Here is a 112,693-nt window from a genome sequence, read left to right on the forward strand (position 1 = left end):
CCCTGCGGTCTTGCCTTCGTGCTCAACCGGCTTGCCGCCAAAGTGAATGCCGATCAAACCGAACAGACGGCGCCAGAACATCACCACCACCGCCAGAATCGATCCCAACTGAATAATGACTTCAAAGGTTTTGGCCTTGTCGCCGGTAAAGCCCAGCCACTCGCCCACAATAATCATGTGCCCGGTAGAGGATACCGGCAAGAATTCAGTTAACCCTTCGACCACCCCAAGAACAAACGCGATAAACAGTGAATGCATGTCCGCCATGTGTTTCGCTCACCCTATAAATTTGCGACTACCAACATAAAAAAGCGGCAGTGCTCAATACATTGCCGCTAAAACAATTCTCAGGTTCAGACCAGGTTAACGGTCTTTAGTTGCACGCGTATGACAGGAAGTCACACCGGCCGGGTACCACGCTCAATAATGACCCCAACCCGGCTGGCGTGTGCAACTGCGCCCGGTTTGCTGACCTTAATACGGACCCACGGGGAATTGAAGCGCTGGAGTAAAATTTCAGATATTTCCTCTGCCACCCGCTCAACTAACGCAAAACGATTCGGCTCCACGTGCTGGATGATGGCTTCGCTGATATCGGCATAGCTCAGGCAGTCGTTCACATCATCGCTGGCAGCGGCCTGGCGGTTGTCCCAGCCCATTTCGATATCGAACACCAGCTTCTGGCGAATGTTTTGTTCCCAATCATAAACGCCAATCGTAGTAATAACGGTAAGCTCTTCAATAAATACGATATCCATCACGTCATTCTCTGTTTTTGGCCTTGCCGGATACCACTTCCAGCGGAATATGCGTATTATCCATAGATGTTGCTAGTAAAACGACCATTATTAAACGGAACCGCGTTATGAGTGCTACCGCGCTTGGCATGATTATCTTCGCGTATCTGTGTGGCTCAGTTTCCAGTGCGATCCTGGTTTGTCGGATCGCCAGGCTGCCCGATCCGCGTGAACATGGCTCAGGGAATCCAGGAGCCACCAACGTCCTGCGCATCGGCGGTCGCCTGGCGGCGGCGGCGGTGCTGGTGTTCGATATTCTCAAGGGAATGCTGCCGGTTTGGCTGGCGTACAAGCTTGAAATACCGCCGCTGTATCTGGGCCTGACGGCGATCGCCGCCTGCCTGGGGCATATCTATCCGGTATTCTTCCATTTCCGCGGAGGTAAAGGCGTGGCGACGGCCTTTGGCGCCATCGCGCCGATCGGGTGGGATCTTACCGGCCTGATGACCGGCACCTGGCTGCTGACCGTGCTGCTTAGCGGTTACTCCTCGCTGGGCGCAATTATCAGCGCCTTGATTGCCCCGTTTTACGTTTGGTGGTTCAAACCGCAGTTCACCTTCCCGGTAGCGATGCTGTCTTGCCTGATTTTAATGCGGCATCATGACAACATCCAACGCCTGTGGCGTGGGCAGGAAGGGAAAATCTGGGACAAGTTCCGCAAGAAAAAAGCGGATGCGGCGGATCAGGAAGAAAAGAAAGAATCGTGAAGTATAAGGCCGGAAATTTCCGGCCTTATGTCTATCATACCGCAGGCAATTCTGCCAACGGCCAGCGCGGACGCACCGAAACGCTCAGTTCCGGGTTGGCACCGCTCTTCAGCCGCACCAGACCCGCGTAGGCGATCATCGCGCCGTTATCGGTACAGAATTCCGGACGGGCGTAGAACACCTCACCACCGCGTTTATGCATCATTTCCGCCATTTTGGTGCGCAGAGTGCGGTTGGCGCTGACGCCGCCGGCCATCACCAGGCGTTTGAAGCCAGTCTGCTCCAGCGCACGTTTGCATTTTATCGCCAGCGTATCCACCACCGCATCTTCGAACGCCCGAGCTATGTCTGCACGCGTCTGGTCATCATTGCCGTTAGAGCGGATGGTGTTGGCGGCAAATGTCTTCAGCCCGGAGAAACTGAAATCCAGCCCCGGACGATCGGTCATCGGACGCGGGAAGGTGAAACGACCCGCCACACCTTGTTGCGCCATCTTCGACAGCATTGGCCCACCAGGGTAATCCAGCCCAAGCAGCTTGGCGGTTTTATCGAAGGCTTCACCGGCCGCATCGTCTATCGACTCGCCCAGCAGTTCATACTGCCCAATGCCGGTCACGCTGATCAACTGCGTGTGGCCGCCGGAAACCAGCAGCGCGACAAACGGGAATGCCGGCGGATTGTCCTCCAGCATCGGCGCCAACAGGTGGCCTTCCATGTGGTGCACCGGCACCGCAGGCACGTTCCAGGCAAACGCCAGCGCGCGACCAATGGTGGCGCCGACCAGCAACGCCCCCACCAGGCCAGGCCCGGCAGTGTAGGCGACGCCGTCGATATCGGCGGCAGTCAGGTTCGCTTCTTTCAAGGCCGCCTGAATCAGCGGCACGGTTTTACGCACGTGATCGCGGGAGGCCAGCTCCGGCACTACACCGCCGTAATCGGCATGCAGCTTCACCTGGCTGTATAACTGATTCGCTAATAAACCGGTCTGATCGTCATACACTGCAATTCCGGTTTCATCGCAGGAGGTTTCTATACCCAGTACTCGCATTACCCTTTCCCATCATTCACGTGCGGCCTGCAGTTTACCACAATCATGCCTATTTACCGCCAACGCGGTACATCTTGTCGCCGGCCGGAAGCTATGTCGATGATTCCAGCCATAAATGCCGGTTTGATTAAAAACGAGCATTTTTTTTTGATTAGACTATAATCAGCGCCCGATGCAAAATTGCGCACGTTTTACCAGGGTGGCGCAGGTTTCAATTTGCTGTGGTGCTTTACAAAGCAGCATCCGTTGAAGTAAAATTCCGCACCATTTTGAAAAGGCTGGCGCTTGGCCAGCAGCAAACCGAATTTTATTGAGGTGAGAGGCACATGCCGGTAATTAAAGTACGTGAAAACGAGCCATTTGACGTTGCTCTGCGTCGTTTCAAACGCTCTTGCGAGAAAGCAGGCGTTTTAGCTGAAGTTCGTCGTCGTGAGTTCTATGAAAAACCGACTACCGAACGTAAACGCGCTAAAGCTTCTGCTGTGAAACGTCACGCGAAGAAACTGGCTCGCGAAAACGCACGCCGCACTCGTCTGTATTAATTCTTCGGGGGTAACCCCGCCGCGTGAATTTCTGATTTTAAAAATCGCGCAGACCGTGTAGTTGCATACGAAGGCCGTGCTTTCCGAAAGGAATGCGCGGCTTGTTCTCGTTTATAGGCTAGTAAAGTAAGGGCTTATGGCTGGACGAATTCCGCGTGTATTTATCAATGACTTGCTGGCTCGCACCGACATCGTCGATCTGATCGACGCGCGTGTAAAGCTCAAGAAGCAAGGCAAGAACTATCACGCGTGCTGTCCGTTCCACCACGAAAAAACGCCTTCATTTACGGTTAATGGCGAAAAGCAGTTTTACCACTGTTTTGGTTGTGGTGCGCACGGTAACGCCGTCGACTTTCTGATGAATTACGACAGACTCGAGTTTGTCGAAACCATCGAAGAACTGGCGACCATGCACGGACTGGAAGTGCCTTACGAGGCAGGAACCGGGCCGACCCAGATTGAACGTCATCAGCGTCAAAGCCTGTATCAACTGATGGAACAGCTCAGTGCGTTCTATCAACAGTCACTGCATCAGCCTTCCGGCACGCCGGCGCGCAATTACCTGCAACAGCGCGGGCTCAGTGACGACGTTATCCGCCATTTTGCCATCGGCTTTGCACCTGCCGGTTGGGATAACGCATTGAAGCGTTTTGGTCGTGACGCCGACAGCCGTCTCGCATTGAACGATGCCGGCATGCTGGTGACTAACGATCAAGGCCGCTCGTACGATCGTTTCCGTGAGCGCGTGATGTTCCCTATTCGCGACAAACGCGGGCGAGTGATCGCCTTTGGCGGACGCGTATTGGGTGACGGCATGCCGAAATACCTGAACTCGCCGGAAACCGAAGTATTCCACAAGGGTCGTCAGTTGTACGGCCTGTATGAAGCGCAGCAGAACCACCCTACCCCGCAGCGTTTGCTGGTAGTGGAAGGCTATATGGACGTGGTGGCGCTGGCGCAATACGGCATCGATTATGCCGTCGCCTCGCTCGGAACCTCAACGACGGCTGAACATATTCAGCTGCTGTTCCGCGCTACCGATAACGTTGTCTGCTGCTATGACGGTGACAGAGCCGGTCGCGAAGCGGCCTGGCGCGCATTGGAAACCGCATTGCCCTATCTGAACGACGGGCGCCAACTGCGGTTTATGTTTTTGCCCGACGGCGAAGACCCGGACACATTGGTCCGAAAAGAAGGCAAAGACGCCTTCGAGCAGCGAATGGAGCTGGCGCAGCCGCTTTCCACTTTCCTGTTCGAAACGCTGATGCCACAGGTAGATTTGAGCAGCCCGGACGGCCGCGCCAAGCTGAGCACGCTGGCACTGCCACTGATTACTCAGGTGCCGGGCGAAACGTTGCGCTTGTACCTGCGCCAACAGCTCGGCAGCAAACTTGGCCTGCTCGATGACAGCCAGCTCGACAAGCTGATGCCCAAACAGGCTGAAAATGCGAATACTTATCAGGCGCCCCAGCTAAAACGCACAACCATGCGTATACTAATAGGGTTACTGGTACAAAATCCGCAACTGGCTACACTTATCCCTTCACTCGAGGGATTGGAGCAGACCAAACAGGCGGGTTTACCGCTATTTGTCGAGCTGGTGCAGACCTGTCTGGCCCAACCGGGGCTGACAACCGGCCAATTGCTGGAGCAGTATCGCGACAACAAATTGAGCCAGCAGCTTGAAACCTTGGCGACATGGAACCATATGATCGTTGAGGACAGGGTCGAGCAGACATTTTTGGATACCTTGGCCAGCCTGTACGACTCCGTACTGGAGCAGCGGCTGGAGACATTGATCGCGCAGGCCAGAACGCACGGCCTGAGCCCGGAAGAACGTGAAGAAGTCCGTTCTCTCAATCAGGTTTTAGCGAAGAAAAACTGAATACCAAACGGCTTAAGTGCCGATAAATGCGAGGGCAGAGCCCTGCAATATGCCGCCACAGTGGGCCGCGGCAACAACAAAAACGCCCCAAATGCTATTGTTGGCGGTTTCGCCGACCGACACCAACCTAAATACTCTGAAGTGTGGATACCGTCTTATGGAGCAAAACCCGCAGTCACAGCTTAAACTTCTTGTCCAACGTGGTAAGGAGCAAGGCTATCTGACCTATGCTGAGGTCAATGACCATCTGCCGGAAGATATCGTCGACTCCGATCAGATCGAAGACATCATCCAGATGATTAACGACATGGGCATCCAGGTGATGGAAGAAGCCCCGGACGCCGATGACCTGTTGCTGGCTGAAAACTCAAACAGCACAGACGAAGATGCGGAAGAAGCTGCCGCTCAAGTCCTGTCCAGCGTTGAATCTGAAATTGGCCGTACCACCGACCCGGTGCGCATGTACATGCGCGAAATGGGTACCGTTGAACTGCTGACGCGCGAAGGCGAAATCGACATCGCCAAGCGTATCGAAGACGGTATCAACCAGGTTCAGTGCTCGGTTGCCGAATACCCGGAAGCCATTACCTATCTGCTGGAGCAGTACGATCGCGTTGAAGCCGGCGAAGCTCGCCTGTCCGACCTGATCACCGGCTTCGTCGATCCTAATGCGGAAGAGGACATCGCCCCAACCGCAACGCACGTCGGTTCTGAGCTGTCGACCGAAGAGCAGAACGACGACGAAGAAGACGAAGATGAAGACGACGACGCTGAAGACGACAACAGCATCGATCCGGAACTGGCACGTCAGAAATTCACCGACCTGCGCGATCAGTATGAAGCGACCCGTCTGGTCATCAAAAAGAACGGCCGTAGCCACGCCAGCGCAGCAGAAGAAATTCTGAAGCTGTCTGAGGTGTTCAAGCAGTTCCGCCTGGTGCCAAAACAGTTCGACTTCCTGGTCAACAGCATGCGCATCATGATGGACCGCGTTCGTACCCAGGAACGTATCATCATGAAGCTGTGCGTTGAACAGTGCAAAATGCCGAAGAAAAACTTCGTCACTTTGTTCGCCGGCAACGAAACCAGCAGCACTTGGTTCGAAGCGGCGCTGGCGATGGCCAAGCCATGGTCAGAAAAGCTGAAAGACGTAACAGATGACGTACAGCGCAGCCTGCAGAAACTGCGTCAGATCGAAGAAGAGACCGGCCTGACCATCGAGCAGGTGAAGGACATCAACCGCCGCATGTCTATCGGTGAAGCGAAAGCCCGCCGTGCGAAGAAAGAGATGGTTGAAGCCAACTTGCGTCTGGTTATTTCTATCGCCAAGAAATACACCAACCGCGGTCTGCAGTTCCTGGATCTGATCCAGGAAGGCAACATCGGTTTGATGAAAGCGGTAGACAAGTTCGAATACCGCCGTGGTTATAAGTTCTCAACTTACGCCACCTGGTGGATCCGTCAGGCCATCACCCGCTCTATCGCCGACCAGGCGCGTACCATCCGTATTCCGGTGCATATGATTGAGACCATCAACAAACTCAACCGTATTTCGCGCCAGATGCTGCAAGAGATGGGCCGCGAACCAACGCCGGAAGAGCTGGCTGAACGTATGCTGATGCCGGAAGACAAAATCCGCAAAGTGCTGAAGATCGCCAAAGAGCCGATCTCCATGGAAACGCCGATCGGTGATGATGAAGATTCACATCTGGGCGATTTCATCGAGGATACCACCCTCGAGCTGCCGCTGGATTCTGCCACCTCGGAAAGCCTGCGCTCTGCAACGCACGACGTATTGGCCGGCCTGACCGCCCGTGAAGCGAAAGTGCTGCGCATGCGTTTCGGCATCGATATGAACACTGACCACACGCTGGAAGAAGTGGGCAAACAGTTCGACGTTACCCGTGAGCGTATTCGTCAGATCGAAGCCAAAGCACTGCGTAAACTGCGCCACCCAAGCCGTTCCGAAGTGCTGCGCAGCTTCCTGGACGACTAAGGCCAGCGGTTAGCGGCAAACAAAAAACCCCGGCAGGCCGGGGTTTTTTATTGCCTGAAATCCTGAGGAATCACTCCAGCGCCAGGAACAGCTCGCGGTAGCTCTCGGTAAGCTGCTCCAGCGTGGCGCGGTTCAGCCCGCTGGGATTAGGCAATACCCACACCTCTGTTTTACCGATCGTCATCTCCTGCCGCCCCCAGGGCGCATTTTTCACCCCGAAGGCGCTGCTGAACGCCTGCTTGCCCAGAACCGCCAATGCACGCGGCTGGAATTGCAGAATGTTGTCTTTTAACGCCTCGCCACCGCTGCGCAACTCTTCACGCGTCACTTCGCTGGCCGCAACCGTCGGGCGCGCCACCAAAGCGGTGATGCCGCAGCCGGTATCCTGCAACTGCTGCCACTGCTCCGGCGCCAGTTGGCGCTGGGTGAAACCGGCCTGATGCAGCACCTTCCAGAAACGGTTGCTGCCATTGGCAAAGGGATAGCCCTGATGGGCGGAGGAAAGGCCGGGATTGATGCCGCAAAACACCACCCGCAAGTTTGGCGCCAAAAGATTCATGGGTCTGAGAGGTCCGATAAAAGGGATTTACACCGGTTATCGCAAAATCCGCCAGCAATTACAACAGACTACAACTGCGCAGAAAAACAACATACAGGCGGCAAACAGTAGACCTGCACCGGAGGATTACCGTATAATCTCGCCGCTTGGCCCCTTAGCTCAGTTGGTTAGAGCACGCGACTCATAATCGCTTGGTCACTGGTTCAAGTCCAGTAGGGGCCACCAAATTCTCGCTGACATAACAGCGCATCAAACCACCTCTCTGCAGGTGGTTTTTTGTTTCCGCTCACTCAACGCTGCCAAAGCGAATCCCGCCCCTCCTGATGCACGTCGCAACGCCGTAGCCCGATGTCATGCAGTTGCTCCCGGCTCATCGAGCGCAAAGACTTTCTACGGGTATACGTAAAATACCCACGGCGGCAATACCGGCATAATTTGCGCCACAAGCCTTCGCGGTCAGCGGGTAAATCTAGTGTCTTTTCCATTAAGGTCATCCCAATTACACTCAAAGTAATAGGGTGACTCAGGTCACAAACACAAGACAGATTCAGCAACCAATAATCAACACCACACAGATAGGCGTTCTGTGATTCTGTATGGTTAAAACCGTGGGTTTGTGTACCGGTTGCCGTCTTGTCGCTCGCCGACATCATCAGGCTGCGCCGTTCTGCCTCCGATGAGCGACCTGCTCCGCACGTTGCAGGATCTCCTGCAAATCGTCCTCGTCGATGTCAAACAGCTCACCCTGCATCAGCACTTCATGCAGATCCGCCCGGGTAATCGATACCGCATCAATCGGCAGGCCGGCAGTCTTGGCCTCCGCCGGTGCCAGTTGGTGCGGATAACGGCGCCCGGCCAGGTTATTGAAGATAATCGCCAGTACCGCCAGCAACACCGAGTTAAGCAGCACCGGGTACAGTACAAAGCTGTAACCCAGTTGGTGAATGCCCGGCCCGCCGAGGATCGCGGTCAGCGCCACCGCGCCGCCGGGCGGATGCAGGCAACGCAGTTTGAACATCAATCCAATGGCCACTGCGGCCGCCACGCCACAAGCCAGCCCGGGATCAGCAATCAGCAGGCTGGTGCTGACCCCCACCAGCGCAGCCGACATATTGCCGCCCACGATCGACCAGGGTTGCGCCAACGGGCTGTTCGGTACGCCAAACAGCAAAACGGCGGAGGCTCCCATCGGCGCAATAAACCACAGGTTTACCTCCCCCAACACAAAATGGCTGATCCAACCGGTAATCATCAACCCCAGCCCGGCGCCGATGCTGGAAAGCAAAATCTCTTTTTTGCCCATGGCCAACGGGTGCGGCCACAGGCGCGCGCAGCCGATCTTGAATCTTGTTACTAACGGGTTCTTCATGTTACTTCGCACTGCCAAATTCAACGTAATAGCAACAAATATATCACATCATGTCCGGCGGAATAACCGCTGCCCGGCCTGCACCCGGCAACAACTTTCCGCTAACAGATTGATTTTTCGCCACCCCTCGGTAATGATCAATGTTCTCCCCTTAGCCTTGAGGAAAAGCCGATGTCTCAACCGATTACCGAGCTCTATACCGACAGCCAATTTTTCAGCCCTTATGCCATGTCCGCATTTATTGTGTTGACGGAGAAAAGCATCCCCTTCACCGTGAAACCGGTCGATTTGGCGCAGGAAGAAAATAAAGGCGCTGCCTATGCGGCACTGTCGCTAACCCGTCGGGTGCCTACGTTGGTGATCGGTGAGTTCCAGCTGTCCGAGTCCTCGGCAATTACCGAGTATCTGGAAGATATCCATCCGGCTCACGCGGTCTATCCGCGCGACGTCAAGCTGCGCGCCAAAGCGCGCGAAATTCAAGCCTGGCTGCGCAGCGATCTGTTGCCAATTCGCGTCGAACGGCCAACCGAGGCGGTATTCGCCGACCAAAAATTCCCGCCGCTGTCCGCCGCCGCCGAGGCCGCAGCCAACAAGCTGATCGCCGCAGTCGAAAAGTTGCTGGGCCACGGCCAGGATAATTTGTTCAGGGAGTGGTGCATTGCCGATACCGATCTGGCGTTGATGCTGAACCGGCTGGTGATGAACGGAGATGACGTGCCGGAGAACCTTCGCCACTACGCACAAAAACAGTGGCAACGCCCTTCGGTGCAGGCCTGGCTGGCGCTGCCGGAGAAAACGCACGGCTGAAAAAAATCGGCGGCCACGACGCCGCCGTTCTCAACTGAGAAACAACATCACTTCCTGAAGGAAGGCAGGTCACCATCCAGAGGGCAGATAGCCTAACAACGACGCAATAGCGTATACCGCACTGGCCAGATACAGCAGCACGATGCTGCTCTGCAACAGCGGGTGGGTGATCCAGTTGCACTGCCAGCGCGACGTTTGGTCACCGTGCTTGCGCGCCCCTCGCAGGATCAGCATCGGCATAATCGACAGGATCACCCCGCTGAACACCCCGGCGAAATACAGCGCGTTAACGAACGACACCAGGCCGCTGTATGCCAGCGCGAACGGGGGCACCACCACCAGCAACAGCACGCCGAATCGGCGCAGCGGTTGCTCGTCATTGCCCAGTCTGAACTTGTCGAAAATATTGGTCAGGAAGCTGCCGCCCAGCCCCCAGTAAGAGGTCAGCATCGCGCACAGCGCAAAGATATTGGCGGAGAAGAACGCCCACTGCCCGAGAGCCTGCCCCCAGGAGATGGTCGCCACGTCGGAGATATTATTCAGCCCGCTGAGGGCAATCACCGACATCGGCACCGCCGCCAGCAACACGAAGGTTACCGCCATGCCGACGATAATCGCCTTCGGCAGCTGTTCCGGCTTATCCGAGAAGCCACGCGCCATTTCCGGCACTATGTACTGCGCCGAGAAGCAGAACACCACCACGTTGAATACCGGCACCATAAAGCGCCAGTCGCCGTCCAGCAGGTTGCGCATCTGGGTGGTGTCTTTCAGCAGTGTGGCCGCCACCAGCGCGGTCAGCATCACCACCATACCGATACTGATAAATTTCTCGCCGCGGCCAATCGCCTTCAGACCCAGGTACAACACCCCAGCAGCGGGAACGAAAAACAGCAGGCTGCCGATGGCCGGCGAGATGCCGAACAGAGATTGCAGCAGCTTGCCGCTGCCGGTCATGTACGCGGTCAACGCCCCGACGCTGTTGACGCACACCGAAGCGAACATCAGCCAGGCGCCAATACCGCCGACATAGCGTTTCGCCAGCCCGCTTAATTGCAGGTGAGCACGGGTGCGCAGGGTGGATTCGGCGACGTACAGCATGGTGATGGTGGTCAAACTCCCCACCAGCACCAGCCAGAACAGCAGCGGTAAAAAACCGGCTTTGCTGGAGGCATAGGCGATGGACAGCACGCCGGCGCCAATATTGGTGCCGACAATCATCGCCACCCCTTCGAGGAAACTCAGTGATTTGGCGGGTGCAGACGTTCGCACCCCGGCGGCAAGCGCCGGAGAAATAGAGATGTTTTCAGAAGACATGCAGCATCCTTTGTTGCCCGGCGGCTCCGGCCACCGGGACAGGTTAATTTCCCGGTGGTTAACAGCTCACATCGATACACAGGTATTTCAGCTCCAGATATTCTTCAATGCCGTAACGCGATCCTTCACGTCCGAGTCCTGACTGCTTCACACCGCCAAACGGCGCGATTTCATTGGAGATCAGCCCGGTGTTGATGCCGACCATGCCGTATTCCAGCGCTTCCGGCACTCGCCACTGGCGCGAGGCACTCTGCGTAAACAGATAAGCGGCCAGACCAAACTCGGTGTCGTTGGCCATGGAGAGCGCTTCCGCCTCATCATGGAAACGGAACAGCGGCGCCACCGGGCCAAAGGTTTCTTCCCGGGCGAAGCGCATTTTTTGCGTCACGCCGGTCACCACCGTCGGTTGGAAGAAGGTACGGCCCAGCTCGTGCGGCTGCCCGCCGATAGCAATCTGCGCGCCTTTGATCAGCGCATCGTCAATGTGGCTCTGCACTTTATCCACCGCGTCCTGATCGATCAGCGGCCCCTGGGTGGTGCCTTCATGGCTGCCATCACCGACCTTGAGTTGCTCAACCGCCGCCACCAGCTTGTCCACCAAACGATCATAGATGCCGTCCTGCACGTAGATGCGGTTGGCGCAGACGCAGGTCTGGCCGCTATTACGGAACTTGGAGGCCATAATGCCCGCCACCGCCGCGTCCAGATTGGCGTCGTCGAAAACGATCACCGGCGCGTTGCCCCCCAGCTCCAGCGACAACTTTTTAATCGTCGGCGCGCACTGCGCCATCAGAATACGGCCGACCTCGGTCGAACCGGTAAAGCTCAGTTTGCGCACCTCCGGGCTGTCGCACAGCACCTTGCCCACCTGCGCCGCGTCGCCGGTCACCACCTGCAACACGCCCGGCGGAATGCCGGCATCCTGCGCCAGCTTCGCCAATGCCAACGCGGTCAGCGGCGTCTGCTCGGCCGGTTTGACGATTATCGCGCAGCCCGCTGCCAGCGCCGGCGCAACCTTGCGGGTGATCATCGCCGCCGGGAAGTTCCACGGCGTGATCGCCGCGCAAACGCCGATCGGCTGTTTCACTACCACCAGGCGCTGCGAGGCCAGCGGCGCCTGCAACACGGCACCGTCGACGCGCTTGGCCTCTTCGGCGAACCAGGTAATAAACGAAGCGGCATAGGCAACTTCACCACGCGCTTCCGCCAGCGATTTACCCTGCTCGGCCGTCATCAGCTGCGCCAAATCCTCCTGGGCTTCCAGCACCTTGTCGGCCCAGGCCAGCAACAGCACGGAGCGCTGTTTGGCGGTCAGTTGCTTCCAGCCCTGCTGCGCCAACTGCGCCGCGTTAATCGCCTGCTGCGTTTCTTCTTCGCTGACCAACGGGATGCTTGCCAGCTCAGCACCGGTCGCCGGGTTGATGACTGCCTCACGCTTGCCGCTCAAGGCGTCGCACCACTCACCGCTAATCAAACACTGGCTGCGCAGCAGCTCGGGATTATTCAGTTTCATTGCCGGTCACTCCTTATTGGGCCAACGCACGGGAAAGAATGCCCAGCGCCTGAGTGAACTGCTCCTCAGGGATGGTCAGCGGATACAGGAAGCGGATCACGTTGCCGTTCACACCGCAGCTCAACAGCAGAAGGCCCTCCTCCAGCGCCTTCTGCTGTACCTGACGGGTGATCTCCGCCGAAGGCTTGCCGGTCACCGGATCCTTGAACTCCACCGCCACCATCGATCCCTGCGCGCGAATATCCGCAATCGCCGGGCTGGTTTTGCGCGCCTGTTGCAGCACTTCTACCAAATGCTGGCCCAAACGTTGGGAACGCTGGCACAGCTGTTCTTCGTCAATCACGTCCAGCACCGCAAGTGCCGCAGCCACCGCCAGCGGGTTACCGGCATAAGTACCGCCCAGCCCGCCCGGCGCCGGGGCGTCCATCACGTCGGCACGGCCGGCCACCGCCGACAGCGGCATACCGCCCGCCAGGCTTTTCGCCATAGTGATCAGATCCGGTTTCACCGCGTAATGTTCCATGGCAAACAGCTTGCCGGTACGGGCAAAACCGGTCTGCACTTCGTCGGCAATCAGCAAAATGCCGTGCTGGTCGCACAGTTCGCGCAGCGCCTGCATAAAATCGGCCGGCGCAATGTTGAAACCGCCCTCGCCCTGCACCGGTTCCAGCACAATGGCGGCCACTTGTTTGGGATCGATATCCGCCTTAAAGATGCGCTCCAGGCTGTTCATCGCGTCTTCGGTGGTTACGCCATACAGCGCATTCGGATACTGGCCGTGGAACACCGAACCGGGGAAGGGCCCGAAGCCCAGCTTGTACGGAGCCACTTTGCCGGTCAGCGCCATGGTCATGTAAGTGCGGCCATGGAAACCGCCGCCAAAGGTGATCAGGCCCGGTCGGCCGGTATAGGCGCGGGCGATTTTGACCGCGTTTTCCACCGCTTCTGCGCCGGTGGTGAACAACGCGGTTTTACAGGGGCCTTCGATCGGTGCGCGCTGGTTGATGCGCTCTGCCAACGAGACATAGCTTTCGTAAGGAACGATTTGGTAAGCGGTGTGGGTGAAGGCCTTCAGTTGCTGTTCAATGGCGGCGATCACCTTCGGATGCCGGTGTCCGGTATTCAGAACAGCAATACCGGAAGCGAAATCGATCACCTCATTGCCTTCTACGTCCCACAGCGTGGCATTCTCCGCACGCTCGGCGTAAAAACCGCACATCACGCCAATCCCGCGTGGGGTGGCATCCTGACGACGTTGATTCAGTTCTGCGTTTTTCATGCTGTTCTCTCCGGTCGGTGTCCGTTGTACGTTTCGTTCACACTCGTGAAACAATGACGTTTATTTACACAGGATGTGGCCCTATAATCGAGTGCCAGTTACGATTAATTGAGGGATCCAATTGCGCTCACTGAGTGGTGACCTGTTATTGCAGCGCCTCGGCGAACAGCCTGATGATAAGCTGCACAAGCGGCTGTATAACGCGATCCGCACCAGTATTTTGGACGGCAGTTTGCCGCCCTCCAGCCGCCTGCCCGCCTCGCGCAATCTGGCGCAGGAACTCAGGCTGTCACGCAACACCGTATTAACCGTTTATGAACAACTCTTGGCGGAAGGTTATGTTTTGGCACGCGCAGGCAGCGGCACATTCGTCGCCGAAACCGTGCCGGACAGCTGTTTATCTACCGTCAGCGCCCCCGCAGGCAGTGACGGAGAACAACGGCGCATTGAGCTGTCGGCCCGAGGATCCACCCTGCTGCATCACGCCAGCGCCAGCCCCAAACAGTGGGGTGCGTTTATCCCCGGCGTGCCCGACGTCAACGCCTTTCCTCACCAGCTGTTCAGCAAGATCCAGGCGCGCATCAGCCGCCGCCCCGTCCCGCAGCGGCTGACCTACAGTAATCAGGGCGGCAGCCCGGAGTTGCAGCATGCATTGGTGGACTATCTGCGCGTGGCGCGTTCGGTGCGCTGCTCGCCGGAGCAAATTTTGATTACCGAAGGCATTCATCAGGCGATAGATCTGGTGACGCGCATGCTGTGCAATCCGGGCGACGACGCGTGGATTGAAGAACCGGGCTATTGGGGGATCCGCAATATTCTGCGGATGAACGACGTGAATATCTGCCCACTGGGGGTCGATGAGGCCGGCATGGTGCCGCCGGAACAGCCAACCGACGCGCCACGGCTGATTTTCGTCACCCCATCGCACCAGTATCCGCTGGGATCGGTGATGAGCCTGGCGCGGCGGCAGCGGTTGCTGGCGTTGGCGCGCAACGGCGGCAGTTGGATTGTCGAAGATGACTACGACAGCGAGTTCCGCTTTTCCGGCCAACCCATCCCGGCGCTGCAAGGGCTGGAAGCCGATGCGCCGGTGATTTATATCGGCACCTTCAGCAAGACGCTGTACCCGGCGCTGCGGCTGGGTTACGTGGTGCTGCCAAAACCCTTGATGACGGCGCTGAAAACCGCGCACGCCGAACTGTATCGCGGCGGTCACCTGCTGATCCAGACCGCACTGGCGCAGTTTATTCAGGAAGGCCACTACACCGCGCATATTCGCCGCATGCGGCTGCTGTATGCCCGGCGGCGGGCGTTTCTGACCGCATTGATTGAGCAGCATCTGGGCAAGCAGGCGTTGAGCGAATTCAACAACAACGCCGGGCTGCACCTGATCCTGAACCTGCCGGACGAAGCCGACGACGTGGCGATCGCTGCCGCCGCCAGCGCACGCGGCGTGCTGGTGCGGCCGCTGTCGCGTTACTACATGCTGCCCAACCACCGCCGCGGCTTGCTGATGGGCTTCGCCTGCGTGCCGGAGGAACAGATGGCCGCCGCCTTTACCCTGCTGCTGCAATGCATTACAGCGCCCTGAACTGCCAGCCCCCGTCCTGCCAATGCAGGCGATGAGTCAGTTTCAGCGCCCGCAGGAAGTCTTCATCGTGCGAGACCACCAGCATCGCACCGGGAAACTCCGCCAGCGCGGCCTCGATGGCCAGTGACGAAGCCAGATCCAAATGGTTGGTCGGCTCGTCCAGCAACAGCAATTGCGCCGGCTCCTTACGCCACAGCGCACAGGCCAGCGCCGCCTTCAGCCTTTCTCCGCCGCTCAACGCCGCCAACGGCAACGTGATCCGTTCCGCACCGAGCTGCAACTGCGCCAGCTGGGTGCGCAACGCCCCCTCGGCCAGCGGAGAATCCTGCAACCCCAGCAGCGCCATCACCGATAACCGCGAATCGAACTGCGACAGGGTTTGATCGAGGTAAGCCATTGGCAGCGGGCAGTGAACGTGACCGGACACCGCCACCAACTGGCCGAGGATCACCTTCAGCAACGTGGATTTTCCGCAGCCGTTCGGGCCGGTCAGCGCTACGCGCATGGGTCCGTCGATACGCATATCCAGCGGCGGCGCACTGACAAAAGGCAGTTGCAGCTGCTCGAGCACCAGCACCTGCTTGCCCGCCATCACCGCGCTGCCAGGCAGGGTCAACATCACCGGGCTGTCTTCTTCCACCCGCTGGTACGCCTCGCGCACGGCGGCATCGAGGCTGCTTTTTTGGTCCTGATGCTGTTTGCGCAGCGTGCCGAGGCTCTCTTTGGCCGCCGCTTTGTAGGCCACGCGTTCGAAAGAGGCGATATTCAGCGTATCGACGGTTTTCAGCGTTTGGGCTGAGCGCCGCTGGCTGATGTCGTGCTCTTTCTGCTGCCGGGCGCGAATGCGTTTGCGTTCCTGCCGCGCATGTTCCCAGCCTGATCGCGCCGCCTGCTGCTCCAAATCGCGCTGCCGACGATAGTCATCGTAGTTGCCGCCGTAGCTGTGCAGCCCATCGGGCGTCAGCTCGACGATGCGCGCCATACGCGCCAGCAGTTGCCGATCATGGCTGGCAACCAGCAACCCGCCGCGCCACTGTGCCAACTGCCGGTACAGCCAGTCGCGCCCATCGGTATCAAGGTGGTTGGTCGGTTCATCCAGCAGCAAGTAATCCGCACCGCCCAACATCGCGCCACACAGCGTCGCGCGCATTCGCTCCCCGCCGCTCAGGGAGCCGGCCGGCCGCAGCGGATCGAACGCCGGCAATCCGGCGGCAGCAAAGGCAGCGTGCAGACGATCGATCAGATCCCACTGCCCTTCCAGGCGATCGATATCGTCCGCCAACGAATGCCCCTGTTCAATACGGGCCAGCGCGGCAAACACCTCGCCATAGCCCAGTAACTGCGCCAGCGTAATCTGTGCTGCGATCTCCGGCTGTTGCGCCACATAGGTCAGCGAAGCATACGTTTCCACATGCCCGCCACCCGGTTGATCCAGGCCGGCGATCAGGCGCAGCAGACGGGTTTTGCCGACGCCGTTACGCCCAACCAGGCCACAGCGTTGTTGATCGAAAGTGAGATCCAGCGGGCCGAACAGCGTTTCGCCGTTAGCAAACTGGCAAGTTAGTTGGTGTAAAACAAAATGAGGGGATTGCGCAAAATGAGCCATAAGCACTCCTGAGTGAAATCAAAGCATCCCCATCCGGCACTGGCGTGCTCAGCATGGGACAAGATATCAACAGGCGTGTTTGTTCATTTTCGATAATGGCTCCGCAGAGAAGGCATGGACATGCCGCAGACAAAGGTTACCCGATAACTTGTCTGCCAGGCAAACAACCGCAAAGATTCATGACATCTATCACATTCAGCGCAATGCAAGTTCCCAACGGCACAGACAACGGCTAGATTTATCTCATCCGACCACTTGTGTTTACATAATAATAACGGTTTCTCATACCCAATAGCTTTCAGACTGCAGCTAGGCGGCAAGTTCGGGAATCCCCGGGAGCTTACTCCAGTAAGTGACTGGGGTGACCGAACACGGCCAACAACGCTGCGGTTTGAAAGATGAAGGGGATGAACGATGGAGACTGCAATGAGCAATTACCCACACCTGCTGGCGCCGCTGGATCTCGGCTTCACTACCCTGAAAAACCGGGTGCTGATGGGATCGATGCACACCGGCCTGGAAGAACTTCCCGATGGCCCGGAACGCATGGCCGCTTTCTATGCCGAACGCGCAGCGGCCGGCGTGGCGCTGATCGTGACCGGCGGCATCGCCCCCAATGAAAAGGGTGTGGTGTATCGCGGCGGCTCCACTCTCAACCGCCGGGATCAGGTCGATCATCACCGGATCGTCACCGACGCCGTCCACCAGGCCGGGGGCAAAATTGCGTTGCAGATCCTGCATGCCGGCCGCTACAGCTATCAACCGCAGCCGGTGGCGCCGTCCGCGCTGCAGGCGCCGATCAACCCTTTCGCCCCGACCGCGCTGAGTGAGACGGAGATCGAACAGACCATCGCCGACTTCGCCCACTGTGCACTGCTGGCTCAGCAGGCCGGCTACGACGGCGTAGAAGTGATGGGTTCCGAAGGCTATTTGATCAACCAATTCCTGGTGGCGCGCACCAACCAGCGCGAGGACACATGGGGAGGCAGCTTCGGCAATCGCATGCGTTTTGCCGTGGAGATCGTCCGGGCGGTGCGTCAGGCGGTTGGCCGCGAGTTCATTTTGATTTACCGCCTGTCGATGCTCGATCTGGTGGAAGACGGCTCCAGCTGGCAGGAGATCGAGCAGCTGGCGCTGGCGATCGAACAGGCGGACGCAACCCTGATCAATACCGGCATCGGCTGGCATGAGGCGCGGATCCCGACTATCGCCACCATGGTGCCGCGCGCCGGTTTCAGTTGGGTGACCCGCAAGCTGATGGGCAAAGTGCGCATTCCGCTGATCACCACCAACCGCATCAATGACCCGGCGGTTGCAGAACAGGTGTTGGCGGACGGCTGCGCCGACATGGTGTCGATGGCCCGCCCGTTCCTGGCCGACGCCGCTTTTGTGCAAAAAGCCGCAGAAGGGCGTGCCGACGAGATAAACACCTGCATTGGCTGCAATCAGGCCTGTCTCGATCAGATTTTTGAAGGCAAGCTCACCTCCTGCCTGGTGAACCCGCGCGCCTGCCGTGAAACCGAAATGCCGCTGACCATGGCCGAAAAGCCGAAAAAGCTGGCGGTGATCGGCGCCGGGCCGGCCGGATTGGCGTTTGCCACCACCGCCGCCAGCCGCGGCCACCGGGTGACGCTGTTCGATGCCGCCGATCAGATTGGCGGACAGTTCAATATCGCCAAGCAGATCCCCGGTAAAGAAGAATTCCACGAAACCCTGCGCTACTTCCGTCGCCAGCTGGCACTGCTTGAGGTGACGGTAAAACTGGGTACGCAGGTAGAAGCCGTCGATCTGGCGGAATTCGACGAAGTGATCCTCGCCTGCGGCATAGTGCCGCGCACGCCGGCGATCCCAGGAATTGATAACGCCAAGGTGCTGACCTATCTGGACGTATTGCGCGACAAAAAGCCGGTCGGCCAGCGGGTGGCGATTATCGGCGCCGGCGGCATCGGCTTCGACACCGCCGAGTACCTCAGCCAGCACGGCGTGTCGAGCAGCCTGGATCAGGCAGAATTTAACCGTGAATGGGGTATCGATGGCCAGCTCAGCCAACGCGGCGGGCTGGCGGCGCAAGGGCCGGTGGCGGAACGCGGGCCGCGGCAAATCTATCTGCTGCAGCGCAAAACCAGCAAAGTGGGTGAAGGCCTGGGGAAAACCACCGGTTGGATCCACCGCACCAGTCTGACAATGCGTGGCGTCAAGATGCTCAATAGTGTGAACTATCAACGTATTGATGAGGAAGGATTGCACATCGCGCGCGCCGAGCAGGAAAGCTGCCTGCCGGTAGATACGGTGATTATCTGCGCCGGGCAGGAACCACGCCGCGAACTGCAGCAGCCGCTACTGGCGATGGGAAAAACCGTGCATTTGATTGGCGGTGCGGACGTTGCCGCCGAGCTGGACGCCCGCCGCGCAATCGATCAGGGCACGCGGCTGGCGATGGCACTGTAATAAATAGCCATTCATTAAGGGGCGCATGCATTGCGCCCCCCGGTTACTCAATAACGTGCGCCGGATTTCACCGCTTTCAGGATCACAAACTTCTTGTTGGATGCCACAAGGGTGCAGTTACCAAACAGACGCTTCAGCTTCTGGTGATAATCCAGATGACGGTTGCCGACGATGCGCAGCTCGCCGCCCACCTGCAGACAACGCTTGGCGTCGCAGAACATCTGCCAGGCAGTATGATCGGTGATCGCATGCTGCTGGTGGAACGGTGGATTGCACAGCACCGCCTGCACGCTTTCACGTTCAATCCCCGCCAGCGAGTTATTCACTTCAAATTGACAGCGATCCAGCTCCTGCGGCAGGTTGTGCTCCACGTTCAACTCGCTGGACGCCACCGCCATATAGGACTCATCGACAAAGCTCATCTGCGCTTGCGGGTTCTGCACCAGCGCGGCCAGGCCAATAACGCCGTTACCGCAGCCGAGATCGACAATGTGACCGTCCAGATCGTGCGGCAGATTTTCCAGGAACAGACGAGCGCCAATATCCAGGCTGCCGCGTGAGAACACGTTGGCATGGTTGTGGATCAGCCAATCGGTGCCGTCCAGCGTCCAGTTGGTGGTTTCCGACGCCGCCGGTGGCACGATGTCCGCCACTTCGCAGTGGATCAGGCGCGCTTTCTTCCACGCCAGGCTGGTACGCGTCGGCCCCAGTACCTTTTCAAACAGCTGCATGGTTGAGGTGTGCACGTCGCGCGCCTTGGCTCCGGCGATGATCACCGTGTCCGGCGCCACCACGTTGCGTAGCGAGCGCAGTTGCTGTTCCAGCAGCGCCAGCGCCTTGGGGATGCGGATCAACACCACTGCCGGTGATGCAGGCAGTTCGGCGAGACTGTCCAGCAGCGTAACCTGCTCCGGATCCAGCTCATTGAGCTTCAGGTTATGGCGCGTAGCCAGCTGGCTCATATAGGAATCGCTGATGCTGTAAGGCTGATGGCCGTGCAACGCACAGGCCAGCGTGCCGAAGTTGTCGTTGAAAATCAGCACCGGGCGACCGCCAATGTCTACATTTTCAAGCTGTTGCAGCAGATATTCGTCTGCCGCTTCCCACGCCTGCAATTGGGTGGATTCTTCCTGTTGGGGATAACGCTCCAGCTCAAGTTGCTGTGTTCCCAGATCGAGTTGGCTCATTGCCCCTCCTGACTGATAAAATTTGGGCTGTTTATCCCCTAAAAACGTCCATCAGTAAAATGTTTTTTCGGATAAATTGCCCTTTGCGGGCTTTGCGCGAAAAAACGTCATAGAATAGCCCGCTGAATTGCCGCCAATACGGGAAGATGATGTCCGAACTGACTTACCTGCAGGGTTACCCTGAACATCTGCAAAGCCAGGTGCAGCAGTTGATCGACCAGCAGCGGCTGGGGGATGTGCTGCTGCAGCGCTATCCGCAGGTGCATGATTGCACCACCGACAAGTCGCTTTATCAGTATACCGTCGATCTGAAAAACCAGTATCTGCGCAACGCCCAGCCGCTGAGCAAAGTGGCCTACGACGGTAAAATCCAGGTGATGAAACACGCGCTTGGCATGCACACCGCCATTTCACGCGTGCAGGGTGGCAAGCTGAAGGCCAAGGCGGAAATCCGCGTGGCGACGGTGTTCAAGCTGGCACCGGAGCCGTTCCTGCGCATGATCGTGGTGCATGAACTGGCGCACCTGAAAGAGAAGGATCACAACAAAGCCTTCTACAGCCTGTGCTGCCATATGGAGCCGAATTACCATCAGTTGGAATTCGACACCCGGCTGTACCTGACCCACCTCTCCGTATTTGGCGATCTGTATGCATAGCGGGATTCGCCTTCGGTAATTGCCGTGATAATCTGATTCTTTCTACCCTATGCAGCACTTGAAATTCATAGGGTATAGGGCTTGGGAACCGGAGATATCTATGATTCGCTTTGCCGTCGTTGGCACCAACTGGATTACGGAACGCTTTATCGACGCCGCACATGAAAGTGGCAAACTGAAGCTGACCGCCATCTATTCGCGCAAGCTCGAGCAGGCGCAGGCGTTTGGCGCCAACTATCACGTCAGTCTGTTTTTCGATTCCCTGGAGGCGTTGGCCCAATCCGACGTCATCGACGCGGTGTACATCGCCAGCCCCAATTCCCTGCATTGTCAGCAATCACTGCTGTTCCTCAGCCATAAAAAGCACGTGATCTGCGAAAAGCCGCTGGCCTCCACCCTGCGCGAAGCAGAACAACTGGTCGCCTGCGCACGGGAAAACCAGGTGGTGCTGTTTGAAGCCTTCAAAAGCGCCCACCTGCCGAATTTCCTGGCCCTGAAGCAGGCGCTGCCGAAAATCGGTCGGCTGCGCAAAGCCTTTATCAACTACTGCCAATACTCTTCGCGCTATCCGCGTTATCTGGCCGGCGAGAACCCAAACACCTTTAACCCGCAGTTTTCCAATGGCTCGATCATGGACATTGGCTACTATTGCCTGGCCAGTGCCGTGGCGCTGTTTGGCGCACCAAAATCCGTGATCGCCAGCGCCGCGCTGCTGGACACCGGCGTTGATGCGCATGGAACCGCCTGCCTCAATTACGGGGATTTTGACGTAACCATTTCGCATTCCAAGGTCAGCAACTCGGATATTCCGAGCGAGATCCAGGGTGAAGAAGGAACGCTGGTCATTGATAAAATTTCGGAGTGTCAGGGTGTGGCGCTGACGCCGCGCGGTGGCAATCGTCAGGATCTGACCCAACCGCAGCATATCAATACCATGCTGTATGAGGCGCAAGCGTTCGCTGACCTGGTTGAAAAACGGCAGGTGGAACATCCAGGGTTGGAAAACTCGCTGATCGTCGCCCAGTTGCTGACCGAAATCCGCCGCCAGACCGGCGTAGTATTCCCTGCCGACGGAGAATGACGTGAAACCGCTATTGTTGATGCAAACCGGTGATGCGCCGGAGATTATCCGCAGGGAAAAGGCCAACTTCGACGAAATGTTCCTGCAACAGGGCAACATTGACGCCGATCGCGTGCAGATCGTGCATCTTCCTTCAGGCGAACAGCTGCAGGCGCCGCAACACTACGCCAGCGTGGTCATTACCGGATCGGCGGCGATGGTCACCGAACAATTGCCGTGGAGCGAGCAGGCCGCCGAGTGGCTGCGTCAGGCGATGCAGATCAAGCTGCCGATTTTCGGCGCCTGCTACGGTCACCAACTGCTGGCCTATGCGCTCGGCGGTGAAGTGGGCTACCACCCGCAGGGCATGGAGGTCGGTACGCTGGATATTGAACTGCTGCCCGCCGCCACCAACGATCGGCGTCTGGCGATGCTGCCGCCGCATTTCAAGGCCAATCTGATCCACTCGCAGAGCGTACTGACACCGCCTGCCGGCGCGAAGGTGCTGGCCCGTTCACAGCAGGACGCCTGTCAGATCCTCAGTTATGGCGATCACGTACTGACCACCCAGTTCCATCCGGAATTTAACGGTGCGGTGATGAACCAATACCTGAGCTGGCTCGGCGAACTGAACCCCGAACAGCAGACGCAGTATCAGCTTAAGCAACAGCAGGTTAGCGATACACCCTTCAGTCGGTTATTGCTGCAAGGTTTCGTCGTCAGCCTCGGCGCGCAGAAGGCCCTGGCCGGCTAGCGTGATAAACGTTGACCGCTGACACATTTTGCATTACTTTCTGCGGTGCAAAGGGGAGTAACTTCATTGCCGGTTAATCGTCATTACGATGCGCAAGCATCCGGTTACCGGGCAACATGATGTGACGGGCACTGCAGGTGCACCTTCATCAACGTTGTAAGTGAGACCTTGCCGGAAGGCGAGGTTTGCTTGCAGCGTTCACAGAGCGGCTGGCGTCTTCCGACGTTGGCCGTTTTTGTTTTTGAAGGATATCTCTGATGATGAATACCGTTGGCACACCTTGGTTATGGGGCAGTTTCGCCGCCATCATAGTTGTGATGCTCGCAATCGACTTACTGCTGCAAGGCCGCAAAGGCGCGCACACCATGACGCTGAAGCAGGCCGCCAGTTGGTCGCTGGTGTGGGTCAGCCTTTCCCTGCTGTTCAACCTGGGTTTCTGGTACTACCTGAACCAAACCGCCGGTCGCGCCGTCGCCGATACGCAGGCGCTCGCCTTCCTCACCGGTTACCTGATCGAAAAAGCGCTGGCGGTCGATAACGTCTTCGTTTGGCTGATGCTGTTCAGCTATTTCGCCGTTCCGGCTAACCTGCAACGACGCGTACTGATTTTCGGCGTATTGGGCGCGATCGTGCTGCGTACCATCATGATCTTCGCCGGTAGCTGGCTGGTGACCCAGTTCCAGTGGTTGCTGTATCTGTTCGGTGCCTTCCTGCTGTTCACCGGCATCAAGATGGCGCTGGCGAAGGAAGACGATTCGGCGATTGGCGACAAGCCGCTGGTAAGGTGGCTGCGCAGCCATCTGCGCATGACCGACAATCTCGAAGGCGAGCGTTTCTTCGTGCGCCGCAACGGGCTGCTGTTCGCTACGCCGCTGGTGCTGGTGTTGATCCTGGTGGAACTGAGCGACGTGATTTTTGCGGTCGACAGCATTCCGGCCATCTTTGCCGTGACTACCGATCCGTTTATCGTCCTGACCTCTAACCTGTTTGCCATCATGGGCCTGCGCGCCATGTATTTCCTGCTGGCCAACGTGGCGGAGCGCTTCTCGATGCTGAAATACGGTCTGTCGATCATCCTGATGTTTATCGGCGTCAAAATGCTGATTATCGACTTCTTCCATATCCCGATCGGCGTTTCACTCGGCGTGGTAGCCGGTATTCTGACATTAACGCTGCTGATCAATGCCTGGGTTAACCGCCGCAACGATCGCCTGGCGAATAAAGCACCATAATCTGTTATCCGGGGCGCTAGCCGCCCCGTGATTGTTTGGCAATTCGTCCAAAACGCCAAACGTTATTGCGATCACACAAATGTAACCAGTATGTTATCAAGAGTTGATCCGCCCTCAGAATTTCACTTCCACCCCTTTCCAACCCCATTTGTTTACTGAATACTGATTTGGCAAACATACTTAGTTACAGATAGAAATAAAAATTGCCCGGCAGCGTTCCTGTCGAGGCAGTCAGTCTGTGCGCAACCTCACCGGGAAGAAAAGCATTATGCAAAAACTGTTAAAACGGATCACACAGGGCAGCCTGGTTAAGCAAATTATGGTCGGCCTGGTGGCCGGTATTATCGTGGCGTTGGTTTCACCGGCGGCAGCCTCCGCCGTCGGGCTGCTTGGCGCGCTGTTCGTCGGCGCGTTAAAAGCCGTGGCACCGCTGTTGGTTCTGGTACTGGTCATGGCCTCGATCGCCAACCACAAGCACGGGCAGAAAACCAATATTCGCCCGATCCTGTTCCTCTATCTGCTGGGGACTTTCGCTGCGGCGCTGGTGGCGGTGGTGGTCAGCTTTATGTTCCCGTCCAATCTGGCGCTGGTTGCCGGCAATGCGGACATCAACCCGCCGGGCGGCATTGTTGAAGTGCTGAAAAGCCTGTTGATGAGCGTGGTCGCCAACCCATTCCACGCGCTGATTAACGCCAACTATATCGGCATCCTGGCCTGGGCGATTGGCCTGGGGCTGGCGCTGCGCCACGCTTCAGAAACCACCAAATCGCTGATTAACGACATGTCGCATGCGGTCACCTTGGTGGTGCGCGCGGTGATCCGCTGTGCGCCGCTCGGCATCTTCGGTCTGGTGGCTTCGACGTTGGCGGAAACCGGCTTCGGTGCACTGTGGGGCTATGCGCAACTGCTGATGGTGTTGATCGGCTGTATGCTGCTGGTCGCGCTGGTGCTGAACCCGCTGATCGTTTACTGGAAAATCCGCCGAAACCCTTATCCTCTGGTGTTCACCTGCCTGCGTGAAAGCGGCGTGACCGCGTTCTTCACCCGCAGCTCGGCCGCCAACATTCCGGTGAATATGGAGTTGTGCAAGAAGCTGAATCTGAACGAAGACACCTACTCGGTTTCTATCCCGTTGGGCGCAACCATCAATATGGCCGGCGCGGCGATCACCATTACCGTGCTGACGCTGGCGGCGGTGCACACTCTGGGCATTCCGGTTGACGTTCCGACCGCGCTGCTGCTGAGCGTGGTGGCGGCGATCTGCGCCTGCGGCGCTTCCGGCGTGGCCGGCGGCTCGCTGTTGCTGATCCCACTGGCGTGCAACATGTTCGGCATCCCGAACGATATCGCCATGCAGGTCGTGGCGGTGGGCTTTATCATCGGCGTGCTGCAGGACTCCGCAGAGACCGCACTGAACTCATCCACCGACGTGCTGTTCACCGCGGCGGCCTGCCAGGCGGAAGATCAACGTCTGGCGGATGAAGACCCGTTGAACGTGCGTTAAGCGGTTAACGATCGTCAGCAAGGCGCCCAATGGGCGCCTTTTTTTCTACCGCAAAAGGATCGATGCCGCGCAGTTGCAGGCGGCGGAAACGGATAATGTTGAAGCCGTTCATCAGCAGGAAGCTGCCTTCTATCAGCGAACCGCCTATCGACCCGAGCCAGATGTTATGCGTAACCCAGCAGGCGGTGGAACACCACATCACGCAACGGGTCGTCAGCCCGCGGGTGCGAAACAGTGCCCAGGTGCTGATTGAAGTACCGAAGATCGGCAACAGTTCGATGGGATGTTGGAAGTGCGTCAGGCCGATGGTCAGCGTCAAACCGATAAACAGCCACATCACCCACAGGCTGCGAGTGCGCATTGAAACCAGGTTGCGGCAGGCGCTGAGCAACGCGCTGCTGCCGGCGGCGCTCGCCCCCATAAGGAAGAAGTGGATGCCAATAATCAGGCTGTATCCTGACAGTTGCAGCTTGAAACGCTGGTCGTCGCGATTGAAAAAACTGGTGATGCCGACCAGAAAAGCCAGCACGCCCACGGCCTGGGCAAACCAATAAAACGTCATTAGGGGATCCTGAAGCGGGAGACAATGGCGTTAAAAGTGAAACGCTGTTTTATGCTACTCCCGCTGCCGGTGCTTTACAATGTCACCCCACTTTTAAAAATCGCCAACTCGCGGAAATCGTTCGCTTCGTTGCGCGCCGCTTTGCCATCGGCGATCGCCACGATCAGATCGACAAACTGTTCCAGCAGGCGATCCATCGGCGTACCGTGGATCAATTGCCCGGCGTCGAAGTCGATCCAGTGCGGTTTTTTCGCCGCCAGTTCGCTGTTGGTAGCCAGTTTTACCGTGGGAACAAAGCCACCGTAGGGCGTGCCACGCCCGGTACTGAACAACACCATATGGCAGCCGGCGCCGGCCAGCGCGCTGGTCGCCACTGCGTCATTGCCGGGTGCGCTGAGCAGGTTTAACCCTGGCTGCCGCAGCCGCTCGCCGTATTTGAGCACGTCCACTACCCGGCTCTGTCCGGCTTTCTGCGTGCAACCAAGGGATTTTTCTTCCAAAGTGGTAATGCCGCCCGCCTTGTTGCCCGGCGAAGGGTTTTCATAAATCGGCTGGTTATGGGCGATAAAATACTGTTTAAAATCGTTGACCATGCTGACGGTTTTCTCGAAGGTCGCCCGATCGCGGCAGCGGCTCATCAGGATCCGTTCTGCGCCAAACATCTCCGGCACCTCGGTCAGCACCGTGGTGCCGCCGTTGGCGATCACATAATCGGAAAACCGCCCCAGCAACGGGTTGGCGGTGATGCCGGACAGCCCGTCCGACCCGCCGCACTCCAGGCCGAACTTCAACTCGCTCAATTTGCCCGGCTGGCGACGATCGTCGCGCATGGCCCGATACAACTCATGCAGTTGCTCCAGCCCGGCTTCCACCTCATCGTCCTGCTGCTGGCACACCATAAAGCGCACCCGCTGCTCATCCGTCGGCCCGAGCGTGCTGCGGAAAACATCTACCTGATTGTTCTCGCACCCCAGGCCAATCACCAGCACCGCGCCGGCATTCGGATGGCGCACCATATTTTGCAGCATGGTACGGGTGTTTTCATGATCCTGCCCCAATTGCGAACAGCCGAACGGATGGCTGAACAGATGTACGCCATCGATCCCCTGTGCATCCTGAGTTTCCTTCAGAAAACGCTGCTGGATCTGCCGGGCAATGCCGTTGACACAACCGACGGTCGGCACGATCCACAGTTCGTTGCGGATCCCCACCTCGCCGCTGCTGCGGCGATAGAGCTGTACTTCACGATCAGCAGCCTGCGGCGGCAGCGCGGGAAATTCCGGCTGGTACTGATAGCTGTCCAGATCGCTCAGGTTGGTTTTGGCATTTTGCGAGTGAATGTGCACACCCGGCGCTATGGCGACCAGCGCATGGCCGATCGGCAGCCCGTACTTGATGATCGCCTCGCCGGCTGCGATCGGCTGCAGCGCAAACTTGTGCCCACGCGCCACGGGTTGCGAAAGCCGAAGGGTCAACGCTTCCAGCGCCAGCGTTTCGCCGTCGGCCAAATCGCGCAGCGCCACCGCCACATTATCCTGCGAATGAATTTTTACGATGCTTTGCATAAACCAACCTCGGGCAGCGGCTACGCCAGTTCAATGGCGAAATAATTTTTGGCATTGTCGAAGCAGATGTTTTTCACCATCTCGCCGAGCAGCGCGATATCCGCCGGCGCTTCACCCTCTTCCACCCAGCGCCCCATCATCTGGCAGAGAATACGGCGGAAATATTCGTGACGGGTATACGACAAGAAGCTGCGGCTGTCGGTCAGCATACCGACAAAACGGCTCAGCAGGCCAAGCTGTGCCAGCTGCGTCATCTGGCGTTGCATGCCGTCTTTCTGATCATTGAACCACCAGCCTGAACCAAACTGCATCTTGCCTGGCGTGCCCTCTCCCTGGAAATTACCCACCATGGTGCCGATCACTTCGTTATCGCGCGGATTAAGGCAATATAGGATGGTTTTCGGTAATCCTCCCTGCCGGGATTGAGCATCCAGCAGGCGGGAAAGCGGCTCTGCCAGCGGCCGGTCGTTAATGGAGTCGAAGCCGATATCCGGGCCAACGCTTGCCAGCATCCGGCTGTTGTTATTGCGCAATGCGCCGATGTGATACTGCTGCACCCATTCACGGCGTTGATATTCAGCGGCCAGGAACAGCAGCACTGCGCTTTTGAACTGGGCGCTTTGCTCCGGCCCAGGTAGCTTACCGCTCAGGCGTTGGGCCAGAATGGCGTCCAGCTCGGCTTCGTTCGCTTCGCCATACACCACCACGTCCAGCGCATGGTCGGCCACTTTGCAGCCGTGAGCGGCGAAGTGGTCCATGCGTTTTTTCAGCGCGTCGCACAGCGAAGTGAAGCGGCTGATACTGATATCCGCTGCCGCCTCCAGCTTTTTCAGGTAATCGTTAAAGCCCGGTGCATCGATATTGAACGCCTTATCCGGTCGCCAGCTTGGCAGCACCTTGATATCGAAACTGTCGTCGGCGGCAATCGCTTTATGGTGGCGCAAATCGTCGATCGGATCGTCGGTGGTGCCGACCATTTTCACCTTCATCTGCTGCATGATGCCACGCGCTCTGAAATCGTCCTGCGCCAACAGCGCGTTACCGCGATGCCAGATATCGTCCGCCGTCGCCGGGGAAAGCAGCGTGCCGGTGATGCCGAATGGACGGCGCAGTTCGAGATGAGTCCAGTGATACAGCGGGTTGCCGATGGTATGTGGCACTGTGGCGGCCCAGGCGTCAAATTTCTCGCGGTCGCCGGCATCGCCGGTGCACAGACGTTCGGCCACGCCGTTGGTGCGCATCGCCCGCCATTTGTAGTGATCGCCCTTTAACCAGATGTCATATAAGTTTTTGAAGCGGGTATTCTCGGCGATCTGTTCCGGCGGCAAATGACAGTGGTAGTCAAAGATCGGCTGATCCGCCGCATAGTCGTGATACAAACGCCGGGCAAATTCGCTGCCCAACAAGAAATCTTCGTTTAAAAACGTCGCCATATCAGGCTCCTCACCTTGCTGACCGTTCGGCACAGTGTTCAATACGACAAAGTTATCACACCAATTACACAGAGCGTCCAGCAAAATCTTACCCCAACCTACGGCCTACTTCCCTCGTGAAAGGCGATTAACGCGCAGTTTCGCAGCAAAACACGGCCTAAATCACGTGATTACCGGCCAAAGCGTATTGCCCCATTGAATCTTGGCTTTTGTGATATCACTCAACTTTTAAATCTGTATGACAAGTTATTGTCTCGCCACCCCGTCGCTGGCGCGTTGGGAATGCGTCGGTGATGGAAAGGCCGATGCAGATCAACGAAAAGGAATCACACCCCTACACGCCGCCACCTCGGCTGCGCATATTCAAGACTGGGAGATATTTCGGATGCGTAAAATTAAAGGGTTACGCTGGTACATGATTGGGCTGGTGACCATCGGCACCGTGCTGGGTTACCTGACCCGCAACGCCATTGCCGTGGCGGCGCCGACGCTGGAAGGCACCTTACATATCACCACGCAACAGTATTCTTACATCGTCGCCGCTTATTCCGCCTGCTACACCGTGATGCAACCGGTGGCGGGCTACGTGCTGGACGTCTTGGGCACCAAGGTGGGCTACGCCATGTTCGCCGTCCTGTGGGCGCTGTTTTGCATGGGTACAGCGCTGGCGAACAGTTGGGGCGGGTTGGCGCTGGCGCGCGGCGCCGTGGGCATGGCCGAGGCGGCAATGATCCCCGCCGGCCTGAAGGCCAGCAGCGAGTGGTTCCCGGCCAAAGAGCGTTCCATCGCCGTAGGGTACTTTAATGTAGGTTCGTCGATCGGCGGGATGATCGCGCCGCCGCTGGTCGTCTGGGCCATCGTCGCCCACAGCTGGGAAATGGCGTTTATCATTACCGGCGTGCTGAGTCTAATCTGGGCCATCTGCTGGCTGATCTTCTACAAGCACCCGAAAGATCAAAAGAAACTCAGCCAGGAAGAGCGGGATTACATCCTCGAGGGCCAGGAACCGCAACACCAGACCGGCAACGCCAAGAAAATGTCCGCCTGGCAGATCGTACGCAACCGCCAGTTCTGGGGCATCGCGCTGCCACGTTTTCTGGCAGAACCGGCCTGGGGCACCTTCAACGCCTGGATCCCGTTATTCATGTTCAAAGCCTATGGTTTTAACCTGAAAGAGATCGCCATGTTTGCCTGGATGCCAATGCTGTTCGCCGATCTCGGCTGCATCGTTGGCGGGTATCTGCCGCCGTTTTTCCAGAAACACTTCAAGGTGAACCTGATCGTTTCACGCAAGCTGGTGGTCACGATGGGCGCGGTGCTGATGATTGGCCCCGGTATGATCGGCCTGTTCACCAGCCCTTATGCCGCCATCGCGCTGCTGTGCGTCGGAGGCTTTGCTCACCAGGCGCTGTCCGGTGCGTTGATCACCCTGTCTTCAGACGTATTTGGCCGTAACGAGGTCGCGACCGCCAACGGCCTGACCGGCATGGCGGCCTGGACCGCCAGCACCCTGTTTGCTCTGGTGGTCGGCGCCTTAGCAGATACCCTGGGCTTCAGCCCGCTGTTCGCCGCGCTGTCGGTATTCGATATTCTCGGCGCCATCGTTATCTGGACCGTCCTGCAAAACCGGCCTGCCTTATCCCCCACGAAAGAGGCTCCACAGCCTGTCCCGGCGCGCAGTTAACCTCCCGCCCGGCCACGCGCCGGGCGTCTCCTGCGGCCACTGGCAGCCCTGCCGAATAAGTGGTATAACAAATCCGACAGCCACGCCCCTTCTTACCCTAAGAGCATTCATTATGGAATTCACTGAAACCAGACGCCTGTATCAGCAACTGGCCGCCGAGCTTAAGCAGCGTATTGAAAGCGGCCGCTACCCGGTGGGCGATAAGCTGCCGGCCGAGCGCTATATTGCTGAAGAGATGAACGTCAGCCGCACCGTGGTACGCGAAGCCATCATCATGCTGGAAGTGGAAGGCTACGTTGACGTACGCAAGGGGTCCGGGATCCACGTGATGTCCAACCAGCAAAAGCATCTGGTGGTGCCGGGCGACAGCATTGAGTTCGCCACCGCCGGGCCGTTCGAACTGTTGCAGGCGCGTCAGTTGATTGAAAGCAACATCGCCGAATTCGCCGCCACACAGGTCACCAAACAAGATATCGTCCAGTTGATGGAGATCCAGGAACACGCACGCAAGGAAGACCGGTTCCGTGATTCGCAGTGGGATCTGAAATTCCACGTGCAGGTGGCGCTGGCCACGCAAAATACCGCGATGGCGACCATCGTGGAAAAAATGTGGAGCCAGCGGGTGAATAACCCTTACTGGATCAAGCTGCACGAGCATATCGACGAGCGATCTATCGCCAGTTGGTGCGACGATCACGATCAAATCCTCAAGGCATTGATACGTAAAGACCCTTATGCCGCGAAACTGGCAATGTGGCAGCATCTGGAAAACACCAAGCAAATGCTGTTCAACGCCACCAGCGACGATTTCGAATATAACGCCGACCGCTATCTGTTCGCCGAAAACCCGGTGGTGCATCTGGACGGCATGACCGCCGAAAACAAATAGCGTACGCGGTCAAAAACCGTTGGGTTATGTCAGGTAATGTAAAATCCTCCGAATCGATGCCTGAACCGCCGTTTGCCGTGTAGTATTTCACCGGAGGCAACGTAGATTTCCCTGTTGCCAATCGTGCTATTTTGGTAAAGTTAGGCCACTTTTTTTACCCTTTGCTACGGGGCGGAACACGAATACATGCGCTGGTTGTTTGCCATGCTTATTGCTCTTTTTTGCTGGACCGGCTCGGTCTCCGGCCAAAAGCTATGCGCGGCACCCTCCAAAGCAACCCCCACGGCACTGAGTAGCCTGCCCTCGCTCGATAACCCGGCGCTGTCCCCTTATGACCAGGTTTATCGGTCTCCAGCAGAGTTGCAGCGCAAAGCGCCCGGCAAATTGCCGCTGCTGTTGCCGCGTGTGCATTCTTACCCCGGCTCACTGCCGGCCTCCGCCCAATTGCAGCCAGTCTATGCGCTGACCTCTGAACTGGGCCATAATGCCAGATTCCCGCGTCAGCACTTATCTGTACCCAATCAGCTTGTTCAGGCCAACTGGATGCTGCACACCCCACAGCAGCAAAACAGGCTCGGTGGCTGGAAAGAAAGTAATATGCTTTATCGTGGCACGCTGACTTACCACTCATGACCGGTGTCGCACCGACGAGAACTCACTAAAAGCAACACCGTTTCATCGTTATCAGCAGCCAGGATCGCCCGCGCGCTTTCAGCCCACTCCTGATCCGCCGCTGAGATAAAGACAAACAATGACGTTTTAGGAACATCGGATGGACATCATTAAAGAACTGTTACATGCCTTATGGCAGCAGGATTTTGAGACGCTGGCGAACCCGTCGCTGGTCTGGACGCTCTACGTCCTGCTGTTTCTGATTTTATTTCTGGAAAACGGCCTGCTGCCGGCGGCATTTTTACCCGGCGACAGCCTGCTGATCCTGGTAGGCGTTTTGATCGCCAAAGGCACCATGAATTTCCCGCTCACCATCCTGATCCTGACCGTTGCCGCCAGCCTGGGGTGCTGGGTCAGTTACATACAAGGCAAATGGCTGGGCAATACGCGAACGGTGCAGGGCTGGCTGTCGCATCTGCCGGCGCATTATCACCAGCGCGCGCACCAATTGTTCCACCGCCACGGGCTTTCCGCTCTGCTGGTCGGTCGTTTTCTGGCGTTTGTCCGCACCCTGTTGCCTACCATTGCCGGTCTCTCCGGCCTGAGTAATGCCCGTTTCCAATTCTTTAACTGGATGAGTGGCCTGCTGTGGGTGGTGATCCTGACGTCACTGGGCTTTGCTTTGGGCAAAACCCCGGTATTCCGCAAGTACGAAGACCAACTGATGTTCTGCCTGATGCTGCTGCCGCTGGTGCTGCTGGTGGTTGGGCTGGTGGGATCGCTGATCGTGCTGTGGCGCAAGAAACGCGCCGACAGCCAGAATCAGGGGAAAGGGGCGTGATGGCAAAGCGCCCGCGCTGGCAGTATGTTTTGCTGATTGCACTCGCCCTGTTGGCGCTGGCAACGCTGCTGGTGCCCTGTATGGTGCGCACCGAAAGCGAGCTGCGTATCCGCGCCGGCCAGCAAGGCCTTTCGCTGCCTGACGGCTTTTTTGTCTATCAGCGGCTGGATGAGCGTGGCATTCGCATCAAAAGCATTACTCCCGAAGGTGATGGTCTGGTGATTCGCCTGGATTCACCGGAACAGCAGTTGTTGGCGCGCGAAGCGCTGCAAACGATTTTACCGCCGGGTTATATCATCGCTCTGAGCGAATCCCCTGTTCCAACCCATTGGGTGCGTGAATTTGCACGCGCCCCACTCAATCTGGGATAATACCCCTTCGAATGAAGGGTTTTCCTTTCGTTTTTATGCCCCGTTCAATTAATCACCAATCACCATCGAACTGCGGCTGATTCTTTGGGGTCTGCGCGATTCAAGGCTATGCTGAAAGCTAGCTGCGTAAACTCCTGTCGTACTGCTTTTGCAAGCAGTCAGGAAAAGCGGATGCGTACCAGTGCATCCCAGTTAACAAGGAACCGATAGCATGAAATTACGCCACTCACTCTTACTGGCCCTCCCCTTATGTGTATTGCCGGCCCTGTCGTTTGCCGCCGAAGGCGGTTGTGCGACCAAGGCCCAAAACATCCAGCAGCAGATTGATTACGCCACCCAACATGGCAATCATAACCGTATAGCCGGGCTGAAAAAGGCGCTGAGCGAAGTACAGACTAACTGCACGGAAGCAGGCCTGCAGGCCGATCGCCAGAAAAAAATCGAAGAGAAACAAAGCAAGGTCGCTGAACGTCAACAAGAGCTGAAAGAAGCTCAGCAAACCGGCAACCTGGATAAAGTCGCCAAGAAGCAGAAAAAACTGACGGAAGCACAGGCCGAGCTTAAACAGGCCCAGGCGGAATAATTTTTTTACACCAGCGGATTTATCGCTGAGAGCCGCGTCATACGGGATTTTTACTGTATATAGAATGAATGCTTAGTGATATCAGCTACCCATTCACCCTTTGCTCCGACGAAAAAATCCGCTATGTTGAAAGTCTGTCGAAGTTAACGTTAAGGAATAATCACATGGCACATGATTCAAATGCAGAAAACTTACGCGCTGAACTTAAATCCTTAGCCGATACGCTGGAAGAAGTGCTGAACTCTTCCACCGATAAACCAAAAGCCGAGCTGGAAAAGCTGCGCTCCAAAGCTGAAGACGCATTGAAAGATACCCGCGCTCGCCTGAGCGACGCCGGGGACAAAATAGCTTCCCAGACCAAGCAAATCGCCGGCCAGGCGGATGATTACGTGCGTGATAATCCGTGGACAGGTATCGGTATCGGCGCTGCGGTTGGCGTAGTGCTGGGCGTTCTGCTAGCGCGCCGCTAATATGGCAGAACAACCACAAGTTCGTGCACAGGGCCCCGCCAAAGGGGTCCTCGATATCGCCCAACGCATCATCACCATTCTGGTGAGTATGGTCGAAACGCGGGTGCGCCTGGCGGTTGTCGAGCTGGAAGAGGAGAAAGCGAACCTCATTCAGTTGCTGATCATGGCCGGTATGACCCTTTTATTCACCGCATTTGGCCTGATGAGCCTGCTGATCCTGATTTTCTGGGCCATTGACCCTATCTACCGCCTGATGGCGTTAGGTGCCACCACGGGCATATTGCTGTTCCTGGCTATTTTCGGCGCCATCTGGACGCTGGTCAAAGCACGCCGATCCACCCTGTTGGGCGCTACGCGCAGACAGTTGGAGATCGACCGTTCCGAGCTGGAGGGCGAAAAATGAATCGCCGTCGCTACCTGGAATGGAGAAAAGAGAAACTGATTCGGCAGATCCAGCAACAACGGCTGGATCTGGCCGACAACAAAAGCCTGTGGCTGGAAAAAACCGAACGCATCGATCGCAGTTGGCAAACCCTCTTCGGTCTGCGCAAATACCTGGTCGTCGGCTCCAGCGTGATGGCGCTTTACGGTATCCGCCACCCAAGCAAACTGATTCGCTGGTCACGTCGCGCTTTTGGTGCCTTTGGCACTATCCGATTGATCCAGAAAACTTTTTCGACCAAGTAATCCTACTTATTTCTTCAATTCTTCCGTCGTTATGCCCCCTTTTTCACAGAAATTTATTCTTTCTGTCGATAAAGGCTGGGTAACTTTCTGATTCGCCATCATTTGTTAGCAGGCTACAGATTCAGTTTTTTTGAAAAAATACGACAGTTTTACTTGCTAACAACGGAATCACTTCCCGATTAACATTCACTCCATCAAACACGTAACGGGCAGGACAGGGTCAGAGACCCGGCATACCGCCCGCTAACAGCGGTAAACGCCAAGACTGGCGAACTAAAAATCACTTTGGAGTTGATGATGAAAAAATTAGAAGATACAGGTTTGCTGGTTGCTCGTATTCTGATGCCAATTCTGTTTATCGTGGCAGGTTACGGCAAAATGGGCGACGCCTATGCCGGCACCCAGCAGTATATGCAATCGATGGGCGTACCTGGCTTCTTGTTGCCGCTGACCATCTTGCTGGAGTTTGGTGGTGGCCTGGCAATTCTGTTCGGTTTCCTGACCCGCACCGTGGCGCTGTTCACTGCCGGTTTCACTCTTCTGACCGCGGTACTGTTCCATACTAACTTTGCGGAAGGCGTAAACCAGCTGATGTTCATGAAGAACCTGACCATCGCCGGTGGCTATATCGTACTGGCCGTTGCCGGCCCAGGCGGTTTCAGCATCGACCGTATTTTGAACAAAAAGTGGTAAGCTTCTAATTACCGAATCAGGGGTCCGGCATGCCGGACCCTTCTGCGTTTTCACTCGGACACGAAGGAGATCATCATGGGACAACTCGTCGATGGCGTTTGGCAAGACATCTGGTATGACACATCGTCCACCGGAGGCCGTTTCAAACGCTCAACCTCTCAGTTCCGCAACTGGGTGACTGCAGACGGCCAACCGGGCGAACACGGCACCAGAGGGTTTAAAGCGGAGAAAGACCGTTATCACCTGTATGTTTCACTCGCCTGCCCTTGGGCGCACCGCACGTTGCTGATGCGCAAGCTGAAGGGGCTGGAGCAGATTATCCCGGTTTCCGTGGTGCATCCGCTGATGTTGGAAAACGGCTGGACCTTCGGCCAGGACTTCCCTGAAACGACCGGCGACAGCCTTTATCACTCAGACTTTCTCTATCAGCTTTACCTGCGCGCCGATGAACATTACACCGGCCGCGTAACGGTGCCGGTATTGTGGGACAAGCAGCACCAGACCATCATCAGCAATGAATCTGCCGATATCATCCGCATGTTCAACAGTGCATTTGATGGCGTCGGCGCTCGCGCGGGGGATTATTATCCCAACGACCTGCACGGTAAAATCGATGAGCTGAACGGTTGGATTTATGACCAGGTGAATAACGGTGTCTACAAGGCCGGTTTCGCCACCAGTCAGGAAGCCTATGACGAAGCGGTGAACGCGCTGTTTGACGCACTGGCGCGGCTGGAGCAGATCCTGGGCCAACACCGTTATCTGGCCGGCGATCGCCTGACCGAGGCCGACCTGCGTCTGTGGACCACGCTGGTGCGCTTCGATCCGGTGTATGTCACCCATTTTAAATGCGATAAACGCCGCATCAGCGATTATCTCAACCTGTACGGCTTCCTGCGCGACATCTACCAGATGCCAGGCATCGCCGAAACGGTTAGCCTACCGCACATCCGCAACCACTATTACCGTAGCCACACCACTCTCAATCCGCACGGCATTATTTCCATCGGGCCGGCGCAGGATCTGGACGAGCCGCACGGCCGCGACAAACGTTTCGGTTAGCCCATTTTCCCCCTTTCTTTAGCGGTAAGGGGGAACAATAAAACGGCCCGCCGTGCTTGCACCTGCGGGCCGTTGGCGATCAATTGCAGCACACAGTCCGGTTACTGCCGTTCCTGCTGGGCGAAGAGCCGCGGGATTTCGCGCAGGAACCAGGCTTTCGCCTCCCCCATGCTGTCGCGCCGCCAGGCCATGATGATATCGGCCTCACGGCTGTATTCCGGCCCCACCACCCTCAGCCGCCCTTCTTCAATGTCTTTTTCCACCATCGGGTAAGGCATGGTCGCCACGCCCAGGCCGGCCAGCAGCGCCAGGCGCTTGTCGCCAATGGTGCTGACCGTCAGGCGTTGCTGTTTATCCAACAACTGCACGGTCAATACCGGCCGTTCACGGGCAGTATCCGCCACCGCAATGCCGCGGTATTTCACGCGAGTCAGTTCGGACAAGGGTTCCGGCTCCAGATGAATGGGGTGATCCGGCGCGGCGACGTAGACGCTCATCACCTTGTACAACTTGCGGGTGTTGATCTCCGAGGAAGCACGGAAATGCATGTCCGGGGCGATGACGATATCGGCTCGCCCTTGCTCCAGCCGCTCCCAGGCACCGGCCAGCACTTCGGTAAAAATCGATACCTGGGTATTGGCCTTCAGCGCCAGCTTGTCGACCAGCGGAAACAGTTTGCTCGCCGGTGACAGCGCTTCGCTGACGATGGTCAGGTGAGTTTCCCAACCGCGCGCCAGCGCTTCGGCATCCGTGGTCAGCTTGTCCGCCGCCTCCAGCAGTACCCGCCCGCGCTCCAGTAACATGCGCCCAACGTTGGTGAACTTGGTGCGGTGGCCGGAGCGATCGAACAGCACCACGTCCAATTCTTCTTCCAATTTTTGCATGGTGTAGCTGAGCGCCGAGGGCACACGCCCCAGTTCATCGGCTGCCGCAGCAAAGCTGCCACGTCGGTCGATCGCATCCATAACCCTTAACGCTTCAAGCGTTAACGCCCGATCTCTGGCCATCGAATCTCTCTGTCAGGAAATTTGAATATGCCGACCAGATTAACTGGCTAACAATCCGGCGTCCAGATGCTTACCATTTGGATAATGAATTTAGAGAGCCGATTGCCATGATTACATGCAGAACAGCACAACAATGCGGGCAAGCTGACTTTGGTTGGCTGCAGGCTCGCTACACCTTTTCTTTTGGACATTACTTCGATCCCAAGCTGATGGGCTACGCCTCGTTGCGGGTGCTGAACCAGGAGGTGCTGGCGCCAGGTGCGTCATTCCAGCCACGCACCTATCCCAGCGTGGATATCCTGAATCTGATCTTGCAGGGGGAAGCCGAATACCGCGACAACGACGGCAATACCGTGCGCGCCAAGGCCGGTGAAGCCTTGTTGTTGGCCACGCAGCCAGGGCTGAGTTACAGCGAACAGAACGTCAGCAGCGATACGCCGCTGACCCGTCTGCAACTGTGGCTGGATGCCTGCCCGGAGCGCAACAACGATCGAGTACAGCGCCTGATGCTGCCGGATAACGGCTCGACGCTGCTGGCATCACCGGACGGCGCCCAGGGAAGCCTGCAACTGCGCCAGCAGGTATGGATCCATCATTTGGATTTACAGCCGGGCGAACAGCAGACATTTGCGCTGAACGGGCAACGGGCTTACCTGCAGTCGATCCACGGCACCATCGAAGCCAATGGCGACCGTAACGAAGGCCAACGCCTGACCTGCGGCGACGGGGCTTTTATCCATGAAGAGAACCGCCTGACGATCCGCGCCGAAACGCCGCTGCGCGCGCTGCTGATCGATTTGCCGGTGTAATGGGCATCCAGAAAGGAAAAAACCCCGCGTAACTTGCGTCACGCGGGGTTTTCTTTATAGAGGGAGTTGACCGGTAAGCCGGGTTCTGTCGTGGACAGTCATTCCTCTAGGCCAGCAATCGCTCACTGGCTCAAGCAGCCTACCCGGGTTCAGTACGGGCCGTACCATGTGAACCCCTATTTGGCCTTGCTCCGGGTGGAGTTTACCGTGCCACGAACTGTTGCCAGCCGCGCGGTGCGCTCTTACCGCACCCTTTCACCCTTACCTGATCCCGCTTGCGCGGGCCATCGGCGGTTTGCTCTCTGTTGCACTAGTCGTAGGCTTGCGCCTCCCAGGCGTTACCTGGCACCCTGCCCTATGGAGCCCGGACTTTCCTCCCCTCCATCTGTCTCCCCCGAAAGGGACGGCAATGAAGCGGCGACTGTCTGGTCAACTCCGGCGCGGATAGTAGCGTCGCGCTCACGGCAGGTCAACCGCTTTACTGTTCTTGTTGCTCTAACGCGTGTTTATACAACGCATTTTTCTTCACGCCGTGGATTTCCGCCGCCAACGCCGCCGCCTTTTTCAACGGCAATTCTTTTTGCAGCAACGCCAGCGTGCGCAGCGCCTCCAGCGGCAATGCGTCATCCTGCGGCTTATGGCCTTCGACAATCAGCACCATTTCGCCACGGCGACGCACTTCGTCTTCCTGCACCCAGGCCAGCAGCTCACCCACAGGCGCACCCGTGATGGACTCCCAGGTTTTGGTCAGCTCACGCGCCAGCACTACATAGCGCTGCGGCCCCCACACAGTGACCATGTCCTGCAAACTTTCCAGCAAACGGTGGGTGGATTCGTAGAAAATCAACGTGCGCGGTTCCTCTGCCAGCGCCATCAGCGTATCCTTACGCCCCTTGGTTTTCGCCGGCAGGAACCCTTCGTAACAGAAGCGGTCTGAAGCAACGCCGGCGGCACACAGTGCGGTGGTTGCCGCACAGGCCCCCGGCAGCGGTACCACGCGGATGCCGGCTTCGCGGCAGCGACGCACCAGGTGATAACCGGGATCGTTGATCAACGGGGTGCCGGCGTCGGAAACCAGCGCAATGCTCTGGCCTTCCTGCAGTTTCGCCAGCAGTTGGTCCGCCTTTTGCTGTTCGTTATGGTCATGCAGCGCAAACAACCGCGCGCTAATCGCAAAGTGTTGCAACAGCAACCCGGTGTGGCGCGTGTCCTCGGCCGCAATCAGATCAACGCTTTTCAGTACCTCTAACGCGCGGTGGGTAATATCCCCCAAATTGCCGATGGGAGTGGGCACCACATACAGCGTTGATGCAGAAATGACTGATTGTTGGTGTTGATTCATTGTTTCATCCGGGTTGCCGATTTAATATTGAGCATCTTGAAAAAAACATCACTGGATACAGTATGCTTTCCTCAACATTCGTTCGTACCAAAGCAGGGCGTTCAAAGCCTGTCCGACTTACCGCAGTTATCGCGGCAGCCCTGCTCCTTGCAGGCTGTCCTGGTCAGGCCCCGCAGACGCCGCCCGCCAATATACAGGACGAAGCGAGCGCCAGCTCCGATTACTATCTGAAGCAGCTGCAACAAAGCAGCGATGATAACAAGGCTGACTGGCAATTACTTGCTATTCGCGCGCTGTTACGTGAAGGAAAACTGCCGCAGGCCGGTGAACAACTGAACCAACTGTCGAAAAACCTCAACAGCGTTCAGCAGGTTGAACGCCAGTTGCTGACCGCAGAACTGCAGGTGGCGAACAAAAGCTATGTGAGCGCCCGCAGCACGCTGGGCCATCTGGATAGCGGTTCATTGTCAGCTAACCAATTGGTGCGCTTCTACCAGGCGCAGATCGCCGCCAATCAGGGCAAACCGTCTCTGCCGTTGATCCGCGCCTACGTTGCGCAGGAACCGTTGCTGACCGGCAAGGCTCATCAAACCAATCTGGATCAAACCTGGCAGGCGCTGCTGCAGTTGACGCCGCAGGACATGAGCAGTCTGGTGATCAACGCCAATGAAAACGTGCTGCAAGGCTGGCTGGATCTGCTGCGTGTCTATCAGGACAACAAGCAAGATCCCGACCTGCTGAAGGCCGGCATCAAGGACTGGCAAAACCGTTACCCGCAGAACCCGGCGGCGAAAACGTTGCCGACGCAGTTGAACCAGGTGCTGAACTTTACCCAGGCTTCCACCTCTAAAATCGCCCTGCTGCTGCCGATGAACGGCCAGGCAAAAGTGTTCGCCGACGCAATCCAACAAGGTTTTGAAGCGGCGAAAAACGGCGTGACCGCACCGGCGCAGGTACAGCAACAACAGCAACCTGCCAACAATCCCGTTCAGGCAGCAGCCCCTGCGGATGCCAATGCCAACGGCGCGGTAAGCACCTCGGCGCCGTCTGCGGATGCCGCGCCCGTGACTGCGGCTCAACCTTCTACGCCCTCCAATGCGCAGATTACGCCGCCGCAGGCCACCAATACGCAAATTAAAGTGTATGATACCACCAGCCAACCGCTGGCCGCGTTACTGACACAGGCACAGCAAGACGGCGCAACCCTGGTGGTGGGCCCGCTGCTGAAAGAGAACGTCGATCAACTGTCCGGCAGCAATACCACGCTGAACGTGCTGGCGCTCAATCAGCCGGAAACGCCGAAAGACAATCCGAACATCTGTTACTTCGCCCTGTCGCCGGAAGACGAAGCGCGCGACGCTGCCCGCCACATTTGGGAACAGCAAAAGCGCCAGCCGCTGCTGCTGATCCCGCGCGGTTCGTTCGGCGATCGCGTTGCCAAAGCCTTTAACCAGGAATGGCAAAAACTGGGCGGCCAGACCGTACTGCAACAAGGTATCGGCTCTGCCGGCGAACTGCGTCAGGCGGTGAACAGCGGCGGCATCCGCATGACCGGTACGCCGATTTCCGCGGCACCGGCTCCGCAGGCCGTGACCATTGCCGGGCTGACCATCCCGGCGCCGCCAAGCGATGTGCCTGCCGAATCCGGCGGCAACGTGGATGCAGTCTACATCGTGGCGACCCAGTCCCAGCTGACGCTGATCAAACCGATGATCGACATGGCCACCACCTCGCGCAGCAAGCCGGCAATGTACGCCAGCTCGCGTAGCTACCAGGCCGGTGCAGGCCCTGACTTCCGTCTGGAAATGGAAGGCCTGCAGTTCAGCGATATCCCGTTGCTGGCCGGCGCCAACCCGCAGCTGTTGCAGCAGGCGAGCAGCCGGTTCCGCAACGACTATTCGCTGGTGCGTCTGTACGCCATGGGGATGGATGCCTGGACATTGGCCAATCACTTTGCTGAAATGCGCCAGTTGCCTGGCTTCCAGGTATCCGGCACCACCGGCATGCTGACCGCCTCACCAAGCTGTGTGATCAACAGGAAACTGCCTTGGCTGCAATACCGTCAGGGAATGGTGGTTCCCGTCTCTTGAGTCAACGCGCCAAGGGGGCGGGCTATGAGTTACAGGCCCGCCGCTATCTGGAACGCGCCGGGCTCACCTTCTTCGCCGCCAACGTTACGCTGCGCGGCGGTGAGCTCGATCTCATCATGCGCGATGGTCAAACCTGGGTGTTTGTTGAAGTCCGCTACCGCCGCAGCGACGCCTTTGGCGGTGCGGCCGCCAGCGTGACTTACCGTAAACAGCAGCGGTTGCTGCATGCCGCCGCCGTTTGGTTGGCGGGGCGCGGAGCCAGTTTTGACACATCGTCTTGCCGTTTTGATGTTTTGGCCATCACCGGTAGCCAGTTAGAATGGATACCCAACGCCTTCAATGCGGATTAATCATGGTTTACCGGTGCAGACCGGCCCTTTGACTTAGTGGATTAATACAACGTGCTGGATAGAATTAAAGCCTGTTTTACCGAAAGCATCCAAACCCAGATTGCGGCGGCGGAAGCCTTGCCCGACGCCATCTCGCGTGCGGCGATGACGCTGGTTCAATCCTTACTTAACGGTAATAAAATTCTGTGCTGCGGCAACGGTACCTCGGCGGCCAACGCGCAGCATTTCGCCGCCAGCATGATCAACCGCTTTGAAACCGAGCGCCCAAGCCTGCCGGCCATTGCGCTGAATGCCGATAACGTGGTGCTGACGGCGATCACCAACGATCGTCTGCACGATGAAGTTTATGCCAAGCAGGTGCGCGCACTCGGCCATGCCGGCGACGTCTTGCTGGCAATTTCCACCCGCGGCAACAGCCGTGATATTGTGAAAGCGGTCGAAGCCGCAGTGACGCGTGACATGACGATTGTCGCACTCACCGGTTACGACGGCGGGGAGCTGGCCGGTTTGCTCGGTCAACAGGATGTCGAGATCCGTATCCCATCGCATCGCAGTGCTCGTATTCAGGAAATGCATATGCTCACAGTAAATTGCCTATGCGACCTGATAGATAGTACGTTGTTTCCCCACCAGGACGAATAAGGAACTGAGATGAAGCTGAAAGCCACATTTGCAGTGCTATCCAGCGCCCTGCTGTTACAAGGCTGTATCGCCGGCGTTGTCGTCGGCAGCGCAGCTGTCGCCACCAAGAGCGCCACTGACCCACGCAGCGTGGGCACTCAGGTAGACGACGGCACGCTGGAAGCCCGGGTTGAAAACGCCCTGAGTAAAGATCAACAGCTGAAGAAAGACGCCCGGGTGGTTGCTACTGCCTATCAGGGTAAAGTATTGCTGACCGGCCAGTCGCCGAGCACCGACCTCGCCGCCCGCGCCAAGCAAATAGCGATGGGCGTCGAAGGCACGTCCGAGGTGTATAACGAGATCCGCCAAGGGACGCCAATCAGCCTCGGCACTGCGTCCTCCGATACCTGGATCACCACCAAGGTGCGCTCGCAGCTGCTCACCAGCGACACGGTGAAATCATCCAATGTGAAGGTCACTACCGAAAACGGCGAGGTGTTCCTGCTGGGCCTGGTCACACAACAGGAAGCGCAATCGGCTGCGCAGATCGCCAGCCAGGTGAGCGGCGTGAAACACGTCACCACCGCTTTTACCTTCGTGAAATAACCCGCTGCGCCGGGGTAGGCCTGATGCCTTTATCCCGGCGCGCTAATCCAGATTATTGTCTTTAAGAAAACCTTCCCCACCCAACTGCCGCATCTGGCGCATAATCCACTGTTGCCGTTGAATCACATAGCCGGAAGGCGCACTGGCTTTAAAACGATGCGGGTTTGGCAACACCGCCGCCAGCAGAGCCGCTTCAGAAGCGGTCAGGCGTTTGGCCGGCTTATTGAAAAAGCGTTGCGACGCCTCTTCCACGCCGAATACCCCATCGCCAAATTCAACGATATTCAGGTAAACCGTCAGGATCCGACGCTTGGTCCACACCAGTTCGATCCCCGAGGTCAGCCCGGCCTCCAGCCCCTTGCGCAGCCAGCTGCGGCCATCCCACAGAAACAGGTTCTTCGCCGTTTGCTGCGACAGCGTGGAGGCGCCGCGGATGCGTGTGGGGCGACGTTCGTTGTGGCTGAGCGCCTTTTCGATCGCCGCCACGTCGAACCCCCAGTGTTCAGGGAACTTCTGGTCCTCCGCCGCCATGACCGCCAGCGCCATCTGCGGGGAAATATCGTCCATCGATACCCAGTCGGAATGCGCCACATAGCCAAAATCACCGCTCAGCCAGGCGCCGAACTGCCGCTCCGCCATCACCGCAGAAAAAGGCACCGGCAAGAAAGCAAAAACGGCTATCCCAAGCCCCCACAGGCCGACAAGGACAATAATTCCGCGTTTCAGCCAAAACCACGGTCGGGAAAAAATCGATTTGCCCGCGGACTTTCTCATTCAACCAAATCCAGCACCCGTGAAACCAGCTTATCAATCCCGTCGGCCGCCTCGCCGATAGATTTCGCCAACATATAGGCCGGCGTGGTCACCACTTTGTTCTCAATATCCACCACGATGTCATCAACCGGGCAAATAACCGGCTCGCCCCCCATGGCATCAATCACTTCACCCAGGTCCGGATCGTTGCCAATGGTCAGCCGCACTTGTTGATCCAGCAGCTTCGGCAGCAGCGCGGGGGAAATGCACATAAAACCAATTGGTTTATTTGCCTTATACATTTGTTGCGTTAACTTAGCTAAATCTTTATCAATCCAGCATTCCGCCCCTTCACTGGCGAAGCTGCTGAGGTTCTTCGCCGCACCAAACCCACCGGGTACAATCAGCGCATCCAACTGGCTGGCATCGGCCTGTGAAAGCGGCTGAATGTTCCCTCTGGCAATACGCGCAGACTCGACCAAAACATTGCGTTCTTCCGGCATTTCATCGCCAGTTAAGTGATTAATAACATGAAGTTGAGATTTATCCGGTGCAAAGCACACCGCCTGTGCCCCCACCCGGTCCAATGCAAGCAGCGTCAGGACGGCTTCATGGATCTCCGCGCCGTCATAAACTCCGCAGCCGCTCAGCACAACGCCAACGTTTTTCATCACCCTTACTCCTTATGAGACTGTCAACTGGTTAATGCTCGGAGTTAACAAACACTAATCTACATCACACATTTTAATGAATCTTCTAACAAGAGCGCTTACATTTGCTATGTTGTTGGCTGTATGATGTTTAGGAATTCTCTACAACCTGCTCGACCAGAACACTGAATACCAATACGCAGGTTCACAATTTCCCTGGTGTTGGCGCAATATTCGCGCACCCCGGCCTAGGTCGGGGTCATTTTTTTTCAGCGTTCGCAACCCACTCACGCAGTACCTGTACATCGTTGCGCCATTCCTGCTTGAGCTCATCAACCCAGTCCTGCACGTTATCCCACCACGCCGGCAGCGTCGGGGTTTGAATTTGCTGTGCAAGCTGCTGCAAATGACGCAGGCCAACCGACCCGCAAGCGCCCTTGATTTTATGCCCTTCTTCGGTGATGCCTTTCTGGTCACGCGCCGTCATATTGGACTCCAGCACCGCCAGATAGCCCGGCATCATCTGCTCAAACATCTCCAGGCTCTGATGAATCAGTTGCGGCCCCACCAGGTCCATGTACTGTTCCAGCATTGTGGTATCCAGTAACGACTCATTAATCTGCATCGCCTTTTGCTCCGTTTTCTTTGTAGTGTGAGAGGGTTGATGATCCCAGTAATGTTTAATGACTTTGGTCAACGCCGGTACAGAAAGCGGCTTGCTCAGCACATCGTCCATACCCGCGTCGAGATACTCTTTTTTGTCTTTCAGCACGTTGGCGGTCAAAGCAACCAGCGGTGGCAGCGCTTGTCCGGCATAACGCTCGCGCAACACCCGGGCGATATCCAGCCCGGTCATGTCCGGCAGTTGGATATCCAGCAGCACCAGATCAAACTCGTCCGGATCGAACATCGCCAGCGCGTCGGTGCCATTCATCGCCACGTCCACGCTGTTGCCGAGCTTCTCCAGCACCGAGCGCGCCACAATCACGTTCAGTTCGATATCCTCCACCAGCAGGATATGCAGCGCCGGCAACGGCAGATCCTCCTCGGCCCGCGCCTCACTTTCCGCTTCCTGCACCGCCGGCGCATTGATGGTCAAGGTGAAGCAAGAACCGTGCCCCTGTACGCTGCTGACGGTGATATCGCCGCCCATGCTCTGTGCCAGGCGCTTGGAAACAGCCAACCCGATGCCGGTGCCGGTCGCCGGGCGGCCGCCGTGCTGATCTTTCACCTGATAATACATGGCGAAGATCTTGTCCTGTTCGTCCTGAGGGATGCCCATGCCGGAGTCTTCCACCTCAAACACCAGTCGATCCTGCTCTTCACGCCGCACACGCACCACAATCTGCCCATGCGGGGTAAACTTCACCGCATTGCCGATCAGGTTCCACAGGATCTGCCGCAGGCGGGTACCGTCGGTGATGATTTGCTGCGGCAGCGGCGATTGCGGCTCCATCACGAACTGCAGGCCTTTCGGCTGCGCCAGCAGACCGGAGAGGTTTTCCAGATCCGCCAGGAAGCCGGTAAAATCCACCGGCTGGTTGTCGAGCTGCACTTTCCGCCGCTCGAGCTTATCCATCTCAATGATGTCATTAAAGATATTGCCCAGCGTGATGGCGCTGACATGGATGGTCTTCAGGTATTTCAGTTGCTCATCGTTCAAGTCGGTATCGAGCAGAATGCGGCTCAGCCCGACAATGCCGTTAAGCGGCGTACGAAGCTCGTGGCTGATCGTTGAGATGAAGGTGGTCTTGTCCCTGCTGGCATTCTCCAGCGCGTCCTGGTAGCGCTTACGCTCGGTTATATCGCGGCCAAAGCCCATCAGTCCGTGACGTTTGCCCACGCGATCGTAAAACGGCACCTTTCGCAGCTCAAAACAGGCCTTGCGCCCGTCCGGGTAAACCAGCCACTGTTCGTAGGTCAGGGAGACGTTATGGCGAAAGACCTTCTCGTCGGTTTCTATCACCTTTTCGGCGATCTCCTGGCTGTAGACGTCAAACGGCGTCAGGCCGATCAGCTGCTTTTCGCTTTTGCCGGTCAGCAGCTCCATCGCCCGGTTACACCCGGAGAATTCTTTGTCTTCGTTGCGGTAATACACCAGGTCAGGGGAGGCATCGAGGAACGAGCGCAACAGCGCCGATTGCTGACCCAACTCAATCTGCGCCAGCTCGCGCTGTTCCATCTCTTCCGTCAGCTTGTCCATCACCTGCTGGCGATCTTGCTCCGCCTTGATGCGGTCGGCGATTTCCTGATTCAACTGGCTGATATTGTCCTTGAGCTGCTGGTTCAGCTCCAGATCGCGGTGGCGCATTTCTTCCAGTTTATCGACCAGACGCGCCAGGCGCTGGCGGGATTCTTCCAGTTGCTCGACCACCACCGACAGAAAGTACACCGCCCAGGGCGTAATCAGCAGGCCGAAGAAGATCGAACGTACCACGTCGATGCTTTCCACCTCGCCGCGCAGCAGCATGGTCACCGCCATCTGTACCACCATCGCCAGTACCACCAGCGCCGAAGCCAGCAGCAGCGAAAAGCGCACCAGCCCCAGTTTCACCATTAAATCAACGTAGTACTGGGCTAATACCCGGATTTGCTTCATAGCGGCTCCCATCAGACAGAATCGGTTAAATCATACCGTAAAACCTCGGTGAGATAAGGAAGCAAACACCGAAGTGTGGGAAAGTTTGCAAATCAAAACAGCGATCAAGGGCGATATTGCCGCTTTTCATCCAATCCGCTGCCCTGTCCGCCATAACGCTGCAGGTAACCGCCGACCGCCTGCATGCCGTTCCAGCGGTTTTCGCACCATAATGGTGCCAACAGCGTCGGCCGACGGGCGCTGGCGGAGATGCGGTGATAGACAATCTCTTTCGGCGTATGGCGGATCATTTCCCCGGCACTGGCGGCGTATTCCTCCAGCGCCAATTCAGGCATGCGCCCGGCCTGCCAGGCCCGCGCCAGGGTGCTGCCGGTAACAATATGCAGCGGGTGCAGCTTGATGCCGTCCACGCCGCTGTCCACCACCTGCCGCAGCGTAGCCAGATGATCGGCCGAGTTTTCCCCCGGCAGCCCGACGATCAGGTGGCTGCATACCTTCAGCCCACGTTCGCGTGCCAATCGGGCGGTATGCTGATAACAGGAGAAGTTGTGGCCGCGATTAATGCGCTTCAGCGTTTTATCGTGTGCCGTCTGCAGGCCCAGTTCGAGCCAAACCTCATAACCTTGTTCAAGGTAACCCGCCAGCAAATCAAGCGCAGCGGGCGGCACGCAGTCCGGCCGCGTGCCAACGCAGATCCCGACCATATCTGCCTGCGTCAGCGCCTGCCGATACATGTCCGCCAGCAGGCTCACTTCTGCATAAGTACTGGTATAGGCCTGAAAGTAGGCCAGGTAGCGTTTTGCACGGTTGACCCTGCCGGCCTGCACCCTCAGCTGTTCGGCAATGCTCTGGCGCTGCATCTGTTCGTCCGCAAAAGAGGCTACGTTGCAGAAGGTACAACCGCCGCGGCCCAGGGTACCGTCACGATTTGGGCAGCTAAAACCGCCGTGCAGCGTGAGTTTATGGATCTTTTCGCCGTGCCGACGCTGAAGATCGGCGCCAAACATATTGACTAATTGCGGCAACTGCATAATCTTGGCTTTCTCTGTACTCAAAGCCCGTGATGCTAATAAGAAACGGCTTTTCCCGCGATGACAGAGATCAACGCTTTCTCTTCAAGGCTTCGCCAGGCATAACTATTCATTATAAATGCAAATAAAATCACCCGAGCCAAGATGAATTTTTCTTATTCTCCCCTAACCGTTAACGTCTGTATGACAAAGCGATGAAAAATAGTTACAAATAACAAGAAAGAATAACTTAATAGAATAAAATTCTGATATTCACGCCCGCACTAGCATGGTGCAGAGATTCAGAGGTTGCACTATAGTGAGACAGCTCACATTTCCTCAAGCCCAGACGTTCCTCGCCACCACCGTAAATTCATGTAAAAATAGTTATTTTTCAAAAAGATAACCCACAATAATTCAATAAAAAACGATCTTAAGCCTATATTTGACCTGCGTATTCTTTCTCGCTAAGTTGGAAGTCCGCTGGAAGCTTTCTGGACGGGCAAACGTCTCGTCATATTTATGCAGTTATTTAAGACTCCCTCTTAAAACAAGTCATTCACCACTTGTGAGAACCGTCACGAGAGGCCATTGATGGAGGGCGGAAAAGCAGATCGGCGATATTAACCTTGCTGATTGGACTTCCGCCTGACGTTGGGAAGCCCCCTCGCAGTTGGTTGTAAGAGTCACGCAGAGCCTGGGGAGGTTCACTGATATGTTGTACGATAAATCCCTTGAGAGGGACAACTGTGGTTTCGGCCTAATCGCCCACATAGAAGGCGAACCTAGCCACAAGGTGGTGCGAACTGCTATTCACGCGCTGGCCCGAATGCAGCACCGTGGCGCAATCCTTGCTGACGGCAAGACTGGCGACGGTTGCGGCCTGTTATTGCAAAAGCCCGATCGCTTTTTCCGCATGGTTGGAGAAGAGCGCGGCTGGCGTTTAGCCAAGAACTACGCCGTTGGCATGATGTTTCTCAGCCAGAACGAAGAGGAAGCCCGTGCCAGCCGCCGCATTGTGGAAGAAGAGCTGCAAAATGAAACGCTGTCGGTCGTCGGCTGGCGTGAAGTGCCGACCAATCCGGACGTTTTGGGTGAGATCGCCCTCTCTTCCCTGCCGCGCATTGAACAGATCTTCGTTAACGCCCCTGCGGGTTGGCGCCCGCGCGATATGGAACGCCGCCTGTTTGTGGCGCGTCGCCGTATCGAAAAGCGCGTTCAGGACGACAGCTTCTATGTCTGCAGCTTCTCGAATCTGGTCACGATCTATAAAGGCTTGTGCATGCCTGCGGATCTGCCGCGTTTCTATCTCGATCTGGCGGACCTGCGTCTGGAATCGGCCATCTGCCTGTTCCACCAGCGTTTCTCCACCAACACCGTGCCACGCTGGCCGCTGGCGCAGCCGTTCCGTTATCTGGCGCACAACGGTGAGATCAACACCATCACCGGCAACCGCCAATGGGCGCGCGCCCGTACTTATAAATTCCAGACGCCGCTGATCCCGGATTTGCAAACCGCCGCCCCCTTCGTTAACGAAACCGGCTCCGACTCCAGCTCGCTGGACAACATGTTGGAGCTGCTGCTGGCAGGTGGCATGGACCTGATCCGCGCCATGCGTTTGCTGGTGCCGCCGGCCTGGCAGAACAACCCGGACATGGACACCGATCTGCGTGCCTTCTTCGACTTCAACTCGATGCACATGGAGCCGTGGGACGGCCCTGCTGGCATCGTGATGTCCGATGGCCGCTACGCCGCCTGTAACCTGGACCGTAACGGTCTGCGCCCGGCGCGTTATGTAATTACCAAAGACAAACTGATCACCTGCGCCTCCGAAGTCGGCATCTGGGATTACCAGCCGGATGAAGTGGTGGAAAAAGGCCGAGTTGGCCCTGGCGAGCTGATGGTGATCGACACCCGCAGCGGCAAGATCCTGCACTCCGCCGAAACCGACGACGACCTGAAAAGCCGCCACCCGTATAAAGAGTGGATGGAAAAGAACGTCAAGCGTCTGGTGCCGTTCGAAGATCTGCCTGAAGATCAGGTTGGCAGCCGTGAACTCGATGACTCGCAGCTCGAGACTTACCAGAAACAGTTCGGCTACAGCAGCGAAGAGCTGGATCAGGTGATCCGCGTGCTGGGCGAGATCGGCCAGGAAGCTACCGGATCGATGGGTGACGATACCCCGTTCGCCGTGCTCTCCAGCCGTCCGCGCATCGTGTATGACTATTTCCGCCAGCAGTTCGCGCAGGTGACCAACCCGCCTATCGACCCGCTGCGCGAAGCGCATGTGATGTCGCTGGCGACCAGTATCGGCCGCGAAATGAACGTGTTCTGCGAGGCCGAAGGCCAGGCGCACCGCCTGAGCTTCAAATCGCCGATCCTGCTGTACTCCGACTTTAAACAGCTCACCACGCTGGAAGGCGAATATTATCGCGCTGACACGCTCGATCTGACCTTCGATCCTGCAGTGCAGGATCTGGAGCAAACCATCCGCGCCCTGTGCGACGAAGCGGAACGTAAAGTTCGCGACGGCGCCGTGCTGCTGGTGCTGTCAGATCGCGCCATCGCCGCCAACCGTCTGCCGGTGCCTGCGCCGATGGCAGTAGGCGCGATCCAGACCCGTTTGGTAGAGAAAAACCTGCGTTGCGATGCCAACATTATCGTTGAAACCGCCAGCGCCCGCGATCCGCACCACTTCGCCGTGCTGTTGGGCTTCGGCGCGACCGCGGTCTACCCGTACCTGGCCTACGAAACGCTGGCCAAACTGGTGGATACTCAGGCGATCGACAAGAAATACCGCGACGTGATGCTGAACTACCGCAACGGCATCAATAAAGGCCTGTACAAGATCATGTCCAAAATGGGCATCTCGACTATCGCCTCTTACCGTTGCGCCAAACTGTTTGAAGCGGTCGGTCTGCATCGTGACCTGTCCGATCTCTGCTTCCAGGGCGTAGTCAGCCGCATCGGCGGCGCCAGCTTCAGCGACTTCCAGCAGGATTTGCAGAACCTGTCCAAGCGCGCATGGCTGAAACGCAAACCGCTGGAACAGGGCGGCCTGCTGAAGTTCGTTCACGGCGGCGAGTACCATGCGTACAACCCTGACGTGGTGAGCACCTTGCAAACTGCGGTACACAGCGGCAAATACAGCGACTATCAGGCTTACGCCAAACTGGTGAATGAACGCCCGGTCGCCATGCTGCGTGATCTGCTGGCCATTACGCCGCAGGGTACGCCGATCCCGGTCGACCAGGTTGAACCGGCAGAATCGCTGTTCAAACGCTTCGACACTGCGGCAATGTCTATCGGTGCATTGAGCCCGGAGGCCCACGAATCGTTGGCAATCGCCATGAACAGCCTAGGCGGTTTCTCCAACTCCGGGGAAGGCGGCGAAGACCCTGCACGTTACGGCACCAACAAGGTTTCACGCATCAAGCAGGTGGCATCCGGTCGTTTCGGCGTGACGCCGGCCTACCTGGTGAATGCCGACGTGATCCAAATTAAAGTGGCGCAAGGGGCAAAACCGGGCGAAGGCGGCCAGTTGCCTGGCGATAAAGTGACGCCTTATATCGCCAAACTGCGTTATTCGGTGCCGGGCGTAACCCTGATTTCTCCACCGCCGCACCATGACATCTACTCGATCGAAGATCTGGCGCAACTGATCTTCGACCTGAAACAGGTCAACCCGAAGGCGATGATCTCGGTGAAACTGGTTTCCGAACCGGGCGTCGGCACCATCGCTACCGGCGTGGCGAAAGCCTATGCCGATCTGATCACCATCGCAGGCTACGATGGCGGTACCGGTGCCAGCCCACTGTCGTCGGTGAAATACGCCGGCTGCCCGTGGGAACTGGGCCTGGTGGAAACTCAGCAGGCGCTGGTGGCTAACGGCCTGCGCCACAAAATCCGCCTGCAGGTGGATGGCGGCCTGAAAACCGGCGTGGATATCGTCAAAGCGGCGATCCTCGGCGCAGAAAGCTTCGGCTTCGGCACCGGACCGATGGTGGCGCTGGGTTGTAAATACCTGCGTATCTGTCACCTGAACAACTGCGCAACCGGCGTGGCGACTCAGGATGAAAAACTGCGCCGCGATCACTATCACGGCCTGCCGGAACGCGTAACCAACTACTTCCAGTTTATCGCGCGTGAAACCCGCGAGATCATGGCGCAGCTGGGTGTCAGCCAATTGGTTGATCTGATTGGCCGCACTGAGTTCCTGACCGAGCTGGACGGCATCTCCGCCAAACAGAACAAACTGGATCTGTCGCCGCTGCTGAAAACCGCAACGCCGCATCCAGGCAAGGCGCTGTACTGCACCGAAAGCAGCAACCCGCCGTTCGATAAAGGGTTGATGAACAAAGATCTGCTGGCGCAGGCAGAGCCGCATATCGAAGCGAAGCACAGCAAGACCTTCTACTTCGATATCCGTAACACCGACCGTTCAGTAGGTGCCACCCTGTCCGGCGCTATTGCCACCGTACATGGCGATCAGGGCATGGCAGCAGATCCGATCAAGGCCTATTTCTCAGGCACCGCTGGCCAGAGCTTCGGCGTATGGAATGCAGGCGGCGTTGAGCTGACCCTGACCGGCGACGCCAACGACTATGTCGGCAAAGGCATGGCCGGCGGCCGTATCGCCGTACGCCCACCGATTGGTTCTGCGTTCCGCAGCCATGAAGCGAGCATTATCGGCAACACCTGTCTGTACGGTGCCACCGGCGGTAAACTGTTCGCTGCAGGCCGTGCGGGCGAGCGCTTCGCGGTGCGTAACTCCGGCGCTATCACCGTAGTTGAAGGCATTGGTGATAACGGTTGTGAATACATGACCGGCGGCATCGTCTGCGTGCTGGGTAAAACCGGCATCAACTTTGGCGCGGGTATGACCGGCGGCTTCGCTTACGTGCTGGATGAAGATGGCGAGTTCCGCAAACGCGTTAACCCGGAGCTGGTGGAAGTCTTGGATGTCGAGCAGCTGGCCATTCATGAGGAGCACCTGCGCGGTTTGATTACCGAACACGTGCAAGCGACCGGTTCTGCGCGCGGGGAAGAGATTCTGGCTAACTGGCCGGAATGGGCACCGAAGTTCGCTCTGGTTAAGCCGAAGTCCAGTGATGTCAAAGCATTGTTGGGTCACCGTAGTCGTTCCGCAGCCGAGCTGCGGGTTCAGGCGCAGTAAGAGGTCATTAATGAGTCAGAATGTTTATCAATTTATCGACCTGCAGCGCGTTGATCCGCCAAAAAAACCGCTGAAGATCCGTAAAATTGAGTTTGTAGAGATTTACGAGCCGTTTTCGGAAACTCAGGCGAAAGCGCAGGCGGACCGTTGTCTTTCCTGCGGCAACCCTTATTGCGAATGGAAATGCCCGGTTCACAACTACATCCCGAACTGGCTGAAGCTGGCGAACGAAGGTCGCATCATGGAGGCTGCGGATCTGGCGCACCAGACCAATAGCCTGCCGGAAGTGTGTGGTCGCGTCTGCCCGCAGGATCGCCTGTGCGAAGGTTCCTGTACCCTGAACGATGAGTTTGGTGCTGTGACCATCGGTAACATCGAACGCTATATCAGCGATAAAGCGATCGAAATGGGCTGGAAGCCGGACATGTCCCACGTGCAACCTACCGGCAAGCGTGTGGCGGTGATTGGCGCCGGTCCAGCCGGCCTGGCCTGTGCCGATGTGCTGACCCGTAACGGCGTGAAAGCGGTGGTTTACGATCGTCATCCGGAGATCGGCGGGCTGCTGACCTTCGGTATTCCGGCCTTCAAGCTGGAAAAAGAAGTGATGGTGAAACGCCGCGGCATCTTCAGCGAAATGGGCATTGAGTTCCAGCTGAATACCGAAGTGGGCAAAGACATCACCATGGATGCACTGCTGAACGAGTTCGACGCAGTGTTCCTTGGCGTCGGCACCTATCAGTCGATGCGCGGCGGGCTGGAGAACGAGGAAGCGCCGGGCGTCTACGACGCACTGCCGTTCCTGATCGCCAACACCAAGCAGCTGATGGGCTATGAAGCCGAGCCACACGAGCCGTATGTCAGCATGGAAGGCAAGCGCGTGGTGGTTCTGGGCGGTGGCGACACCGCGATGGACTGCGTGCGTACTTCCATCCGTCAGGGCGCAACTCAGGTTATCTGCGCCTACCGTCGTGATGAGGCCAACATGCCGGGTTCCAAACGCGAAGTGAAAAATGCGCGTGAGGAAGGGGTTGAATTCAAATTCAATCTGCAGCCGCTGAGCATCGAACTGAACAGCGCCGGCCGCGTCGCCGGTGTGAAAATGGTTCGCACTCAGTTGGGTGAGCCGGATGCCAATGGCCGTCAGGTTGCTGAGCAAGTGCCGGGGTCCGAGCACGTGATCGATGCCGACGCCGTAGTGATGGCGTTTGGTTTCCGTCCGCACAAGATGGATTGGCTGGCGGCACATGACGTTGAACTCGACAAGCAGGGCCGCATTGTGGCCCCGGAAGGCACCGATAATGCCTTCCAGACCAGCAACCCGAAAATCTTCGCCGGTGGCGATGCGGTGCGCGGTTCAGACTTGGTAGTCACGGCGATTGCCGAAGGGCGTAAAGCTGCCGATGGCATCATGAGCTACCTGGAAGTGTAATATCCCTTCTGCTTCACGCTTCAGGGGCCCGGTTCACAATACCGGGCCCTTTGTTTTTGCGCACACGCAACAACCGCCACCTTCGTACCCCGATACAACGATTGCATGACTTGATTATTCGGCAGGATCAAGGCAATAAAAAAGGTCGCCTGAGCGACCTTTTGCTGTTCGTAACTGCAGGATTATTTCACCACGCGCAGCGCCGGGCGGCCACCGCGCGGCGGCTGTGGCGGTTCATCGTCCAGCTCGTGGTCATCACTCATGTCCGGGCGATCGCCATCAATCACCGACATCAGGCTTTCCGATGGAATCGTCTCATTGTCCATGCCTTCAAAAGTGCCTTCCGCCTCATAGGCGGCTTCCGGTTCAAACATGGTGCCAGCGCCATTTTCACGCGCATAAATCGCCAGTACCGCTGCCATTGGCACCGAGACCTGACGTGGCACACCACCGAAACGCGCATTGAAATGCACTTCGTCGTTGCCTAATTCCAGGCTGCCTACCGCACGTGGCGCAATGTTCAGTACGATCTGGCCATCGCGGGCAAACTCCATCGGCACCTGCACGTCAGGGCGCGTCACGTCCACCACCAGATGCGGCGTCAGCTGATTATCAAGCAACCAGTCATAGAACGCCCGCAACAGATACGGACGGCGCGGGGTCATCTGAGACATATCCATGACGCTTAGCCCCGAGTCTGCAGGCGCATTTCGCGCTCGGCTTCGGTCAGGGAGGCCAGGAAGGCATCACGCTCGAACACGCGGGTCATGTAGCCTTTCAGCTCTTTGGAACCTGTACCGCTCAATTCAATGCCCAACTGCGGCAAACGCCACAACAGCGGTGCCAGGTAGCAATCCACCAAGCTGAACTCTTCGCTCATGAAGTAAGGCGTCTGACCAAAGATCGGAGCAATCGCCAGAAGTTCTTCGCGCAGCTGACGACGGGCTGATTCTGCTTCCTGGCCGTTGCTCTTCTCGATTTTGTACATCAGCGAGTACCAGTTTTTCTCGATACGCAGCATCATCAGGCGGCTTTCACCACGAGCTACCGGGTAAACCGGCATCAGTGGCGGGTGCGGGAAGCGCTCATCCAGGTATTCCATGATGATACGGGATTCATACAGGGTCAGCTCGCGATCAACCAGCGTAGGCACCGTTTGGTACGGGTTGAGGTCAATCAAATCCTGCGGCAGGTTATCCAACTCAACCTGCTCAATCTCGACGCTGACACCTTTCTCCGCCAGTACGATACGTACTTGATGGCTAAAAATGTCGGTCGGGCCAGAAAACAGCGTCATTACCGAACGTTTGTTGGCAGCGACAGCCATGAAAACCTCCAAGTTTATCTAGAAAATACTGCGAATAGCCAACTAACAGGCTGCTATCCTGAATGATCTTGACCGCTAGCCAGCAGCACACAGATAAACCCTGGGTCTAAAACAGGACGCGGAGGTAGACTGACGACAGCTGCATGGCGAACAGGCGCAAAAGTGGATGATAGTTTACCAGATTTTGCTTGTTTTGTGGGGACTGTGCGGTGATTTCGTGTTGAATTGTCTGATATACCACAGATTTTAGTCGTGATAAGGTGATTTTCAGGCATAAAAAAACCCGGTGAAGCACCGGGTTTTTGGCGTAAACTCCACTGCCGGAGCAGTAAAAATTAACGCTTGGAGAACTGCGGACGACGACGTGCTTTACGCAGGCCGACTTTCTTACGTTCAACTTTACGAGCATCACGAGTGACGAAGCCAGCTTTACGCAGCTCACCACGCAGAGTCTCGTCATATTCCATCAGTGCACGGGTGATACCGTGACGGATAGCACCAGCTTGACCAGAAATACCACCACCTTTAACAGTGATGTACAGGTCAAATTTGCCAACCATGTCGACCAGTTCCAGCGGCTGACGAACTACCATGCGGGCAGTTTCGCGACCGAAGTACTGTTCCAGGCTGCGCTGGTTAATTACGATGTTACCGTTGCCCGGCTTGATGAAGACGCGAGCGGCGGAGCTTTTGCGGCGACCAGTGCCGTAGTATTGATTTTCAGCCATTGCCTATAATCCCGATTAGATGTCAAGAACTTGCGGTTGCTGTGCCGCGTGAGTGTGCTCGTTGCCCGCGTAAACTTTCAGTTTACGGAACATTGCACGACCCAACGGACCCTTTGGCAGCATGCCTTTAACCGCGATTTCAATCACGCGCTCAGGATTGCGGGCAATCATCTCTTCAAAGGTCGCTTGCTTGATACCACCGATGTGGCCGGTGTGGCGGTAATACACCTTGTCTGTACGCTTTTTGCCGGTTACAGCAACTTTTTCTGCGTTCAGAACGATGATGTAGTCACCGGTATCAACGTGCGGGGTGTATTCCGCTTTATGCTTGCCGCGCAAACGACGAGCGAGTTCAGTAGCGAGACGGCCTAAAGTTTTACCATCCGCATCAACAACGAACCAGTCGCGTTTTACGGTTTCTGGTTTAGCTGTAAAAGTTTTCATTAGAAAGCTTACCCAATAATTAGTTACACGTTGGTGAACACCCAAACGCTCGAAAACAGTTGAGGCTCACACGACCATACAAGTCCAGCAAACCTACCCCTTCGAATAGCCATTGCCGGCACTATAAAGTTTTTGGGAAAAAAACTTTGTTGTAACGTGGGGTCGCAAGATTATAGAGAAGTCGCTCACAAAGATCGAACGCTTTTTGAATGGAAAAGCAATTTATCGCCGGCGAGAGGAAAACGGGGATCCTGACGGCCAGGCCCCCTGGACGATCAAGGCAGATGAGGCAGCTTCAGATACTCTTCGCTTTGCATCTCCTGCAGGCGCGACAGGCAGCGTTGATACTCAAACTTCAACCGCTCCCCTTGGTAGATGTCGAACATCGACGCTTCGGCGGCAATCACCAACTTGACGTGGCGTTCGTAGAATTCGTCCACCAGCGCCAGGAAGCGACGGGCGGTGTTCTCCTTCAACGGCCCCATCACCTGGACATTGTACAGTATTACGCTGTGATACAACCGCGACAGCGCAATATAGTCCAGTTGGCTGCGCGGCTCTTCGCACAGGGTATGGAAATCCACCGCCAATACCCCATCCACCGCGCGGATCGCTTGCAGTGGCCGGTGATTGACCTGCAGCACCGGCGCGTCCTCTCCAGCCTTCCCCGCCAGCTTGATGAACATCCGGTCCATGGTCTCTCGGGTTTGACCGTCGAGCGGCGTCAGGTACAAATGCGCCTGAGTCAGAGTGCGCAAACGGTAATCAATGCCGGCATCGACATTCATCACATCGCAGTAGTCGTTAATCAGGGCAATCGCCGGCAGGAAGCGCGCACGTTGCAAGCCGTTGCGGTACAGATCGTCCGGCGGAATATTGGACGTCGCCACCAGCGTGATGCCGCGAGCAAACAGCGCCTGCAGCAGCGTGGCCAGCAGCATCGCGTCGGTGATGTCGGAGACGAAGAACTCGTCAAAACACACTACGTCGGTCTGCGCCTTGAAACCGTCGGCAATCATCTCCAACGGGTTCTCCTGCCCTTGCAGCTCGGTCAGTTCTTCGTGCACGCGCAACATAAAACGGTGGAAATGCAGCCGCAGCTTGCGCTCCCCCGGCAGGCTGTGGAAGAACATGTCCATCAGCCAGGTTTTACCGCGTCCAACGCCGCCCCACATGTACAGCCCCTGTACCGGACGGAGGCTGGCCGTTTCACCGCCCTTGCCCAGCCAACGGCTTAACCTGCCGCGCAGGCCATTGGCCGCCACGCTTGCTGCAGGCGTCTGCTGCAATGCCTGATAAATGCCCTCCAGCCGGGTAACCGCCTGGCGTTGAACCTCGTCGGCCTGATATTCCCCCGCATCCAGCGCCTGCTGGTAGCGTGATAACGGTGATAATGCCTGCATCTGTTCGATGTTCCCTTAGAACCCGTAGAAATTATTTAGCAAATTTTCGCGGCATGTTGATGCTGCTTCGCACCGTTATCGCCACAAATGTCCGCGTCGCAGCGTACTGAAAAACCCTGCAAACGCCAGGTTATGGCTTATCAGGATTCCACTCGGACAAGGTTAACGGTTATAGTGGATATTATTAAGTGAAAAATCCCTGCGGAACAACGAAGTCAAAATAGGAGTCATCATGACCTGGGAGTATGCGCTGATTGGTTTAGTCGTCGGCATCGCCATTGGTGCGGTAGCGATGCGTTTTGGTAACCGTAAATTACGTCAACAACAAGTTTTGCAGAACGAGTTGGACAAGAGCAAAACCGAGCTGGAAGAGTATCGTCAGGAACTGGTCGGCCACTTTGCCCGCAGCGCCGAGCTGTTGGATAACATGGCGCGAGACTATCGCCAGCTGTATCAACACATGGCGAAAAGCTCCAACAATCTGCTGCCGGATCTGCCGATGCAGGAAAATCCGTTCCGCTATCGCCTGACCGAAGCCGAAGCCGATAACGATCAGGCACCGGTAGAAATGCCGCGCGACTATTCTGAAGGCGCCTCTGGCCTGCTGCGTGGCGAACGTCCGCGCCGCGACTGATCCTCGCCCCTGCCCGTGGGCTCGCCCCACGGGTTTTCATCTTGCCCTGCTTTATCTCCTCGCGCCTGAACTATCCTTAACGCTAATGCTTGAGTGAACTTTTCACGCAAATTCACGGTCTTACCCTTCACTATGGTATTGCTGCTGCTTTATCATCACTATTTCATCGGCAGGTATTGAGAGAGTTATTATCAATGAAGAAAAAGTCGTTAATTCTTAGTGCATTGGCAATGAGTATTGGCCTCACGATCACCTCCGTACCGGCAGCCAGCGCCGCATTGCCCGTCGCTGTTCAGGGGCAATCGCTGCCGAGCCTGGCACCGATGCTGGAAAAAGTCTTGCCCGCCGTGGTGAGCGTGCATGTTGAAGGGACCCAGGTGCAGCGCCAGCAAGTTCCGGAGGAATTCAAACGCTTCTTCGGCCCCGGCGGCCCTGGACAGCAACAAAGCTCACGCCCGTTTGAAGGGCTGGGGTCCGGCGTAATCATCGACGCTGCCAAAGGCTATGTGCTGACCAACAACCACGTCATCAACAACGCCGATAAAATCAGCGTACAGCTGAATGACGGCCGCGAAGTGGATGCCAAGCTGGTTGGCCGCGACGAGCAATCCGATATTGCCCTGCTGCAGCTCAGTGACGTGAAAAACCTGACCGCGATAAAAATGGCGGATTCCGATGCCTTACGGGTCGGCGATTTCGCCGTTGCCGTCGGTAACCCGTTTGGCCTCGGCCAGACCGCCACCTCCGGCATTATCTCAGCCCTGGGCCGTAGCGGCCTGAACCTGGAGGGGCTGGAAAACTTTATCCAGACGGACGCCTCCATCAACCGCGGCAACTCCGGCGGCGCGCTGGTTAATCTCAACGGCGAGCTAATAGGCATCAACACGGCCATTCTGGCGCCGGGCGGCGGCAACGTCGGCATCGGCTTTGCCATTCCGAGCAATATGGCGCAGAACCTCAGCCAGCAGTTGATCGAATTCGGCGAAGTGAAACGCGGCTTGCTAGGCATCAAAGGCAGCGAAATGACCGCCGATATGGCCAAAGCGTTTAATACTGACGCCCAGCGCGGCGCTTTCGTCAGTGAAGTACTGCCGAAATCCGCCGCTGCCAAAGCGGGCATCAAGGCTGGCGACATCTTGGTCTCCGTCGACGGCAAACCGGTCAACAGCTTCGCAGAACTGCGTGCCAAAGTGGGCACTACCGCACCGGGCAAAACCATTAAGGTCGGGCTGCTGCGCGATGGCAAACCGCAGGAAGTTGCCGTTACGCTGGATAACAGTGAGGGCACCTCCACCAATGCCGAAACGCTTTCACCGGCCCTGCTGGGTGTTTCCCTCAGCAACGGCACCCTTGCCAGCGGTGACAAAGGCGTGAAGATCGATAAGGTGGATAAAGGCTCTACGGCAGCGCAGATTGGGCTGCAGAAAGACGATGTGATCATTGGCGTCAACCGCCAGCGCGTTGAGGACATCACGACATTGCGCAAAGTATTGGCAGCCAAACCTCCAGTCATGGCGCTGAACATCGTGCGTGGCACTGAAACCCTTTATCTGCTGCTGCGTTAATTTGTTTAAAAACCGGGCTCAGTGACATACTGCGCCCGGTATTCTCATGTTATCCTCCCTGCATCCTTCATCTCACGTACTAAAACTCCATGTTTGCTAAGCTCTTGCGTTCTGTCGTTATTGGTTTAATCGTTGCTGGCCTGCTGCTGGCTGCGCTGCCTGTGCTGCGCTCTTCCAATACTCTGTTCGCAGAAAAACATGACAATACTCGTGACGAGACGCCGGTCAGTTACAACAAGGCCGTGCGGCGCGCGGCGCCCGCCGTGGTGAATATCTACAACCGTAACATGAGCGGTGCCGCCAACGTGCTGTCGCTGGGTTCCGGCGTGATCATGAACGAGCGCGGTTATATTCTGACCAATCGCCACGTTATCAAGGATGCCCAGCAAATTACCGTCGTGCTGCAGGACGGCCGCCGCTACGAAGCGCTGCTGGTCGGCTCCGACAGCCTGACCGATCTGGCGGTGCTGAAGATAGATCCGGGCAATCTGCCGGTAATCCCTATCAATAACGCCCGTGCCGCGCACGTGGGCGATGTGGTACTGGCGATCGGCAATCCCTATAATCTCGGCCAGACCGTCACTCAGGGGATCCTAAGCGCTACGGGTCGCATCAGCATGAGCACCACCGGTCGCCAGACCTTCCTGCAAACCGATGCCTCGATTAACCGCGGCAACTCCGGCGGCGCTCTGGTTAACTCACTGGGTGAGTTAATCGGCATCAACACCCTGACCTACGATAAAATCACCGACGGCGAGACGCCGGAAGGCTTGGGCTTCGCCATTCCCATCGAGTTGGCCACCAAGATCATGGACAAATTGATCCGTGATGGCCGCGTTATCCGCGGTTACTTCGGCATTCAGGGCAAAGAGATTATTCCTTTGCGTTCGTCCAATTCCGGTATCGACCGCCTGCAAGGCATTATCGTAACCGAAATTACGCCGAACGGACCGGCGGGTAACGCCGGCTTCCATATTAACGACGTAATCACCAACGTAGACAGCAAACCGGCAATATCGGTACTGGAAACCATGGACCAGGTCGCTGAGATCCGCCCGGGCACGGAAATTCCGGTCATCGTGCTGCGCGACGGCAAACGCATTACGCTGAAGATGACGGTGGGAGAGTTCCCGGAAGACAGCAATTAAAAAGGGCCCGGCCAAAGTGAGCCGGACCCTCAACGCAGTGTTTCCGCCGGGGCGTCGCCCCGGCATCTGACAAATTACTCGCCTTTCACACGCTCAATATTCGCACCCAGCGCACGCAGCTTATCTTCAATACGCTCATAGCCACGGTCGATGTGGTAAATACGATCGACAACGGTCACACCATCGGCGATACAGCCGGCCAGTACCAGGCTGGCGGAAGCGCGCAGATCGGTTGCCATCACCTGGGCGCCGGACAGTTGCTCAACACCGTGACAAATCAGGGTATTGCTCTCAATCTCGGCGTGTGCACCCATACGGATCAGTTCAGGCACATGCATGAAGCGGTTTTCAAAAATGGTTTCGGTGATCACGCCGGTGCCTTCCGCTACCAGGTTCAGCAAGCTGAATTGGGCCTGCATATCGGTCGGGAAACCAGGGTGTGGCGCGGTGCGTACGGTAACCGCTTTAGGGCGCTTGCCGTGCATATCCAGGCTGATCCAGTCTTCACCCACTTCGATATCCGCGCCGGCTTCACGCAGCTTGGCCAACACGGCGTCCAGCGTATTCGGACGGGTGTCGCGGCACATCACTTTACCACCGGAAACCGCTGCGGCAATCAGGAAGGTGCCGGTCTCGATACGGTCAGGCAGAACGCGATACACACCGCCACCCAGGCGCTCAACGCCTTCGATGGTGATGCGATCACTGCCGGCGCCGCTGATTTTCGCACCCAACGTGTTGAGGAAGTTGGCGGTATCGACAATTTCCGGCTCGCGTGCGGCGTTTTCAATCACGGTGGTACCGGTCGCCAGGGTCGCTGCGCTCATGATGGTTACGGTGGCGCCAACGCTCACCTTGTCCATCACGATGTGCGCGCCTTTCAGGCGGCCTTCAACGGAAGCCTTAACGTAACCTTCTTCCAGCTTGATCTCCGCACCAAGCTGCTCCAGGCCGCTGATATGCAGATCGACCGGACGTGCGCCGATCGCACAACCGCCCGGCAGAGAAACCTGACCGCGGCCGAAGCGCGCGACCAACGGCCCCAATGCCCAGATAGAAGCGCGCATGGTTTTCACCAGGTCATAAGGTGCACAAAACTCGTTCACACCGCTGGCGTCTACATATACCGAACCGTTGCGTTCGATCTTGGTGCCTAACTGGCTGAGTAGCTTAATGGTGGTATCGATGTCCTTCAGCTTAGGGACATTCTGCAGCTCGACCGGCTCTTCCGCTAATAATGCGGCGAACAGGATCGGCAGGGCGGCGTTTTTCGCCCCGGAAATAGAAACTTCACCGCTGAGGCGGGTCCGGCCCTGCACACGAAATTTATCCATCTGACTACTCTCTGTTATCTAATCTGAAGCTGCCCGCCCGAAGGGCAAACAGCCTTAAAATCCGTTGAGTTTGCGGTCTCGCTGCCACTCTTCAGGGGTGTACGCCTTGATCGATAAGGCATGAATTCGGTTGTCCGCAATGTATTCCATCAGCGGTGCGTAGACAGTCTGTTGTTTCTTGACGCGGCTCATGGCGGCAAACAGCTCGCCGACCACGATCACCTGAAAGTGGCTGCCATCGCCCGTGACATGTGCTTCATCCAGTGCCAATGCTTGCATCAGCACGTCTTTAATCTCGTTATTTTCCATAGTATCCAGTTCTGCAGCAAAAGGATCATAATCAGCCTGACATCTTAGTGGAATACGACGTTTTCTTAAACTAAAGAAAAAGCCCCTGTGTAACAGGGGCTTTCTGGGGGATGACCGTCTTCAGCCAGCTGAAAATATCGCTAACCAGCGGTATCGACAGGCATTATTGCTTGCAGGTTATACAACGCGATCAGCGTTTTCAAGCGATCGGTGGCGCCGGAAATTTTTAATTCAACGCCACGCTGGCGCTGCTGCTCACGCAAATGCACCAACAGCGCCAACCCGGAAGAGTCCACGCGCTGCAGTTGCGAGACGTCGAGAGCGGTTTTATCCGCCAGCAACGTTTCCCGCTGTTCCCACAGCGGCAGCAGCGTTTCCCGGTCCAGCTCGCCGCGCAGGATCAGGGTCTGCTGCTGCGATTCAAAGCTGAGTGCGGCCGACATCAGTTTTTCTGATCCAGCGTGATAGGCCGCTGCGCAGCCGCTTGCAGCTGTTTGGTCAGACCGTCAATGCCCTGAGTACGCAGGGTAGACGCCCATTCGTTCTGCTTGGTGGTGATCATGCTGACGCCTTCGGCGATCATGTCATACGCCTGCCAGTAGCCGGTTTTACTGTTTTTACGCCATTGGAAATCCAGACGTACCGGTGGACGGCCGTCTTTATCGATGATGGTCACGCGGATGGCGACGATGTCGGCATTACCCAGCGGCTGCTCAGGGGCGATCTGGTAGGTCTGACCATGATACATCGCCAGCGCCTGCCCATAAGCCTGCTCCAGATAGGCCTGGAATGCGGTGAAATAGGCCTCACGCTGCGCCGGCGTCGCTTCTTTGTAATAACGGCCCAGCACCAGCGCACCGGCATACTTGACCTGTACAAACGGCATCAGCTCCTGATGCACCACCGAACGCAGGTAGTTAGGGTCCTGCTTGATTTTTGGCTGCTCGGTTTTCAGCCGGGTGAAGGTCTTCTCAGCCGCATCTTGCATCAGGCTGTACGGGTTGGTTTGATCGACCGCATTCGCCAGCGGCGCAACCACCAGCAGGGCAACCATAAGTAAACGTTTAAACATGCAGGTTTCCTCTCTTAATGACTTGGGGCGACAGATTGCGGCGCAGTACCGGCAGCCGGCTCAGCGGCCGCGTCTCCCGGTTTGGCTGCATTATCCTGGCCGCCGCTTTTATACAGGAACTGGCCGATCAGATCTTCCAGAACCATGGCTGATTTGGTGTCCTGAATGGTACCGCCGTCCTTCAGAATGGTGGTGCCCATATCAGGATCTTCAAAACCGACGTTCAGCGCCAGATACTGCTCCCCCAGCAAGCCGGAGGTGCGGATCGCCAGCGAGCTGGTGTCCGGAATCTGGTTAAATTTGTCCTGAATATCCAGGGCTACTCGCGGCGTATAGGTCTTAGGATCGAGCGAGATATCGGCCACACGGCCAATCACCACGCCACCGATTTTCACCGGCGAACGCGCTTTCAGGCCGCCGATATTATCGAAGGTCGCATAGATGCGGTACGTCGGTTCATTACCGATCGACTTAATGTTTGCTACCTGCAGGCAGAGAAAGACGATGGCGCACAGCGCAATCAGCATAAACGCCCCAACCCAAATTTCACTCTTCTTCGTTTGCATCGAATCAATTCCCAAACATCAGTGCTGTCAGCACGAAATCCAACCCCAACACCGCCAGTGACGAATGTACCACGGTACGCGTCGTTGCCCGGCTAATCCCTTCAGAGGTCGGTACCGCATCATACCCGTTGAAAATGGCAATCCAGGTCACGGTGATGGCGAATACCACGCTCTTGAGCAGGCAGTTGAGCAAGTCTTTTCTCCACTCCACTGCGCCCTGCATCGCCGACCAGAAGAAGCCGCTGTCGATGCCCTTCCAATCCACGCCGACTATCGAGCCGCCCCAGATGCCCACCGCGACGAAGATAATCGTCAGCAGAGGCATGCTGATCAAACCGGCCCAAAAGCGCGGCGCAACAATCCGCCGCAGCGGATCGACGGCCATCATTTCCAGGCTGGAAATCTGTTCGGTCGCCTTCATCAGGCCGATTTCCGCCGTCAACGCGGAACCGGCGCGGCCGGCAAACAGCAGAGCGGTAACCACCGGCCCCAGTTCACGCAGCAGCGACAACGCCACCATCATGCCCAGGCTGGCCTCGGCGCTGTAAGTCGTCAGTACCAGATAACCTTGCAGCCCCAGCACCATGCCGATAAACAGCCCGGAAACCATGATGATCAGCAACGATTGCACACCCACGCTGTGCATTTGCTTTAGCAACAACGGCCACTGTTTACGCGGCTCCGGCCGCCCGACCAGCGCGTTGAACAGCATCAACCCCGCGCGCCCAAAGCTGGCGCTGGTATTGATGCCACGGCGCCCTAACGACGCTAACGCCTGTAATAACATGAGCTTATTTACTCCCTAAGCCTAACAGCTCGGCCTGGTAATCCCCGGCCGGATAACGGAAGGGTACCGGCCCATCGGCAATACCATCCAGGAACTGGCGCACGCGCGCATCAGGATTGTTCTGTAATTGTGGCGTCGTCCCTTCGGCAATCACCCGGTGATCGGCGACGATATACGCGTAGTCGGCGATGCTCAGCACTTCCGGCACATCGTGCGAAACCACGATGCAGGTGATGCCCAGCGCATGATTCAGCTCATCGATCAGCTTCACCAACACGCCCATGGTGATCGGATCCTGACCGACGAAAGGTTCGTCGAACATGATCAGTTCCGGGTCGAGCGCGATCGCACGCGCCAACGCGGCACGCCGCGCCATGCCGCCGGACAGTTCATTGGGCATCAGCTCAGCCGCGCCGCGCAATCCGACCGCTTCCAGCTTCATCATCACCGTGCTGCACAAAATCGGTTCCGGCAAACGGCTGTGCTCACGCAGCGGATAGGCCACGTTTTCAAACACCGTAAGATCGGTGAACAGCGCGCCGGACTGGAACAGCATGCTCATTTTCTTGCGTGCTTCATACAACTGATGGCGGGATAACGCGGGAATGTTATCGCCATCGAACCAGATCTCGCCGCGGTCCGGTGCCAGTTGGCCGCCAATCAGGCGCAGCAGCGTGGTTTTACCAATACCGGACGGCCCCATGATCGCCGTGACCTTGCCACGGGGAACCGTCAGGTTGATGTCTTCGAATATCAGTCGATCGCCGCGCGAGAAACTCATGTCGCGCACTTCGACCAGATTCTCTGCATTTTGGTGCATGTTAATGGATCCTTTACGGCTCATTTTTGCCAAATCTACCCACGATGTTAAAGCAACGGACGCAATGCGTCTCATCTTTACAAAAACTTACCGGTATTTCGCTACCAATGGTGCGCTAAGGCTGTACCTGATTTTACTTTTACGCGCCACCCGGTCAAAATTGCTCATATAACGAAAAAAACGAATCTGTTCATATATTAGCCGGGAAAACCCGTTGCTGCGGCTTTAGCCTGCGCAACGGAGGGCAAAGCAAGATAGCCGAATTTCGGCTTTTAACCAACGAACCGGGTTGATACCCAACAAAGGACCCTGCATGTTTCTCGCGATAGCTTTACTCATCGTTGGTTTATTTTTACTGGTGTATGGCGCAGACCGCTTAGTTTACGGTGCTGCGGTGATTTCCCGTTCGCTTGGCGTGCCGCCGTTAATCATCGGCATGACCATCGTCGGCATCGGCACATCGCTGCCGGAGCTGTTCGTCTCGACCACCGCTGCGCTGAATGGGCAGATAGATATGGCCGTGGGGAACGTATTAGGTTCCAACATTGCCAATATATTATTGATCCTTGGCGTGGCTGCGCTGATTCACCCGCTGGCGGCGCGCTCCGAGGTACTGCGCCGCGAACTGCCGCTGATGTTAGCGGTCACAGTATTGTGCGGTTTTGTGCTGATGGACGGCACCCTGAGCCGGCTGGATGGCGTGGTGCTGTTGGCTGCCGCCGCCGCCTTTATTTTATTGATGCTGAAAATTGCCCGGCTGGCGCAGCGCGAAGGCAGCGACAGCCTGACCGTGGAACAACTCGCCGAGCTGCCGCAAGACAGCAGCAACACCGTGGCGGTGCTGTGGCTGGTGTTGGCGTTCATTATTCTGCCGCTGTCGTCCAAAATGGTGGTCGATAACGCCACGGTAATTGCGCATTATTTTGGCATGAGCGAACTGGTGGTCGGGTTGACCCTCATCGCCATCGGCACCAGCCTGCCGGAGTTGGCCACATCCATCGCCGGGGCACTAAAGGGTGAGGATGATATGGCGATTGGTAATATCATCGGCTCCAACATTTTCAACACGGTGATCGTGCTGGGCGTTCCCGCCCTGCTGTCCCCGGGCAGTGTCGATCCTGCCGCCTTCCACCGCGATTATTGGGTCATGCTGGCGGTCAGCATTGTGCTCAGCGCCCTGTGCATCGGGCGAAAACATCGCATCGGTCATCTGGCAGGCGCTCTGTTATTATGTGGCTTTATTGCGTATCTTGCGGTGCTGTTTTTTAATCCTTTCAGTACTTTCGGCTAAACCGATAGGAATGAGCATGTCGAACATTCAGTTGCAACCAGGCTTTGATTTTCAACAGGCAGGCAAAGAAGTGCTGCAGATTGAGCGTGACGGGCTGGCCCAGCTCGATCGGTACATCAATGCAGACTTTACCCGCGCCTGCGAATTGATCGCCGGCTGTTGCGGTAAAGTGGTCGTGATGGGCATGGGTAAATCCGGGCATATTGGTTGCAAGATTGCCGCGACCTTCGCCAGCACCGGCACGCCTTCATTCTTTGTTCATCCGGCGGAGGCCAGCCACGGCGACCTCGGCATGGTGACGGCACAAGATATCGTGCTCGCCATTTCCAACTCCGGTGAGTCCAACGAGATCCAGGCCCTCATCCCGGTCTTGAAGCGCCAGCAAATCCCGCTGATCTGCATGACCAACAACCCGGAAAGTTCGATGGGTAAAGCGGCGGATATTCACCTGTGCATCAAGGTGCCGCAGGAGGCCTGCCCGCTTGGCCTGGCACCAACCACCAGCACCACCGCGACCCTGGTGATGGGTGATGCGCTGGCGGTGGCATTGCTGAAAGCCCGCGGTTTCACGCCGGAAGATTTTGCGCTGTCGCACCCCGGTGGCGCCCTGGGCCGCAGGTTGCTGCTGCGCGTTTGCGACATCATGCACAGCGGCGACGAAATCCCGCACGTCAGCGCCGATGCATCGCTGCGCGACGCGTTGCTGGAAATCACGCGCAAAAACCTGGGCATGACGGTTATCTGCGACGATCTGATGAAAATCGCCGGTATCTTTACCGATGGTGACCTGCGGCGGATATTTGATATGGGCATCAACCTCAATGAAGCCCGGATCGTCGATGTCATGACGCTCGGCGGCGTGCGGGTGCGCCCGAACCTGCTGGCGGTCGATGCGTTGAACCTGATGCAACAGCGCCATATCACCGCGCTGCTGGTTGCCGATGGCGACCAATTGCTGGGTGTGGTACATATGCATGACATGCTGCGCGCCGGCGTCGTTTAATTAAAGGAATAGAACTCAATGAGTCTGGTTGAAACCTGCTACGGGCCTGTAGAACAAGACGTCATGGCGCGTGCCGGCAAAATCCGCCTGCTGATTTGCGATGTCGACGGCGTGCTGTCAGACGGCCTGATTTTTATGGGCAACAACGGCGAAGAATTAAAAGCGTTCAACGTGCGCGACGGTTATGGCATTCGCTGCCTGAAGACGTCGGATATCGACGTGGCAATTATCACCGGCCGTTCAGCCAAGCTGCTGGAAGATCGGGCGAAAACCCTCGGCATCACCCATCTGTATCAGGGGCAGTCCGATAAGCTTTTGGCCTTCCGCGAACTGTTGGATACACTGTCGTTAAACGCGGATCAGGTGGCCTATATCGGCGATGACCTGATCGACTGGCCGGTGATGGCTCAGGTTGGCCTGGCGGTCGCCGTTGCGGATGCACATCCGTTGCTGACGCCAAGAGCCCACTATGTTACCCGTATTGCCGGCGGCCGTGGCGCGGTGCGCGAACTGTGCGACATTATACTGTTGGCGCAGAATAAGCTGGAGGACGCCAAAGGGCTGTCGATATGAGCAAAACCAAACTTTGGATCACCCTTCTTTTGGCGGTGATCGCCTTGGCGTTGATTGGCTGGAACATGACTGATTTCAGTGATGATGCGGTTCCAGGCCCCGTTAACGATCAGGACCCGACTTATCAGAGCCAGCACACGGTCACCATAGTGTACAATCCGGCCGGTAAGCTGAGTTACAAGCTGGTGGCGGAAGACGTGAAGTATTATACCGCCGATGAATTAAGCTGGTTTACCCAGCCGGTGATGACGCTGTTTGATGAAAACGCAGTGGCCACTTGGTCAGTTCGCGCCGATCGCGCCAAACTGACTAAAGACAGAATGCTGTATCTTTACGGCCACGTTGAGGTGAACAGCCTGACCACCACCTCACAGCTGGAAAAAATTAAAACGGACAATGCTCAGGTGAATCTGGTGACCCAGGATGTCGCTTCGGATGATGAAGTGACCCTCTACGGGACAAACTTTACCTCGAACGGCATGAAAATGCGTGGGAACCTGCGGGCCAAAACCGCTGAGCTGATTGATAAGGTTAAGACCAACTATGAAATTCAAAACCAAAAAACAACGCCGTAATCTGTTGATCGGAAGCCTCATTTTGGCCGCCAGCGCACCCGCATGGGCGCTGAAATCTGACTCCAATCAACCGGTGAGCATCGACTCGCTGAAACAGTCTCTGGATATGCAGAGCAACGTCAGCACCTTTACCGATAACGTGGTGATCAAGCAAGGCACCATCGATATCAAAGCGGATAAAGTGGTCGTTACCCGCCCAGGCGGCGATCAGAACAAAACCTATATCGAAGCCTTTGGCAATCCGGTCACCTTCTACCAGATGCAAGACAGCGGCAAGCCGGTAAAAGGCCATGCGCAGAAGGTCCGTTACGACGTGGCGTCGCAGTTGGTGACCCTGACCGGGAACGCCTATCTGGAACAGCTCGACAGCAACGTGAAGGGCGATCGCATCACCTATCTGGTGCAACAGCAGCAAATGCAGGCGTTCAGCGATAAAGGCAAACGCGTGACTACAGTTCTGGTACCGTCGCAGTTGCAAGACAAAAACGGGCAAAAGAAGAGTAACTAATCACTTATGGCTACACTCATCGCAGAAAACCTGGCGAAAGCCTACAAAGGCCGTAAAGTTGTTGAAGACGTCAGCCTGAAAGTGAAATCCGGCGAGATCGTCGGCCTGCTGGGGCCAAACGGCGCCGGCAAGACCACCACCTTCTACATGGTGGTCGGCATCGTTCAACGTGACGCCGGCCGTATCGTGATTGACGAAGAAGATATCAGCCTGTTGCCGCTGCACGCCCGTGCGCGTCGCGGCATTGGCTATTTGCCGCAGGAAGCGTCGATCTTCCGTCGCCTGAGCGTGTATGACAACCTGATGGCTGTCCTGGAGATCCGCGAGGATCTCAGCAGCGAGCAGCGTGCGGACCGTGCGGTTGAGCTGATGGAAGAGTTTCATATCTCCCATCTGCGCGATAACCTGGGTCAGGCGTTGTCCGGTGGCGAACGCCGCCGTGTGGAGATCGCCCGTGCGTTGGCGGCTAACCCGAAATTCATCCTGCTGGATGAGCCGTTCGCCGGGGTTGATCCCATTTCCGTTATCGACATTAAAAAAATTATCGAGCACTTGCGTGACAGCGGCCTGGGCGTGCTGATCACCGACCACAACGTGCGCGAAACGCTGGACGTGTGTGAACGTGCCTATATCGTCAGCCAAGGCAAACTGATTGCTCACGGCACGCCGGATGCCATTTTGGCTGACGAGCAGGTGAAACGCGTTTATCTGGGCGAAGAATTCCGCCTCTGAGTGCCGGCGCGTCCTGATGGACGACTGTTAACGGAAGTAGACTGAAGATTATGAAGCAAGGTTTGCAACTCAGGCTCAGCCAACAACTGGCCATGACCCCCCAGCTCCAGCAGGCTATCCGCCTGCTGCAGTTGTCCACGCTTGAGCTCCAGCAGGAGATACAGCTGGCGTTAGAGAGCAATCCCCTGCTTGAGCAGACCGATCTGCACGAAGAAATCGACGCCAAAGAGAGTACAGAGACCGAAGGGCTGGATACTCGCGAAGCGTTGGAACAAAAGGACATGCCCGAAGAGCTGCCGCTGGACGCCACCTGGGACGAAATCTACACCGCAGGTACACCGTCCGGCACCGGCACCGATTACAGCGATGATGAGTTGCCGGTCTATCAGGGCGAAACCACCCAGACGCTGCAGGATTACCTGATGTGGCAGGTGGATCTCACGCCCTTCTCCGATACCGATATCGCCATTGCCACCTCGATAGTCGACGCCGTCGACGACACCGGCTATCTCACCGTACCGCTGGAAGATATTCTGGAGAGCATGGGTGACGAGAGTGTGACAATGGACGAAGTCGAAGCGGTTTTGAAGCGCGTGCAGCGTTTTGATCCGGTTGGCGTCGCCGCGCGCGATCTGCGCGACTGTCTGCTGATCCAGCTTTCCCAATACGCAAAAGATACGCCCTATCTGGCGGAAGCGCGCCTGATCATCAGCGAACATCTGGCTCTGTTGGCCAATCACGACTTTCGCAGCCTGATGCGAACAACCCGGCTAAAAGAAGATACACTGAAAGAAGCGATGCTGCTGATTCAGTCTCTTGATCCGCGCCCGGGCCAGTCGATCAATACTGGCGAGTCAGAATACGTGATCCCGGACGTGCTGGTACGCAAGGTACAGGACAGTTGGACGGTAGAGCTCAACGCCGACAGCATTCCGCGGCTGAAGATCAACCAGCAGTACGCCGCCATGGGCAGCAGCGCGCGTAACGACAGTGACGGCCAGTATATCCGCAGCAATCTGCAGGAAGCGAAATGGCTGATCAAGAGCCTGGAAAGCCGTAACGACACCTTGCTGAAAGTCACGCGCTGCATCGTCGAGCAGCAACAGGCGTTCTTTGAACAGGGTGCTGAATTTATGAAGCCCATGGTGCTGGCGGATATCGCTCAGGCCGTGGAGATGCATGAATCGACAATCTCACGTGTCACCACGCAGAAGTTTCTGCACAGTCCGCGCGGCATTTTCGAGTTGAAATATTTCTTCTCCAGCCATGTGAATACCGACAGCGGAGGCGAAGCTTCCTCTACGGCGATCCGGGCGTTAGTGAAGAAATTGATTGCGGCGGAAAACCCCGCTAAACCGCTCAGCGACAGCAAGCTGGCCACCCTGCTCTCCGATCAGGGGATCATCGTGGCGCGGCGTACCGTCGCCAAGTACCGAGAGTCTTTGTCCATCCCGCCGTCCAACCAGCGTAAACAGTTGGTTTGACCTCAATAGAGAAGGAAGACACTATGCAGCTCAACATTACCGGACACCACATCGAAATCACCGAACCTTTACGCGAGTTCGTGAATACCAAGTTCGCCAAGCTCGAACAGTATTTTGACCGCATAAATCAGGTGTATGTCGTGCTTAGCGTGGAAAAAGTGCAGCAGATTGCGGAAGCGACGGTGCACGTGAATGGAGGCGAGTTGCATGCCACCTCGGAAGACGAGAACATGTATGCCGCAATTGACGCCCTGATCGACAAACTGGCGCGTCAATTGAACAAACATAAAGACAAACTGAAACAACACTGACATTCTGGGCCGTTTCCGTCAGCGGGCACGGCTCAAACATAGCCCGGGTCGTCGGCGCGTTACCTGTATTACTCTGAATAATTGACGTTGCATCGAGGTGGCATGAGCGCTTATCCCGCGAACTTACACAGGTAAGTGATTCGGGTAAGTAAGCGCAGCCAACACAGAGGCAGCTTCAAGTATGACGGGTATGGTACCGCGCCGATAAGCCATCAGGGTTAAACAAGGCGAAAAATCACCTCACAAGGCAACTTGATGGTGTGGTTTTAAGTGAAGATGAGATGAACAACGAAACAATGCAATTAAGCTCGGTGTTAAACATCGAGTGCACCAAAAGCTCGGTACACTGCACCAGCAAGAAACGGGCTTTGGAGATTATCAGCGAACTGGCTGCAAAACAGCTCAACCTGCCGTCGCAGGTGGTGTTTGACGCGGTTCTCACCCGGGAGCGCATGGGCAGTACCGGTATCGGCAACGGTATCGCCATTCCCCATGGCAAACTGGAAGAGGACACACTGCGGGCCGTTGGCGTGTTTATCCGTCTCGACCAACCTATTGCCTTTGACGCCATTGATAACCAGCCGGTCGATCTGCTGTTCGCCTTGCTGGTGCCGGCAGACCAATGTAAAACCCATTTGCATACCCTGTCGCTGGTCGCCAAGCGCCTGGCCGACAAAACCGTATGCCGTCGCCTGCGCTCGGCGCAAAGCGACGAAGAGCTTTACCAGATCATTACCGAGTAACGCCCGGCTGGCGTGACTTCCAGCCAGGATAACGATACTGTTTAGCTATGATGGGTTTCGGCTCAGGCCGGAATAATAAAGTTTCTAACGGTGGTGATAAACGCCACTGAGATGCCAGGGGGAGTTGCCACATGGTGCTGATGATTGTCAGCGGCCGTTCCGGTTCAGGGAAATCCGTCGCCTTGCGGGCGCTGGAAGACATGGGTTTTTACTGCGTTGATAACCTGCCCGTGGTACTGCTGCCGCAGCTTGCCAATACGCTGGCGGAACGCAACATATCCGCAGCGGTAAGCATCGACGTGCGTAACATGCCGGAATCGCCGGAAGTGTTTGAATATGCGATGACCCAATTGCCGGACTGCTTTTCTCCACAATTGCTGTTCCTCGACGCCGACCGTAATACCCTGATTCGCCGCTACAGTGATACCCGCCGCCTGCATCCGCTCTCCACCAAGAACCTGTCGCTGGAAAGCGCGATCGATGAAGAAAGCGATCTGCTTGAGCCGTTGCGCTCAAGGGCCGATCTGCTCATCGACACGTCGGAAATGTCGGTGCATGAGCTGGCTGAAATGCTGCGTACCCGTCTGCTGGGTAAACGCGAGCGCGAACTGACCATGGTGTTCGAATCCTTCGGCTTTAAGCACGGCATCCCGATCGACGCCGATTACGTATTCGACGTACGCTTCCTGCCGAACCCGCACTGGGATCCGAAACTGCGCCCGATGACCGGCCTGGATAAACCGGTCGCCTCGTTCCTCGATCGTCACACTGAAGTGCACAACTTTATCTACCAGACGCGCAGCTATCTGGAACAGTGGCTGCCGATGCTGGAAACCAACAATCGCAGCTACCTGACGGTGGCGATTGGCTGTACCGGCGGTAAACACCGTTCCGTCTACGTAGCCGAACAGCTGGCCGACTACTTCCGCTCACGCGGCAAGAATGTGCAATCGCGCCACCGGACGCTGGAAAAACGTAAACAATGACGGTCAAGCAAACGGTTGAAATCAAAAACAAACTCGGTATGCACGCTCGTCCGGCGATGAAGTTGTTCGAGCTGGTGCAGAGCTTTGACGCCGAAGTGATGCTGCGTAACGACAGCGGCACCGAGGCCGAAGCCAGCAGCGTGATTGCGCTGCTGATGCTGGACTCCGCACAGGGGCGGCACATCGAAGTGGAAGCCACCGGCCCGGACGAAGTGAAAGCGCTGAATGCGGTGATTGAACTGATTAATTCCGGGTTTGATGAAGACTAGCCTGTAGTAAGAAGCCTATAAACGCGCCTTTCTTGGCGCGTTAATAACCGCCACTCCCCCAATGCCCTGTCCCCTTCAGCACTATTAAGGCCACACGCCGCTTTGCGAGCCGAATTCCAAATTCTGCAGCAAATCCCTGTAAATCCATCCAGCTTGTTTCTTGTGCAAATGGACGACTATATTCGCCCCCTGAGGTGCTCGCACGGCTTAAATCCGGCTCAAACAGTCCAGCGCCACCGCCTTGAAGCTGTCGAAATTATCACTGCCCAACAGACGACTCATCGAACGCTCGCGTACAAAGGTGACGAACAGATCGTAAATCGCCATCGCCTCTTCGTAGTCGCTTTTGCTGATCGCCAGCAGGAAAATCACGTGGGCGATCTCACCGTCGCCCCACACCACGCCCTGCGGCGCCAGCAGCGTCATCACCACGGTTTTTTTCGCCAGCAATCCCAACGAGTGCGGCAGTGCAATACCTTCACCCAGCATGGTCGACACTATAGCTTCGCGCTCCACTACCGACGGGTAAAAATCGTCACCGACATACCCTTCCCGCTCCAACTGAACACACACTTTCCGGAACAGCTCCGCCTGCGTCAGTGGCTCGTTCACCACCCAGAAATGCGCGGCGTCGAAGAACTTCTCCAGCATGTAGGGTTTGGTGCGATCCACCAGCACCAGTTTACCCAGCTGTTCCAACTGGTAGTCGGTAGGAAACGGCGACATTACCACCACCGGTTTGTTCTTTTCGCTGACCCGCGCGTTGGAAATGACAAAATCTTCGTCGATATGAGTAAGTACCTCGTAATCGCGCAGCGAAACGATGCGCGTCATCACCAGCTGCGGGTACTTGCGCGCAATCTGCGCCTGGATCATGCGCACCGTTGAGTTACCGGTATCGCACACCAGCATCACCTGCGGATGGCGCTCGTAGCCGATGTTGTAGTGCCGCTCCAACCCAACGCCGATATGCAGCACCAGATAGCCGATTTCGTTTTCGCTCAGGGTGTAAGGGGTATATTTTCCCCAGCTCGATACTGCCGCCAGCGTCACGTCATAGGCCATCGGGTAGTGTTGCTTGATATTGGCCAATAGCGGGTTGGGAATATTAATCTGGTATTTCACCCGGGTAATCATGGTCTTGATATGGGTGAGCAAGTCAGCCCGCAGTTGGCGGTCACCCTGCAGGTTGTAGTTATAGTGCGCGTTGATGTACGACAAAATGTAGTCCACCAGCGCTTCTTCGTCGTCGGCGTTGATCTCGGTCGGCTGCACGTCCTGCACCCGGCGCGCGGCAATATTCACCCTGAGGTAGGCCTCTTCCGCCATCGACACTTCTTTGCCGCTGGCCTTGCGCAGTTCCGCCGCCAGCCAGGTGGAAACCTTGCGCACCGCATCATCGCCGTCTTCAACGTCAAAGTCCGACAGCGGGTAGCCATCGCCGATGCGCCGCAGCGCCACCGCACAGTAGAAAATCAAATACTGCTCGCCTTCATCCGTCAGGCGGATGGCGTATTGCGACAGCAGCGGATGCAGCAGCCCGGCGAAGGTCACCACCTGCGGTTGCAGCAGGATTTCATTGTTGAGCAACGGGTTTTCGGCATCGGCCAGATGCAGTTGGAATAACAGATCGGTCAGGCAAGCGCGGATCGCCATCTCCGAGCCGAACAGCTTCATGCCATAGCGTGGTTTGGTTTCAATGGTTAATTGGTAGTTCGCCAGACGCTCTCTCACCTCAGCCATGTCGTTTTGCAGCGTTCCACGGCTGACAAACCATTCATCGGCCAAATCTTCCAGCTTCAGGGAAAAGGCTGAGGTCAAAAAACGAATCAGCAGATAGTGCACCCGCTCTTGCGCACTGCGTGGCGTGGCGTGCTTTTTGCGCTCTTTATGCTGCAGGGCGCTGAACAGCGCGGCATCATCCACCTGCAGACGATAACCCGCCCCACGGCTATGCACAAAGCGAGCGCCGTATTTTTCCAGGATATCGTTCAACGCGGTGATATCGGCACGCACGGTACGGGTGGATACCGCAAAGCGCTTCGCCAACTCATCCTGCGGCAAGGTCTCAGACTGCAAAGCGTCGAACAAATAGGCCAAACGCGGGTAGGGAAATCGTACCATGCTCTTTCCGTCAATTAAGGTGCCCACCTGGGGAAATCAGGCGGGCAACGAGTTACTTCGCCACCGGCAGGAACACCATTTGCGAGGGACTGCCTACCGGCGTATAGCCCTCAACAAAGCTGAGTTTGCCGCTGACCTTGTCCAGGCTGAAACGGGTGACGTTATCGCTGCGCTGATTCATCGCATAGAGATAATGCCCGTCCGGGCTCAGCGTCAACGATCGCGGATAGTCACCGCGCGTCCAGATTTCCGCCACCGGTTTCAGTTCGCCATCGGCGCCAACGCTGAACTGCGCGATACTGTTATGCAGCCGGTTGGCGACATACAGATTCTTGCCGTCCTCACTCAGGACCAACCCCGAGGCAAAGTTGGTGCCCTTATAATCGGCAGGCAGTGAAGAGACAGTATGTAATTGTTTCAGAGTACCTTTTTGGCTGTCAAAACGGTAGCTGGTCAGCGTCGAAGCCTCTTCGTTCACCAACAGCACCGTCTTGCCGTCCGGATGGAACACAAAGTGACGCGGGCCGGCACCGGCGGAAGAGGCGGCGATCCACGGCGGATCGTTCGGCGTCAGTTGGCCGCTTGCACCGTCAAAGCGCCACTGGTAGAGGCGATCCAGCCCCAGATCGGTGGAAAACACAAACTTGCCGCTCGGATCGCAGGCGATCATATGCGCGTGCGGGCCATTGTGGTCGCTGACGGCAAAACTGCCCTCCACCGCCGCCGCAGGCTTGCTCGCGCCTGCCGGCCCCTGATCCTGTTGCACTGAACTGGCATTACCCAATTTGCCGTCACTCTCAATCGGGAACGCCGCCACGGTGCCGCTGACGTAGTTCGCCACCAGCAGATGGCGGCCGTCCGGCGCCAGGGAAAGGTAAACCGGCCCCGCGCCCTGCGAATCAACCTGATTCAGCTGCGTCAGCCCGCCATCAACCGGGTTGATGCGATAAGCGATGATGCCGCCGTGCTTGCTGCCGTTAAAATCGGCCACTTCGCTGGCGACATACAGCGTCCGGCCTTGAGCATCCAGGGTAAGCTGCGCCGGATTAGGCTGGTTGCTGACCAGCGTTTTAGCGCTCAGCGCGCCGCTGGCCGGATCGACCTGTACCCGGTAAACACCTTCGCCGTTAGGGTTGTAAGTACCGATATAAGCAAAATGAGATGACGTGGGGTTCATTGCATCCTCAGCATGCAGCGCCGGGCTGGCGATAGCCAGCAGCGCCAGGGTTAACGCAGTACGTAAGGGGGAAGCCTGCCAGTTTCGCATGATTGTCCTTATTGTAGCTAACGGCGCGGCATACCGCGCCTGTAGAGAGAAGGGTAGCCTCCCTGCCTTACGTCATCCGATATACCTTTCTTGCTTGAAGCTGCAGCGTTGTTGGCTGCGCTTAACCCACCAGCTTTTTGCTCATCGCCAACAGGGTTTTCACATCCTGCGGGCGGGTATCACCGGTGGCAGAATCAATAATGGAGCTGTAAATATGCGGAATAATCCGCTTCACGCCGGCGGCCAATGCGATCTCAACGATCGGCTCGAAGTTTTCCAGATCGATGCCGCCCGTCGGCTCCAGCATAAAATCATGCTCGGCGCAGGCTTTAGCCACGTACCGGTATTCTTCTTTGCACGCCAACCCGCCCATCGGGAAATACTTGATGGAGCTGCCGCCCATATCTTTCAACATGGCGATGGCCGTCTCGACCGGCACGATACCGTCTGGCGCGGCAGCGCTCAGCGGGCCGGTTGAGATCTTCACAAAGCCGACGCGACCGGTCGGAGAAACCAGCCCGTTCACCACGCTGTCGCTCTGGCCCAGCAGTGCACGGCTGGCGCCCACGCCGGTAAACACCTGATTGACGTGTTGCGGCTGAACGCGCTGGGCAATCAGGCTGACCATCGCGGATTGTTTGGGATCGCCCGCCCCCAGGCCCACCGACAGCGCATTCTCGATCAGTTGCGCATAGTGCTGCATATCCGCCACCGCGCTGTCGACGTCCGGATAGTTCTTGGAGAGAACCCCAACCAGCATATGCCCTTCCGCCGCCGCATAAATAGCTTGCGCATTGTCTTTTGAGCCGGCCAGTACGTTGAGGCACAGACGGTCACGATAATAATTTGGCTGCAGCTTCATGCTTGTTTCTCCGTGAACAGATTTTTAATACAGGTAAAGACGGTCATCAGTTGCTGCTCGTCGACGCTACGCACATCCACTTCGATCTTGCCTTCATTGGCCTTATAACCCCGGAAGTAAATGGCAATTTCGCCGGTTTTCAGCGCCTGGACGATGTCGGTGGTAGAGCGCCCCAGTACCGCTTCGTCAAAGGTGATTTCAGCACGGGCGATATCGCGGCCGGCGCTGTCCCAGACGGTTTTGGCGCTGATGCCGGTCAGCGAGTTCAGGCTGGTGATAAACGGCGTCATTCGCGCCACCATTTGCTCACCGGTGGTTTTTTCCAGCTTCAGGTAGCTTTCAATCGCCTGCGTCAGGCCGAGAATGCCCTCTTTACCGACCTTCATCGCCCGGCCAATGCCACCGGATTGCAGCTTCACCCACTCAACGTATTGTCGCTTACCCACCACCAGGCCGCTGGTTGGGCCTTCGATGGCCTTGGCGCCGCTGTAGATCACCAGATCGGCCCCCATCTGGTAGTAGCACATCAGATCTTCTTCTGCGGCAGCATCGACGATCAGCGGCAGGTTGTGCTTACGCGCCACCACCACTGCCTGCTCGACGGAAAGAATGCTTTTCTGCACGCAGTGGTGCGACTTGATGTACAGGATCGCCGCCGTTTGCGGCGTGATGCAGGCCTCTAGTTGCTCTGCAGAGCATTCGTTGGCATAACCCGCCTCAACCACCTTGCCGCCGCCGAGGGCAACCATGGTGTCGACCGGGGCACCAAAGTTCACGTTGTGACCGCGCGGCAACACAATCTCGCGCGGCACGGTGATCGGTACCGAGTGCAGGTTCACCAGCAGGTTGGCGTTGTCTTTGACGATCACCGCCGCCACCGACTGGGCGATACCCGCCGAGGCGCAGGACACGATCACGGCATCTTCCACATTCAGCAGATCGGCGATGTAAGCGCCGGTCTTGTTAACCAGATCCTTGATTTCAAAATAGTGATTCAGGCCGTAGTCGACGGCGTCAATCACCTCCTGACGCGGGGTAGATACGCCAAGAATGGTCATACGGCCGGAAGTGTTAATCACTTGTTTTAAATTATATTTTTCATAAATCGAAGACATGATGAGCTTTCCCTTCGTCGGTTAATAGAATTTCACCGGCCACCACTGCAGCCAACGGAACCAACACCTGTTCGCCGCCGATCGATTGTCCTTCCGAGTCGGCAAATACCTGCGGCCCCTGGCGAAGATCGAACAGGGTGAAATCGGCGTCATAACCCGGCTCCAGCCGGCCTTTATGGGGCAGGTGCAGCGCCGAAGCGGCATTCTCCGTCACGCAGGCAATCACCTGTGGCAGCGACAGGCCGATGCTGAAGAACTTGGATATCACCGTCGCCAGACTGTGTACCGGCCCGGCCATGCGGTTGCGGCAGTAGATATCGGAACTGATGGTGTGCGGGAGAATACCCAGTCCGATCGCCTGGCGCGCCACGTCAAAGCTGAAACTGGCGGTACCGTGGCCCACGTCGAGCAGCACGCCGCGTTTCAGCGCCCGCTGGATAGACTCACGCAGCGTACCCGCCGGGGTCAGAATGCGGTTCGGCTTGCCGTTATAGCAGTGGGTAATGATGTCGCCGCGGGTCAGCAGATCGGCGATGTCATCCAGATTCGGCGGGTTATTGCCGATATGCACCATCAGCGGCAAACGGTTGTTTTCCCGCTGGATTTGCTTGGCGCGCACCAGCGGCACAATGCCGTTTTGACCCACCACGCTGCTGCTCATGCGCGCCTTGATGCCGATGATGAAACCGGGGTACGCATCGATGGATTTTTTCACCGTCGGCGGGTCGATATCCGCCAGATCGGCCAACTCATTTTGGCGTAACAGACCGATGCGCGAGATATTCAGGAAGGCGAACACGTTGGTTTTGGCGCGGCGCGTCAGGGCATAGAACTCGTCAACATCGTCGGTGCCGGTGCTACCGGCGTCAACCACCGAGGTCACGCCGCTGGCTACGCCCACTAGATCCGGTTCGTCATGGTAAATCGGTGAAGAGGGATAGCAGTGCACGTGGGAGTCGATCCAGCCGGCGCTCAGGCGGCAATTGCCCGCCAGATCCAGCTGCCTGTGGGCGCTGATGTCATCGGTCAATTGCCCAACGTCGACAATCTTACCGTCCTGAACCGCCAGGTCGACCAGCCGGTCGTCCGCCAGTCTGGCGCGTCTAATTACTAAGTCATACATACTGCGCTACTCCTTTTCCAGCAGGGGGCGGCGCACCGCCCCCACTATCACACACACGGCTCTGGAACGGTGATTAAGCAATGGCGACAGGGAAAATGGCCCCTAACAGCATTGCACCAAGGATCGCCCCGCCAGTGATTGGCTTGCCCCAGATATAGAACAGCAGCGCGCCAAGCAGCGAACCTACGCCAATCGGAATGGATGCGGTCATCGCCGACAGGATGATCAATGGCCCCAGGAAGCGGCCGGAGGAGTTACCTGCCCCCATCATCACGTCTGCGCCGTAGGTGGAATTGCTCTGGTTGATGGTAAATTTACGCGCCAGAATGATCAGGTAGCCAATCGCCAGGCCAATCACCAGACCGGTCACCAGCGAGGCGGCAAAGTTGGCGACCGGGAAGATAATCCCCGCGCCCAGCAGCAGCGCCGGAACGCCCAGCCCCACACCAGTCTGGATCGCGCCGCCGATGTCCAGAATGCCCACCAGCGAACCTTCAATGATGCGCGCAAACAGGAAGCTGGCGCCGAATGCCGCCACCGCGCCATAAACGCCGGTGTCCATCCCGGCGCGCAGCATGGAAACGAAGGCCACCTCGTTAAACGCGCCGATGCCATACAGGTAGTACATGTGCGTCCCGGCGAACACGCCGGACGAGAGCAGGCCAACAAAAATCGGGAATGACCAGTCGGCGTACCAGAAGCCTTTTTGGGTTTGTTCTTCCATCATCCCGCTCCTTATTTACCGCTCAGGGTGTTGTGAATAGTGTCCAGCCAACCCGGCACGCCGAGGCTGAAGGACTCGAGAACTTTCATGTCGAAGCCGCGGAAGAAACCGCTCAGCACGAACAGCAGCACGATCACCGCCATCATGATCTTGGTGATTTTGTTCCAGCCGCTCTCTTCCACCCCTTTACCGATCAGGATGCCCAGCACCAGACCCGGCACGGCGTTGCCCATGATCAGCTGCGCCAGGCCGCCGAAAATGGTGCCCCAGAAACCGGAGCGACGCCCGGCGTCGATCGCCGCCAGCCAGAAGATCACCGGCATCACGGTATTCACCAGCAGGTTGGCCGCCGGCACCAGCACTTTGATTGCCGTAACCTGCAATGCAGCGGGCACTGCGGAAGCGGTGGTATTGAGGAACGCCACCACCAGCATGCCGATAACGCCGCAGGCGATAGCCATTTTTTTCGGGTCATGCAGCGTTTGCGCCAGGTTGCGGTTCTTGACCATCAACGCTGCCGCGCCCCAATGAGGGATGATGCGGTGGTCAACGTCCTGCGTGAAGGCCCCCGCCGCCACGGAAGACGCCCAGGCGTTGAAGAAGAAACCCAGGCCGAATGAGAAGTGGGAAGCCGGATCGCCTTCGCAGGAATTCAGCTCGCCCAAGGTGCGGAAGGCGCCCATGCCCTGCGTCGTCGGAGCATGGAACATGCGTGCGGCGCCGGCCCCTACGCCAACCCCCACCAGTCCGCCAATAATAAGCGACTTAAATAAGATGATTAAAAACATCAGTATACCCTTTGATTTATGCTAACGTTTTTATTTCGTGACGAAGACAACCTTTTCTGTATTAATCATTGTCACGTTCACGGTTATTTCCAGAGTCACGGTGTAGGTTTTTCTTTCTCGCGGTAAAAAGAAAAAGAGAAATTTCTCTTTTGTTATTTTCTCTTCCGCTTTTAATACGCTGACATCCTGCGGTTCAATGCGCAGCAGAATATTGCTGGTGGATTTTAATACCGTGCCCTGCACATTAGCCAAGGCGGAAGCAAAAGCTTTCGCTTTGCTGTCACCCTTGCCCTCCACCTTTACCGATGTGGTATAGTGTTCTTTCATTACGGGTTGCCATGTTTTTTGATGTAGGCTTCCACCAGTTTTTGGCCCAATTCTTCTTTATCCATAAAGCCAAAACCTAACACGGTGTAACCTTCGTTGATTGCCGTCACGCCTTCATCAATGGAGCGCATGCCGTATTTTGCTTTGTAGCCGTATTTGGTCTGCGCGGTAATGGCCCCGGCGCCGCCGCTGCCGCAGAAAGAAATTCCCAACTGCGCACCTTCCGCTTTCATTACGTCGCCCAGCTTCATATCCGCCGCTACGCCAGGGATAACGATGGCTTTTCCGCCTGCTGTTTCAATGCCTTGGCCGACTTTCTGGCCTTTGCCCAAACGATCGCCAATCACTACGGTAATTTGACCCATGGTATTTTCTCCTGATGATATGAATGCGTTAATCGCTATTGGTTATTGTCTTTTGCCACTTCAAAATGCACAGAAAGTAAATAAGCTTCTTCGATCGGCAGAGCCGGAAAATTATCGACAACTCGCTCAGCCATTTGCATCGATTCCTCTGAAATCTCATCAAAAAGCGATTTATCGACTTCCGGCAAAGGTTCACCGGTCATTGAGCGCAGCACCATGGCACGAATATGCGACTCCAGCATCTGTTGCTGTACTGCATTGGTATAAATGCTTTCTGCATTCAGCATGGCGGTAATATCGGCCAACACCTTATCGGTGATCGCCCCGGCCTCGCTGAGGTCAGACCGTTCATTTTTTTCTCTCGCAACAGATCCTTCATTCACTTTTCAATACCCCTGGTTCCAACATTATTCGTAAGTCGCAGAATGCATCACTTGAATATACCCTATGAATTTCAAGTTGCAGCCAGGCGGTCAGCTCGTGAGTCTTGTCAAACAGCCAACAACGTTGCAGCTTGAAAGGCGACGGGTATTTCCCGCTTTCTTTGATGCCTTACCCTAACCCCGGGGAGAATTTCTGTGTAGCCGCTTTTTTTCCAGTTTAAAGTGGAAATTCAATGATTGTCAGGGATCCATTTCGCAAAATAAGCGCTTTTAAGATAATTTAATGACATTACAAAAAGTTAATGCCACAAAGGGTTTCCAGTTCCCCCCGCCGCAGTGAAAAGCTTCGTGATCGGGATCTCTTTCTTTTCACCGCTTAACCGCCTACTATCGGTAAGACAATTCGACATCAGCAACGCCCCCGCTCCTCTGGCGCGGGGGCGTTGCTTTTGTGCTGTTTTTCCGAATTTATGGGCGCGAAAACGGGCGCCCTTTGATTTGACTGGAGAGTGGAATGACCAAACCAATCATTACTATTAATGAGCTGGATGCGGAACGCCTGGATGCGCTATTGGAACAACCGGCCTTTGCCAACACCGACGTCGCCATCGCGCTGAACGACGAACTGGATCGCGCCGAAATCCTGCCGCCGGCCCAGATCCCGGCCAACGTGGTGACCATGAACAGCCGCGTGCGTTTCCGCGATCTGCATACCGCAGAAGAGCACGTGCGCACGCTGGTGTACCCGGCCTCGCTGAAGGACAGCCACGAGCAGCTGTCAGTGATGGCCCCACTGGGCGCAGCGCTGCTGGGCATGCATGTAGGCAACCAGATTACCTGGCAGTTGCCGAACGGCGAAGAAGCGCGGATCGAAGTGCTGGAACTGCTGTACCAGCCGGAAGCGGCAGGTGAATACCACCGCTAAGCGGTAATTCAGGGCGGTGAACATGCCGCCCTTTCTGAGCCTTACAGGCTGATGGCGATCAGTACCACCACCAGCAGCAACACGTAAACTCTGGCGTGCAGCTTGTCATTAACCTTCGGCAACGCCCTTTTGGCAAAGACGATCCCCGCAATGCCGGCCGCCACCAGCAGCCCAAGAATGGTCAGGTTTACGTAGCCGAGATAGTGCGGCCCGCTCATTTCCTGCCAGCCCAAACCGATATACATCAGTGCGCCGATGACAGCGACCGGAATCGACAAGGGATTGGCCGCGCTGACGCAGTGCTTCATTTCATAGCCATGCCGACGCAATAAAGGCACCGTCATTACGCTGCCCCCCACGCCGAGCATAGTGGCGATCACCCCAATCAGCGGGCCACCGACCCACAACGTCATCTTTGACAGCGCCGCGCGCGCCGGTTTGACCAAAAAACCCTGCCTGAACAGACAATCCGCAATCGTCACCAGCATATAAATTACGAACAGCAGCCTGACCACATTGTCCGCCAGCAGCGTGGAGGCAAAAGCGCCCAGTGCGGCGCCAATACTGATGAAAAAGATCAGCGGGATGATGGTTTCACGCAGCAGGTTGCCGCTACGCCAGTTGGTTAGGGTGGCGTAACCCGAATTGAGGATCATCACCGCCGTCGAGGTCGCTACGGCGATATGCATCGCCTGGCCCGGCTGTTCGCCTGAGGAAGACACCAGGTGATAGACAAAGGGCACCACCACAAAGCCGCCGCCAAAGCCGAACAAGATGGTGGTGATGCCGGTAATAAAACCGGCACCGAGAATAATCAACGTTTCAAACATGGCCATGCGCCCGGATGAAATCGTCGAAACCGGCAGAGAACTGGCCGGCAAGTGGATGGAACTCGTCGCCGACAAACAGCGCCAGATAATGCCGGCGAATGGCATCATGATCGATAAGCTCAATCCCGGCTTCCGCCGCCTGCGCCAGAGTCAGCGCATCAGGAAATCCCCAATAGCGGTAATTACCCTGCCGCTCGACAATAAGCGACTTGCGTTCGCCCGCGCGCATTAGCTGCCCCGCTAAAAAGGCACCGGACCGCATGCCCGCCAGCATCATGTTTTCCAAAAACGACAGCTCATAGCGCAATTCGACCGGCAAGCGGGCAAGCACCGGCCCGGCATCCCAGTGTTCATCCATCTCGTGCAACGTTAACGCGCCGTTTTTCTCGCCGTTCATCATGGCGCGAAACAGCGTCATCACGCCACGGTAATGCGGCAAGTCGCCCGGATGCAGATTCCACAGCAGCTTGCCTCGCTGGCTGAAGGCCCGGACGTAATCCGCGGAAAATTTCTGGTAGCAGCGCAAAGAAACCACCGCGTCCATATTACCCAGACTGCTGATAAAAGTGACGTCATTGATGTCTGCAATACGGTGCGCCGTGACGCCTGCGCCGGCCAGGAAAACCTGCGGCGGCTGGTAAGCGCCCTCGCAGGCATCGGCATTTCCGCTGACAAAGGGGAAAACGAAGTCATTCAGCACTTCACGTTCATACAAGGCAAGCTGGCGAACTTCAGGCTCCTGCATCCGGCCGGTGGCTTTCGCCAGTGGAAAATAAACCCTAAAGGTGCATTCCTTGTTTAAGGCGCTAATAACATCCTGACAGGCCAGCCAGGAAAAAATATCGTTGCCAACAAATAGCGCTACGTTTTTCATGCTTCCGCCTTATTTCCATTAAATATGCTGTTATTGAAAACTATTTTGCTGATATCCCGGGTAATGGATTCCATCGCGGAAGTATAAAAAAGGTCGCCTTTGGCAGGAGCGCCAAGGGAATAAAGATCCTGCTCGTTACCTTTTTCATCCGATACTTTCAACGTAAATGGATTGCATTTTACGCCACCGAAGATATTTTCCTGCACCAGGCCGCCCTGAAGCAGGTTTTTATTTAATCGACTTAACTTCAGCTGGTATGAGGGCGTGGTGCAATTAAGTAAATATTGGCTGTGCACCTCCGCATTATGGCAGAGAGTTTTAAATCCCCGGCCCTCTTTTTCTATATTTACCACCCCACCAAAGGCGCGCAGACGTTGACTCTCTAGCGCCGTAATCATTTTATAGGCATTTTTTAATGGCATGGCGTGCCGATTGCGCATCCAGGAAGAGTTATAGAAGCGCATGAAGATCTGTCGGTTATGTTCATCCATTTTTACCCAAGCTTCACATACGGTCGGGTGAATCGCCGCCAGATAGCTACAGATATGCTCACGGGCAAAGCGCGCCCGATCCAGGCTTTCGGCCAGGTCGCGATAGCAATCCCTGGCAGCGCCCATTGCAGACAGCACCGTTAGCCGTTCCTGACCTGGGTAATATTCTTCGAGCGCCGCGTTAATCACCTGAACCCACTGGTGCGCATCAATATAGCTGTTGTCGGCGACAAAACGGCTCAGCCGCTGCCTGAATTCTGGCGGTGGCGCGCGCATCAACGCAGGCTGCACGCTGGGGAAAAGCCCGGAACGCGACAGGGCGGAAATATTGCTCGCTCCCACCCGCTCAATCAGCTCGATAATGGCGTCGATCGCCGTCAGGCTACAGCCAATCACGCCGACTGCCGATGCAGGATTGATGGCAGGCAAATCCCGATTGGCCTGATAGGCAATCACCCCGTCAACCGGGTAGAGGCTCGCCGGCTCGTTATGCCCCGAGCACAGCACTACCGCATTCATCTGTTCCGCGGCCCCGCAGGCCGTTGTCAGCAGATATCCTCCAGGGTGCGAACCTATCTCCTCAACTTCCGCGGTCACGAAATTCAGCGTGACGTTGCTGGCAGCCGCCATAAACACCGCCCTGTCGCGAATAAAATCGAGATACTCTTTATAAAGCCAGCGGGGTGGATAACGGTCTTTACTGTATCGCCGAAAATGCGTCGTGATCCAATCGGAAAAATGTGCGCTGTCAAAAATATCCGCCGACATATTCTCTGGCGCCATATTTAAAATATGGCTGTCAAAATCGCTGCTGTAGGCCATACCGCCATTGAACCCCTGCTTGTCAAACACCTTCAGGGAAAGAGGCTTAGTGCAATTATTAACAGACTTATTCTTGATAAAATTATAAGCGAAAGAAATACCTGCTGCTCCACCGCCAATCACACCGATCTTATACATGAAATATCACCTTATAGTTACAGCATTAAAAGAAGAACTATTGCTTCAGGTGTTGGAATAAAATAATTCCTTATTAACTTCTTGTATGATGCAGACGAGATAACCCGCCCGGCCCCGGCGTTTAAATTAAAAAGGGGGTAATCAACAATAAAAATACTTCGCCACCAAGGCAGCGTTATTTTTCTGCCCTGATAGTAGAGCTATGACCAGTGGCTTGCTTTACATGAAAGGCCAACTATCATTGCATTTCGGCCAAACTGCTCCGATAAGGATTATGCGCAACGTACGCATTGATGACATCGATCACGTGCCAAGGTCGGTGATTGCCATCGGCACCGACTACCCGTCGGGTCATTTACTGCCCATGCACAGCCACCGCCGTGCTCAGTTGCTCTATGGCGCCACCGGCGTAATGCACGTATTTACCCACAAGGGGAACTGGATTGTGCCGCCGCAGCGGGCGGTGTGGCTGCCGCCGCAGATGCCGCATGAAGTGAGAATGGTCGGCGTCACCACCCGCAGCCTGTACATTGAACCGGCCGCACTGCTGGCCTCTCAGTCGCAGGTTTGTCAGGTGGTCAGCGTTACGCCGCTGATGCGCCAACTCTTGATGGCGGCGGTGGATATGCCGCTGGAGTACGATCCGGACGGCCGCGACGGCGCGCTGGTTTTCCTGCTGCTTCACGAGCTTGCCCAACTGCAATCCCTGCCGCTGCACATCCCCCTTCCCGCCGATCGGCGGCTGGGTGAGCTGTGCCAGCTGTTCCTGCTTCAGCCCAACGCGCACGATTCGCCGCAGGAATGGGCCACGCGCCTGTACATGAGCATCCGCACCTTCAGCCGATTCTTTCGCGCACAAACGGGGATGTCATTTTCACAATGGCGACAACGGGCCTGCGTAGTACTGGCGCTGGCTCAGTTGGCGGAAGGCAGCAGCGTAACGCAGGTCGCTCTGGAGTTGGGGTATGAGAGCAGCGCGGCTTTTGCCACCATGTTTCGCCGCGTGTTGGGACAGGCGCCGTCCTGCTATCTGGGATCGGAACGGCGCGAAAAGGCTTAGCGGAACTTCTTGTGGTTAACGTCGCGGGTCTGCTTGAATCCCTGGGCGATCTGCTTGGCCTCAGCCAGCTTGCCTTGATTGGCCAGCGCCAGCGATTGGTCTATCTGGCCGATAAGCTGGTCCAGCCCATGCTGAAAATCTTTTATCTCCGGGCTGTCGGCCGCTTTATCCTCCAGCTTCGGCGGCGTGGATTGCTTCGCATCCAGCGCGGCGGCGCGCATGTTCTGCAGGCTCTGCTTCAGAGTGTCCGTTGAGTCCGTGCTCAGCACCGTTTTGTAATTGCCGGCGATGGTGTCCATATCATCAGCCAGATCGGCTGCGACCGCCAATGAACTGGCTCCCAGCAGCGCCAGCGCCATCAATGCTTTCAGTTTGTTCGACATGCTTACTCACCTTCCAGTTATTATTTTATCTACCCGTCGCCTTTCAAGCGGCAGCGTTGTTGGCCGCCACTCGACATTCATAGGGTATAAGCTTTTGTTCAACCTAAACATAGGCAAAGGCGCTGAAAACCGGAACAAGAGATTTGTAAGCAAGGTTATAACGGGGGAAAGGGGAGAGGCTGGCAACCGGAGCGGCCAGCCTTGACCGGTATTACTGGCCGGCGATTTTCATGTCCGGCAGCAGTACGGAACCGCACTGGATATTGCTGCGGGTTTCGATATCGCTGCCCACGCTGACGATGTTGCGCAGCATGTCTTTCAGGTTACCGGCGATGGTGATCTCGCTGACCGGGTACTGGATCTCGCCATTTTCTACCCAGAAACCGGCGGCGCCGCGCGAGTAGTCGCCGGTGATGCCGCTAACGCCCTGGCCCATCAACTCGGTGACCACCAGACCGGTGCCCAGTTGCTTCAACATACCGGCAAAGTCGTGGCCCTGTCCGGCAATGCGCCAGTTGTGGATACCGCCGGCATGGCCGGTGCTGTGCATGCCCAACTTGCGCGCCGCGTAGCTGGTCAGCAGCCAGGTTTGCAGCACGCCGTCTTTGACAATGTCACGCCGCTGGGTACGCACGCCTTCGCTGTCGAACGGCGTGGAAGCCAGCCCTTTCAGCAGGTGCGGGTGCTCTTCGATGGTCAGCCAGTCCGGCAGGATCTGCTTGCCCAGCGAGTCCAGCAGGAAGGTGGATTTACGGTAAACGCTGCTGCCGCTGATGGCACCAACCAGGTGCCCGAACAGACCGGTCGCCACTTCAGAAGCGAACAGCACCGGGGCGGTCATGGTTGACAGCTTGCGCGGCGCCAGGCGCGACAAGGTGCGACGGGCGCACTCTTCACCCACCCATTCAGGGCTTGCCAAATCGCCCATGGCGCGGCCAATGGTATAGGCGTAGTCACGCTCCATGTCGCCATTGTGTTCGGCGATCACGCAGCTCGACAGCGAATGGCGGCTTGAACAGTAGCTTTGCAACATGCCGTGGCTGTTGCCGAATACCTTGATGCCGTAGTGGCTGTTAAAGCTGCCGCCTTCGGTATTGGTGATGCGTTTGTCCGCCGCCAGCGATGCCTGCTCGGCGCGGGCAGCCAGCTCGATGCCTCGCTCCGCGTCCAGCTCCGCAGGGTGGAACAGATCCAAATCCGGCGCCTCAAACGCCAGCAGGTCTTTTTCCGCCGGGCCGGCGTTTGGATCCGCAGAAGTATACCGGGCGATATCCAGCGCAGCCTGCACGGTGCGGGCAATGGCGTCCGGGCTGAGATCGGTTGAAGAAGCGCTGCCTTTACGCTGCTGGTGATACACGGTAATACCCAACGCGCCATCGCTGTTGAACTCGACGTTTTCCACCTCGCCAAAGCGGGTGCTGACGCTGATACCGGTAGATTTGGTTACGGCAACTTCTGCCGCATCGGAACCGGCGCGCGCCAGTTCCAGAGCCTGTGAAACGGCCTGTTCCAGCGTCTTGCGCTGTTCTGCAACTTGAGTGACTACTTTCATCAATCTGCCATAATTAATCAGAAAATCGTTGAGAAAAGTGCCGTGGCGGCGTGGTTGCGCGCGGAGTCACGCGCAAAAATCATGTGATTTATGTTTTTGAGTCTAACAGGAACCGCGTGGAATTTCGCATAAAGCCGGCAACCTGTTAGGATTAGCCTCTTTTTATCGGAGCCTACCATGAACAAACAGCCTGAAGACTGGCTCGACGATGTCCCGGAGAACAAAGACGAGGACGATGACGAGATTATCTGGGTCAGTAAAAGTGAAATTAAACGTGATGCCGAAGCACTAAAAGACCTGGGGACCGAGCTGGTCGAACTGGGTAAGAACGCGCTGGAACGCATCCCGCTGGACGAAGATTTGCGCGCCGCCATTGAACTGGCGCAGAAGATCAAGAAAGAAGGCCGCCGCCGTCAGTTGCAACTGATTGGCAAGATGCTGCGCGCCCGCGACGTAGAGCCGATTCAAACCGCGCTCGACAAGCTGAAGAACCGCCACAACCAGCAGGTTTCGCTGTTCCACAAGTTGGAAGCGCTGCGTGACCGTTTGGTGGAAGAAGGCGATGACGCGATCCCGTCTATCCTGGCCCTGTACCCGGAAGCCGATCGCCAGCAATTGCGCGCACTGGTGCGTAACGCGCAGAAAGAGAAGGCCGCTAACAAGCCGCCGAAAGCCTACCGTCAAATCTTCCAATACCTGCGCGATCTGGCCGAGACCGCCGAATGATCGTCGCCGTCACCATGGGATGAACCCGTTTCATCCCCGGTGATGTGCAGGTTCACCGCTGCTTTCGCGAATATTGAAACGCAGGCTGCCTTCCAGCTCTTCCTCCGCCTCTTCAAACAGCAGGATAATCGCGCCGAAGCGGCGTTTGCTACGGGCATCGAGATGGGTAAACTCAATCTCGACCGGCAACCCGATATCGACGGTCACCACGTCCCACAACGCGTCCAGATTGGCGCCGAACGCTTCATCGAGCGCAAACTTATGCGCAAAATCGCGATAGAACGCCGGCAAATCGTGGATCTGATTAAAATCGAACTCTACTTTTGCCATCAAACTCACTCCACCCGAATGAAGTTTTTATAATGGTCACGCGTGACAAAAATCAGGCCGTCGCTGGAATACAACAGGCGATCGGCCCCGCGCCGGCCGCATTGATAATTAATGTCCGCCTCGCGCCATACCCGGCTGCGGGCGGTGGGCAGTTGCCCTTCACGGTTTGAGAAACGATCGCCGCCAATCGCTTTGCCCGGCAAAACCGAACACAGGTTGCCGTTGCGCGCATCCCACCCCTGCTCACGCGCCTGCTTTTTGGTGATGTAATAGTCCGGCAGCCGCTGATGCTGCTGCAGGTAGCTCACCACCCTTTTTTGCTGCGTCAGTTGGTCAATGCTCTGGCCTTCGGCCACCGCAGGCACGTTGGCAATCACCCGATCGTTACCGCGCAAAGCGCTAAAACCGGCTATCACAACGGCGATGACGATCGCCACGAGGATCCGCTTGTTCATTACTGTCCCTGACTGAGTGCCGACAGGGGTACATCAGTACCCATGCCCGTTGGATTTATAGATGAAAAAAATGAATCAGAGATGACCGGCAGGTAACATTTTCACTTCAGGGAACCCATGCCTCAACAATCCGCATCACCCATTCATGCTTATCATGCCATTTTCCCGTATGCCTGACACTCAGTGCAACTCCGAAACAAGGCTATATCAGGCAAGTATAGCCCCGGATAGCGGCATCAGGGGCCCTTAGCGCATCAGTCGATCAACGCATGGCGATAGCGGTGCAACATGTCGGCCAGGCGTTTTACCGGACCGGTGACGCTGAGCGGTGCCTGATAGTCCACCAGCTTCTGCTGATAGTCGTTCATCTCGCTCAGCAGCCGATCGTAATAGTAGGCACGTTTCACGTCATTCTTGGCCGAAACCACGTGGTCGGCAGTATTGCGGATCTGCTTATGGAAGGCCGAAAGCTCCTCGCTGGCCGGAATTTCCGCCCGCTGCATGCGCTGGTGAGCGATGATCAGGTTCAGCGCCAGCCGGTACTTGGCGATGTCGTTCGGGAACATCATCAACAGTTGATTAAGCTGCTGATAAAGCGCCGGCAGATGGTTCTGCCGACGGCGCGACGCCTTGGTGGTCAGCGCCGAGACCGCGCTGCCGACAAACTGGTTCAGCAGCGTGCGGCCGGTGCGTTCACGCGAGTTGTCACGGATCAAGAGCAGCACCATCAACCCCACACAGCTGCCGAGGAACTGGCCGAGCGCGCCATCGAGGAACTGGGTGACGTTAAAGGTCATCGGGTTGCTCAACACCAGAATATTGATGGTCCCCGCCAGCAGGCCGAGCGAACCCAGCCGCCGTTTTTGCACCTCGATGCCGATGAAAAACGCCAGCAGGCCAAGGCTGAGGCACAGCAATAAAATACTCTGCTGGGTCGCCGGCAGGATCACCATAAAGAACAGCGAACCGACCGGGATCGCTGCCAGCATGCCCAGCACAAAATCCATCGCCACCATGCGCGGTGCCGGGGTGCGCATCGCCAGCGACGTAATCACCGCAATGATCACCATAAAACCGCTGCCGGAAGTCCAGCCGGTCCACAGCCACAACAGGCTGCCAAACGCCGTCGCCACAAAGGTGCGCAGGCCGTTAATCATGGCGTGATGCCCTTCCGCTGAGGTCGGTTTGACCACCACTTCACTGCTCAGCACGTCTTCTTCCACTGCGCTGATGCTGCTGTTGGTATGCACGCCTTTGGCCAACAGCAGGTAACGCGTGGCCGCGCCGACCCAACTGGTGATAGTCAGCAGCGTCTCGTCGGTGCGGTTGGTGGTCAGCACCTGGCGCAGCAGCTTCATGCGCTTGTGGATCTCCTGCGGCGTTTCCGCCGGCACCATCAGCAGTTCGCGGATATTGTCCTTCACCGCATCCGGGTGATTCAGCAGGATAAGATAGGTCTCGCAAGCCTGAGTAATCAGCGTCAACGACAGAGTATGCAGCGCCCGAACGCGCCGGTTGACCTTCTGCCAGCGCGATGACTCCATCATCAGGTTGCTGCGCATGCCGTTCAGCGCGGTAGTGCTTTTGACCAGATTGCTCCAGGCGCGGTCAATGTCTTCTTTCTCGGCGTTACTGACGCACATCTGCATCAGCAGATACTGATCCACCAGCAGCTTGTCTACCGCCCGGTCGATATCCAGTTTGATCGAACGTGGCGAGAACAACAGGTCCGCCAGCACCGCGCTGACGATCCCCAGCACAATCTCGCTGCAACGTTCAATGGCGAACTGCGGCGCCTCCAGCAGATGGGCTTCGCTGGTAGCGACAGTGACGATGATGATCAGCGCGGTATAGCCGGCAAGCCCCCAGGCGTAGGAGTTTTCAACCTTGATCAGCGAAGAGATCCAGGTGCAAACCCCGGCCCACATGCAGCACAGCAGCAACATCACCACCGGCGCACGCGCGGTGGTGACGATAATTACCAGACCGACGAAACAGCCGATAAAAGTACCGATGATGCGCAACCAGCCGCGGTGGCGAATGGCGCCGGAGAATGGCTCGCCGCCCGCCGCAAAGGCCGGGCCGGCGGCCACGATGGCGGCGGTCATCGCCGACCACCGCGGGGTTTCCAAATTGAGATGAAAACCGACAAACAGGGCAAACACAATCGCGAAGCTGAGCTTGAAAGCAAATCTCAGCCGAATAAACGTTGGGCTATTCATTAGCCAAACTCACGTAGCCGATGCATCAAACGAACAAAAGGCGAGCCGCTGTCGGCCTTGCGATCGTTCTTGCCGGTGATCACCACGGTCGCGGTGGTACCGGCCGGGTACGGATGCAACTGGTCTTTGTCGTCCAGCAGAATTTTAACCGGCACGCGCTGCGCCAGGCGCACCCACTCCAGGTTGCTGTCGATAGACGCCAACCCTTTGCTGTTCACGGTGCTGCTGCTGTTGTTAACGGCGGCGGCCACGCTATCGACGGTGCCGTGCATGATGCGGTTGCTGCCCAGCGGGGTGATTTCCACGCGGTCGCCCTTGTTCAGGCCATTCAGCTTGGTTTCTTCCAGATAGGCCAGAATGTAGAAAGTGTTTTTCTTCACCAGTGCCACAGCAACCGAGCCGCGGGTAATGTATTCACCGCTGTGGACGTTCAGGTTGGTGACCCAGCCGTCGGCCGGCGCACGCACCGTGGTGCGCTCCAGATCCAGCTGCGCCAACTCGCGGGTCGCCGCGGCTTTCGCCAACTGATGCTGCACGGTTTGCAGCACGTTGTTCGCCTGGTCGATCTCTTCTTGCGACATCGCCTGTACGCCCAAACGCACGCGACGGCCGGCTTCACGTTTTTTCTCCGCCGCCAGCGTCTGATAATAGGCAACGTCGGCGCTGGCTTCCGCCAAGGCCTGCTCATAGCGCGGCCGGTCGATAACGAATAGCACCTGCCCTTTTTTCACCAGTTGGTTATCCACAACCGGCACGTCGGTCAGCAGGCCGGTGACGTCCGGCGCTATCGCCACTACGTCGGCGGTAAACTTGGCGTCACGCGTCCAGGGGGATTCGGTGTAAAACACCCAGGCTTTGAATATGGCGACGATCGCTAACAGGACCAGAAACAAAGTGATCGCGATTCGAACTATTTTTATTGAGAAATTTTTCACAGCGACCTCAAACGAAAAGACGTGAAATCAGATAGAACAGACAGCAATACAGCGCAGTATTAAACAGCGCCGGATGCCAGACAAAATCGTAAATCCCGGTGGGTTGCAGCAGGCGGCGCAGCAAGAAAAACAGCGCCAGCGATACCAGCAACTCAAAAAATACCGGGGGAAACGACAGTCCGAAGATGACCATAACCGGAAGCAAACTCATCCATTTTTCCTTATTGTTCACTGCACCGGGCGTTACCCTTTCTTCTCATTCACATTCTCTTTACATGTTAGCTGACGCGCACCACAAATTTCGGCCCAGACAGGTCAGGAACCTGAAAAAAGGATAAACTCAGGGGCATACATCCGCGATAGGGATTGCGAGGATATCGGAGGGATCGGCCAAAGCTGCTCTGCCGACCGCACTCACGCGTTGGTAAGGTCTTTCCACCCGACCGGTTTATATTAGCGTGCTTACTATCAACCTATCAACAATCTGTGATCTAAATCACTTTTAAGCCAGAGTGAATAATGGAAAGACTAAAACGGATGTCGGTGTTCGCAAAAGTCGTTGAATGCGGGTCGTTTACGGCGGCTGCGCGCCAGCTTGATATGAGCGTTTCGTCTATCAGCCAGACCGTCTCCAAACTGGAGAATGAGCTGCAGGTCAAGCTGCTCAACCGCAGCACGCGCCGCATTGGCCTGACGGAAGCCGGGAAAATTTACTATCAGGGCTGCCGCCGCATGCTGCAGGAAGTGAGCGAGGTGCACGAGCAGCTGTACGCGTTCAACAATACGCCGACCGGCACGCTGCGTATCGGCAGTTCGTCCACCATGGCGCAAAACGTGCTGGCGACCATGACCGCCGATATGCTGAAGGAATATCCCGGCCTGACGGTGAACCTGGTGACCGGCATTCCGGCGCCGGATCTGATTGCCGATGGGCTGGATGTGGTGATCCGCACCGGCGCGCTGCAAGATTCCAGCCTGTTCTCCAAACGCCTCGGTTCAATGCCGATGGTGATATGCGCCGCGAAAAATTACCTCAGCCAGCACGGCACGCCGCAGAAGCCCAGCGACATGGTCAACTTTTCCTGGTTGGAATACAGCGTGCGGCCGGACAGCGAATTCGAACTGATAGCCCCCGAAGGCATCACTACGCGCATCTCGCCGCAAGGGCGCTTTGTCACCAACGATTCGCAAACCATGATCCGCTGGCTGAAAGCCGGGGCAGGCATCGCCTATGCACCGCTGATGTGGGTGATCGAAGAGATCAAACGCGGTGAGATCGAGATCCTGTTCAAAAGCTATCACTCGGATCCTCGCCCGGTATACGCCCTGTACACCGAGAAAGACAAGCTGCCGCTTAAGGTGCAGGTGTGCATCGACTACCTGACGGAGTACTTCAAGCGCGTGGCGGAAGTCTATCAGGGCTACCGCTGATCAGAAAACGGCGCGCCAGGGCACCAAGCAGCAACAGCGCCAGCATGCCCAGCCCCCAGATTAACCAAACGGCGTAGCCCGCCCAGGTGAGCAACTGCGGGAAAGAGCCGGCCAACCAACGCCCCAGCTCCTGCAGCATCGGTAACCAGCCCTCTACCAGCGCCTGCGGCACCAGGCTGAGCAAGCCGGTAAACTGGGGTGCCAACTGCGCCGAGCCGTTTTCCGCCAAGCCCACCAGTGCAGGTAACCAACCCAGCACGCCGGAGACGCCCCAGGCCAGCAGCGTCCATAACCCCATTGCCGCCAGCACGGCTGCCAGCGCCCATCCGTTCTTTGTCATGATCTCCCCTTTCTGTGTTGCACTAAGCAGCAATGTAAACCATGGACTCCACTCCAGGGTAAAGCGCCGGCGCGGGGATTTACGTTTAATTACACCGCAACATTGGCAATGCTTTGATGCGATTAACAAAAGCACCATTGGCATTACTCCGCTCTGCACCGCTGCGCTATGCTGCGGGCACCTCTCCTCTGCATCAGGAATAAAAATGAAAAAAATCATACTGGACTGTGACCCTGGGCATGACGATGCGATCGCCATGTTGCTGGCCTGGGGCAACCCGCAGATCGAACTGCTGGCGGTCACCACCGTGGTCGGCAACCAGACGCTGGATAAAGTCACCCGCAACGCACTGGCCGTTGCGCGTATCGCCAATATTACCGGCGTCCCCTTTGCCGCCGGCTGCCCGCGCCCGCTGGTGCGGCAGATTGAGGTAGCACCCGATATTCACGGTGAGTCTGGCCTTGATGGTCCGGCGCTGCCGGAGCCGACCCTGACGCTGGAGCCGCGCCATGCGGTGGACTTGATCATCGATACGCTGATGGCGCATCCGCCAGGCAGCGTGACGCTGGTGCCGACCGGCGGCCTGACCAACATTGCCATGGCGGTGCGCAAAGAACCGCGTATCGCCGAGCGGGTAAAGGAAGTGGTGCTGATGGGCGGCGGCTATCACGTGGGCAACTGGAGCGCGGTGGCGGAATTCAATATCAAGATCGACCCTGAAGCGGCGCACATCGTGTTTAATGAAAAGTGGCCGCTGACCATGGTCGGGCTGGACCTGACCCATCAGGCGCTCGCCACGCCGGAGGTGTGCGAACGCATTGCCGCCATCGGTACCGGGCCGGCGAAATTCGTCGGCGAGCTGCTCGCGTTCTTCGGCAAGATGTACCAACAGGCGCAGGGCTTTAGCGCACCACCGGTACATGATCCTTGCGCGGTGGCCTACGTAATCGACCCTGAAGTGATGACGGTGCGTAAGGTGCCGGTGGATATCGAACTGACCGGCACCCTAACGCTGGGCATGACCGTGGCCGATTTTCGCGCCCCGCCGCCGCCGGATTGCCACACGCAGGTCGCGGTAACGCTGGATCAAGACAGGTTCTGGGATTTGGTGGTGGATGCGCTGGAGAGGATTGGGGAAGTGCGGGTTTAGAGTGCTGGGCTTGCATGACGGCTACCGATCCAACGGCGGCAGGCCTTGTACTCCGCCTTGTTATCGATGGCATCTCAGCCCAGCGTATCGGTCGACAGCTGGTTCCTGATGCTGTCTGCCGTCGAGGCAATCACCCCGCCGTTAAGCTGAGTGTGTTTGCCGACGTTGATATCAAACCCTTTACCGCCCCAACGGCAGCAGGCCCAACCCACCGCCGCAACTCACCCTCACCGGCCAATGGCTGGTGCCGCTCGGTTTTACCACCGGACAGAAGATCGAGGTGATCACCGAACCGGGCCAGTTAATCATCCGCATCGCACCGGCGACGGAGGGCGCAGCATGAACATCTCTTTTACCCCAGAGCCTATTCCAGAACTGACGATCGCAGGCATTGAACTGGCCGAGCTGGGTTTTGGACTTGGTGAACCGTTACAACTCACACTGCGGCCGGATGGATTGTGGATCACCGTCGTCACCGATGACGCCATCTGGGAGGCACTCTGCGAGGCCAGCCAGCACAGCCCTGATCTTGGCGCGGACTGGATACGGCAGAATGGCGAGCTGGTGATTGGTGGAGACTGGTTGATCGAATCCGGCATTACTGGCGCCGAACAATTAGAGATCACCGCAGCGCCCGGAGTTATTCGGTTGCAGCGGCGGGAAGTGGGAGGATTTAGGGCGTAGAAGCAAAGATCCCGGCACAAAGCCGGGATCTTACTTTTATTGCTTAAATTTAATCGACTCTTGATCTAAATAAGTTTGCCAGTTTCTAAATAATCGCTCAGTATTTTCTCTATGGCTATGAACACTAGGATCATAGCCATCACTGACAGGCATATATGAAACAAAGCTTTCAATCGCCTCAGGGTAATCAAAATCCTCGTAAATAGCCTCAACCATTTTTAATGGTTCTGAGTAGTTATTACGATTGGCAAATAACCATAGCAGTATAATAAAAAGCCATTTTTCTTGGGTTACAGACTCATCAGAATTTGCACAACACATTGATAAATCATCTAAAATTAATTTTATCTCATGAGTATCCATTTTACTCTTAAAAGACAACTCAAGTTCTAGCTGTGACGCCTCACCTAATGACACCAAATATTCTGCATGTTTTACAATCGAATACCATCCGATTAATTTCTTTTCATAGCCCCATTTAATATCAAACCATGAAAATTTAATGTGACTACAAATAAATTCATATGATATTGAAAGCATATCCATATTATTTCACCTTCGGTGCTTTTTGGTTTGGTTTTCCTGTTATGTCAACGCCTTCAATAAAGCGTTGGTGCGTCACATTCCCTGTCTTATCATAAATATACTCAAAAACTCCATCCTTGCCATTAAAGGCTCCTTTAGTCTGCAATAGTGAACGCTTTACACCATCCCCACCGGTAATGGCGAATACCTCACCAGCCATTAATTGCTCTCGGCTTAAATAGCTAGCGCCACGATGGCCAGGATCTGGTTTAAGACCACTACCAACGCGTTGAGCATCAAGGATTTTATCGACAACTGAAGACTTTATTAATGTATTCGCAGTTTTACCCAGAACAGCAATTGCTCGTTCTGCGGGTAAAGAACTCAATAACGCCAGAGCGTATTCTTTGGTAGATTCTGCCTGAAGCAATGCCATCACAGTATCTGATGCTGGGGTATTTTCCAGAATCGCTTTAACTACATCCTCTGGCAAATCTCCTTTCAAATAATGGTCCCGAATAGCTTGTTTTTCTTGCGCAGTCAACGTGTTATCGGTTGAAAGCTCCCTTTCCAACGACCCTACCCCTTCAAAATATTTCGCACCTTGGCTACCAAATATGTCTCCAAGGCTACTCAGCGCATTATTCTCAACCGCATTCTTCCCGGCCTGAGAACCGGTCACCACACCGGCTGTATTCCCTGTCGCCACGCCACCCGCCAGCCCTGCTGCCAGTTGGCTCAGCACGCTGACCTGCTGTTTCTCGCTTTCACTCAGCCCGCCAACTTTGCGTCCCGGGAACAGCTCGCCGGCTATCACCCGTGCCGCCAGTTCACCGCCGCCGGCACCCACTGCACCGGCGACACCCGGCTGGTGGTTCAGCTCCGCCGTTATCGCACCCAGCACCGCATGCGCCATCGCGTTGGCTGCCGGGTTCGCTTCACCGACCCGCGTCTTGATTTCCGTCGCCAGATACGGCGCGGCACCACCCGCCAACGCCCCCGCCAGATTGTTGCCCGCCAGCCCCTGCAGCGCCCCGGTCACCGCCTGTGCCGCCTTCTGCAGGTCGCTGCCGGTGCCGTATTTCTGCATCTCCGCTTTGTATTCCGGCGTTTCGCGCAACGCTTTCGCATCCAGCCCCGGATACTTCGCTTTCGCCGTCTGCAACCCATTGATGTCGCCCTGCGTGCGGATAACATCCATCGCCTGCCCGCCTATCTCGCCGATAAGCTGCGCCTGCTTCAGCCGGTTCTGCTCTTTCTCCTTGTCGAAGATTGGCCCGATGCTGCCGTTGGCGTTATCGGTATCCCGGCTCAGTTGATTGACATCCTGCTGCTGATTCGCCGTGTCCCGAATGACCACGCTACCGCCCGACACCGCCGCCTGCGTGGTGCCTTCTGCGTGCCCCTTATTACCCGCACCGGAGAGCGCTGCGCCCGCAAGGTTGGTCAGCAAGTCCGACCCCACCGGGCCACCGCTGCTGAGACTGCCGCCCTGATGTTCGGCCTTAAAGTCCGCCTGGTTATGGATATCGCTGAAACCCAGCGTGCCGGTGTCAAGGCGGCTTTTATCCGCTGGAGCGGGAGTTATTCGGTTGCAGCAGCGAAATATGGAGGTTTTTTAGGGCTTAAAAGCAAATCCCCCGACCAGTATCCGGGGGATTTCATACTAATTTAATAAATTTTCAGCTTTTATTCACTTCACCAATATACCAATGTTCAGAATGATAAAGTTCACCTTCATCATTCTCACTTACTCTGAGGACTCCTAACTCTGAAAAACCATTTGGTAACTTTAGATTCCATTCTTTGATAAGGCTACGATCACTCAATAAACTCATCTGACCAAAAAAACCATTTCCTACCTGCGTATGCTCATTGAAGCACTCCTCAGAAGTGAATAAGCATAATTCACTTGAAAACATATCAGGCAGAACAATGCAGCAAGTTACTCTTATATTACTTCTATTACCCCACTTAGCTCGATAAATATTATAAGCAGCATCTATCAAAGCTTGAGCACAGAAGGATTGAATATTTCTATTCGTTTGTTTTCCTTGAACCAAGGCCAGATGAACAGGAATCTTCACATTCCAGTAACCGTAGGAGTAATCACTTTCCTGAATATCAGGGAAGTGAGATTCATATGATTCCGACCACTTTTTCAATGAACGTAATCTACGAGGAACCCCCCGTAATTTTTTATTGCTTAACGCTAACCTGCGCATTGTCATCTATAGTTCCCTTCCCTTAGCTGCTTCAGTTTTAGCCTGATTTATAGACCCATCAAGATTTAAAACAGCTCTAAAGCTTCCTCTTTTATCAAAAACTTCCAAGTGGTTTTTATGCTGTCCATCTAGATAGAATTGATCGCCTTTCTTAATATACTCGCCAATATCACCCGTTGCTTTATATACGCTTTGCCCCTGATATTGCTGGCTTGATTTTTGGGTAGTATTTTTTATCTGGCTACCAAAACCCGGTTGCTTAAGGAATTCACTCATATTTCCAACCGAACCCTGATTAGGTTCATAAGGCTGTTTACCAACTTTACCTATAACCCCGAGCGCCGCCAAAGCCTTACCACCAACCGCAGCTCCCAGCCCTATCGCCTCTACGGCTTCCTTACCATTCAGCGCCACCTTCACATAGTCTGGCATCGCTTGGTAAATCGCTCTGGCGCTGCCTTCATTTTCCGCCAGTACGAACCGGTCAAGCTGCGCCAGGTCGTCACTGCTCAAGTCGGAGAACAGCGGCAGGCGTTTCAGGCTATTCGCAATATCTGAACCTGCACTCGCTTCTGACAATGCCCCATTGGCACAGAACGGATTACCGGAACACCCTTCAGCTACCGCCTCTTCATGGTTTTTCTTGCTGACCTCAGCATATTTCTCGTAAATATCCTGTTTGTCAGCACCGGTTTTATCCGCCTCTTCAAGCTCTTTATGCAGATTCAGTACATCTTTAGAGCTTAAGAAGTTATTCTCCACCGCCGTCTTACCGGCCACGCTACCGCCCACGGCGCCAGCCGTGCTGTCCGCTATCAGTCCGCCTGCAAGTCCTGCCGCCAGTTGGCTCAGCGCGCTGACGTTTTGTTTCTCGGCCTCCGTCAGCGCCGACGGTGCCTTACCATAATACTGCTCGCTGATGATTTTAGCAGCCAGTTCACCGCTCGCCGCACCTGCAGCTCCCGCCGCCACGTTATTGCCCGACACCAGTGCCACCAGGGCTCCCGCCACCGCATGCGCTGCCGCGTTCGCCGCCGTGTTGCCCTCCGTCCGGCTTTTGATTTCCTTCGCCAGATACGGTGCCAGCGCACCACCCGCTGCCGCCCCGATATCACCGCCGCTGAGCCCCGCCAGCGCCGCGCTGATGGCCGTAAGCGAGTCTGGGATTACTGACTCGGAGCAACTGGAGATCACCGCCGCCCCCGGTGTGATCCGGTTACGGCGGCGAGAAAAGGACGTTTTCAGGACATAAAAGTAAAGATCCCGACCTGTTGGCCGGGATCTTTTTTATCAGTCTGGAAGTTTAGCCAGTAAACTGTTCACCTTTTCTGCATCTTCAGGGTAGATTTTTAAATACCTTTCGCATGCCAGTCGAACATAGTGATAACAAATTTCTTCGCTGACATTGATTGTATCCACTTCTGAAGGGGGATATCCGACAGCAAATTCCACACCTTCAAAATTCTCACTTTCATCGTAACTACTCATATCAGGAAAAAAACAATAGACGCCATCTCTCATGAATGAATGTTTTTTATTATGCTTTCAACAGCATTTAAAAAAAGATCATCGTTATACATGAGATCAAAATAGCTTTTTATGACCAAATAGTGGTCAGATTTTATATAAGGTAAATCAAATAAAAATTTCACCTATTAAATCCTATTTTGGATGGAAGTTAGTGACTCTACCTATTTTTTTATCAAGATAGACCCTAAATGTTACACCGCCAGCCGTAGCGTCATATGCTTGCTGTCCTTTTGCTATAGCATCCTTATAACCTACCATCGCTGCCTGTTGACCAAGGTCTAGCATTACTTTATTGGTATATACCTTTGGATCATATACGGTTTTAGTTTCAGGATTAGGTTTGTAGTTCCCTGTTAGATTACCCGCTCTATCCTTGGTTGTGGTGCGCCAGTTCCCAACCCTTTCGCCAGATCGCTTTGCGCCTGGGCTATTTCTGCAGCTGTTGCATCGTTTTGCGCCATAAATTGCCCCAACGTAGATGCTGCCTGACCACTGTTCATCATGCCGTTTGGCAGGCTTAAATGGTTATTCTCCACAACAACTTTATCCGTTGCGAAGCCAGCCAGTGAACATTATTTCCCCTGTACAGTCAGTAGGTTACAACCCATTTTTACCAGTGCATTATGATGTACGGAGGTACAAGCCCCGACGTGCGTTTTCTCATCCCGTTTACCCAGCCTGCACCTGATGGGTGACTGGCTGGAAGAGGCGGGATTTGGGGCTGATACGCCATTTACCATTGTGTTGAGCACGGGCAACTGGTGATCCGGGTTGCTGAGTGACAGGTAAAAAATCCCGGCGACTGCCGGGATGTATCATTTAGAAGCCACTTAAAACCACTTCGCCGTGATCATATTTTTTTATATCGTGTCCACTTACGCTGAAGACGCAACAATTAAAATTCTTAATTAACAAGTTGCATCCCTCATCTTCAATCTCTGTATCCCCAATAAAATGAAGCATCAGGTTATCCGAAAGAAAGATTTTAAAACCATCTGAAGTTTCCTCTATTCTTTCGACTAAATATTGATTATCAAAAGGCCTTCCATAGGGGCCATCTGGCAGAAAGAAGTAAAAAGAGCTTCTCTTACTTACCCACTGCTCAACTATTTCATTCGACTTCATTTTTTTATGATCCAGTCATTTTGTGGTGTAGGTAAAAATATCTGAGTACCACCTCCATGCAGGGTAGGATTAGTTCCTTGAGTACCTGTTTGGGCGGCTGCTGCACCTTCGTAATACGTTGTTCCTTTAGGTATTTTTATAACCGCTTGATTTTGGAAAGTGTTTCCCCACTCAGGAAGAACAGCACTATCTAGCTGAGATTGCAACGGCCCTTTTGATGGCTCTGGGGTCCAGTAACGACCATCAGCTTTCGCAGAACCGCCATAATCCCGGTATAGATAAATATCTGTTTCCGCTACTTTCTCAGTATAAGTTCCACTTCTGAATGTCGAAGCTGGAGCGCGTTGATCATTTGGGTTGCCTAACGGACCTGATTCGTGTGGCCCATAAGATTTAATTGTTTGTGCTGATTGAGAAGTTTCAACAGATACGACTTTATTCGTTAAAGAACTTAGTTTGCTTGCTGCTGCGGCTCCCAAAATAGGCGTTACTGAAGCCGCTACAATCTTCATCCCATCATAGGTTTCTATGTACGCAGTGGCTGTCGCTTTATCAACTTCAAGTTGCGCCATAGCATAATTCACCATCGCATCCTTCACCTGCTGCTGATTTTGTGCATCTACACTGGTGATATTCAGCAGGTTCACTATCTGGCCGTAAGCATCTCCGTACTGCTGGCTGGCTTTCGAGTTGTAGTTGCCGGTGTTCTCGTATTCACCTTTGACCACGATAACTTCCAGCCTTGCCCCCGCACACGCTGCGCTTCCGGCATTACCGTTACCACAAGCATCAATGACCTTCTGGTCACTGGCGATATCCTTTTCACGCAGATCATTGATGGTTTGCTGCGCTTTTTCACGTTCTGCCGGGTCTTTACTGCTGAGCTTCTGCTTCGCTATCTCAAACTCCGTCTTTTCAGACACGCTCAGATAGTTATTCTCCACCGCCGTCTTACCGGCCACGCTACCGCCCACGGCGCCAGCCGTGCTGTCCGCTATCAGTCCACCCGCCAGCCCGGAAGCCAGTTGGCTCAGCGCGCTGACGTTTTGCTTCTCGGCCTCCGTCAGCGCCGACGGTGCCTTACCATAATACTGCTCGCTGATGATTTTAGCAGCCAGTTCACCGCTCGCCGCACCTGCAGCTCCCGCCGCCACGTTATTGCCCGACACCAGTGCCACCAGGGCTCCCGCCACCGCATGCGCTGCCGCGTTCGCCGCCGTGTTGCCCTCCGTCCGGCTTTTGATTTCCTTCGCCAGATACGGTGCCAGCGCACCACCCGCTGCCGCCCCGATATCACCGCCGCTGAGCCCCGCCAGCGCCGCGCTGATGGCCGTACCCGCGGCCCAAAAGTTGCTGCCGACCCCATACGCTTCTTGCGCCGCCTTATACTCCGGCGAGGCTTCCAGCATCTGCTGCCGCTGCTCTGGCGAGGCACTCAGGTAAGCCGGGTCCTTGCTCAGCTTCTCCGCTGCCGCACGCTGCGCCTGCAGCATCTGCTTGTTGCCGTAGTCGCTCACCAGCTGCGTCGCCAGTTGCGTCACCCCCTGGGTAAACGCCAGATTGTCCTTCACCTTCGCTTCATCGAAGATTTTATCGATGCGCCCGTTGGCGTTATCCGTATCCCGGCTCAGGGTAGCCACGTCCTGCTGCTGGCCCGCCGTATCGCGAATATCAATATTGCCCGCAGCGATGGCCGACTGCGTGGTGCCGCTCGCCTTGCCCTTCTCCTTCGCCAGCCCGCCACCGGTTGGCCCGCCGGTCGACAGGCCGAACCCGCTGCTGCTGGCCTTGTATTCCGCCTTGTTATCGATGGCATCCCAGCCCAGCGTACCGGTCGACAGCTGGTTTTTGATGCTGTCCGCCGCCGAGGCAATCACCCCACCGTTAAGCTGAGTGTGTTTGCCGACGTTGATATCAACCCCTTTATCACCCGCGAACAGCCCGCTTTGCTCACCCACGCTGGCGTATTCGCTGTCGATTTTGGTCTGGCTCATGCTCAGCGATGCCGACCCCGCCATCGAACCGAAGGTAAAGCTCGCACCCGCGCTGCTGTCCTTCTGCCAGCTGTGGTAATCGTCGGTATCCTGCAGGCTGCTGATGGACAGGTCACGACCGGCATCCACCTTAATCTTCTCACCCAGCGCCTGCGCGCCGGACAGCACCGTATCGCGCCCGCTGCTCAGGCTCAGTTCATCCCGTGCATTCACCCGCGTGTTAACGTACTCGGTGCTGTTGCCGTCGCTGGCGCCTTTCGACTGATAACCGCTGGCCGAGGCACCAATGCCGGTCTCCTGCCCCAGCGAGATATGCACCCCGGCGTTCCAGCCGCTGCTGTTGTTCTTGCTGGTTTGCTCCCTGTTGTTGCTTGCCGCGTCCAGCAACACGTCGTTTTGCGCTACCAACGTCACCTTGTTGCCGGTGATACCGCTGCCGCTGACATGCACGTCACCGCCAGCTCCATTCGCCCCCGTGGCGACCAGCGCGACATTGCCGCCCGCCGTCAGGTTGCTGCCGCGTACCTGGTTTTGCGCCAGTTCAGACTCGGAGGTGCTTTTGCTGGCACCCACGCTCAGTTGCACTTTCACGCTATTGGACAGCTCACCGTTGGCCAGCCCCTGCGCCTGATCGGCGCTAGCCTCCGAGTTAACCCAACCGGCGCGCACGGCCTGTACCGCGTAGAGGGCTTTCAGCCTGCCGTCGCCGGTGTCCTCCACACGCTTCAGCGAATCATTGATCGCCAGCAGGGTATCGGTGATGGGGCTGGACACCGACACCGTCAACCCGCTCTGCTTCTGCTCGTAGCGCTCCTTGCGCCGCAACAGGTCATTGCCCGGATCGATCCTGATGTCCCCCGCCACCACGTTCAGATTTTTATCCGCAATCACATCCGCGCCGCTGATATGCGCCTTGCCGCCTGCGATGATATTCACGTCGCCGCCGGTCGAGCCAATGGTGCTGACGCTCTGGCTTTGGGTGGTGCCGTCTTCGTTCAACTGGTGGCGCGACGAGGTGCTGCCGAAGGTTACGCCGATGCCGCCGCCGCTGAACATGCCGCTGGTCTTCTTCTCGTTCAGCCGGTAACTCGATTGTTCTTCGGTGGCCGCCACGATCGCTACGTCATTGCCCGCCTGCAGGTTGACCTTGCCATCGCCCACTACCGTCGAGCCCTGTACCTTCAGATCATTGCCGGCATTGAGCGAGACGTTATTGCCGCTCAGCAAGCTGCCTTTCTCGCGGGTGGCATAGTCCTCTTTCACCGTATGGGTGGTGGTCTTGGACAGCAAGCCTTTCCTGGTTTTGGTCTCCTCGAAGAAGCTGTAGTCGCTTTCGGTGGCGCTGTTGAGCGCGATATCGCGCCCGGCGTTGACCGAGACGTCGCCGCCTGCCTGCACCTGCGCGGCGTTGAGGGTCGCGTCGCGTCCGGCCTGCATGTGTGTATCGCCGCCGCTGGCAATTTCAGTGCCTTGTTGGCGGAAAGAGTCGTTCACCTGCTGCTTGCCGCCGCCCTGGCTCGCCTGATACTCCCGACTTTGCTGCGCGTTGAGGTTAAGGTCACGCCCGGCGTTCAGCCCGACATGGTTATCTGCCACTATCGCCGCTGCCTGCGAGTTCAGGTCACGCCCGGCCTGCAACTGCAAATCGCCGCCGCTGGCGAGGGTGCTGCGGGTAGTGCCACTGCTGATGCGCTCGTTGCCGTTATGTTTATCGGCGGTATAGGTATTGTTGGCAATCAGGTTAACGTCGCCGCCCGCTTGCAGCTTCATTCCGCCGCCGGAGGTCACTTTCGCGCCGGTAATATCGATGTTCCGCCCGGCCTGCATGCTCAGCCCGTCTTCGGCGCTGATGGCGGCGATATCGCCAATTTCAGTACGCGACAGGGCCAGGGACTCGCCGCCCAGCGCCCCTTTGGCATCCCATTGACGGGTCTGGGTTTTGTTGATGATGCTGCCGTCGAGGCTTTCCAGCGCCACCTGCCGGCCGCTGAGGGTGGAACCGATATTGTTGATGTCGCCGATGGCAGTGAGTTGCAGCTCGCCCGCGTCATCGATCAGCCCGCGATTGATATTGCTGATGCCGCTCTGGCTGGTCGCGCTCAGCCGTTCGCCGCCCTGCAACGTACTGCCGTCGTTACCGATGCTGCCAGCGTTCAGATTAACGCGGTTGCCTGCAATCACGCTGCCACTGAGCGGTGCCAGGTCTTTTTTGGCCAGGTACAGCTTCGGTGCCAGCACCGTTTGGCCATTGACCGTCACCTTCTCCCACCAGACTATGCTGCTGTCCAGCTGTGCCACCTGCTGCTGCGTCAAACTGATCCCGAGCTGCAAATTCAGGCCGCTCTGCGCCTGGGCGGCGTTGTCGATAAGCTGTTGCATCTGCTGCAGATCAGAGCCGACGCCGTTGATATAACGCTTGCCGGTCTGGGTCAGCAGGGCGTTGCTGATGTAACGGGTATCGAACGCCGCATCGCCGAGGAAACGGTAGTCGTAGTCCGGATTCAGTTTGAGGCGATCGAGGAAATAGGCCGAACCGATAAACTGCGTTTCGTTAGTGAAGCGGCTGTCATTTTCACGCGGCGCAGCGCCGGGCTGCTGGCCCAGCATGGCGTACAAATCGTTGAACAGGCCGCTGTCCAGTTGCCCCAGACCATCCAGTTTGGGGTTGGTAGCGATCAGGTATGGGCTGTTCGGATCCTCGGTCGGGACGAAGCGGCCATTGCCGCCATTCGGCAGCGGGTAATCCGCCAGTTCGGCGGCGTTGTTGCCGAGCGAACCCAATGCACTCTGCAAACTGTCGCGCCACGCCGGGCCGCCGACGGCGACACCCTGATCGCCCGCCAGCCCTTGCTGCTGTACGCCATCGATGGCATTCGGTTGTTGCAGGCCGTCGAGCGTCGGCCGGACGATCGAATGGCTCACGCTGCCGGCATTCGGCGTTACTGCCGTGTTACTGATAGTGTCGGTAAAGCTGGCGTTAACCGCACCGCCAGCCTGAATGACGGAACGGTAAAGAACCGCATTTTCGTTCTCGTACTCCGGCTGGCCGGTTAAACGGTACTGAATGGATGTATTGACGTTATCACGGATATAACCACCGCTCTTTTTGAAGTCAGCCAGAGAATGGTGTTTGTCGAAATCATATTGTGCAACTTCTCCGTCATAACGGTAATTCAGGTACTTATTCTGGCTGCCTGCTTGTGTGCTCTCATTGTTCAACGTGGCGCCGGTCAGTGAGATATTGCCACCAGCCAACATATCGCTGGCGATATTATCGAAACGGGTGACATTGCCGACAATGTTCTTGCCTGCCGCAATGCGCCCAGCGCCACCGCTCGTGGTGACAGTCACTCTGGAGGATTCAACCAGGATTTTTTTATCGACGGCGGCGGCTTTCGGTGCCAGATAATAGTAATCATCAACGGAACCATTGCCATGCCCCATGCTACCGCCGGTACGCACGGTTTCGATGTAATAGCCCAATTCGCTCTCAGGCAAATCCCCCAGTTTCATACCGACCAGAGGCTGACCATTCCACAGCGGATCCCTGATTGCTGTCTGCTGTTCCTTACTAACCGACCACCCATCACGTTGGTTAAGCAGGTGCGCGGTTTTTATCTGGATATCGCCGTTTTCGGTCTCGACGGTGCCGGAAGTATTGACGATCTCACTGTTGGCATTGCCGTCGGCATCTTTCTGCATCCACAGGCTGTTGCCCGCCAGAATATCGCCGCGCTGGTTGACGATGCGATCCGCCATCAGCTGCATATTGCCGCCGCCGTACAGCATGCCGCTGTTAAACAGCTGATTGGCGGCAATCAGCAGCAGATCGCCGGCGGTACCGATAAAACCGTTGTTGGTAATGTCCCTGCGGCTGAGCAGTTGCACTCGCCCGCCCGATTGCAGACTGGCGCCATCGTTTTGTTTGATGCTCTCAGCCTCGAGACGCACCTCTCCGCCACCGCCGCGTACCGTGCCGGCGTTAGTCAGCAACCCGCGGCTGCGCAGGTTCAGGCTTTGCCCCTGAGTGGTCCCTTGCAGCAGAATATCGCCGTCGGCTTCAAGGCTCAGCGCATTGCCCGCCGCCAGGGTACCTTGCTGAGTAAAGGCCTCTTTCAACGTCAGCGCGATGTTGCCCAGCGCCACCAGTTGACCGTACTGATTCAACAGGCTGCCTGCCAGCATCGCATCACCGGCGCTGAACAGCTTGCCACCCTGTCGGTTATCCATCTGCCGCGCTTCGATCGCCATCTGGCGCGTCGCCAGCAGCGTACCGGCATTCTCCAGGCTGTCCGCCTTCAGTTGCAGATTGCCGCCTTGCAGCGTCCCCTGATTATTCAGGTTTTTGAGCGTCAGTTGGTTATCACCGGCGGCGAGAAGCGTACCGCTGTTATCAAGCTGCGATCCGTTGAAGATCAGGCTACCCGCCTGCAGCCAGCCGGCGTTATTCAGCGTTGGTGCCTGCAGATCCAACGCGCCGCCGACGATCAGCTTGCCCGGGTTGATCA

The 112,693-nt window shown here is 56.5% G+C and carries 112 protein-coding genes, 1 tRNA gene, 1 other RNA gene and 2 pseudogenes (2 of these 116 cut by a window edge); 54 read left to right on the forward strand and 62 right to left on the reverse strand.

What is annotated here, in order from left to right:
* Together bacA and folB are read right to left on the reverse strand one after the other, a co-directional pair.
* Positions 1 to 267, reverse strand: partial view of an undecaprenyl-diphosphate phosphatase gene (bacA, locus tag JEM67_RS24230; protein WP_020828717.1) — the beginning only. The gene continues 558 nt to the left of window position 1, outside the view; only the first 267 of its 825 coding nucleotides appear in the window; the start codon lies at positions 265 to 267; the stop codon falls past the left edge of the window.
* A gap of 131 nt (positions 268 to 398) precedes the next feature.
* The gene (gene folB / locus JEM67_RS24235) at positions 399 to 758 is read right to left on the reverse strand and encodes a bifunctional dihydroneopterin aldolase/7,8-dihydroneopterin epimerase (RefSeq protein WP_006320572.1); all 360 of its coding nucleotides are present in this window, start codon (positions 756 to 758) and stop codon (positions 399 to 401) included.
* A 107-nt stretch (positions 759 to 865) separates the two neighbouring features.
* Between folB and plsY the strand changes: the two genes are divergently transcribed.
* Positions 866 to 1,504 (forward strand): glycerol-3-phosphate 1-O-acyltransferase PlsY, encoded by a 639-nt coding sequence (plsY, locus tag JEM67_RS24240; RefSeq protein ID WP_041416403.1) that lies wholly within the window; start codon positions 866 to 868, stop codon positions 1,502 to 1,504.
* A gap of 34 nt (positions 1,505 to 1,538) precedes the next feature.
* Here the strand turns inward: plsY and tsaD are convergent, their stop codons facing one another.
* Complete coding sequence (gene tsaD, locus JEM67_RS24245; protein WP_013814636.1) at positions 1,539 to 2,552, reverse strand: tRNA (adenosine(37)-N6)-threonylcarbamoyltransferase complex transferase subunit TsaD; 1,014 nt, start codon at positions 2,550 to 2,552, stop codon at positions 1,539 to 1,541.
* A gap of 326 nt (positions 2,553 to 2,878) precedes the next feature.
* On the opposite strand from tsaD, the gene rpsU reads away from it, so the two are divergent.
* The 3 genes from rpsU to rpoD all read left to right on the forward strand — a co-directional run bounded on the left by rpsU (position 2,879) and on the right by rpoD (position 6,975).
* Positions 2,879 to 3,094 carry a 30S ribosomal protein S21 gene (rpsU, locus tag JEM67_RS24250; protein ID WP_001144069.1) on the forward strand — a complete coding sequence of 72 codons (216 nt, stop codon included), beginning with the start codon at positions 2,879 to 2,881 and terminating at the stop codon, positions 3,092 to 3,094.
* A gap of 136 nt (positions 3,095 to 3,230) precedes the next feature.
* On the forward strand, positions 3,231 to 4,979 hold the full coding sequence (gene dnaG, locus JEM67_RS24255; RefSeq protein ID WP_006328193.1) for a DNA primase: 1,749 nt from the start codon (positions 3,231 to 3,233) through the stop codon (positions 4,977 to 4,979).
* 157 nt (positions 4,980 to 5,136) lie between these two features.
* Positions 5,137 to 6,975, forward strand: a complete 1,839-nt coding sequence (gene rpoD / locus JEM67_RS24260; protein ID WP_199635742.1) for an RNA polymerase sigma factor RpoD — start codon at positions 5,137 to 5,139, stop codon at positions 6,973 to 6,975.
* A 70-nt stretch (positions 6,976 to 7,045) separates the two neighbouring features.
* On the opposite strand, the gene mug is transcribed toward rpoD, so the two are convergent.
* Positions 7,046 to 7,534, reverse strand: a complete 489-nt coding sequence (gene mug, locus JEM67_RS24265; RefSeq protein ID WP_199635741.1) for a G/U mismatch-specific DNA glycosylase — start codon at positions 7,532 to 7,534, stop codon at positions 7,046 to 7,048.
* A 148-nt stretch (positions 7,535 to 7,682) separates the two neighbouring features.
* Between mug and JEM67_RS24270 the strand changes: the two genes are divergently transcribed.
* Positions 7,683 to 7,759, forward strand: a tRNA-Ile gene (locus JEM67_RS24270).
* 427 nt (positions 7,760 to 8,186) lie between these two features.
* On the opposite strand, the gene JEM67_RS24275 is transcribed toward JEM67_RS24270, so the two are convergent.
* A complete protein-coding gene (locus JEM67_RS24275; protein ID WP_199635740.1) occupies positions 8,187 to 8,903 on the reverse strand; it encodes an HPP family protein in 717 nt (238 codons plus the stop codon).
* Between the two features lie 171 nt (positions 8,904 to 9,074).
* Between JEM67_RS24275 and yfcF the strand changes: the two genes are divergently transcribed.
* A complete protein-coding gene (gene yfcF, locus JEM67_RS24280) occupies positions 9,075 to 9,710 on the forward strand; it encodes a glutathione transferase (RefSeq protein ID WP_199635739.1) in 636 nt (211 codons plus the stop codon).
* 69 nt (positions 9,711 to 9,779) lie between these two features.
* Here the strand turns inward: yfcF and JEM67_RS24285 are convergent, their stop codons facing one another.
* The 3 genes from JEM67_RS24285 to JEM67_RS24295 are packed head-to-tail and all read right to left on the reverse strand — an operon-like array spanning position 9,780 to position 13,816.
* Entirely contained in the window at positions 9,780 to 11,024 is a 1,245-nt protein-coding gene (locus JEM67_RS24285) for an aromatic amino acid transport family protein (protein ID WP_199635738.1), read from the reverse strand.
* A 58-nt stretch (positions 11,025 to 11,082) separates the two neighbouring features.
* Positions 11,083 to 12,537, reverse strand: a complete 1,455-nt coding sequence (locus tag JEM67_RS24290; protein WP_199635737.1) for an NAD-dependent succinate-semialdehyde dehydrogenase — start codon at positions 12,535 to 12,537, stop codon at positions 11,083 to 11,085.
* A 13-nt stretch (positions 12,538 to 12,550) separates the two neighbouring features.
* The gene (locus tag JEM67_RS24295; RefSeq protein WP_199635736.1) at positions 12,551 to 13,816 is read right to left on the reverse strand and encodes a 4-aminobutyrate--2-oxoglutarate transaminase; all 1,266 of its coding nucleotides are present in this window, start codon (positions 13,814 to 13,816) and stop codon (positions 12,551 to 12,553) included.
* Between the two features lie 121 nt (positions 13,817 to 13,937).
* Between JEM67_RS24295 and JEM67_RS24300 the strand changes: the two genes are divergently transcribed.
* On the forward strand, positions 13,938 to 15,407 hold the full coding sequence (locus tag JEM67_RS24300) for a PLP-dependent aminotransferase family protein (RefSeq protein WP_199635735.1): 1,470 nt from the start codon (positions 13,938 to 13,940) through the stop codon (positions 15,405 to 15,407).
* Here the strand turns inward: JEM67_RS24300 and JEM67_RS24305 are convergent.
* Positions 15,394 to 17,013: an ABC-F family ATP-binding cassette domain-containing protein gene (locus tag JEM67_RS24305; RefSeq protein ID WP_199635734.1), complete on the reverse strand. Its 1,620-nt coding sequence runs from the start codon at positions 17,011 to 17,013 to the stop codon at positions 15,394 to 15,396. The genes JEM67_RS24300 and JEM67_RS24305 overlap by 14 nt on opposite strands.
* Before the next feature lie 426 nt (positions 17,014 to 17,439).
* Between JEM67_RS24305 and JEM67_RS24310 the strand changes: the two genes are divergently transcribed.
* Entirely contained in the window at positions 17,440 to 19,461 is a 2,022-nt protein-coding gene (locus JEM67_RS24310) for an FAD-dependent oxidoreductase (protein ID WP_199635733.1), read from the forward strand.
* A 47-nt stretch (positions 19,462 to 19,508) separates the two neighbouring features.
* Here the strand turns inward: JEM67_RS24310 and rlmG are convergent, their stop codons facing one another.
* Positions 19,509 to 20,648: a 23S rRNA (guanine(1835)-N(2))-methyltransferase RlmG gene (rlmG, locus tag JEM67_RS24315; RefSeq protein ID WP_199635732.1), complete on the reverse strand. Its 1,140-nt coding sequence runs from the start codon at positions 20,646 to 20,648 to the stop codon at positions 19,509 to 19,511.
* A 149-nt stretch (positions 20,649 to 20,797) separates the two neighbouring features.
* Between rlmG and JEM67_RS24320 the strand changes: the two genes are divergently transcribed.
* The 5 genes from JEM67_RS24320 to sstT all read left to right on the forward strand — a co-directional run bounded on the left by JEM67_RS24320 (position 20,798) and on the right by sstT (position 25,854).
* Complete coding sequence (locus tag JEM67_RS24320; protein WP_004948389.1) at positions 20,798 to 21,304, forward strand: M48 metallopeptidase family protein; 507 nt, start codon at positions 20,798 to 20,800, stop codon at positions 21,302 to 21,304.
* A gap of 100 nt (positions 21,305 to 21,404) precedes the next feature.
* The gene (locus JEM67_RS24325; protein ID WP_199635731.1) at positions 21,405 to 22,385 is read left to right on the forward strand and encodes a Gfo/Idh/MocA family protein; all 981 of its coding nucleotides are present in this window, start codon (positions 21,405 to 21,407) and stop codon (positions 22,383 to 22,385) included.
* Between the two features lies 1 nt (position 22,386).
* The gene (locus tag JEM67_RS24330; RefSeq protein ID WP_199635730.1) at positions 22,387 to 23,118 is read left to right on the forward strand and encodes a glutamine amidotransferase; all 732 of its coding nucleotides are present in this window, start codon (positions 22,387 to 22,389) and stop codon (positions 23,116 to 23,118) included.
* A 257-nt stretch (positions 23,119 to 23,375) separates the two neighbouring features.
* A complete protein-coding gene (locus tag JEM67_RS24335; protein ID WP_006320513.1) occupies positions 23,376 to 24,350 on the forward strand; it encodes a TerC family protein in 975 nt (324 codons plus the stop codon).
* A 268-nt stretch (positions 24,351 to 24,618) separates the two neighbouring features.
* Entirely contained in the window at positions 24,619 to 25,854 is a 1,236-nt protein-coding gene (gene sstT, locus JEM67_RS24340) for a serine/threonine transporter SstT (RefSeq protein WP_199635729.1), read from the forward strand.
* Between the two features lie 4 nt (positions 25,855 to 25,858).
* Here sstT and JEM67_RS24345 read toward each other — a convergent pair whose 3' ends face one another.
* The 3 genes from JEM67_RS24345 to uxaC form a co-directional block, all read right to left on the reverse strand.
* Entirely contained in the window at positions 25,859 to 26,416 is a 558-nt protein-coding gene (locus JEM67_RS24345; protein ID WP_013814650.1) for a YgjV family protein, read from the reverse strand.
* Between the two features lie 74 nt (positions 26,417 to 26,490).
* Entirely contained in the window at positions 26,491 to 27,981 is a 1,491-nt protein-coding gene (locus JEM67_RS24350) for a UxaA family hydrolase (RefSeq protein ID WP_199635728.1), read from the reverse strand.
* Between the two features lie 20 nt (positions 27,982 to 28,001).
* On the reverse strand, positions 28,002 to 29,414 hold the full coding sequence (gene uxaC, locus JEM67_RS24355; protein ID WP_199635727.1) for a glucuronate isomerase: 1,413 nt from the start codon (positions 29,412 to 29,414) through the stop codon (positions 28,002 to 28,004).
* A 385-nt stretch (positions 29,415 to 29,799) separates the two neighbouring features.
* On the opposite strand from uxaC, the gene JEM67_RS24360 reads away from it, so the two are divergent.
* The 11 genes from JEM67_RS24360 (at position 29,800) to JEM67_RS24410 (ending at position 37,306) form a co-directional block, all read left to right on the forward strand.
* Positions 29,800 to 31,098 (forward strand): MFS transporter, encoded by a 1,299-nt coding sequence (locus JEM67_RS24360; RefSeq protein ID WP_013814653.1) that lies wholly within the window; start codon positions 29,800 to 29,802, stop codon positions 31,096 to 31,098.
* A gap of 112 nt (positions 31,099 to 31,210) precedes the next feature.
* Entirely contained in the window at positions 31,211 to 31,987 is a 777-nt protein-coding gene (exuR, locus tag JEM67_RS24365; protein ID WP_004948422.1) for a transcriptional regulator ExuR, read from the forward strand.
* A gap of 186 nt (positions 31,988 to 32,173) precedes the next feature.
* Positions 32,174 to 32,620 (forward strand): hypothetical protein, encoded by a 447-nt coding sequence (locus JEM67_RS24370; RefSeq protein ID WP_013814654.1) that lies wholly within the window; start codon positions 32,174 to 32,176, stop codon positions 32,618 to 32,620.
* Between the two features lie 139 nt (positions 32,621 to 32,759).
* A complete protein-coding gene (locus JEM67_RS24375) occupies positions 32,760 to 33,440 on the forward strand; it encodes a DedA family protein (RefSeq protein ID WP_004948426.1) in 681 nt (226 codons plus the stop codon).
* On the forward strand, positions 33,440 to 33,811 hold the full coding sequence (gene mzrA / locus JEM67_RS24380; protein WP_006320501.1) for an EnvZ/OmpR regulon moderator MzrA: 372 nt from the start codon (positions 33,440 to 33,442) through the stop codon (positions 33,809 to 33,811). The genes JEM67_RS24375 and mzrA overlap by 1 nt, the downstream gene beginning before the upstream one ends.
* 211 nt (positions 33,812 to 34,022) lie before the next feature.
* Positions 34,023 to 34,394 carry a DUF1090 domain-containing protein gene (locus tag JEM67_RS24385; protein WP_199635726.1) on the forward strand — a complete coding sequence of 124 codons (372 nt, stop codon included), beginning with the start codon at positions 34,023 to 34,025 and terminating at the stop codon, positions 34,392 to 34,394.
* Between the two features lie 164 nt (positions 34,395 to 34,558).
* Entirely contained in the window at positions 34,559 to 34,864 is a 306-nt protein-coding gene (locus JEM67_RS24390; RefSeq protein ID WP_013814656.1) for a DUF883 family protein, read from the forward strand.
* A 1-nt stretch (position 34,865) separates the two neighbouring features.
* On the forward strand, positions 34,866 to 35,267 hold the full coding sequence (locus JEM67_RS24395) for a phage holin family protein (protein ID WP_199635725.1): 402 nt from the start codon (positions 34,866 to 34,868) through the stop codon (positions 35,265 to 35,267).
* Positions 35,264 to 35,551 (forward strand): YqjK-like family protein, encoded by a 288-nt coding sequence (locus JEM67_RS24400; protein WP_199635724.1) that lies wholly within the window; start codon positions 35,264 to 35,266, stop codon positions 35,549 to 35,551. Before JEM67_RS24395 ends, JEM67_RS24400 begins: the two co-directional genes overlap by 4 nt.
* Positions 35,552 to 35,848: 297 nt before the next feature.
* Positions 35,849 to 36,244: a DoxX family protein gene (locus JEM67_RS24405; RefSeq protein WP_006328232.1), complete on the forward strand. Its 396-nt coding sequence runs from the start codon at positions 35,849 to 35,851 to the stop codon at positions 36,242 to 36,244.
* A gap of 75 nt (positions 36,245 to 36,319) precedes the next feature.
* On the forward strand, positions 36,320 to 37,306 hold the full coding sequence (locus tag JEM67_RS24410; protein ID WP_199635723.1) for a glutathione S-transferase family protein: 987 nt from the start codon (positions 36,320 to 36,322) through the stop codon (positions 37,304 to 37,306).
* Between the two features lie 101 nt (positions 37,307 to 37,407).
* Here JEM67_RS24410 and JEM67_RS24415 read toward each other — a convergent pair whose 3' ends face one another.
* Complete coding sequence (locus JEM67_RS24415; RefSeq protein WP_004948447.1) at positions 37,408 to 38,313, reverse strand: LysR family transcriptional regulator; 906 nt, start codon at positions 38,311 to 38,313, stop codon at positions 37,408 to 37,410.
* A 107-nt stretch (positions 38,314 to 38,420) separates the two neighbouring features.
* Between JEM67_RS24415 and JEM67_RS24420 the strand changes: the two genes are divergently transcribed.
* Positions 38,421 to 39,122: a pirin family protein gene (locus tag JEM67_RS24420; RefSeq protein ID WP_013814661.1), complete on the forward strand. Its 702-nt coding sequence runs from the start codon at positions 38,421 to 38,423 to the stop codon at positions 39,120 to 39,122.
* Between the two features lie 58 nt (positions 39,123 to 39,180).
* Here JEM67_RS24420 and rnpB read toward each other — a convergent pair.
* Together rnpB and rsmI are read right to left on the reverse strand one after the other, a co-directional pair.
* Positions 39,181 to 39,559, reverse strand: an RNA gene (gene rnpB / locus JEM67_RS24425) — RNase P RNA component class A.
* 41 nt (positions 39,560 to 39,600) lie between these two features.
* Positions 39,601 to 40,464: a 16S rRNA (cytidine(1402)-2'-O)-methyltransferase gene (gene rsmI / locus JEM67_RS24430; protein ID WP_013814662.1), complete on the reverse strand. Its 864-nt coding sequence runs from the start codon at positions 40,462 to 40,464 to the stop codon at positions 39,601 to 39,603.
* Positions 40,465 to 40,526: 62 nt separating this feature from the next.
* Here rsmI and JEM67_RS24435 point away from each other — a divergent pair, with 62 nt between their 5' ends.
* The 4 genes from JEM67_RS24435 to dolP are packed head-to-tail and all read left to right on the forward strand — an operon-like array spanning position 40,527 to position 44,131.
* Entirely contained in the window at positions 40,527 to 42,554 is a 2,028-nt protein-coding gene (locus JEM67_RS24435) for a penicillin-binding protein activator (RefSeq protein ID WP_013814663.1), read from the forward strand.
* The gene (locus JEM67_RS24440) at positions 42,551 to 42,904 is read left to right on the forward strand and encodes a YraN family protein (protein ID WP_004948459.1); all 354 of its coding nucleotides are present in this window, start codon (positions 42,551 to 42,553) and stop codon (positions 42,902 to 42,904) included. Before JEM67_RS24435 ends, JEM67_RS24440 begins: the two co-directional genes overlap by 4 nt.
* Positions 42,905 to 42,955: 51 nt before the next feature.
* Positions 42,956 to 43,546, forward strand: coding sequence for a DnaA initiator-associating protein DiaA (gene diaA, locus JEM67_RS24445; protein ID WP_004948462.1), 591 nt, complete (start codon positions 42,956 to 42,958; stop codon positions 43,544 to 43,546).
* Positions 43,547 to 43,555: 9 nt separating this feature from the next.
* Entirely contained in the window at positions 43,556 to 44,131 is a 576-nt protein-coding gene (gene dolP, locus JEM67_RS24450; RefSeq protein ID WP_013814665.1) for a division/outer membrane stress-associated lipid-binding lipoprotein, read from the forward strand.
* Positions 44,132 to 44,173: 42 nt separating this feature from the next.
* Here dolP and mtgA read toward each other — a convergent pair whose 3' ends face one another.
* The 4 genes from mtgA to JEM67_RS24470 form a co-directional block, all read right to left on the reverse strand.
* Positions 44,174 to 44,905, reverse strand: a complete 732-nt coding sequence (gene mtgA, locus JEM67_RS24455) for a monofunctional biosynthetic peptidoglycan transglycosylase (RefSeq protein WP_199635722.1) — start codon at positions 44,903 to 44,905, stop codon at positions 44,174 to 44,176.
* The gene (gene elbB, locus JEM67_RS24460; protein WP_199635721.1) at positions 44,902 to 45,555 is read right to left on the reverse strand and encodes an isoprenoid biosynthesis glyoxalase ElbB; all 654 of its coding nucleotides are present in this window, start codon (positions 45,553 to 45,555) and stop codon (positions 44,902 to 44,904) included. The genes mtgA and elbB overlap by 4 nt, the downstream gene beginning before the upstream one ends.
* A 238-nt stretch (positions 45,556 to 45,793) precedes the next feature.
* Positions 45,794 to 48,133, reverse strand: a complete 2,340-nt coding sequence (gene arcB / locus JEM67_RS24465) for an aerobic respiration two-component sensor histidine kinase ArcB (protein WP_013814668.1) — start codon at positions 48,131 to 48,133, stop codon at positions 45,794 to 45,796.
* A 104-nt stretch (positions 48,134 to 48,237) separates the two neighbouring features.
* On the reverse strand, positions 48,238 to 49,164 hold the full coding sequence (locus tag JEM67_RS24470) for a TIGR01212 family radical SAM protein (RefSeq protein WP_199635778.1): 927 nt from the start codon (positions 49,162 to 49,164) through the stop codon (positions 48,238 to 48,240).
* A gap of 694 nt (positions 49,165 to 49,858) precedes the next feature.
* Between JEM67_RS24470 and gltB the strand changes: the two genes are divergently transcribed.
* Together gltB and JEM67_RS24480 are read left to right on the forward strand one after the other, a co-directional pair.
* Positions 49,859 to 54,319, forward strand: a complete 4,461-nt coding sequence (gene gltB / locus JEM67_RS24475; protein ID WP_013814670.1) for a glutamate synthase large subunit — start codon at positions 49,859 to 49,861, stop codon at positions 54,317 to 54,319.
* A gap of 10 nt (positions 54,320 to 54,329) precedes the next feature.
* The gene (locus tag JEM67_RS24480; RefSeq protein WP_004948480.1) at positions 54,330 to 55,748 is read left to right on the forward strand and encodes a glutamate synthase small subunit; all 1,419 of its coding nucleotides are present in this window, start codon (positions 54,330 to 54,332) and stop codon (positions 55,746 to 55,748) included.
* Positions 55,749 to 55,930: 182 nt separating this feature from the next.
* On the opposite strand, the gene sspB is transcribed toward JEM67_RS24480, so the two are convergent.
* From sspB to zapE, 5 genes are all read right to left on the reverse strand, one after another.
* Positions 55,931 to 56,428 carry a ClpXP protease specificity-enhancing factor gene (sspB, locus tag JEM67_RS24485; protein WP_199635720.1) on the reverse strand — a complete coding sequence of 166 codons (498 nt, stop codon included), beginning with the start codon at positions 56,426 to 56,428 and terminating at the stop codon, positions 55,931 to 55,933.
* A gap of 5 nt (positions 56,429 to 56,433) precedes the next feature.
* Positions 56,434 to 57,075, reverse strand: coding sequence for a stringent starvation protein SspA (gene sspA / locus JEM67_RS24490; RefSeq protein WP_004948486.1), 642 nt, complete (start codon positions 57,073 to 57,075; stop codon positions 56,434 to 56,436).
* A gap of 335 nt (positions 57,076 to 57,410) precedes the next feature.
* The gene (gene rpsI / locus JEM67_RS24495; RefSeq protein WP_004948488.1) at positions 57,411 to 57,803 is read right to left on the reverse strand and encodes a 30S ribosomal protein S9; all 393 of its coding nucleotides are present in this window, start codon (positions 57,801 to 57,803) and stop codon (positions 57,411 to 57,413) included.
* Between the two features lie 15 nt (positions 57,804 to 57,818).
* Positions 57,819 to 58,247: a 50S ribosomal protein L13 gene (gene rplM, locus JEM67_RS24500; protein WP_006317092.1), complete on the reverse strand. Its 429-nt coding sequence runs from the start codon at positions 58,245 to 58,247 to the stop codon at positions 57,819 to 57,821.
* 275 nt (positions 58,248 to 58,522) lie between these two features.
* Positions 58,523 to 59,650, reverse strand: coding sequence for a cell division protein ZapE (gene zapE / locus JEM67_RS24505; protein WP_199635719.1), 1,128 nt, complete (start codon positions 59,648 to 59,650; stop codon positions 58,523 to 58,525).
* 232 nt (positions 59,651 to 59,882) lie between these two features.
* Here zapE and zapG point away from each other — a divergent pair, with 232 nt between their 5' ends.
* The 3 genes from zapG (at position 59,883) to degS (ending at position 62,997) form a co-directional block, all read left to right on the forward strand.
* On the forward strand, positions 59,883 to 60,284 hold the full coding sequence (gene zapG / locus JEM67_RS24510; protein WP_006317094.1) for a Z-ring associated protein ZapG: 402 nt from the start codon (positions 59,883 to 59,885) through the stop codon (positions 60,282 to 60,284).
* 194 nt (positions 60,285 to 60,478) lie between these two features.
* On the forward strand, positions 60,479 to 61,849 hold the full coding sequence (gene degQ / locus JEM67_RS24515; RefSeq protein WP_199635718.1) for a serine endoprotease DegQ: 1,371 nt from the start codon (positions 60,479 to 60,481) through the stop codon (positions 61,847 to 61,849).
* Between the two features lie 89 nt (positions 61,850 to 61,938).
* Positions 61,939 to 62,997, forward strand: a complete 1,059-nt coding sequence (gene degS / locus JEM67_RS24520; RefSeq protein WP_004948503.1) for an outer membrane-stress sensor serine endopeptidase DegS — start codon at positions 61,939 to 61,941, stop codon at positions 62,995 to 62,997.
* Positions 62,998 to 63,071: 74 nt separating this feature from the next.
* Here degS and murA read toward each other — a convergent pair whose 3' ends face one another.
* The 7 genes from murA to mlaF all read right to left on the reverse strand — a co-directional run bounded on the left by murA (position 63,072) and on the right by mlaF (position 67,885).
* Positions 63,072 to 64,331 (reverse strand): UDP-N-acetylglucosamine 1-carboxyvinyltransferase, encoded by a 1,260-nt coding sequence (gene murA, locus JEM67_RS24525; protein WP_004948506.1) that lies wholly within the window; start codon positions 64,329 to 64,331, stop codon positions 63,072 to 63,074.
* Positions 64,332 to 64,385: 54 nt separating this feature from the next.
* Complete coding sequence (gene ibaG / locus JEM67_RS24530) at positions 64,386 to 64,640, reverse strand: BolA family iron metabolism protein IbaG (RefSeq protein ID WP_004948511.1); 255 nt, start codon at positions 64,638 to 64,640, stop codon at positions 64,386 to 64,388.
* Between the two features lie 140 nt (positions 64,641 to 64,780).
* A complete protein-coding gene (gene mlaB, locus JEM67_RS24535; protein ID WP_004948514.1) occupies positions 64,781 to 65,083 on the reverse strand; it encodes a lipid asymmetry maintenance protein MlaB in 303 nt (100 codons plus the stop codon).
* The gene (gene mlaC / locus JEM67_RS24540) at positions 65,083 to 65,712 is read right to left on the reverse strand and encodes a phospholipid-binding protein MlaC (protein WP_013814676.1); all 630 of its coding nucleotides are present in this window, start codon (positions 65,710 to 65,712) and stop codon (positions 65,083 to 65,085) included. Before mlaC ends, mlaB begins: the two co-directional genes overlap by 1 nt.
* Before the next feature lie 14 nt (positions 65,713 to 65,726).
* Complete coding sequence (gene mlaD / locus JEM67_RS24545) at positions 65,727 to 66,278, reverse strand: outer membrane lipid asymmetry maintenance protein MlaD (protein ID WP_006328260.1); 552 nt, start codon at positions 66,276 to 66,278, stop codon at positions 65,727 to 65,729.
* 4 nt (positions 66,279 to 66,282) lie between these two features.
* The gene (mlaE, locus tag JEM67_RS24550; RefSeq protein ID WP_004948524.1) at positions 66,283 to 67,065 is read right to left on the reverse strand and encodes a lipid asymmetry maintenance ABC transporter permease subunit MlaE; all 783 of its coding nucleotides are present in this window, start codon (positions 67,063 to 67,065) and stop codon (positions 66,283 to 66,285) included.
* A gap of 4 nt (positions 67,066 to 67,069) precedes the next feature.
* Positions 67,070 to 67,885, reverse strand: coding sequence for a phospholipid ABC transporter ATP-binding protein MlaF (gene mlaF / locus JEM67_RS24555; protein WP_199635717.1), 816 nt, complete (start codon positions 67,883 to 67,885; stop codon positions 67,070 to 67,072).
* Positions 67,886 to 68,198: 313 nt separating this feature from the next.
* Between mlaF and JEM67_RS24560 the strand changes: the two genes are divergently transcribed.
* From JEM67_RS24560 to npr, 11 genes are all read left to right on the forward strand, one after another.
* Entirely contained in the window at positions 68,199 to 69,176 is a 978-nt protein-coding gene (locus JEM67_RS24560; protein WP_199635716.1) for a calcium/sodium antiporter, read from the forward strand.
* 16 nt (positions 69,177 to 69,192) lie between these two features.
* Positions 69,193 to 70,179, forward strand: a complete 987-nt coding sequence (kdsD, locus tag JEM67_RS24565) for an arabinose-5-phosphate isomerase KdsD (protein ID WP_004948529.1) — start codon at positions 69,193 to 69,195, stop codon at positions 70,177 to 70,179.
* An 18-nt stretch (positions 70,180 to 70,197) separates the two neighbouring features.
* Positions 70,198 to 70,752, forward strand: coding sequence for a 3-deoxy-manno-octulosonate-8-phosphatase KdsC (gene kdsC, locus JEM67_RS24570; protein WP_004948532.1), 555 nt, complete (start codon positions 70,198 to 70,200; stop codon positions 70,750 to 70,752).
* Complete coding sequence (lptC, locus tag JEM67_RS24575; protein WP_004948534.1) at positions 70,749 to 71,327, forward strand: LPS export ABC transporter periplasmic protein LptC; 579 nt, start codon at positions 70,749 to 70,751, stop codon at positions 71,325 to 71,327. Before kdsC ends, lptC begins: the two co-directional genes overlap by 4 nt.
* A complete protein-coding gene (gene lptA / locus JEM67_RS24580; protein WP_013814679.1) occupies positions 71,296 to 71,835 on the forward strand; it encodes a lipopolysaccharide ABC transporter substrate-binding protein LptA in 540 nt (179 codons plus the stop codon). Before lptC ends, lptA begins: the two co-directional genes overlap by 32 nt.
* 6 nt (positions 71,836 to 71,841) lie before the next feature.
* On the forward strand, positions 71,842 to 72,567 hold the full coding sequence (gene lptB, locus JEM67_RS24585; protein WP_006317106.1) for an LPS export ABC transporter ATP-binding protein: 726 nt from the start codon (positions 71,842 to 71,844) through the stop codon (positions 72,565 to 72,567).
* A 50-nt stretch (positions 72,568 to 72,617) separates the two neighbouring features.
* Positions 72,618 to 74,051 (forward strand): RNA polymerase factor sigma-54, encoded by a 1,434-nt coding sequence (gene rpoN, locus JEM67_RS24590; RefSeq protein ID WP_013814680.1) that lies wholly within the window; start codon positions 72,618 to 72,620, stop codon positions 74,049 to 74,051.
* 23 nt (positions 74,052 to 74,074) lie between these two features.
* Positions 74,075 to 74,362 carry a ribosome hibernation promoting factor gene (gene hpf / locus JEM67_RS24595; protein ID WP_013814681.1) on the forward strand — a complete coding sequence of 96 codons (288 nt, stop codon included), beginning with the start codon at positions 74,075 to 74,077 and terminating at the stop codon, positions 74,360 to 74,362.
* A 281-nt stretch (positions 74,363 to 74,643) separates the two neighbouring features.
* Positions 74,644 to 75,105 carry a PTS IIA-like nitrogen regulatory protein PtsN gene (ptsN, locus tag JEM67_RS24600; protein ID WP_004948550.1) on the forward strand — a complete coding sequence of 154 codons (462 nt, stop codon included), beginning with the start codon at positions 74,644 to 74,646 and terminating at the stop codon, positions 75,103 to 75,105.
* A gap of 131 nt (positions 75,106 to 75,236) precedes the next feature.
* Positions 75,237 to 76,091, forward strand: coding sequence for an RNase adapter RapZ (gene rapZ / locus JEM67_RS24605; RefSeq protein ID WP_004948553.1), 855 nt, complete (start codon positions 75,237 to 75,239; stop codon positions 76,089 to 76,091).
* Positions 76,088 to 76,360, forward strand: coding sequence for a PTS phosphocarrier protein NPr (gene npr / locus JEM67_RS24610; RefSeq protein WP_004948556.1), 273 nt, complete (start codon positions 76,088 to 76,090; stop codon positions 76,358 to 76,360). Before rapZ ends, npr begins: the two co-directional genes overlap by 4 nt.
* A 207-nt stretch (positions 76,361 to 76,567) precedes the next feature.
* Here the strand turns inward: npr and JEM67_RS24615 are convergent, their stop codons facing one another.
* The 10 genes from JEM67_RS24615 to JEM67_RS24660 form a co-directional block, all read right to left on the reverse strand.
* Positions 76,568 to 78,484: a BglG family transcription antiterminator gene (locus tag JEM67_RS24615; protein WP_199635715.1), complete on the reverse strand. Its 1,917-nt coding sequence runs from the start codon at positions 78,482 to 78,484 to the stop codon at positions 76,568 to 76,570.
* Positions 78,485 to 78,536: 52 nt separating this feature from the next.
* Entirely contained in the window at positions 78,537 to 79,751 is a 1,215-nt protein-coding gene (locus JEM67_RS24620) for a lactonase family protein (RefSeq protein WP_199635714.1), read from the reverse strand.
* Between the two features lie 121 nt (positions 79,752 to 79,872).
* Complete coding sequence (gene dagF, locus JEM67_RS24625) at positions 79,873 to 80,613, reverse strand: 2-dehydro-3-deoxy-phosphogluconate aldolase (protein ID WP_199635713.1); 741 nt, start codon at positions 80,611 to 80,613, stop codon at positions 79,873 to 79,875.
* Positions 80,610 to 81,728, reverse strand: a complete 1,119-nt coding sequence (locus JEM67_RS24630; protein WP_199635712.1) for a DgaE family pyridoxal phosphate-dependent ammonia lyase — start codon at positions 81,726 to 81,728, stop codon at positions 80,610 to 80,612. Before JEM67_RS24630 ends, dagF begins: the two co-directional genes overlap by 4 nt.
* Complete coding sequence (locus tag JEM67_RS24635; protein WP_199635711.1) at positions 81,712 to 82,851, reverse strand: amidohydrolase/deacetylase family metallohydrolase; 1,140 nt, start codon at positions 82,849 to 82,851, stop codon at positions 81,712 to 81,714. The genes JEM67_RS24630 and JEM67_RS24635 overlap by 17 nt, the downstream gene beginning before the upstream one ends.
* 73 nt (positions 82,852 to 82,924) lie before the next feature.
* Positions 82,925 to 83,575, reverse strand: a complete 651-nt coding sequence (locus JEM67_RS24640) for a DUF4310 family protein (protein ID WP_006317116.1) — start codon at positions 83,573 to 83,575, stop codon at positions 82,925 to 82,927.
* Positions 83,576 to 83,586: 11 nt separating this feature from the next.
* Positions 83,587 to 84,363 carry a DUF4311 domain-containing protein gene (locus tag JEM67_RS24645; protein WP_006317117.1) on the reverse strand — a complete coding sequence of 259 codons (777 nt, stop codon included), beginning with the start codon at positions 84,361 to 84,363 and terminating at the stop codon, positions 83,587 to 83,589.
* Between the two features lie 30 nt (positions 84,364 to 84,393).
* A complete protein-coding gene (locus JEM67_RS24650; RefSeq protein WP_004948579.1) occupies positions 84,394 to 84,690 on the reverse strand; it encodes a DUF4312 family protein in 297 nt (98 codons plus the stop codon).
* A complete protein-coding gene (locus tag JEM67_RS24655; protein ID WP_013814687.1) occupies positions 84,690 to 85,055 on the reverse strand; it encodes an SFCGS family glycine-rich protein in 366 nt (121 codons plus the stop codon). The genes JEM67_RS24650 and JEM67_RS24655 overlap by 1 nt, the downstream gene beginning before the upstream one ends.
* A gap of 35 nt (positions 85,056 to 85,090) precedes the next feature.
* Positions 85,091 to 85,438 carry a glycine dehydrogenase gene (locus JEM67_RS24660; protein WP_013814688.1) on the reverse strand — a complete coding sequence of 116 codons (348 nt, stop codon included), beginning with the start codon at positions 85,436 to 85,438 and terminating at the stop codon, positions 85,091 to 85,093.
* Positions 85,439 to 85,952: 514 nt separating this feature from the next.
* Here JEM67_RS24660 and rnk point away from each other — a divergent pair.
* Positions 85,953 to 86,363 carry a nucleoside diphosphate kinase regulator gene (rnk, locus tag JEM67_RS24665; RefSeq protein ID WP_013814689.1) on the forward strand — a complete coding sequence of 137 codons (411 nt, stop codon included), beginning with the start codon at positions 85,953 to 85,955 and terminating at the stop codon, positions 86,361 to 86,363.
* A gap of 41 nt (positions 86,364 to 86,404) precedes the next feature.
* Here the strand turns inward: rnk and JEM67_RS24670 are convergent, their stop codons facing one another.
* The 3 genes from JEM67_RS24670 to JEM67_RS24680 are packed head-to-tail and all read right to left on the reverse strand — an operon-like array spanning position 86,405 to position 89,518.
* A complete protein-coding gene (locus JEM67_RS24670; protein ID WP_013814690.1) occupies positions 86,405 to 87,193 on the reverse strand; it encodes a sulfite exporter TauE/SafE family protein in 789 nt (262 codons plus the stop codon).
* Entirely contained in the window at positions 87,186 to 88,067 is an 882-nt protein-coding gene (locus JEM67_RS24675; protein ID WP_199635710.1) for a formyltransferase family protein, read from the reverse strand. Before JEM67_RS24675 ends, JEM67_RS24670 begins: the two co-directional genes overlap by 8 nt.
* The gene (locus JEM67_RS24680; RefSeq protein ID WP_199635709.1) at positions 88,064 to 89,518 is read right to left on the reverse strand and encodes an FAD/NAD(P)-binding protein; all 1,455 of its coding nucleotides are present in this window, start codon (positions 89,516 to 89,518) and stop codon (positions 88,064 to 88,066) included. The genes JEM67_RS24675 and JEM67_RS24680 overlap by 4 nt, the downstream gene beginning before the upstream one ends.
* 274 nt (positions 89,519 to 89,792) lie before the next feature.
* On the opposite strand from JEM67_RS24680, the gene JEM67_RS24685 reads away from it, so the two are divergent.
* Entirely contained in the window at positions 89,793 to 90,578 is a 786-nt protein-coding gene (locus tag JEM67_RS24685) for an AraC family transcriptional regulator (RefSeq protein WP_199635708.1), read from the forward strand.
* Here JEM67_RS24685 and cybC read toward each other — a convergent pair.
* Both cybC and pmbA read right to left on the reverse strand, forming a co-directional pair.
* Positions 90,575 to 90,961, reverse strand: a complete 387-nt coding sequence (gene cybC, locus JEM67_RS24690; protein ID WP_013814694.1) for a cytochrome b562 — start codon at positions 90,959 to 90,961, stop codon at positions 90,575 to 90,577. The two genes, JEM67_RS24685 and cybC, sit on opposite strands and share 4 nt — an antisense overlap.
* Before the next feature lie 211 nt (positions 90,962 to 91,172).
* On the reverse strand, positions 91,173 to 92,513 hold the full coding sequence (pmbA, locus tag JEM67_RS24695; protein ID WP_199635707.1) for a metalloprotease PmbA: 1,341 nt from the start codon (positions 92,511 to 92,513) through the stop codon (positions 91,173 to 91,175).
* A gap of 177 nt (positions 92,514 to 92,690) precedes the next feature.
* Between pmbA and yjgA the strand changes: the two genes are divergently transcribed.
* The gene (gene yjgA / locus JEM67_RS24700; RefSeq protein WP_004948607.1) at positions 92,691 to 93,239 is read left to right on the forward strand and encodes a ribosome biogenesis factor YjgA; all 549 of its coding nucleotides are present in this window, start codon (positions 92,691 to 92,693) and stop codon (positions 93,237 to 93,239) included.
* Positions 93,240 to 93,269: 30 nt separating this feature from the next.
* Here the strand turns inward: yjgA and JEM67_RS24705 are convergent, their stop codons facing one another.
* The 5 genes from JEM67_RS24705 to aaeX form a co-directional block, all read right to left on the reverse strand.
* A complete protein-coding gene (locus JEM67_RS24705; RefSeq protein WP_004948609.1) occupies positions 93,270 to 93,569 on the reverse strand; it encodes a barstar family protein in 300 nt (99 codons plus the stop codon).
* 5 nt (positions 93,570 to 93,574) lie between these two features.
* Positions 93,575 to 94,024, reverse strand: coding sequence for a ribonuclease (locus tag JEM67_RS24710; protein ID WP_004948611.1), 450 nt, complete (start codon positions 94,022 to 94,024; stop codon positions 93,575 to 93,577).
* A gap of 254 nt (positions 94,025 to 94,278) precedes the next feature.
* Positions 94,279 to 96,246, reverse strand: coding sequence for a p-hydroxybenzoic acid efflux pump subunit AaeB (gene aaeB / locus JEM67_RS24715; protein ID WP_199635706.1), 1,968 nt, complete (start codon positions 96,244 to 96,246; stop codon positions 94,279 to 94,281).
* Positions 96,246 to 97,181, reverse strand: coding sequence for a p-hydroxybenzoic acid efflux pump subunit AaeA (gene aaeA, locus JEM67_RS24720; protein ID WP_199635705.1), 936 nt, complete (start codon positions 97,179 to 97,181; stop codon positions 96,246 to 96,248). Before aaeA ends, aaeB begins: the two co-directional genes overlap by 1 nt.
* Before the next feature lie 7 nt (positions 97,182 to 97,188).
* Entirely contained in the window at positions 97,189 to 97,392 is a 204-nt protein-coding gene (gene aaeX / locus JEM67_RS24725; protein WP_004948617.1) for a p-hydroxybenzoic acid efflux pump operon protein AaeX, read from the reverse strand.
* A gap of 308 nt (positions 97,393 to 97,700) precedes the next feature.
* On the opposite strand from aaeX, the gene aaeR reads away from it, so the two are divergent.
* Positions 97,701 to 98,612, forward strand: coding sequence for an HTH-type transcriptional activator AaeR (gene aaeR, locus JEM67_RS24730; protein ID WP_013814698.1), 912 nt, complete (start codon positions 97,701 to 97,703; stop codon positions 98,610 to 98,612).
* On the opposite strand, the gene JEM67_RS24735 is transcribed toward aaeR, so the two are convergent.
* On the reverse strand, positions 98,575 to 98,952 hold the full coding sequence (locus JEM67_RS24735; protein WP_126528822.1) for a hypothetical protein: 378 nt from the start codon (positions 98,950 to 98,952) through the stop codon (positions 98,575 to 98,577). The two genes, aaeR and JEM67_RS24735, sit on opposite strands and share 38 nt — an antisense overlap.
* 205 nt (positions 98,953 to 99,157) lie before the next feature.
* Between JEM67_RS24735 and JEM67_RS24740 the strand changes: the two genes are divergently transcribed.
* Complete coding sequence (locus JEM67_RS24740) at positions 99,158 to 100,102, forward strand: nucleoside hydrolase (RefSeq protein WP_013814700.1); 945 nt, start codon at positions 99,158 to 99,160, stop codon at positions 100,100 to 100,102.
* Positions 100,103 to 100,176: 74 nt separating this feature from the next.
* Here JEM67_RS24740 and JEM67_RS24745 read toward each other — a convergent pair whose 3' ends face one another.
* Positions 100,177 to 100,314 carry a hypothetical protein gene (locus tag JEM67_RS24745; protein WP_199635704.1) on the reverse strand — a complete coding sequence of 46 codons (138 nt, stop codon included), beginning with the start codon at positions 100,312 to 100,314 and terminating at the stop codon, positions 100,177 to 100,179.
* Between JEM67_RS24745 and JEM67_RS24750 the strand changes: the two are divergent.
* Both JEM67_RS24750 and JEM67_RS24755 read left to right on the forward strand, forming a co-directional pair.
* A pseudogene (locus tag JEM67_RS24750) lies at positions 100,284 to 100,445 on the forward strand (SymE family type I addiction module toxin); the annotation flags it as partial. The gene JEM67_RS24745 and the pseudogene JEM67_RS24750 sit on opposite strands and share 31 nt — an antisense overlap.
* Entirely contained in the window at positions 100,442 to 100,786 is a 345-nt protein-coding gene (locus JEM67_RS24755; protein WP_126485544.1) for a hypothetical protein, read from the forward strand. The pseudogene JEM67_RS24750 and the gene JEM67_RS24755, both read left to right, overlap by 4 nt.
* 36 nt (positions 100,787 to 100,822) lie before the next feature.
* On the opposite strand, the gene JEM67_RS24760 is transcribed toward JEM67_RS24755, so the two are convergent.
* On the reverse strand, positions 100,823 to 101,332 hold the full coding sequence (locus JEM67_RS24760; protein WP_199635703.1) for a DUF2247 family protein: 510 nt from the start codon (positions 101,330 to 101,332) through the stop codon (positions 100,823 to 100,825).
* A 1-nt stretch (position 101,333) separates the two neighbouring features.
* A pseudogene (locus JEM67_RS24765) lies at positions 101,334 to 102,890 on the reverse strand (VENN motif pre-toxin domain-containing protein); the annotation flags it as partial.
* On the opposite strand from JEM67_RS24765, the gene JEM67_RS24770 reads away from it, so the two are divergent.
* Positions 102,807 to 102,986: a hypothetical protein gene (locus JEM67_RS24770; protein WP_199635702.1), complete on the forward strand. Its 180-nt coding sequence runs from the start codon at positions 102,807 to 102,809 to the stop codon at positions 102,984 to 102,986. The pseudogene JEM67_RS24765 and the gene JEM67_RS24770 sit on opposite strands and share 84 nt — an antisense overlap.
* 7 nt (positions 102,987 to 102,993) lie before the next feature.
* Here JEM67_RS24770 and JEM67_RS24775 read toward each other — a convergent pair whose 3' ends face one another.
* The 4 genes from JEM67_RS24775 to JEM67_RS24790 form a co-directional block, all read right to left on the reverse strand.
* Positions 102,994 to 103,542, reverse strand: coding sequence for a DUF3916 domain-containing protein (locus JEM67_RS24775; RefSeq protein WP_199635701.1), 549 nt, complete (start codon positions 103,540 to 103,542; stop codon positions 102,994 to 102,996).
* Positions 103,543 to 104,730: a VENN motif pre-toxin domain-containing protein gene (locus tag JEM67_RS24780; protein WP_199635700.1), complete on the reverse strand. Its 1,188-nt coding sequence runs from the start codon at positions 104,728 to 104,730 to the stop codon at positions 103,543 to 103,545. It lies immediately after the preceding gene.
* A 96-nt stretch (positions 104,731 to 104,826) separates the two neighbouring features.
* Positions 104,827 to 105,057 (reverse strand): ribonuclease toxin immunity protein CdiI, encoded by a 231-nt coding sequence (gene cdiI, locus JEM67_RS24785; protein ID WP_370576142.1) that lies wholly within the window; start codon positions 105,055 to 105,057, stop codon positions 104,827 to 104,829.
* A gap of 362 nt (positions 105,058 to 105,419) precedes the next feature.
* The gene (locus JEM67_RS24790) at positions 105,420 to 105,602 is read right to left on the reverse strand and encodes a hypothetical protein (RefSeq protein WP_199635699.1); all 183 of its coding nucleotides are present in this window, start codon (positions 105,600 to 105,602) and stop codon (positions 105,420 to 105,422) included.
* Between the two features lie 151 nt (positions 105,603 to 105,753).
* On the opposite strand from JEM67_RS24790, the gene JEM67_RS24795 reads away from it, so the two are divergent.
* On the forward strand, positions 105,754 to 105,831 hold the full coding sequence (locus tag JEM67_RS24795; RefSeq protein ID WP_338423674.1) for a hypothetical protein: 78 nt from the start codon (positions 105,754 to 105,756) through the stop codon (positions 105,829 to 105,831).
* Positions 105,832 to 105,885: 54 nt separating this feature from the next.
* Here the strand turns inward: JEM67_RS24795 and JEM67_RS24800 are convergent, their stop codons facing one another.
* Both JEM67_RS24800 and JEM67_RS24805 read right to left on the reverse strand, forming a co-directional pair.
* Positions 105,886 to 106,191, reverse strand: a complete 306-nt coding sequence (locus JEM67_RS24800; RefSeq protein WP_199635698.1) for a hypothetical protein — start codon at positions 106,189 to 106,191, stop codon at positions 105,886 to 105,888.
* Positions 106,188 to 112,693 carry the 3' portion of a hemagglutinin repeat-containing protein gene (locus tag JEM67_RS24805; RefSeq protein ID WP_233527644.1) on the reverse strand. 3,178 nt of this gene lie beyond the right edge of the window, so 6,506 of the gene's 9,684 nt are visible here — the last part of the coding sequence; its start codon lies off the right edge, out of view; its stop codon occupies positions 106,188 to 106,190. Before JEM67_RS24805 ends, JEM67_RS24800 begins: the two co-directional genes overlap by 4 nt.

The organism is Serratia sp. PAMC26656 (assembly GCF_016469055.2).
GTDB lineage: Bacteria > Pseudomonadota > Gammaproteobacteria > Enterobacterales > Enterobacteriaceae > Serratia > Serratia plymuthica.

Excerpts from the sequence above, each read along its gene's own strand:
- folB (WP_006320572.1), bottom strand. The coding sequence starts at position 758 with ATGGATATCGTATTTATTGAAGAGCTTACCGTTATTACTACGATTGGC.
- plsY (WP_041416403.1), top strand. The coding sequence starts at position 866 with ATGAGTGCTACCGCGCTTGGCATGATTATCTTCGCGTATCTGTGTGGC.
- tsaD (WP_013814636.1), bottom strand. The coding sequence starts at position 2,552 with ATGCGAGTACTGGGTATAGAAACCTCCTGCGATGAAACCGGAATTGCA.
- rpsU (WP_001144069.1), top strand. The coding sequence starts at position 2,879 with ATGCCGGTAATTAAAGTACGTGAAAACGAGCCATTTGACGTTGCTCTG.
- dnaG (WP_006328193.1), top strand. The coding sequence starts at position 3,231 with ATGGCTGGACGAATTCCGCGTGTATTTATCAATGACTTGCTGGCTCGC.
- rpoD (WP_199635742.1), top strand. The coding sequence starts at position 5,137 with ATGGAGCAAAACCCGCAGTCACAGCTTAAACTTCTTGTCCAACGTGGT.
- mug (WP_199635741.1), bottom strand. The coding sequence starts at position 7,534 with ATGAATCTTTTGGCGCCAAACTTGCGGGTGGTGTTTTGCGGCATCAAT.
- JEM67_RS24275 (WP_199635740.1), bottom strand. The coding sequence starts at position 8,903 with ATGAAGAACCCGTTAGTAACAAGATTCAAGATCGGCTGCGCGCGCCTG.
- yfcF (WP_199635739.1), top strand. The coding sequence starts at position 9,075 with ATGTCTCAACCGATTACCGAGCTCTATACCGACAGCCAATTTTTCAGC.
- JEM67_RS24285 (WP_199635738.1), bottom strand. The coding sequence starts at position 11,024 with ATGTCTTCTGAAAACATCTCTATTTCTCCGGCGCTTGCCGCCGGGGTG.
- JEM67_RS24290 (WP_199635737.1), bottom strand. The coding sequence starts at position 12,537 with ATGAAACTGAATAATCCCGAGCTGCTGCGCAGCCAGTGTTTGATTAGC.
- JEM67_RS24295 (WP_199635736.1), bottom strand. The coding sequence starts at position 13,816 with ATGAAAAACGCAGAACTGAATCAACGTCGTCAGGATGCCACCCCACGC.
- JEM67_RS24305 (WP_199635734.1), bottom strand. The coding sequence starts at position 17,013 with ATGGCTCATTTTGCGCAATCCCCTCATTTTGTTTTACACCAACTAACT.
- JEM67_RS24310 (WP_199635733.1), top strand. The coding sequence starts at position 17,440 with ATGAGCAATTACCCACACCTGCTGGCGCCGCTGGATCTCGGCTTCACT.
- rlmG (WP_199635732.1), bottom strand. The coding sequence starts at position 20,648 with ATGAGCCAACTCGATCTGGGAACACAGCAACTTGAGCTGGAGCGTTAT.
- JEM67_RS24320 (WP_004948389.1), top strand. The coding sequence starts at position 20,798 with ATGTCCGAACTGACTTACCTGCAGGGTTACCCTGAACATCTGCAAAGC.
- JEM67_RS24325 (WP_199635731.1), top strand. The coding sequence starts at position 21,405 with ATGATTCGCTTTGCCGTCGTTGGCACCAACTGGATTACGGAACGCTTT.
- JEM67_RS24335 (WP_006320513.1), top strand. The coding sequence starts at position 23,376 with ATGATGAATACCGTTGGCACACCTTGGTTATGGGGCAGTTTCGCCGCC.
- sstT (WP_199635729.1), top strand. The coding sequence starts at position 24,619 with ATGCAAAAACTGTTAAAACGGATCACACAGGGCAGCCTGGTTAAGCAA.
- JEM67_RS24345 (WP_013814650.1), bottom strand. The coding sequence starts at position 26,416 with ATGACGTTTTATTGGTTTGCCCAGGCCGTGGGCGTGCTGGCTTTTCTG.
- JEM67_RS24350 (WP_199635728.1), bottom strand. The coding sequence starts at position 27,981 with ATGCAAAGCATCGTAAAAATTCATTCGCAGGATAATGTGGCGGTGGCG.
- uxaC (WP_199635727.1), bottom strand. The coding sequence starts at position 29,414 with ATGGCGACGTTTTTAAACGAAGATTTCTTGTTGGGCAGCGAATTTGCC.
- JEM67_RS24360 (WP_013814653.1), top strand. The coding sequence starts at position 29,800 with ATGCGTAAAATTAAAGGGTTACGCTGGTACATGATTGGGCTGGTGACC.
- exuR (WP_004948422.1), top strand. The coding sequence starts at position 31,211 with ATGGAATTCACTGAAACCAGACGCCTGTATCAGCAACTGGCCGCCGAG.
- JEM67_RS24370 (WP_013814654.1), top strand. The coding sequence starts at position 32,174 with ATGCGCTGGTTGTTTGCCATGCTTATTGCTCTTTTTTGCTGGACCGGC.
- JEM67_RS24375 (WP_004948426.1), top strand. The coding sequence starts at position 32,760 with ATGGACATCATTAAAGAACTGTTACATGCCTTATGGCAGCAGGATTTT.
- mzrA (WP_006320501.1), top strand. The coding sequence starts at position 33,440 with ATGGCAAAGCGCCCGCGCTGGCAGTATGTTTTGCTGATTGCACTCGCC.
- JEM67_RS24385 (WP_199635726.1), top strand. The coding sequence starts at position 34,023 with ATGAAATTACGCCACTCACTCTTACTGGCCCTCCCCTTATGTGTATTG.
- JEM67_RS24390 (WP_013814656.1), top strand. The coding sequence starts at position 34,559 with ATGGCACATGATTCAAATGCAGAAAACTTACGCGCTGAACTTAAATCC.
- JEM67_RS24395 (WP_199635725.1), top strand. The coding sequence starts at position 34,866 with ATGGCAGAACAACCACAAGTTCGTGCACAGGGCCCCGCCAAAGGGGTC.
- JEM67_RS24400 (WP_199635724.1), top strand. The coding sequence starts at position 35,264 with ATGAATCGCCGTCGCTACCTGGAATGGAGAAAAGAGAAACTGATTCGG.
- JEM67_RS24405 (WP_006328232.1), top strand. The coding sequence starts at position 35,849 with ATGAAAAAATTAGAAGATACAGGTTTGCTGGTTGCTCGTATTCTGATG.
- JEM67_RS24410 (WP_199635723.1), top strand. The coding sequence starts at position 36,320 with ATGGGACAACTCGTCGATGGCGTTTGGCAAGACATCTGGTATGACACA.
- JEM67_RS24415 (WP_004948447.1), bottom strand. The coding sequence starts at position 38,313 with ATGGCCAGAGATCGGGCGTTAACGCTTGAAGCGTTAAGGGTTATGGAT.
- JEM67_RS24420 (WP_013814661.1), top strand. The coding sequence starts at position 38,421 with ATGATTACATGCAGAACAGCACAACAATGCGGGCAAGCTGACTTTGGT.
- rsmI (WP_013814662.1), bottom strand. The coding sequence starts at position 40,464 with ATGAATCAACACCAACAATCAGTCATTTCTGCATCAACGCTGTATGTG.
- JEM67_RS24435 (WP_013814663.1), top strand. The coding sequence starts at position 40,527 with ATGCTTTCCTCAACATTCGTTCGTACCAAAGCAGGGCGTTCAAAGCCT.
- dolP (WP_013814665.1), top strand. The coding sequence starts at position 43,556 with ATGAAGCTGAAAGCCACATTTGCAGTGCTATCCAGCGCCCTGCTGTTA.
- mtgA (WP_199635722.1), bottom strand. The coding sequence starts at position 44,905 with ATGAGAAAGTCCGCGGGCAAATCGATTTTTTCCCGACCGTGGTTTTGG.
- elbB (WP_199635721.1), bottom strand. The coding sequence starts at position 45,555 with ATGAAAAACGTTGGCGTTGTGCTGAGCGGCTGCGGAGTTTATGACGGC.
- arcB (WP_013814668.1), bottom strand. The coding sequence starts at position 48,133 with ATGAAGCAAATCCGGGTATTAGCCCAGTACTACGTTGATTTAATGGTG.
- JEM67_RS24470 (WP_199635778.1), bottom strand. The coding sequence starts at position 49,164 with ATGCAGTTGCCGCAATTAGTCAATATGTTTGGCGCCGATCTTCAGCGT.
- gltB (WP_013814670.1), top strand. The coding sequence starts at position 49,859 with ATGTTGTACGATAAATCCCTTGAGAGGGACAACTGTGGTTTCGGCCTA.
- JEM67_RS24480 (WP_004948480.1), top strand. The coding sequence starts at position 54,330 with ATGAGTCAGAATGTTTATCAATTTATCGACCTGCAGCGCGTTGATCCG.
- sspB (WP_199635720.1), bottom strand. The coding sequence starts at position 56,428 with ATGGATATGTCTCAGATGACCCCGCGCCGTCCGTATCTGTTGCGGGCG.
- sspA (WP_004948486.1), bottom strand. The coding sequence starts at position 57,075 with ATGGCTGTCGCTGCCAACAAACGTTCGGTAATGACGCTGTTTTCTGGC.
- rpsI (WP_004948488.1), bottom strand. The coding sequence starts at position 57,803 with ATGGCTGAAAATCAATACTACGGCACTGGTCGCCGCAAAAGCTCCGCC.
- rplM (WP_006317092.1), bottom strand. The coding sequence starts at position 58,247 with ATGAAAACTTTTACAGCTAAACCAGAAACCGTAAAACGCGACTGGTTC.
- zapE (WP_199635719.1), bottom strand. The coding sequence starts at position 59,650 with ATGCAGGCATTATCACCGTTATCACGCTACCAGCAGGCGCTGGATGCG.
- zapG (WP_006317094.1), top strand. The coding sequence starts at position 59,883 with ATGACCTGGGAGTATGCGCTGATTGGTTTAGTCGTCGGCATCGCCATT.
- degQ (WP_199635718.1), top strand. The coding sequence starts at position 60,479 with ATGAAGAAAAAGTCGTTAATTCTTAGTGCATTGGCAATGAGTATTGGC.
- degS (WP_004948503.1), top strand. The coding sequence starts at position 61,939 with ATGTTTGCTAAGCTCTTGCGTTCTGTCGTTATTGGTTTAATCGTTGCT.
- murA (WP_004948506.1), bottom strand. The coding sequence starts at position 64,331 with ATGGATAAATTTCGTGTGCAGGGCCGGACCCGCCTCAGCGGTGAAGTT.
- ibaG (WP_004948511.1), bottom strand. The coding sequence starts at position 64,640 with ATGGAAAATAACGAGATTAAAGACGTGCTGATGCAAGCATTGGCACTG.
- mlaB (WP_004948514.1), bottom strand. The coding sequence starts at position 65,083 with ATGTCGGCCGCACTCAGCTTTGAATCGCAGCAGCAGACCCTGATCCTG.
- mlaC (WP_013814676.1), bottom strand. The coding sequence starts at position 65,712 with ATGTTTAAACGTTTACTTATGGTTGCCCTGCTGGTGGTTGCGCCGCTG.
- mlaD (WP_006328260.1), bottom strand. The coding sequence starts at position 66,278 with ATGCAAACGAAGAAGAGTGAAATTTGGGTTGGGGCGTTTATGCTGATT.
- mlaE (WP_004948524.1), bottom strand. The coding sequence starts at position 67,065 with ATGTTATTACAGGCGTTAGCGTCGTTAGGGCGCCGTGGCATCAATACC.
- mlaF (WP_199635717.1), bottom strand. The coding sequence starts at position 67,885 with ATGCACCAAAATGCAGAGAATCTGGTCGAAGTGCGCGACATGAGTTTC.
- JEM67_RS24560 (WP_199635716.1), top strand. The coding sequence starts at position 68,199 with ATGTTTCTCGCGATAGCTTTACTCATCGTTGGTTTATTTTTACTGGTG.
- kdsD (WP_004948529.1), top strand. The coding sequence starts at position 69,193 with ATGTCGAACATTCAGTTGCAACCAGGCTTTGATTTTCAACAGGCAGGC.
- kdsC (WP_004948532.1), top strand. The coding sequence starts at position 70,198 with ATGAGTCTGGTTGAAACCTGCTACGGGCCTGTAGAACAAGACGTCATG.
- lptC (WP_004948534.1), top strand. The coding sequence starts at position 70,749 with ATGAGCAAAACCAAACTTTGGATCACCCTTCTTTTGGCGGTGATCGCC.
- lptA (WP_013814679.1), top strand. The coding sequence starts at position 71,296 with ATGAAATTCAAAACCAAAAAACAACGCCGTAATCTGTTGATCGGAAGC.
- lptB (WP_006317106.1), top strand. The coding sequence starts at position 71,842 with ATGGCTACACTCATCGCAGAAAACCTGGCGAAAGCCTACAAAGGCCGT.
- rpoN (WP_013814680.1), top strand. The coding sequence starts at position 72,618 with ATGAAGCAAGGTTTGCAACTCAGGCTCAGCCAACAACTGGCCATGACC.
- hpf (WP_013814681.1), top strand. The coding sequence starts at position 74,075 with ATGCAGCTCAACATTACCGGACACCACATCGAAATCACCGAACCTTTA.
- ptsN (WP_004948550.1), top strand. The coding sequence starts at position 74,644 with ATGAACAACGAAACAATGCAATTAAGCTCGGTGTTAAACATCGAGTGC.
- rapZ (WP_004948553.1), top strand. The coding sequence starts at position 75,237 with ATGGTGCTGATGATTGTCAGCGGCCGTTCCGGTTCAGGGAAATCCGTC.
- npr (WP_004948556.1), top strand. The coding sequence starts at position 76,088 with ATGACGGTCAAGCAAACGGTTGAAATCAAAAACAAACTCGGTATGCAC.
- JEM67_RS24615 (WP_199635715.1), bottom strand. The coding sequence starts at position 78,484 with ATGGTACGATTTCCCTACCCGCGTTTGGCCTATTTGTTCGACGCTTTG.
- JEM67_RS24620 (WP_199635714.1), bottom strand. The coding sequence starts at position 79,751 with ATGCGAAACTGGCAGGCTTCCCCCTTACGTACTGCGTTAACCCTGGCG.
- dagF (WP_199635713.1), bottom strand. The coding sequence starts at position 80,613 with ATGAAGCTGCAGCCAAATTATTATCGTGACCGTCTGTGCCTCAACGTA.
- JEM67_RS24630 (WP_199635712.1), bottom strand. The coding sequence starts at position 81,728 with ATGTCTTCGATTTATGAAAAATATAATTTAAAACAAGTGATTAACACT.
- JEM67_RS24635 (WP_199635711.1), bottom strand. The coding sequence starts at position 82,851 with ATGTATGACTTAGTAATTAGACGCGCCAGACTGGCGGACGACCGGCTG.
- JEM67_RS24640 (WP_006317116.1), bottom strand. The coding sequence starts at position 83,575 with ATGGAAGAACAAACCCAAAAAGGCTTCTGGTACGCCGACTGGTCATTC.
- JEM67_RS24645 (WP_006317117.1), bottom strand. The coding sequence starts at position 84,363 with ATGTTTTTAATCATCTTATTTAAGTCGCTTATTATTGGCGGACTGGTG.
- JEM67_RS24650 (WP_004948579.1), bottom strand. The coding sequence starts at position 84,690 with ATGAAAGAACACTATACCACATCGGTAAAGGTGGAGGGCAAGGGTGAC.
- JEM67_RS24655 (WP_013814687.1), bottom strand. The coding sequence starts at position 85,055 with ATGGGTCAAATTACCGTAGTGATTGGCGATCGTTTGGGCAAAGGCCAG.
- rnk (WP_013814689.1), top strand. The coding sequence starts at position 85,953 with ATGACCAAACCAATCATTACTATTAATGAGCTGGATGCGGAACGCCTG.
- JEM67_RS24670 (WP_013814690.1), bottom strand. The coding sequence starts at position 87,193 with ATGTTTGAAACGTTGATTATTCTCGGTGCCGGTTTTATTACCGGCATC.
- JEM67_RS24675 (WP_199635710.1), bottom strand. The coding sequence starts at position 88,067 with ATGAAAAACGTAGCGCTATTTGTTGGCAACGATATTTTTTCCTGGCTG.
- JEM67_RS24680 (WP_199635709.1), bottom strand. The coding sequence starts at position 89,518 with ATGTATAAGATCGGTGTGATTGGCGGTGGAGCAGCAGGTATTTCTTTC.
- JEM67_RS24685 (WP_199635708.1), top strand. The coding sequence starts at position 89,793 with ATGCGCAACGTACGCATTGATGACATCGATCACGTGCCAAGGTCGGTG.
- cybC (WP_013814694.1), bottom strand. The coding sequence starts at position 90,961 with ATGTCGAACAAACTGAAAGCATTGATGGCGCTGGCGCTGCTGGGAGCC.
- pmbA (WP_199635707.1), bottom strand. The coding sequence starts at position 92,513 with ATGAAAGTAGTCACTCAAGTTGCAGAACAGCGCAAGACGCTGGAACAG.
- yjgA (WP_004948607.1), top strand. The coding sequence starts at position 92,691 with ATGAACAAACAGCCTGAAGACTGGCTCGACGATGTCCCGGAGAACAAA.
- JEM67_RS24705 (WP_004948609.1), bottom strand. The coding sequence starts at position 93,569 with ATGGCAAAAGTAGAGTTCGATTTTAATCAGATCCACGATTTGCCGGCG.
- JEM67_RS24710 (WP_004948611.1), bottom strand. The coding sequence starts at position 94,024 with ATGAACAAGCGGATCCTCGTGGCGATCGTCATCGCCGTTGTGATAGCC.
- aaeB (WP_199635706.1), bottom strand. The coding sequence starts at position 96,246 with ATGAATAGCCCAACGTTTATTCGGCTGAGATTTGCTTTCAAGCTCAGC.
- aaeX (WP_004948617.1), bottom strand. The coding sequence starts at position 97,392 with ATGAGTTTGCTTCCGGTTATGGTCATCTTCGGACTGTCGTTTCCCCCG.
- aaeR (WP_013814698.1), top strand. The coding sequence starts at position 97,701 with ATGGAAAGACTAAAACGGATGTCGGTGTTCGCAAAAGTCGTTGAATGC.
- JEM67_RS24735 (WP_126528822.1), bottom strand. The coding sequence starts at position 98,952 with ATGACAAAGAACGGATGGGCGCTGGCAGCCGTGCTGGCGGCAATGGGG.
- JEM67_RS24740 (WP_013814700.1), top strand. The coding sequence starts at position 99,158 with ATGAAAAAAATCATACTGGACTGTGACCCTGGGCATGACGATGCGATC.
- JEM67_RS24755 (WP_126485544.1), top strand. The coding sequence starts at position 100,442 with ATGAACATCTCTTTTACCCCAGAGCCTATTCCAGAACTGACGATCGCA.
- JEM67_RS24760 (WP_199635703.1), bottom strand. The coding sequence starts at position 101,332 with ATGGATATGCTTTCAATATCATATGAATTTATTTGTAGTCACATTAAA.
- JEM67_RS24770 (WP_199635702.1), top strand. The coding sequence starts at position 102,807 with ATGTTCGGCCTTAAAGTCCGCCTGGTTATGGATATCGCTGAAACCCAG.
- JEM67_RS24775 (WP_199635701.1), bottom strand. The coding sequence starts at position 103,542 with ATGACAATGCGCAGGTTAGCGTTAAGCAATAAAAAATTACGGGGGGTT.
- cdiI (WP_370576142.1), bottom strand. The coding sequence starts at position 105,057 with ATGAGAGATGGCGTCTATTGTTTTTTTCCTGATATGAGTAGTTACGAT.
- JEM67_RS24795 (WP_338423674.1), top strand. The coding sequence starts at position 105,754 with ATGGGTGACTGGCTGGAAGAGGCGGGATTTGGGGCTGATACGCCATTT.
- JEM67_RS24800 (WP_199635698.1), bottom strand. The coding sequence starts at position 106,191 with ATGAAGTCGAATGAAATAGTTGAGCAGTGGGTAAGTAAGAGAAGCTCT.